This window comes from Streptomyces sp. NPDC001381 (assembly GCF_042895685.1).
Classification (GTDB): domain Bacteria; phylum Actinomycetota; class Actinomycetes; order Streptomycetales; family Streptomycetaceae; genus Streptomyces.
The window spans coordinates 1-115,343 of the sequence record NZ_JBIAWO010000013.1; the positions used below are offsets into that span (position 1 = coordinate 1).

General features: G+C 71.1%; 93 protein-coding genes and 11 pseudogenes (1 of these 104 running past the window's edge). 44 read left to right on the plus strand and 60 right to left on the minus strand.

Features of this window, described 5'->3' with window-relative positions:
- Positions 1-353: 353 nt before the first annotated feature.
- From ACFY2L_RS34865 to ACFY2L_RS34885, 5 genes and pseudogenes are all read right to left on the minus strand, one after another.
- Positions 354-1,193, minus strand: a pseudogene (locus ACFY2L_RS34865) (transposase family protein).
- Positions 1,194-1,255: 62 nt separating this feature from the next.
- The gene (locus tag ACFY2L_RS34870; protein ID WP_390824338.1) at positions 1,256-1,501 is read right to left on the minus strand and encodes a hypothetical protein; all 246 of its coding nucleotides are present in this window, start codon (positions 1,499-1,501) and stop codon (positions 1,256-1,258) included.
- Positions 1,492-1,710 (minus strand): hypothetical protein, encoded by a 219-nt coding sequence (locus ACFY2L_RS34875; RefSeq protein ID WP_390661707.1) that lies wholly within the window; start codon positions 1,708-1,710, stop codon positions 1,492-1,494. Before ACFY2L_RS34875 ends, ACFY2L_RS34870 begins: the two co-directional genes overlap by 10 nt.
- Positions 1,711-1,920: 210 nt before the next feature.
- Positions 1,921-2,217 carry a hypothetical protein gene (locus tag ACFY2L_RS34880; RefSeq protein ID WP_390824400.1) on the minus strand — a complete coding sequence of 99 codons (297 nt, stop codon included), beginning with the start codon at positions 2,215-2,217 and terminating at the stop codon, positions 1,921-1,923.
- A 32-nt stretch (positions 2,218-2,249) separates the two neighbouring features.
- Positions 2,250-2,453: pseudogene (locus tag ACFY2L_RS34885) on the minus strand (transposase); the annotation flags it as partial.
- A gap of 41 nt (positions 2,454-2,494) precedes the next feature.
- On the opposite strand from ACFY2L_RS34885, the gene ACFY2L_RS34890 reads away from it, so the two are divergent.
- On the plus strand, positions 2,495-2,755 hold the full coding sequence (locus tag ACFY2L_RS34890; protein WP_390824389.1) for a hypothetical protein: 261 nt from the start codon (positions 2,495-2,497) through the stop codon (positions 2,753-2,755).
- A 913-nt stretch (positions 2,756-3,668) separates the two neighbouring features.
- Here ACFY2L_RS34890 and ACFY2L_RS34895 read toward each other — a convergent pair.
- The 3 genes from ACFY2L_RS34895 to ACFY2L_RS34905 form a co-directional block, all read right to left on the minus strand.
- Positions 3,669-4,202 (minus strand): hypothetical protein, encoded by a 534-nt coding sequence (locus ACFY2L_RS34895; protein ID WP_390661706.1) that lies wholly within the window; start codon positions 4,200-4,202, stop codon positions 3,669-3,671.
- A 425-nt stretch (positions 4,203-4,627) separates the two neighbouring features.
- Entirely contained in the window at positions 4,628-5,155 is a 528-nt protein-coding gene (locus ACFY2L_RS34900; RefSeq protein ID WP_390824339.1) for a DUF6817 domain-containing protein, read from the minus strand.
- A gap of 823 nt (positions 5,156-5,978) precedes the next feature.
- On the minus strand, positions 5,979-7,025 hold the full coding sequence (locus ACFY2L_RS34905; RefSeq protein ID WP_390824340.1) for a GlxA family transcriptional regulator: 1,047 nt from the start codon (positions 7,023-7,025) through the stop codon (positions 5,979-5,981).
- A 142-nt stretch (positions 7,026-7,167) separates the two neighbouring features.
- Here ACFY2L_RS34905 and ACFY2L_RS34910 point away from each other — a divergent pair, with 142 nt between their 5' ends.
- On the plus strand, positions 7,168-7,998 hold the full coding sequence (locus ACFY2L_RS34910; RefSeq protein WP_390661703.1) for a dienelactone hydrolase family protein: 831 nt from the start codon (positions 7,168-7,170) through the stop codon (positions 7,996-7,998).
- Positions 7,999-8,254: 256 nt separating this feature from the next.
- Here the strand turns inward: ACFY2L_RS34910 and ACFY2L_RS34915 are convergent, their stop codons facing one another.
- The 6 genes and pseudogenes from ACFY2L_RS34915 to ACFY2L_RS34940 all read right to left on the minus strand — a co-directional run bounded on the left by ACFY2L_RS34915 (position 8,255) and on the right by ACFY2L_RS34940 (position 13,489).
- On the minus strand, positions 8,255-9,976 hold the full coding sequence (locus ACFY2L_RS34915; RefSeq protein WP_390661702.1) for an acyl-CoA dehydrogenase family protein: 1,722 nt from the start codon (positions 9,974-9,976) through the stop codon (positions 8,255-8,257).
- Positions 9,977-10,051: 75 nt separating this feature from the next.
- Positions 10,052-10,609, minus strand: coding sequence for a PadR family transcriptional regulator (locus ACFY2L_RS34920; RefSeq protein WP_390661701.1), 558 nt, complete (start codon positions 10,607-10,609; stop codon positions 10,052-10,054).
- Positions 10,610-10,794: 185 nt separating this feature from the next.
- Positions 10,795-11,086 (minus strand): annotated as a pseudogene (locus ACFY2L_RS34925) (hypothetical protein); the annotation flags it as partial.
- A gap of 238 nt (positions 11,087-11,324) precedes the next feature.
- Complete coding sequence (locus ACFY2L_RS34930) at positions 11,325-11,696, minus strand: MerR family transcriptional regulator (RefSeq protein ID WP_390661700.1); 372 nt, start codon at positions 11,694-11,696, stop codon at positions 11,325-11,327.
- A gap of 26 nt (positions 11,697-11,722) precedes the next feature.
- Entirely contained in the window at positions 11,723-12,490 is a 768-nt protein-coding gene (locus ACFY2L_RS34935; RefSeq protein ID WP_390824341.1) for an SDR family NAD(P)-dependent oxidoreductase, read from the minus strand.
- Positions 12,491-13,141: 651 nt separating this feature from the next.
- Positions 13,142-13,489 carry a hypothetical protein gene (locus ACFY2L_RS34940; RefSeq protein WP_390824342.1) on the minus strand — a complete coding sequence of 116 codons (348 nt, stop codon included), beginning with the start codon at positions 13,487-13,489 and terminating at the stop codon, positions 13,142-13,144.
- A gap of 355 nt (positions 13,490-13,844) precedes the next feature.
- Here ACFY2L_RS34940 and ACFY2L_RS34945 point away from each other — a divergent pair.
- Positions 13,845-14,178: pseudogene (locus ACFY2L_RS34945) on the plus strand (nucleotidyltransferase family protein); the annotation flags it as partial.
- A 59-nt stretch (positions 14,179-14,237) separates the two neighbouring features.
- Here ACFY2L_RS34945 and ACFY2L_RS34950 read toward each other — a convergent pair.
- The 4 genes and pseudogenes from ACFY2L_RS34950 to ACFY2L_RS34965 all read right to left on the minus strand — a co-directional run bounded on the left by ACFY2L_RS34950 (position 14,238) and on the right by ACFY2L_RS34965 (position 17,187).
- Positions 14,238-15,038: a hypothetical protein gene (locus tag ACFY2L_RS34950; protein WP_390824390.1), complete on the minus strand. Its 801-nt coding sequence runs from the start codon at positions 15,036-15,038 to the stop codon at positions 14,238-14,240.
- 235 nt (positions 15,039-15,273) lie between these two features.
- Positions 15,274-15,342: pseudogene (locus tag ACFY2L_RS34955) on the minus strand (hypothetical protein); the annotation flags it as partial.
- 30 nt (positions 15,343-15,372) lie between these two features.
- Entirely contained in the window at positions 15,373-16,098 is a 726-nt protein-coding gene (locus ACFY2L_RS34960; protein ID WP_390824343.1) for a maleylpyruvate isomerase family mycothiol-dependent enzyme, read from the minus strand.
- A gap of 489 nt (positions 16,099-16,587) precedes the next feature.
- Positions 16,588-17,187: a TetR/AcrR family transcriptional regulator gene (locus ACFY2L_RS34965; RefSeq protein WP_390661695.1), complete on the minus strand. Its 600-nt coding sequence runs from the start codon at positions 17,185-17,187 to the stop codon at positions 16,588-16,590.
- 248 nt (positions 17,188-17,435) lie between these two features.
- On the opposite strand from ACFY2L_RS34965, the gene ACFY2L_RS34970 reads away from it, so the two are divergent.
- Genes ACFY2L_RS34970 through ACFY2L_RS34985 form a run of 4 tightly spaced genes read left to right on the plus strand, consistent with a single transcriptional unit; the run spans position 17,436 to position 22,240 of the window.
- Complete coding sequence (locus ACFY2L_RS34970; protein ID WP_390661694.1) at positions 17,436-18,014, plus strand: (2Fe-2S)-binding protein; 579 nt, start codon at positions 17,436-17,438, stop codon at positions 18,012-18,014.
- Positions 18,011-19,003, plus strand: a complete 993-nt coding sequence (locus ACFY2L_RS34975) for an FAD binding domain-containing protein (RefSeq protein ID WP_390661693.1) — start codon at positions 18,011-18,013, stop codon at positions 19,001-19,003. Before ACFY2L_RS34970 ends, ACFY2L_RS34975 begins: the two co-directional genes overlap by 4 nt.
- Positions 19,000-21,126, plus strand: coding sequence for a xanthine dehydrogenase family protein molybdopterin-binding subunit (locus ACFY2L_RS34980; RefSeq protein ID WP_390824344.1), 2,127 nt, complete (start codon positions 19,000-19,002; stop codon positions 21,124-21,126). Before ACFY2L_RS34975 ends, ACFY2L_RS34980 begins: the two co-directional genes overlap by 4 nt.
- The gene (locus tag ACFY2L_RS34985) at positions 21,119-22,240 is read left to right on the plus strand and encodes an XdhC family protein (RefSeq protein WP_390661691.1); all 1,122 of its coding nucleotides are present in this window, start codon (positions 21,119-21,121) and stop codon (positions 22,238-22,240) included. The genes ACFY2L_RS34980 and ACFY2L_RS34985 overlap by 8 nt, the downstream gene beginning before the upstream one ends.
- Positions 22,241-22,584: 344 nt before the next feature.
- Here the strand turns inward: ACFY2L_RS34985 and ACFY2L_RS34990 are convergent.
- Positions 22,585-23,133, minus strand: a pseudogene (locus ACFY2L_RS34990) (transposase); the annotation flags it as partial.
- A 50-nt stretch (positions 23,134-23,183) separates the two neighbouring features.
- Here ACFY2L_RS34990 and ACFY2L_RS34995 point away from each other — a divergent pair.
- On the plus strand, positions 23,184-23,606 hold the full coding sequence (locus ACFY2L_RS34995; RefSeq protein ID WP_390824401.1) for a hypothetical protein: 423 nt from the start codon (positions 23,184-23,186) through the stop codon (positions 23,604-23,606).
- Between the two features lie 295 nt (positions 23,607-23,901).
- On the opposite strand, the gene ACFY2L_RS35000 is transcribed toward ACFY2L_RS34995, so the two are convergent.
- From ACFY2L_RS35000 to ACFY2L_RS35020, 5 genes and pseudogenes are all read right to left on the minus strand, one after another.
- Positions 23,902-24,384 carry a lamin tail domain-containing protein gene (locus tag ACFY2L_RS35000; protein WP_390824345.1) on the minus strand — a complete coding sequence of 161 codons (483 nt, stop codon included), beginning with the start codon at positions 24,382-24,384 and terminating at the stop codon, positions 23,902-23,904.
- Between the two features lie 177 nt (positions 24,385-24,561).
- Positions 24,562-24,723: pseudogene (locus ACFY2L_RS35005) on the minus strand (SDR family NAD(P)-dependent oxidoreductase); the annotation flags it as partial.
- 389 nt (positions 24,724-25,112) lie between these two features.
- Positions 25,113-25,388, minus strand: a complete 276-nt coding sequence (locus ACFY2L_RS35010) for a hypothetical protein (RefSeq protein WP_390824346.1) — start codon at positions 25,386-25,388, stop codon at positions 25,113-25,115.
- Between the two features lie 6 nt (positions 25,389-25,394).
- A complete protein-coding gene (locus ACFY2L_RS35015) occupies positions 25,395-26,030 on the minus strand; it encodes a hypothetical protein (RefSeq protein WP_390824347.1) in 636 nt (211 codons plus the stop codon).
- Positions 26,031-26,217: 187 nt separating this feature from the next.
- Positions 26,218-26,973 carry a hypothetical protein gene (locus ACFY2L_RS35020; RefSeq protein ID WP_390824348.1) on the minus strand — a complete coding sequence of 252 codons (756 nt, stop codon included), beginning with the start codon at positions 26,971-26,973 and terminating at the stop codon, positions 26,218-26,220.
- Positions 26,974-27,585: 612 nt separating this feature from the next.
- Here ACFY2L_RS35020 and ACFY2L_RS35025 point away from each other — a divergent pair.
- Positions 27,586-28,047 (plus strand): hypothetical protein, encoded by a 462-nt coding sequence (locus ACFY2L_RS35025; protein ID WP_390824349.1) that lies wholly within the window; start codon positions 27,586-27,588, stop codon positions 28,045-28,047.
- 90 nt (positions 28,048-28,137) lie between these two features.
- Positions 28,138-28,641 carry a hypothetical protein gene (locus ACFY2L_RS35030; protein WP_390824402.1) on the plus strand — a complete coding sequence of 168 codons (504 nt, stop codon included), beginning with the start codon at positions 28,138-28,140 and terminating at the stop codon, positions 28,639-28,641.
- Here ACFY2L_RS35030 and ACFY2L_RS35035 read toward each other — a convergent pair.
- The 7 genes and pseudogenes from ACFY2L_RS35035 to ACFY2L_RS35065 all read right to left on the minus strand — a co-directional run.
- Positions 28,626-28,712: pseudogene (locus tag ACFY2L_RS35035) on the minus strand (IS5/IS1182 family transposase); the annotation flags it as partial. The gene ACFY2L_RS35030 and the pseudogene ACFY2L_RS35035 sit on opposite strands and share 16 nt — an antisense overlap.
- 192 nt (positions 28,713-28,904) lie before the next feature.
- Entirely contained in the window at positions 28,905-29,615 is a 711-nt protein-coding gene (locus ACFY2L_RS35040) for an HAD family hydrolase (protein WP_390661685.1), read from the minus strand.
- A gap of 53 nt (positions 29,616-29,668) precedes the next feature.
- Complete coding sequence (locus tag ACFY2L_RS35045) at positions 29,669-30,478, minus strand: DeoR/GlpR family DNA-binding transcription regulator (protein WP_390824350.1); 810 nt, start codon at positions 30,476-30,478, stop codon at positions 29,669-29,671.
- A gap of 228 nt (positions 30,479-30,706) precedes the next feature.
- Positions 30,707-31,741 carry a zinc-binding dehydrogenase gene (locus ACFY2L_RS35050; protein ID WP_390824351.1) on the minus strand — a complete coding sequence of 345 codons (1,035 nt, stop codon included), beginning with the start codon at positions 31,739-31,741 and terminating at the stop codon, positions 30,707-30,709.
- A gap of 214 nt (positions 31,742-31,955) precedes the next feature.
- Positions 31,956-32,852 carry a carbohydrate ABC transporter permease gene (locus tag ACFY2L_RS35055; protein WP_390661682.1) on the minus strand — a complete coding sequence of 299 codons (897 nt, stop codon included), beginning with the start codon at positions 32,850-32,852 and terminating at the stop codon, positions 31,956-31,958.
- Positions 32,849-33,811, minus strand: coding sequence for a carbohydrate ABC transporter permease (locus ACFY2L_RS35060; protein ID WP_390824352.1), 963 nt, complete (start codon positions 33,809-33,811; stop codon positions 32,849-32,851). The genes ACFY2L_RS35055 and ACFY2L_RS35060 overlap by 4 nt, the downstream gene beginning before the upstream one ends.
- Positions 33,812-33,892: 81 nt before the next feature.
- Entirely contained in the window at positions 33,893-35,260 is a 1,368-nt protein-coding gene (locus ACFY2L_RS35065) for an ABC transporter substrate-binding protein (RefSeq protein WP_390661680.1), read from the minus strand.
- Positions 35,261-35,631: 371 nt separating this feature from the next.
- Between ACFY2L_RS35065 and ACFY2L_RS35070 the strand changes: the two genes are divergently transcribed.
- On the plus strand, positions 35,632-36,627 hold the full coding sequence (locus ACFY2L_RS35070; RefSeq protein WP_390661679.1) for a carbohydrate kinase: 996 nt from the start codon (positions 35,632-35,634) through the stop codon (positions 36,625-36,627).
- 57 nt (positions 36,628-36,684) lie between these two features.
- On the opposite strand, the gene ACFY2L_RS35075 is transcribed toward ACFY2L_RS35070, so the two are convergent.
- From ACFY2L_RS35075 to ACFY2L_RS35085, 3 genes are all read right to left on the minus strand, one after another.
- A complete protein-coding gene (locus ACFY2L_RS35075) occupies positions 36,685-37,188 on the minus strand; it encodes an ATP-binding protein (RefSeq protein ID WP_390661678.1) in 504 nt (167 codons plus the stop codon).
- Positions 37,189-37,362: 174 nt separating this feature from the next.
- Positions 37,363-38,874, minus strand: coding sequence for an FGGY-family carbohydrate kinase (locus ACFY2L_RS35080; protein WP_390661677.1), 1,512 nt, complete (start codon positions 38,872-38,874; stop codon positions 37,363-37,365).
- A gap of 3 nt (positions 38,875-38,877) precedes the next feature.
- Positions 38,878-39,918, minus strand: coding sequence for a 2-hydroxyacid dehydrogenase (locus tag ACFY2L_RS35085; RefSeq protein WP_390824391.1), 1,041 nt, complete (start codon positions 39,916-39,918; stop codon positions 38,878-38,880).
- A gap of 276 nt (positions 39,919-40,194) precedes the next feature.
- Between ACFY2L_RS35085 and ACFY2L_RS35090 the strand changes: the two genes are divergently transcribed.
- Positions 40,195-40,545: a hypothetical protein gene (locus ACFY2L_RS35090; protein ID WP_390824353.1), complete on the plus strand. Its 351-nt coding sequence runs from the start codon at positions 40,195-40,197 to the stop codon at positions 40,543-40,545.
- 485 nt (positions 40,546-41,030) lie between these two features.
- Here ACFY2L_RS35090 and ACFY2L_RS35095 read toward each other — a convergent pair whose 3' ends face one another.
- Positions 41,031-42,170 (minus strand): helix-turn-helix domain-containing protein, encoded by a 1,140-nt coding sequence (locus ACFY2L_RS35095; RefSeq protein ID WP_390824354.1) that lies wholly within the window; start codon positions 42,168-42,170, stop codon positions 41,031-41,033.
- A gap of 87 nt (positions 42,171-42,257) precedes the next feature.
- Here ACFY2L_RS35095 and ACFY2L_RS35100 point away from each other — a divergent pair, with 87 nt between their 5' ends.
- Both ACFY2L_RS35100 and ACFY2L_RS35105 read left to right on the plus strand, forming a co-directional pair.
- Entirely contained in the window at positions 42,258-43,313 is a 1,056-nt protein-coding gene (locus tag ACFY2L_RS35100; protein ID WP_390824355.1) for a ferredoxin reductase, read from the plus strand.
- 7 nt (positions 43,314-43,320) lie between these two features.
- Complete coding sequence (locus ACFY2L_RS35105) at positions 43,321-44,439, plus strand: fatty acid desaturase family protein (protein ID WP_390824356.1); 1,119 nt, start codon at positions 43,321-43,323, stop codon at positions 44,437-44,439.
- Positions 44,440-44,885: 446 nt separating this feature from the next.
- Here ACFY2L_RS35105 and ACFY2L_RS35110 read toward each other — a convergent pair whose 3' ends face one another.
- On the minus strand, positions 44,886-45,725 hold the full coding sequence (locus ACFY2L_RS35110; RefSeq protein WP_390824393.1) for a polysaccharide deacetylase family protein: 840 nt from the start codon (positions 45,723-45,725) through the stop codon (positions 44,886-44,888).
- 1,573 nt (positions 45,726-47,298) lie between these two features.
- Between ACFY2L_RS35110 and ACFY2L_RS35115 the strand changes: the two genes are divergently transcribed.
- Positions 47,299-47,760, plus strand: a complete 462-nt coding sequence (locus ACFY2L_RS35115; protein ID WP_390824357.1) for a hypothetical protein — start codon at positions 47,299-47,301, stop codon at positions 47,758-47,760.
- A gap of 90 nt (positions 47,761-47,850) precedes the next feature.
- Positions 47,851-49,476: a multicopper oxidase family protein gene (locus ACFY2L_RS35120; protein WP_390824358.1), complete on the plus strand. Its 1,626-nt coding sequence runs from the start codon at positions 47,851-47,853 to the stop codon at positions 49,474-49,476.
- Positions 49,477-49,726: 250 nt separating this feature from the next.
- Here ACFY2L_RS35120 and ACFY2L_RS35125 read toward each other — a convergent pair whose 3' ends face one another.
- Positions 49,727-49,981 (minus strand): hypothetical protein, encoded by a 255-nt coding sequence (locus ACFY2L_RS35125; RefSeq protein WP_390824359.1) that lies wholly within the window; start codon positions 49,979-49,981, stop codon positions 49,727-49,729.
- Between the two features lie 40 nt (positions 49,982-50,021).
- Positions 50,022-50,588 carry a TetR/AcrR family transcriptional regulator gene (locus tag ACFY2L_RS35130; RefSeq protein ID WP_390661785.1) on the minus strand — a complete coding sequence of 189 codons (567 nt, stop codon included), beginning with the start codon at positions 50,586-50,588 and terminating at the stop codon, positions 50,022-50,024.
- Between the two features lie 153 nt (positions 50,589-50,741).
- Here ACFY2L_RS35130 and ACFY2L_RS35135 point away from each other — a divergent pair, with 153 nt between their 5' ends.
- The 4 genes from ACFY2L_RS35135 (at position 50,742) to ACFY2L_RS35150 (ending at position 56,785) form a co-directional block, all read left to right on the plus strand.
- Entirely contained in the window at positions 50,742-51,482 is a 741-nt protein-coding gene (locus tag ACFY2L_RS35135; RefSeq protein ID WP_390661669.1) for an ABC transporter ATP-binding protein, read from the plus strand.
- A 62-nt stretch (positions 51,483-51,544) separates the two neighbouring features.
- Complete coding sequence (locus ACFY2L_RS35140) at positions 51,545-53,902, plus strand: FtsX-like permease family protein (protein ID WP_390824360.1); 2,358 nt, start codon at positions 51,545-51,547, stop codon at positions 53,900-53,902.
- 203 nt (positions 53,903-54,105) lie between these two features.
- On the plus strand, positions 54,106-54,984 hold the full coding sequence (locus ACFY2L_RS35145) for an MBL fold metallo-hydrolase (protein ID WP_390824361.1): 879 nt from the start codon (positions 54,106-54,108) through the stop codon (positions 54,982-54,984).
- Positions 54,985-55,474: 490 nt separating this feature from the next.
- On the plus strand, positions 55,475-56,785 hold the full coding sequence (locus ACFY2L_RS35150; RefSeq protein WP_390824395.1) for a PQQ-binding-like beta-propeller repeat protein: 1,311 nt from the start codon (positions 55,475-55,477) through the stop codon (positions 56,783-56,785).
- Positions 56,786-57,030: 245 nt separating this feature from the next.
- Here ACFY2L_RS35150 and ACFY2L_RS35155 read toward each other — a convergent pair whose 3' ends face one another.
- Complete coding sequence (locus ACFY2L_RS35155) at positions 57,031-57,519, minus strand: hypothetical protein (protein ID WP_390661666.1); 489 nt, start codon at positions 57,517-57,519, stop codon at positions 57,031-57,033.
- A 253-nt stretch (positions 57,520-57,772) separates the two neighbouring features.
- On the minus strand, positions 57,773-59,443 hold the full coding sequence (locus tag ACFY2L_RS35160; RefSeq protein WP_390661665.1) for an Hsp70 family protein: 1,671 nt from the start codon (positions 59,441-59,443) through the stop codon (positions 57,773-57,775).
- Positions 59,444-59,916: 473 nt separating this feature from the next.
- On the opposite strand from ACFY2L_RS35160, the gene ACFY2L_RS35165 reads away from it, so the two are divergent.
- Together ACFY2L_RS35165 and ACFY2L_RS35170 are read left to right on the plus strand one after the other, a co-directional pair.
- The gene (locus tag ACFY2L_RS35165; protein ID WP_390661664.1) at positions 59,917-60,210 is read left to right on the plus strand and encodes a hypothetical protein; all 294 of its coding nucleotides are present in this window, start codon (positions 59,917-59,919) and stop codon (positions 60,208-60,210) included.
- A 904-nt stretch (positions 60,211-61,114) separates the two neighbouring features.
- Positions 61,115-61,654, plus strand: coding sequence for a peptidoglycan-binding protein (locus tag ACFY2L_RS35170; protein WP_390824362.1), 540 nt, complete (start codon positions 61,115-61,117; stop codon positions 61,652-61,654).
- 16 nt (positions 61,655-61,670) lie between these two features.
- Here ACFY2L_RS35170 and ACFY2L_RS35175 read toward each other — a convergent pair whose 3' ends face one another.
- On the minus strand, positions 61,671-63,407 hold the full coding sequence (locus ACFY2L_RS35175) for an Imm49 family immunity protein (protein ID WP_390824397.1): 1,737 nt from the start codon (positions 63,405-63,407) through the stop codon (positions 61,671-61,673).
- 905 nt (positions 63,408-64,312) lie between these two features.
- On the opposite strand from ACFY2L_RS35175, the gene ACFY2L_RS35180 reads away from it, so the two are divergent.
- The 3 genes and pseudogenes from ACFY2L_RS35180 to ACFY2L_RS35190 all read left to right on the plus strand — a co-directional run.
- A complete protein-coding gene (locus ACFY2L_RS35180; protein ID WP_390661662.1) occupies positions 64,313-64,513 on the plus strand; it encodes a hypothetical protein in 201 nt (66 codons plus the stop codon).
- Between the two features lie 11 nt (positions 64,514-64,524).
- A pseudogene (locus ACFY2L_RS35185) lies at positions 64,525-64,737 on the plus strand (helix-turn-helix domain-containing protein); the annotation flags it as partial.
- Positions 64,738-65,142: 405 nt separating this feature from the next.
- Positions 65,143-66,918: pseudogene (locus tag ACFY2L_RS35190) on the plus strand (BTAD domain-containing putative transcriptional regulator); the annotation flags it as partial.
- A 154-nt stretch (positions 66,919-67,072) separates the two neighbouring features.
- Here ACFY2L_RS35190 and ACFY2L_RS35195 read toward each other — a convergent pair.
- The 4 genes from ACFY2L_RS35195 to ACFY2L_RS35210 all read right to left on the minus strand — a co-directional run bounded on the left by ACFY2L_RS35195 (position 67,073) and on the right by ACFY2L_RS35210 (position 71,223).
- Positions 67,073-67,336: a hypothetical protein gene (locus tag ACFY2L_RS35195; RefSeq protein ID WP_390824363.1), complete on the minus strand. Its 264-nt coding sequence runs from the start codon at positions 67,334-67,336 to the stop codon at positions 67,073-67,075.
- A 387-nt stretch (positions 67,337-67,723) separates the two neighbouring features.
- Positions 67,724-69,013, minus strand: coding sequence for a hypothetical protein (locus tag ACFY2L_RS35200; protein WP_390824364.1), 1,290 nt, complete (start codon positions 69,011-69,013; stop codon positions 67,724-67,726).
- A complete protein-coding gene (locus tag ACFY2L_RS35205) occupies positions 69,010-69,540 on the minus strand; it encodes an RNA polymerase sigma factor (RefSeq protein WP_390824365.1) in 531 nt (176 codons plus the stop codon). The genes ACFY2L_RS35200 and ACFY2L_RS35205 overlap by 4 nt, the downstream gene beginning before the upstream one ends.
- Positions 69,541-70,233: 693 nt before the next feature.
- Positions 70,234-71,223, minus strand: a complete 990-nt coding sequence (locus ACFY2L_RS35210; RefSeq protein WP_390824366.1) for a DUF5937 family protein — start codon at positions 71,221-71,223, stop codon at positions 70,234-70,236.
- A 109-nt stretch (positions 71,224-71,332) separates the two neighbouring features.
- Here ACFY2L_RS35210 and ACFY2L_RS35215 point away from each other — a divergent pair, with 109 nt between their 5' ends.
- Positions 71,333-72,607, plus strand: coding sequence for an MFS transporter (locus ACFY2L_RS35215; protein WP_390824367.1), 1,275 nt, complete (start codon positions 71,333-71,335; stop codon positions 72,605-72,607).
- A gap of 147 nt (positions 72,608-72,754) precedes the next feature.
- Here the strand turns inward: ACFY2L_RS35215 and ACFY2L_RS35220 are convergent, their stop codons facing one another.
- A complete protein-coding gene (locus ACFY2L_RS35220; RefSeq protein ID WP_390824368.1) occupies positions 72,755-73,006 on the minus strand; it encodes a hypothetical protein in 252 nt (83 codons plus the stop codon).
- Positions 73,007-73,129: 123 nt separating this feature from the next.
- Between ACFY2L_RS35220 and ACFY2L_RS35225 the strand changes: the two genes are divergently transcribed.
- On the plus strand, positions 73,130-73,675 hold the full coding sequence (locus ACFY2L_RS35225; RefSeq protein ID WP_390824369.1) for an HIT domain-containing protein: 546 nt from the start codon (positions 73,130-73,132) through the stop codon (positions 73,673-73,675).
- A 20-nt stretch (positions 73,676-73,695) separates the two neighbouring features.
- Here the strand turns inward: ACFY2L_RS35225 and ACFY2L_RS35230 are convergent, their stop codons facing one another.
- The 5 genes from ACFY2L_RS35230 to ACFY2L_RS35250 all read right to left on the minus strand — a co-directional run bounded on the left by ACFY2L_RS35230 (position 73,696) and on the right by ACFY2L_RS35250 (position 76,351).
- On the minus strand, positions 73,696-73,986 hold the full coding sequence (locus ACFY2L_RS35230) for a hypothetical protein (RefSeq protein ID WP_390824370.1): 291 nt from the start codon (positions 73,984-73,986) through the stop codon (positions 73,696-73,698).
- 79 nt (positions 73,987-74,065) lie between these two features.
- Positions 74,066-74,443, minus strand: a complete 378-nt coding sequence (locus tag ACFY2L_RS35235; RefSeq protein ID WP_390661653.1) for a fic family toxin-antitoxin system, toxin component — start codon at positions 74,441-74,443, stop codon at positions 74,066-74,068.
- The gene (locus tag ACFY2L_RS35240) at positions 74,443-74,682 is read right to left on the minus strand and encodes a hypothetical protein (RefSeq protein WP_390661652.1); all 240 of its coding nucleotides are present in this window, start codon (positions 74,680-74,682) and stop codon (positions 74,443-74,445) included. Before ACFY2L_RS35240 ends, ACFY2L_RS35235 begins: the two co-directional genes overlap by 1 nt.
- A gap of 89 nt (positions 74,683-74,771) precedes the next feature.
- Positions 74,772-75,413, minus strand: coding sequence for a carbonic anhydrase (locus tag ACFY2L_RS35245; protein ID WP_390661651.1), 642 nt, complete (start codon positions 75,411-75,413; stop codon positions 74,772-74,774).
- A 431-nt stretch (positions 75,414-75,844) separates the two neighbouring features.
- A complete protein-coding gene (locus ACFY2L_RS35250) occupies positions 75,845-76,351 on the minus strand; it encodes a hypothetical protein (RefSeq protein WP_390824371.1) in 507 nt (168 codons plus the stop codon).
- Positions 76,352-76,586: 235 nt separating this feature from the next.
- Between ACFY2L_RS35250 and ACFY2L_RS35255 the strand changes: the two genes are divergently transcribed.
- Positions 76,587-77,786, plus strand: a complete 1,200-nt coding sequence (locus ACFY2L_RS35255) for a serine hydrolase domain-containing protein (RefSeq protein WP_390824372.1) — start codon at positions 76,587-76,589, stop codon at positions 77,784-77,786.
- Positions 77,787-78,402: 616 nt separating this feature from the next.
- Here the strand turns inward: ACFY2L_RS35255 and ACFY2L_RS35260 are convergent.
- Entirely contained in the window at positions 78,403-79,194 is a 792-nt protein-coding gene (locus ACFY2L_RS35260) for a maleylpyruvate isomerase family mycothiol-dependent enzyme (protein ID WP_390661648.1), read from the minus strand.
- Positions 79,195-79,350: 156 nt separating this feature from the next.
- On the minus strand, positions 79,351-80,859 hold the full coding sequence (locus ACFY2L_RS35265) for an MFS transporter (protein ID WP_390824373.1): 1,509 nt from the start codon (positions 80,857-80,859) through the stop codon (positions 79,351-79,353).
- Positions 80,860-80,975: 116 nt separating this feature from the next.
- On the opposite strand from ACFY2L_RS35265, the gene ACFY2L_RS35270 reads away from it, so the two are divergent.
- The gene (locus ACFY2L_RS35270; protein WP_390661646.1) at positions 80,976-81,413 is read left to right on the plus strand and encodes a MarR family winged helix-turn-helix transcriptional regulator; all 438 of its coding nucleotides are present in this window, start codon (positions 80,976-80,978) and stop codon (positions 81,411-81,413) included.
- Between the two features lie 510 nt (positions 81,414-81,923).
- On the opposite strand, the gene ACFY2L_RS35275 is transcribed toward ACFY2L_RS35270, so the two are convergent.
- Positions 81,924-82,310 (minus strand): MerR family transcriptional regulator, encoded by a 387-nt coding sequence (locus ACFY2L_RS35275; protein ID WP_390824374.1) that lies wholly within the window; start codon positions 82,308-82,310, stop codon positions 81,924-81,926.
- Between the two features lie 435 nt (positions 82,311-82,745).
- Between ACFY2L_RS35275 and ACFY2L_RS35280 the strand changes: the two genes are divergently transcribed.
- Complete coding sequence (locus ACFY2L_RS35280; RefSeq protein ID WP_390661644.1) at positions 82,746-83,105, plus strand: PLAT/LH2 domain-containing protein; 360 nt, start codon at positions 82,746-82,748, stop codon at positions 83,103-83,105.
- On the opposite strand, the pseudogene ACFY2L_RS35285 reads toward ACFY2L_RS35280, so the two are convergent.
- A pseudogene (locus tag ACFY2L_RS35285) lies at positions 82,996-83,968 on the minus strand (hypothetical protein). The gene ACFY2L_RS35280 and the pseudogene ACFY2L_RS35285 overlap by 110 nt on opposite strands.
- 163 nt (positions 83,969-84,131) lie before the next feature.
- Here ACFY2L_RS35285 and ACFY2L_RS35290 point away from each other — a divergent pair.
- Positions 84,132-84,536, plus strand: a complete 405-nt coding sequence (locus tag ACFY2L_RS35290; protein ID WP_390661643.1) for a type II toxin-antitoxin system PemK/MazF family toxin — start codon at positions 84,132-84,134, stop codon at positions 84,534-84,536.
- A 143-nt stretch (positions 84,537-84,679) separates the two neighbouring features.
- Here ACFY2L_RS35290 and ACFY2L_RS35295 read toward each other — a convergent pair whose 3' ends face one another.
- A complete protein-coding gene (locus ACFY2L_RS35295; RefSeq protein ID WP_390662543.1) occupies positions 84,680-85,264 on the minus strand; it encodes a DinB family protein in 585 nt (194 codons plus the stop codon).
- 281 nt (positions 85,265-85,545) lie between these two features.
- Here ACFY2L_RS35295 and ACFY2L_RS35300 point away from each other — a divergent pair, with 281 nt between their 5' ends.
- Positions 85,546-86,097, plus strand: coding sequence for an EF-hand domain-containing protein (locus tag ACFY2L_RS35300; protein WP_390662544.1), 552 nt, complete (start codon positions 85,546-85,548; stop codon positions 86,095-86,097).
- 598 nt (positions 86,098-86,695) lie between these two features.
- Here the strand turns inward: ACFY2L_RS35300 and ACFY2L_RS35305 are convergent.
- Positions 86,696-88,015, minus strand: a complete 1,320-nt coding sequence (locus tag ACFY2L_RS35305) for a helix-turn-helix domain-containing protein (RefSeq protein WP_390824375.1) — start codon at positions 88,013-88,015, stop codon at positions 86,696-86,698.
- 186 nt (positions 88,016-88,201) lie between these two features.
- On the opposite strand from ACFY2L_RS35305, the gene ACFY2L_RS35310 reads away from it, so the two are divergent.
- The 6 genes from ACFY2L_RS35310 (at position 88,202) to ACFY2L_RS35335 (ending at position 100,840) form a co-directional block, all read left to right on the plus strand.
- The gene (locus ACFY2L_RS35310; protein WP_390662546.1) at positions 88,202-88,927 is read left to right on the plus strand and encodes a response regulator transcription factor; all 726 of its coding nucleotides are present in this window, start codon (positions 88,202-88,204) and stop codon (positions 88,925-88,927) included.
- Position 88,928: 1 nt separating this feature from the next.
- Positions 88,929-90,413, plus strand: a complete 1,485-nt coding sequence (locus ACFY2L_RS35315) for a sensor histidine kinase (RefSeq protein WP_390824376.1) — start codon at positions 88,929-88,931, stop codon at positions 90,411-90,413.
- A 611-nt stretch (positions 90,414-91,024) separates the two neighbouring features.
- Positions 91,025-92,005 (plus strand): sensor histidine kinase, encoded by a 981-nt coding sequence (locus ACFY2L_RS35320; protein WP_390662548.1) that lies wholly within the window; start codon positions 91,025-91,027, stop codon positions 92,003-92,005.
- Between the two features lie 650 nt (positions 92,006-92,655).
- Positions 92,656-95,352 (plus strand): LuxR C-terminal-related transcriptional regulator, encoded by a 2,697-nt coding sequence (locus tag ACFY2L_RS35325; protein WP_390824398.1) that lies wholly within the window; start codon positions 92,656-92,658, stop codon positions 95,350-95,352.
- Positions 95,349-97,889, plus strand: coding sequence for an AAA family ATPase (locus ACFY2L_RS35330; protein WP_390824377.1), 2,541 nt, complete (start codon positions 95,349-95,351; stop codon positions 97,887-97,889). Before ACFY2L_RS35325 ends, ACFY2L_RS35330 begins: the two co-directional genes overlap by 4 nt.
- A 68-nt stretch (positions 97,890-97,957) precedes the next feature.
- Entirely contained in the window at positions 97,958-100,840 is a 2,883-nt protein-coding gene (locus tag ACFY2L_RS35335; protein ID WP_390824378.1) for an AAA family ATPase, read from the plus strand.
- A gap of 51 nt (positions 100,841-100,891) precedes the next feature.
- Here the strand turns inward: ACFY2L_RS35335 and ACFY2L_RS35340 are convergent, their stop codons facing one another.
- Positions 100,892-101,662 (minus strand): thioesterase II family protein, encoded by a 771-nt coding sequence (locus ACFY2L_RS35340; protein ID WP_390662552.1) that lies wholly within the window; start codon positions 101,660-101,662, stop codon positions 100,892-100,894.
- Positions 101,663-101,952: 290 nt separating this feature from the next.
- Between ACFY2L_RS35340 and ACFY2L_RS35345 the strand changes: the two genes are divergently transcribed.
- The 6 genes from ACFY2L_RS35345 to ACFY2L_RS35370 all read left to right on the plus strand — a co-directional run bounded on the left by ACFY2L_RS35345 (position 101,953) and on the right by ACFY2L_RS35370 (position 107,745).
- Positions 101,953-102,804 carry a metallophosphoesterase family protein gene (locus tag ACFY2L_RS35345; RefSeq protein WP_390824379.1) on the plus strand — a complete coding sequence of 284 codons (852 nt, stop codon included), beginning with the start codon at positions 101,953-101,955 and terminating at the stop codon, positions 102,802-102,804.
- A gap of 5 nt (positions 102,805-102,809) precedes the next feature.
- Complete coding sequence (locus ACFY2L_RS35350; protein WP_390824399.1) at positions 102,810-103,559, plus strand: 4'-phosphopantetheinyl transferase; 750 nt, start codon at positions 102,810-102,812, stop codon at positions 103,557-103,559.
- 105 nt (positions 103,560-103,664) lie between these two features.
- A complete protein-coding gene (locus ACFY2L_RS35355) occupies positions 103,665-105,149 on the plus strand; it encodes an NDP-hexose 2,3-dehydratase family protein (RefSeq protein WP_390662554.1) in 1,485 nt (494 codons plus the stop codon).
- A complete protein-coding gene (locus ACFY2L_RS35360) occupies positions 105,133-105,915 on the plus strand; it encodes an NAD-dependent epimerase/dehydratase family protein (protein ID WP_390824380.1) in 783 nt (260 codons plus the stop codon). Before ACFY2L_RS35355 ends, ACFY2L_RS35360 begins: the two co-directional genes overlap by 17 nt.
- A gap of 90 nt (positions 105,916-106,005) precedes the next feature.
- Positions 106,006-106,974 carry an ABC transporter ATP-binding protein gene (locus tag ACFY2L_RS35365; RefSeq protein WP_390662556.1) on the plus strand — a complete coding sequence of 323 codons (969 nt, stop codon included), beginning with the start codon at positions 106,006-106,008 and terminating at the stop codon, positions 106,972-106,974.
- 3 nt (positions 106,975-106,977) lie between these two features.
- Complete coding sequence (locus ACFY2L_RS35370) at positions 106,978-107,745, plus strand: ABC transporter permease (RefSeq protein ID WP_390662557.1); 768 nt, start codon at positions 106,978-106,980, stop codon at positions 107,743-107,745.
- A 55-nt stretch (positions 107,746-107,800) separates the two neighbouring features.
- Here ACFY2L_RS35370 and ACFY2L_RS35375 read toward each other — a convergent pair whose 3' ends face one another.
- Positions 107,801-108,847, minus strand: a complete 1,047-nt coding sequence (locus ACFY2L_RS35375) for a ketoacyl-ACP synthase III family protein (protein ID WP_390662558.1) — start codon at positions 108,845-108,847, stop codon at positions 107,801-107,803.
- A gap of 82 nt (positions 108,848-108,929) precedes the next feature.
- A protein-coding gene (locus ACFY2L_RS35380) for an SDR family NAD(P)-dependent oxidoreductase (RefSeq protein WP_390824381.1) crosses the window boundary here: on the minus strand, positions 108,930-115,343 show its 3' portion. 3,981 nt of this gene lie beyond the right edge of the window; the window shows 6,414 of its 10,395 coding nt (coding positions 3,982-10,395); its start codon lies off the right edge, out of view — the gene reads right to left on this strand; the stop codon is at positions 108,930-108,932.

A 115,343-nucleotide genomic window follows, 5' to 3' on the forward strand; every position in this document is an offset into this window, starting at 1 on the left:
GCTCCAATACCGCCACGACGTCCTCGACGGCTGCCTTACCGGCACCGGCCTCCGACGCCAGCCACCATGACGACATCACGCATTCAAGGTCAGTAGGGGGACCGTGCCCTGAGTTCGTTGCGACGGGAACCTGAAATACCGCGATCGGATCCTTCATGGTCAGGGCTGCCTCGAAGGTATCGTCTCGGATATCTCAGCTCGTCCTTCCGCCGCCCGGCCGCAGTCGGCTGAGCGGGGTTCGTACCTTTTAACCCTGAGTGAGCGGTGTGCATCGTGAAGTTGCAGGTCGCGGGTCTGGTGTGCGTGGGCCGCTCGGGCTGGTTGCGGGCGGATGTTCCCTTCAAGATCGTCGGTTAACGGGCGACTTCGCGGTTCGTCAGTACCAGCAGGGCCCTCACCAGCGCGGTCGCCCATGTCGGATCGGTGCGTACTTTGCCGATGACGCGCCAGTTCTTCAGGTGGGCGAAGCCGTGCTCGACCGGTGCCCGGACGGCCGCCAACGCCTTGTTGGACAGCTTCTGCCCTCGCGTCAGAGGCCGGTTCCGGGCGGCCTTGTAGCCGGTGATCACCGCCGGGCCGGCGTCGGGATCACTGTCGTCGAGCCCGACAAATCCCAGGTCGGCGATGGCGCCGAGCCCGGCCGCCCGCAACTTCTGCGTGAGCTTGTCGTGTCGGCAGGCGGTGATCTCCGAGGTCCGCCCGGGCCGGGCCGTCGGGACCCAGAGCAGTCGGCCCTTATCGTCGGTGAGCGCGATCACGAGCAGGCCATGGCATTTGTGCTTGCCGGAGTAGTTCTTCCGGTTCTCCGTCCCGGTGCGCCGCCGGGTACGGATCAGGGAGCCGTCCAGCACCACGACGCCACCACCCGTTCGGGCGCTCTTCCTCAGGGCGCGGTCCAGCTTGGGAGCGCGGGCGGCCAGCAGGCCGACGACTTCCCAGGCTCACCGGCCAACGGTGGTGCGGTGCACCCCGTTGCCGCCGGCCAGATCGCCGGGCCGCTGGTCACAGCGCAGTACCGCCATGGCGACGGCGGCGATCTTGCCCGCGGGCAGGGCCCGCCACCGCGAGCCGACCTTCTTCAGGTGACCGCGTATCAGGTCGGCGAGCCAGTTCAGGGTGGCACTCGGCAGCGGCAGGCGGGCGGTGTAGACAAGGCCGTCAGGGCCCTCGACGGCGTGGTTGTTTTTCTTCACACCAAACTCAACTGCCGCCGGGGGCCCTCTGGTTACGCCGCTTCCGTGCCCATCTCGCGCGGCTACAGGCGTGCGGTGAACCTGCCGTCAGGTCGTTTGTGCGGCCAGCCGCGGTCGGCGAGCTTGGTCAACTTCGCGCGCAGCGGTTCCAGCTTGCCGCGCGCCGTCACCTCCAGGCCCAGCTCCTCGCCCACCGTCCTGACCCGCACTGGGCCGTCGGCAGCCCGGACGATCGCCAGGATCTTGCGGTAGTCGCCGGGCAGGGCGGCCTCGTCGGGAATTTCGCTGCGGTGCGGGATCAGCAGCACCGCCCGCCCCGCCACCCGGGCGGGAGCCGGGCGACGGCCGCGGCGGCCTCCGTCGCGGCCCGGTCCTGCTCAGCCAGCCGACGCAGGACCCGCTCGGCGATCACCAACTCCTCCCGCTCGGCCTGGACCTCCTGCAACTGCTTGGCCAACTCCTCGGCGAGCGCGTTCAGTTCACTCCGGCGAGCCGTGATCCGTTCCAGCTCCTGCATCCCCGCATCCTCCCCGCGCTCTCCCGGCGTACCGGGGCCCCGGTCACGGATCGTAGGAGCGGCAGGACGGCGAGCGCAGCAGAACCCGAGAAGGGCACCGGCCGGCAAGTCGGACGATCTTCACCATGGACACTGGCCGACGACCAGCGCGAGTATCTCTCCAGCCCCTCACACCATGCCCGTGGCCAGCAACTTCACGATGCACACCACTCATTCGTCGAGCAGGCCGTCCCGGACGCGGTGCGTATGCAACTCTGCCGCGTTCTGGTCGGTTGTGGTCGGAGAGGCCAGCCTGTGCAGATCGCGCACAAGGAGTTCAAGGGCGGTGATGTGCTTCATGCGTCGGTCGCCTTCTCCTCCCGGCAGGAGCACGACGTCAGAAAGGCTGGCGGACAAGTTGACCGCCGCAGATCCGCCCAGCTCGACGACGCGGGCACGAGCTGCCGCCGCATCGACATGGACGCCGCCGAGCACCAAAACCCGCCGTCCCGCCAAGGGCTTGTCCAAGGTGCCGGCGAAGGGCTCCGATCGGCGCGGCCCCGGGCACGTGCTTCGCCACGGATCGATGAGCCCGAGCTCCGGGTCGCTGGGGCGAGACCCGCGTAGGCGGCGAGGTGGCCGGCGGTCGGGAAGGTGCTGCCGTCGCCGACCTCGATGAGGATGCGGGCTCCGGTCCTGACGCCGACTCCCGGCATGGACGTCAGAACTTTGGAAAGAGGGTGGGCCTCAAGGAGTTCCTCGATCCGTCCGGCTAAGGGTTGTCCCGTAAACGACGGCGGCGCTGATCGCCGCCGACGGCACCGTCGAGTGGTGGTGCACGCCCCAGTTCGACTCCCCCAGGGTGTTCGCCTCGCTGCTCGGCAGCGACCGCGGCGATTTCTGCCGTCCGGCGCCGATGTCGGCGGCGACGCCACCGTCCGCCAGCTCTACCTTCCCGACACTGCCATCCTCACTACCCGATTCATGGCCCCGAGCGGGGTCGGCGAAGTCGTCGACTTCATGCCTCCCGACACCTCGCCGACGCCGTCCGCCCGGCACCGACTGATCCGGGTCTCGCGGGTGGTGCGCCGGAGCATGCCGTTCGAGCTGAACTGCCGGCCCCGCTTCGACTATGGCCGGGCCGCACAACGCCTGACCCGTCTCGACGACGAAACGGCCCGCAGCGCCTGGTCCACGCGGTGCATGGCTTCGGCGTCGACCGGGCCGAGGCATTTCGCGCCGTCGAACCAGTCGGTGCGCAGCTGGACGATGTTGACCGCGACCGCGGCGCACGTGATTGGCGCACATGGGCCGTCCGTCGGCAGGCGTTGCTCGGCTTGGGCCACGGTGGATCCCCTGCGCCGGACCTCCCTCAGCGCCGTCCAGCGCGAGGCACTGCGGAAAACGGCAGCAGTGCGCTGCCTGCCGCGGCCCGCCAGGCACCGACGCGCGAGCCGGATCACAACTCCTCCGGCCGCAGTCAGCCAGGCAGCCTTACGTCTACAGTGCGTCGCCTCCCCCAGGTGTCCAGACGTCCGGATCAATGCCTCGCGAGACGGCCGATCCCTGGTGCTCGCGTCTCAGCCGCTGCTCCCGGTGCCTTCACTCGTCTCGCTGATCTCGACGAGCCGCGGCTTTGCGACGTCGGCCTTGGGGACGGTGATGCTGAGCACTCCGTCCTGCATCTGAGCACGACGACCATGGGGGCGTCGAGGGCATCCGCGGCGGCGAGCGTGGCGTGAGCCAGTGCTGTTCCGAAGCCGCAGCGGCGATGTTCGCTGTGGACACCGAGCACGGATCCCTCACGGGCGCCGGCGTGTTCGGCGGCGCCGAGGTGCTTCTCGGCCTGGCGCTCGTCGCCAACGGCCGCCGCGTGGACCCGCCCGGTCCGGGAGGCGGCCGGCGCTCTGGTCGCGGGCAGGCTGGCCTTCGCTGCGGCGACGCCCAGCAGTGCGCGCGGCGAGCGCTGCGATGCCTGGTCAGGCAGAGGTGAAAGCCTCCTCGGGGGCTTCGTCGAGGACGAATCCGTTGTCGAGCCGGACGCGGACCGTGACGCGGAGCCTGCGTCGCTGGTAGGCGGCCCAGTGCTCTTCCAAGGCCCCCACCTGCTCCTTGAGTTGCTTTCTGCTCTCCGGCGGCATCTGGTGGCCGAAGTCGTCGAGGAGCGACTTGAGGCGCAGGTACTCACCGACCTCGTGGCTCTGCCGGCGGTGATGCTCCTCCACACGCTCGACAGTGCCCTCAATGCCTGCTGCCAAGGCCACAGACGCGGCGAAGGCACCCGTCTCCTCCGAGGGCTCCTCGGCTGTGGTCGCCGCCCCCGCCAACCACAGGTCCGCCGCCAGCCGCACCCGTTGGCCCACGCTCAACGTCATCGATCCTTCGTCCTCCTCGTCGGTCACCGGCAATCCGGTAAACGTGGCGATGCCAGGCATACCGGAGAGGAAAAGATCATCCCACCCTCGCCCCCGGTCCCGACACGATCGAACCTCCTCGCCGACCATCACCTGCACACCACGCAAGTCCTCCTCACCGACGCGGGGGTGTTCCGAAGATCGTGTGGACCATGGGCGACGGAGCGACGGTGACGTGCGCCGGCCCGGGCACCCCCTACACCGCAGCCGCGGGCAAGAGCGACTCCCCCACCTGCGGCCACACCTACACCCACGCCTCCGCCCACCAACCCGAACACCGCTACCGATCACCGCGACGTCCACCTGGACCCTCGACCGGCAGACCACGGCCGGCGGCGGCAGCGGGCAGGCCGGCCAAACCCGCCAGTCCCAGGTCTCGGTCCCTGTCGTAGAACTCCAAGTCCTCAACTGACAGCAGGAGCCGCGGCGCGGCGGGACGGCTGCCTCTGGGCGCAGCGTCCATCGCTGGGATCAGGAGCGGCCGGTATCTATCGCCGTGGCTGGATTTCCTGTGGATGTCTTGATCAGCCCAGTACGTTGCGGCAGCATTCCCAGGCAGGCTCGGACAGCAAGTGCCGCCAGCGGGTAAACAGCTCGAGCAGTGCGGGGCCGTAGCGGCCGCGTATTTCTGGGCTGACCATGGCGATGTCCAGCTCGTTGGCCGCCGTCAGTTCGGCGAAGTCCCGGCGCTGGTGGCCGGTCGGCCGGGTCCGCCCGTCGGTGAAGCGGTCCGTGAACGCGGCATCCTCCGTAGCGAGGGTCCAGTAGGACGCCTTGCGGTTGCAGGACGCGTAGAAGTAGACGAGCGCCTCGGCCTCCTCGCCGATGGCCTGCACCAGTTCGCCCCGCAGGTCCAGTGACAGCAGCGCGGCGGGGAATCCGTCGGTGCCGTAGAAGGCGTGACACAACCCGGCCGACACCAGTGCCGGACGGGCGCCCCACGAGGAGAGAAGGGCGCTGACCCGCTCCAGATGGGCCAGCAGGTTGCCGCCCGGATGGTCGATCGCCTCGGCTCCGGCCGTCTGCAACATCGCCAGTGCCTGCTCGGTCACGCTCCTACCGCCTTCTGTGGCTCGGATGCTTCCCTGATGAGAGAAGTGGAATCTTGGGTGATCAGGCTGCGGTGGCCTGCTCTTCCGCGAGACGCTGGGCGTGACCTCCTGGCCCTGTTCACCCGTCGTCACGGCTGGCGTCGGGGGGAGAGACGTGCACGGTCGGCAGAAGCGGCGCACTCTCGTTGATCACGGGCAGAGGCTATTCTCGCTCAGTCGATCCTGCCAGGGCGACTGGGCAATCGCCTGTTGATCCGGCTCACGTCCCAGCGCGCCTGAACTGAAGGGATGGTCATGGCCAGAATCACCTATGACGCCGCAACAGCGACTTCGTTCAGGGCCGTTCGAGAGATCCCGCGCGACGGGCTGGCGGCCTGGGAGGACGCCGTGCGGCGGCACCTGAATCCGTTCCCGGGCATGACCATTGTGGACATCGGCGCGGGCATCGGAGCCTTCGCGACAGCCTTCTGCGACTGGCTCACCGCAAGAGTGGTCGCGGTCGAGCCCTCCGAGGCGATGCGCGCCCTGGTGCCCGATCGCCCTGACATCGAGGTCCTGGCGGGTCACGCCGCATGCTTGCGGCGGCCCACCGGGGGAAGCGTCTGTGGAGGGTCTGCCAGAGGCCGAACCGCTCGGGCAGGTCTCCCCGGGGCATGCCGGTGCGGAACTTCAACACGGCGCCTCAAGGCGTAGTGGTGATCCCGCCACCGGCCACGTGCCCGGCCCACGGCCGGCAGCAACGGCGCGACCACTGCCCGCGCGGGGTGGAGAAATGGCCCCATTCCCTCACGACGGACCGGAGATCCGGTGACCGGAGTGACACCTATATTCCGCCGTCCTGGGCGGAAGCCCGGTCCGTGCGGCGGAAGGCGGCCCGGTAGGTGCTCGGGCGGTGGCCGGTGTGGCGCGCGAAGAGGGCGGCGAAGGTGCCGGCGTCCTGGTAGCCGACGGTCGCGGCGACAGCGGCGACGGTGCGGTCGGTGGTCTCCAGGAGATGGCGGGCACGGCGGACGCGAGATGCCTGCAGATGGGCCAGCGGGCTGCGTCCGGTCTCTTCGGCGAAGCGGCGCAGCAGCGTGCGGGTACTGACCCGGAAGGCGTCAGCGAGCGCGCTGAGGTCGTACAGCTCGGCGAGGTTCTGGTCGAGCCGCCGCATGACCCGCTGGGAGAACTCCTGGCCGGGCTGCGGGAGGAGTCGCGGGTCGACGTACGGGCTCTGGGACGTCCGCGCGTCGTCGACGAGCGTCAACCGTGCGGTGGTGCGGGCCACCCGGGCGCCGTCGTGTCGGCGGATCAGGTCCAGCGCGAAGTCGTACATGGCGCTGAAGGCGGCCGTGGTCGTCACCCCCGTGTCGGTGACGACCAGGTGCTCAGGCCGCACGTCGGCGCCCGGGCACCGCCTGGCCAGTTCGCCGGCGTGCAGCCAGGACGTGGTGGCCCGGCGCCGGTCGAGGAGCCCGGCCTCGGCGAGGAGGAACGCGCCGACGCAGAGGGACACGACGGCGGTGCCGGCGGCGGCCTGCGCGCGAATCGCCGCGATCTCGGGGGCGAGCCGGGCGAGCCGCGCGTCGAGGTCCGTGTCAGGGTGCAGCTCAAAGCCGGGGACCACGAGGACGTCGACCTCGCGTACGGAACACACACCGAGGCTCGCGCCGCCCGAGGCAGTGACCCGGCGGCGGGGCGAGACGACCGACACCCGGTAGCCGGGCGCGGCCGGTCCGGCGACATGCCCAGCCATCGTCAACAGGTCGGGGATGCCGAACACTTCGGACGCGAAGCAGTCCGGGTACGCAAGGATCCCGACCCGCAGCGCACCCGTTCCGGCGCCCGTAGCCGCACCGTCCTCCGCCTGCCGCGGCGCCTCCGCCATCGCTCCCGTATCCCCTCTGGCGCCCCCGGCCCCGGGTCTGCGACCGGGTACCGCTCGCCTCCCTCGCGTGTGGCGAGATTACCCCTGGTCTTGGCGATCCCGCCCCTCACCCGGCGGCCGGGCCCGGGCCCAGGCTGATCCCATGAGCGACGACGATCCGATCACCGATTTCACCCGCCGGAGCGTGGCCGTGGAGGGGGTGGAGAAGACGGTGTACGTGGCCGGGGCCGGGCCCGCGGTCGTGGTGCTGCCCGAGATGCCGGGCATCAGTCCCGACGTCCTGCGGCTCGCGCGCTGGGTGCGGGACGCGGGCTTCACGGTCCATGTGCCTTCCCTGTTCGGGACGGACGGCGCCTTCCCCACGGTCGAGGGCGGCCGGGAGGTCGTCCGCCGCGCCTGTGTCAGCGCTGAGTTCCGCGCCTTCGCCGGGGGCGGCACCAGCCCGGTGACGGTCTGGCTGCGCGGCTTGGCGCGCCAGGCCCACACAGCGTGCGGCGGGCCGGGGGTGGGCGCGATCGGCCTGTGCTTCACCGGCAACTTCGCCCTCACCATGGCCCTGGAGCCGGCAGTCATCGCCCCGGTGGTCAACCACCCGTCGCTGCCTCTCGACGACCCCGGTGGACTCGAACTCGACGCGGCGGACGCGCGCGCGTTGCGCGACCGGCTCGACCGCGACGGACTCACCGTCCTCGCCTACCGCTTCGAGGGCGACCGCTGGTGCACGGGGCAGCGCTTCGCCGCCTATCGCGCGCTGCTCGGCGACGCATTCGACGGACGCGTCCTCCCGGACAGCGCCGCCAATCCGGCCCCGCCGCCCTTCTTCGGCGACCTGGTCGGCACCCCGCACAGCGTCGTCACCGCCCATCTCGTCGACGAGGCCGGCCACCCCACGGTCCGGGCCCGCGACGAGATCCTCGCCTTCCTCACCGACCGCCTGCACCCGCACGGGAACCGGCCGCTGCCCACCACCTGACCGGGCCCTGCTCCGCCGGACACCCGTCGAGGACGCCGGAGAGCCGTGTCCGGTCGGCAGTGGGCGCAGGGAGCACCGGACCTTGTAGCCGGTTTCCGATGGTCACCGTCAACCGGGCACCCAGCGACCGCTGTCCGTTCTTCCCGAACTCCGTCGTCCGTCGGCCAACCGCTTCGCACCCACCGGTGAACACCTCGCGGAGTACGGTGGCGGCCACCGTACTCCGCGGGCGGGTGCGAGGTCGCGCGTCGATGCCTCAGGGCATCATCTCGTACGCCCCCGACAGAGCCTCGACGCGCCGCCAGACGCGCCCCGAGCGCGCCCCGTCGGCGACCGGGCGCCGGACCGCGCCGAGCGCCCAGAGCTGCTGCTCCTCGGTCGCGGAGTCCTTGCCGTGCAATTCGACGGCGTGCGCGGAGAAGTCCCGCACGAGGACGGCGAACAGCTCGTCGAGCACGTCCTCGTCGAGGTCCGCCAGGGCTGCCTGCTCCAGGACCAACTGGCCGTGGACGACGAGCGCGAAGAGCTGCCCGACGGCGAGGAGCAGGTCGAGGTCCCGGCTCTGTTCCTCGTCAGGCGCGGCCGTGAGTACGAACTCGCAGAGGGCGTCGGCCTGTTCGCGGAACCGGGCCACGTTGGGAAGGTGGTCATACGCGTCGAAGGCCGGCCGCCAGTCGTGAAAGCGCACCGAACCGAGACCGCGGGCCGGTCCCTGCCGGAAGAGGAAGACGTCGTCGGCCGCGTCGAGGCGGGTCGGGACGGGCTCGTACGCGACCGGGTCGAGGAGATGGTTGCGCATGAACTTGAGGATCAGCGCCAGGTTGACGTGGACGGTGCCCTCCAGCTTCGGCAGGCCGCGGATCTCGACGGCGGCCTGGGCGAAGTAGTTGTCCTTCTCGAAGCCCTTGGCCGCGATGACGTCCCACATCAGGTCGATGACCTTCTCGCCCTCGGTTGTCACCTTCATCTTCGTCATCGGGTTGAAGAGGAGGTAGCGGCGGTCGTCGGGGCTCGCGGTGCGGAAGTAGTCGACGGCGCGGTCGCTGAACAGCTTCATGCCGACGAGCCGGACGTACGCGTCCGTCAACTCGCGCCGCACGTGCGGGAATGCAGTGACGGGGCGGCCGTAGAGTATGCGGTTCTGCGCGTGGGTGACGGCCTCGTACATCGCGTGCTCACAGATGCCGATCGAGGCGGTGCAGAGGTTGAACTTGCCGACGTTGACGGTGTTGAGGGCGGCGTCGAAGGCGGTGCGGCCGGTGTGCAGGACGTCTTCCGGGGCTACGGGGTAGTCCTGGAGGCGGAACTCGCTGACGTACTTCGAGGAGTCGACGACGTTCTTGACCAGGTGGTACGCCGGGTGGCGGCTGTCGGCGGCGAAGAAGACGTAGCTGTCGGGGCCTTCGACGTCGGTGCGGCGGCCGAAGACGGAGACGAGCCCGGCGGCGTTGCCGTTGCCGATGTAGTACTTGGAACCGGTGGCGCGGAAGCCGCCCGCCCCGTCGGGCTCCAGGAGCATGTCGGTGGAGTAGATGTCGGCGCCGTGGGCCTTCTCGGACAGTCCGAAGGCGAACACCTCGCCCTGGGAGAGCAGTTCCGCCGCACGGGCACGGGCGGCGGGGTTGTCGCTCTGCCAGACGGGGCCGAGGCCGAGGATGGTGACCTGCCAGGCGTACCAGTAGTCGAGGCCGTAGAAGCCGAGGATCTCGTTGAGAGCGGCGATGCGGGCGGTGTCCCAGCGCTTGTCGCCCTCGCCCTCTGCGGCGGAGGCGGGGGTGAGGAAGGTCGCGAAGAGCCCTTCCTTGGCGGCGAAGGCGAGGAAGTCGCCGAGCCAGGCGCGGGTCCGGTAGTCCTCGATCAGCCGGCGCTTGCCCCGCTCTTCGAACCAGTCGACGGTGGCGCGCAGCAGCCTGCGGGTCTCCGGGTCGAAGTGCGCGGGGTCGTATGTCCGCGGGTTGAAGAGCAGCGCGTCGGTCATGGTGCCGCCTTTCGGCTTGGGAGGGTGAGGGTGGGTACGGGTATGGGTATGGGTCCCGGGGAGCCTGCTCGGCGGTCAGCGACCGGCGGCGAAGCCGCCGAGTGTGGCGAGGACGTCGTCGAGCCAGGTGATCATCATGCGCTCGTACGCGATGCCGCCGCGCAGTACGACGTGCTGGAGTTCCCGTTCGGCGTCGAGCGGACCGTCCGCCGGGGGTTCCCCGAAGTCGCGGGACTCGCCCGCGAGGTAGTGGGCGAGGCGGTCGGTGTGCGCCTGCCGGTGCCTCTCGACCTCACTGATCAGGGCAGCCGGATCATCGAAGGCGGCGCCCCGGACCTTCACCGCCAGGTCGTGCCGCACGCTCTCGGGTTCGGTCGGTTCGTGGATCCACGCTGAGAGCGCGTCCCGTCCGGGCCTGGCGACGGAGTACTCCTTCTTGTCCGGACGCCCGTACTGCGGGACGTCCCGGACGTCGACCCAGCCGTCGCTCTCCATCCGCTTCAGCACGCGGTAGATCTGCTGGTGGGTGGCGGTCCAGAAGTACCCGATGGATCGCTCGAACCGCCGGGCCAGCTCATAGCCGGAGCCCGGCTTCTCGATCAGGGAAACGAGGATCGCGTGCTCGAGCGCCATGTACACGATCCTCGTATGCACCTCGTTGCATAGCAACGCTGCCGCGGTGAGAAACGGCTCACCCGGGTAGCGGGTCGGACGCCGGCATCCTGGAGCGGCGGCTGGAGTCCCTGCACGATCAACTTCGCCGGGCGGACCCGCAGGACGCTCTGCTGCTTGCCGCCCAAGCCCACCGCGGCATCGGCTTCGACGTCGCGGGTCGCGGCCTGCATGACGCGCGAGTCGTGCTGGCCGTCCTTGCTCAACGCGGTCCCCACCCACGACCTCGCTGGGGCCCGGTCACGGCGGGAGAGCCGGTCGTCGACGACGAGGGTTTTCGTAGTTGCGGGCGGCGACCTCCAGTGTGCCGGACATCTCGGTGACCACGGCCGGGGAGAGGTCGAGCTGGGCGCAGAGCGGGCCGAGGACGACGCCCTGGTCGCGCTTGAGGTCGCCGAGCAGGGCGGTGGAGCGTGCGAAGAGGTACATGCCCCTCTCCACCTCAGCGACGCCCTGGGACTGCTCGGTGTCGCCACGGCGAAGGCCACCCTGCCCGCCACGAAGGCGCTGGTCGCCTCCCAAACCGGCCAGGTCCACACCCGCGTCCACACCCACCGCCCTCGGCGACGAGCAACGCGCTGCTCACCACCTCGGCCAGGCGGACGGCCTGATCGCGGGGTCGAGGCTGTCTCATCATGTTCCGCGAGTTCTTCGCCCTCTGCAGCGAGACACCTGGTCAGGCCACTGGGCGGATCCGATCGCCAGTCTTCTCCCGGAGTGCGGCTTCCAGTCGGTCGCGGGCCTCGGTCTGGGCGGCGATCCGCTCATGGAGGACCGCCAGCCGTTCCAGCGCGACCCGAAGACCCTTGGTGGAGGGCGGTGCGGCAGCCACGTCGCCGTCCAGGCATGGCAGGAACACGCGCACGTCGTCCAGGGTGAGCCCGGCAGCCAGCAGGTAGCGAATGTTGCGGACCCGCACCACGGCCCGTTCGTCGTAGACGCGGTAGCCGTTGGAGGCACGTTCGGAGGAAATCAGCCCGGCCTGCTCGTAGTGCCGCAGTGCACGAGCGGTCGTCCCAGTTGCCCTGGCCAGTTCACCGATCCGCATCCATTCCACCTCCGGGGCCACTCCTATCACGCCACAACCGCTCCACCGTCGACTGGGAGTACCACTCCCGTGATGAACAATGCCGCCGGTGCGGCAAGCTGGGTGACCGCCCAGGCCACATCCTCGGGTCGGCCGATCCGGGCCAACGGGGTGTGCGCCAGTTGCCACTCCCGCACTGCGGCCATCCGCTCCCGCGTCAGGCCCTGGTGCTCGCCAATGGGCGTGTCGATCGCGCCGGGGGCGACCGCCACCACCCGGACCCCTCGGGGTGCCAGCTCGACCGCCCAACTGCGGGTCAGCAGTTCCAGGGCGGTCTTGGTCGCCGCGTAGACCGAGCTGCCGGGCCAAGCCCGCTGCCCCACCGATGTAGTGACATTGACGATCACTCCGCCCGACGTCTCCAGGGGCGGCAGCGCAGCCTGGGCCAGCAGGGTGGGGGCGACGAGGTTGGTGGCGAGCTGAGCCCTGATCATCTCCACCGTCAGCGTGCCGATGGCTCCGCTGTGCACGATGCCGGCGTTGTTGACCAGCACGTCCAATCGGCCGTATGTCTCCAACACGGTCTGGACGATCCGCTCAGGCTCGCCCTCGGCGGTGATGTCGACGGACAGCGGCATGATCCGGTCGTTCTCGGCGGCGGTCTCTTTGAGCCGCTCGACCCTTCGCCCGATCGCGACCACGTGGGCACCCTCGGCGGCGAAGGCGCGGGCGGTGGCCCGGCCGATCCCGGTGCCGGCTCCCGTGACGACGACGGTCCTGCTGCTCTGCGATGTGGTGCTGTTCATGCCGGTCATCGTTCAACCTTGCCGCCAGTGGCAAGGTCAAGCAGTCTGCCGTGTGCACCTGGTCAACGGTTCGCCGGGGAGGGGAACGTCCTGACCTTGGCGTGTGGCGCGGCCGAACGCGGCCTGGTCGCGGGCCCGTTCGGGCTTGGAGAGTCTGGGGTTGCCCAGGAAGACGGCCTGGGTGTTCTCGGCGTGATCGGCCCAGATCTGCCGGTGCTGGGAGTGATGGGTGGCCTGCGGGCAGCGCGCCGAGTCACACATCCCCATGAGGGGTTCGTCGGCGTCCGGGGTGCCGGCGAGTTTCAGGCACGCTGCCTTCCCCGGATCGGAGAACCAGCAGTCGTTACCGATGCCGAAGTGCAGAGTCTTCGCCTTGGCCTTGAGGACACGCTCGACGCGCCGGTCGTCGATGAGGTGACCGGCCCGGCGTCGTGCCGTTCCAGGATCTGGTCAACGGTCTTGAAGGCGACGATGAGGTCGCGGGCACCCAGGCCACTGCGCAGGATCCCGCGCTGGAAGTACTCGTAGGCGGCAACGGTCGGCCGTAGACGTTCGGCTTCTTCCTCGGCGGCGAAGGCAGCCAGGTGTCCGCCAGGGCGGGCTAACGGTGAAGTCGGTATTGGAACTGTCTGAATGCCTGGGCCCGCAAGGCTTCGTCTGCTAGGAAGCCGCTGGATGAAGCCCGTACTCGGCCAGCCACTGGAGCAGGTCTTGGCGAGAGGTCTCGACGAGGCGGCCTCCGGTGAAGCGGGCGTCGTCGGTCACCTCTGCGACGCACTCTGGAGGGGGCCTGAAAGATTCGGCCTCCTCGTCAGTGGTGAACTCGCCCTCCGCCAGAACCAGGCCCTGCAGAGGGCCGTCGAAGACGTCGACGCCCAAGGGCGGCACGCTGAAGCGCGTCTTCGTCAGCACTGCAGCCGGTAGTGAGGCGAGCAGGTCGTACTCGGCCGGCGACAAGTACGTATTCGTGATCAGCCCCTGAATCGCGCCCGGCCGAGAGACCGGCACCTTCTGGGTGAGCTTGAGTTCGCAGCTGCCGTCTGACCGTTCGGCGCGTCGCAGGCGCAGGCGCGTCCCCCACCAGATAGCGGTCGTTGATCATCCGGGTGACCGTCACTGCTGACGGTCCCGGCGCTTCAGCCAGCAAGAACCGCCGTTCCCGCTCGATGCGCGCGTACTTTCCCGGGTGAACCGTCCGACCTTGAACCCCGCCGGCCTTGTCCATCATGAAGACAGCTTCCCAGCTGGTTCTGCTCGGTTGGCCTGTTTTCGGTGGATCGACCTCCCGAAGTCGTCGCATACAGCCAGGAGGGGATTCGCGAAGTGGATCGGCCGTGGTCCTGGGCGAGTTGCGGTAGGCGGGATGGTGATCAGCAGACTGCCTCTGACGAGCAACTCGAGTCCCTGCGTGTGGTGCTGTCGCGTATCGACGTGTTGACGGAGGCGCTGGCGCGGACCGCGACGTTCGGTCTGGGTGGTACGTGATCGCGGGATGTCTGTTCCAGACCGTGTGGAACGTGGCCACGGACAGACCACCGACCTGCGGTGTCAGGGACTACGACGTCTTCTACCTCGACGCCGATGATCTGTCATGGGAAGCAGAAGTTGCCGTGATCGAGACCGGCAAGGAGGTCTTCGCCGACCTCCCGGCAGAGGTTGAGATCCGGAACGAGGCCCGGGTTCACCTCTGGTATGAGGACACCGGTGGTGGTGAGCAGTCCTGACCCGGCCGCCGTGCACCGCAACTGGCTGCCGGTCATCGCCGACCACGCCCGAGGACTCCATCCGGGCTCGGCGCCGGCACTGGCTGCGGGGGCGGTCGAAGATCCTTCCCTGCCCTCTTCCGAGTCGGCCGCAGCCCCCATAGCCGACCTATGCACCTCTCACCCAGCGGCGGTACCGGCCTGAACCGGCCCCACTCGGGGCTGGTGCGGCATTGGTTGGGCTTGAAGTGGTCCCGGCTTCCGGTCTGTTCCTGCCCCCGACTTCGCCAGGACGGCTGTGCTGAGCGACTCGGCATGGGAGACAATGCTGGGCATGACGACTTGAAGACCGCCTGCCGGGCGGCAGCACTGGCGCAAGGTCGGGACCCGGGACACCGTCTCCGACGGGGACCAGTGAATCTGTGCCGCCTGCGAAACGCCCGTCCGTTCGTACGCGTATCGATTCCATCCGCCGGAGTCCTCCATGTTCGAGCGGTGCGTCGGACTCGCCTGGTGTTCCAATTGCCGGATCTACTCCGGAAACATGGTGCACGTCCCGCGAAAGCGGGTCCTGGTCGACGTCCTCGCTTCGCTTCCCCTCGAGCAACGGGAGAACCTTGCACGTTCGGAGACACGGCTGATTGAGTTCCTGGACTGCCGGGCGCGAGGCAACAGCGATTGGATCCCACCGGCCAACTGGCATCGGGGCGGCACAACCCCAGGGTGATGGGGGATGCCGTATCGGATGCGGCTGAGCGTTCCTGTTCGTCGAACGCGATGACCCGGAGGATGTCGCTGATCTGGCTCATCACGGTCGTGGCGGGGATGCCGTGGCCCATGACGTCGCCGAGCATCAGGCACGGCACGCGGTCGGGCAGGTGGATGAAGTGGTACCAGTCGCCGCCGATCCGCGGCGCCTCCCTGGTGCGGATGCAGCTCAAGGCCGTCCAGTTGCGGTATGTCCGGGAGCAGGCGTCGCTGGAACTCCACGGTGACCTGGCGCAGCTGTTCGGACAGCCGGGCGTTCTCGATCGCCACGCCGGCGGCGCTGGCCAGGGCGGTGACGACGGCCTCGTCGTTGTCCGTGAACGCCCTGCTGTTGGCCTTGTCTGCCAGGTACAGGGTTCCGTACACGGTGCTGCGGACCCGGGTCGGCACCCCCCAGCAGGGTGCTCGTCGGCGGATGACCTAGACCGCCGCATCGCGGCGCAGTCGGCCGTAGACGAGCAGCAACAGATCGGCCGCCCGTCCATGAACGGTCGCATCGGCGGTTTCGGCGGCATCGGGGTTCGCGTCGAGCCCGAAGCCGTCGGGCCGCAGGCGGACGAGCCAGTTTCCCTCACCGTCGGTCGCGTGGAAGCGGATGGTCACGTCGGGACCGCGCAGCTGGGCGACGTTGGGCGCGAAGGAGGTGGCGAAGGGCAGATTGACGAGGAACTCGTCGATCCCGTCGACCGCCAGCGGGCGGTCGACGGTGGGGTGGCGCCCCAGGGCCAGGTCGGAGTCGACCCGATGCATCAGCGTCTCGAAGAGCATCCGGCGCGCCCAGAAGCGGGCGTGCTGATCGACGCCCCATGCCCACATGGGCAGGTCCGGGTCGGTGGCCGCGAAGGCCTGCGCGGCCACCGTCGCACTGTCGGCCAGCCAGTCCGCGTACTCCTCCTGCCGCTCCGGGAGCCGCAGGTCCACCTCCCGCTTGCGCGGGGGCTCCTGGATGCGCGCGTGCAGAAGACTCGAGAACCAACGCTGCACACTGCCGGTGTGCTTGTCCAGGTCGGCCAGTGTCCAGCCGGGGCAGCTCGGCACGGGGGTCGTCAGGTCGGCATCCTCGAGCGCTGCGACGAGTCGGCCGGTCTCCACCGCGATTGCGGCGCGGTGGTCGACTGGAGTGGGTCCGTGTACGGGGCGGGTCAACGAGTTCATCATGCGAGCCTTTCTCTGGGTGACGGCTTCTGGTGACGGCGGGTCGGTCGCCGCCAGGCGACTGAGCCTGTTGCGCTGCAGGCATTCAGCCGCGGAGGAATCTGGCTGTCCCTGACCTCACGGCCCCCTCCGACGGGCGGGGGCGAGGCGCGGATGCCGATGCCGCCTTGAATTCGGTGCAGGCGCATGCGGTGCCGAAGGAGGAACGCTGCTCCGACGAGGGTGAGACTCAACGTGCACTGGTTTCCGGGGTGGATCAGGACCGAGGCGTCGGTCTCGTGCAACTGCACCCGCCGGTCGGCCCGGCAGAAGAGGTGGCCGGTGGCGATCAGCCCGCGTCCCTCCAACCTGACGACGGATTCGTACCTGGACGGGCCGACGGCCCGGGGCACGGCGCTCTGGAGCCGGCGATCGCCGTGCACCGGGAGCCCAGGGGCGGGAGCCAAGGGCACGGGCCGGGGGCACGAGCCGGGAAGTGGGTCAGGACGACGCCGGCGGGCCACCCGCTCCGGGCGCCCCGGTGCGCAGTCCGTCCATGAGGAGGTCGAAGAGGCGGGCGGCACGCGGGCGCCAGTCGTCCGTGGGCGCCATCTGCCACAGGCCTCCGATGGCGAGGATCAGATCGTCGGACGTCAGGCCCGGCCGGATGGTGCCCGCCGCTTCATTGGCGCGCAGCAGGAGTTCGGCCGCGTCGGTGACGGGGGTGTGCGCCGGCTTCGCGGGGCTGCCCGGTGCGCTGGTGGCGAGGCGGATCGCGTCGGCGAGACCGGCCTTTGTCATGGCGAACTCGGCCAGCCGGTCCATCCAGGCGCGCAGGGCCCGGTCGGGCGGCAGTTGCTCGAGCAACTGGGCCGCGCTGGCGGCGACCTGGCTCATCTCGTGGCGGTAGATCTCCAGGACGAGGGCCTCCCGGTTGGGGAAGTTGCGGTAGAAGGTGCCCTGACCGACGCCCGCCTTCTTGGCGATCGCGCTGAGCGGCGCGTCCGGGCACAGGGTCAGTTCGACCAGGGCGACCTCGAGGATGCGCTCACGGTTGCGTTGTGCGTCCGAGCGCAGGGGCGCGTCCTTGTTGTGCTGCACTCGACTCTCCTCGGGGTGCGCGGGAACCCCACCCTTGCTAAGCGGACAGCTGTCCGTTACGTTTGCCGGCAGCGGACGACTGTCCGGTTGGGTTCACCATAGCCCCGGCCGGACCGCGCGGGAGTCCGCGTTCACCGTCAACGCCGTCCCACGCGCCCGTCCCGCCCCTCCACGACCGACGCACCCCGGCAGCCGCCAGGCACCGGCGACCGCCGCCCAGGTTTCCAGGAAGCGCGAAAGAAGCTCTCATGGCCTTACCGACGTCCAGCGTCATCACCTTGAACATCAACGGCGAGCGGCACACCCTGCCCGTCGACCACCGCACCACCCTGCTCGACGCACTGCGCGAACGGCTCGACCTCACCGGCACCAAGAAGGGCTGCGACCAGGGACAGTGCGGAGCCTGCACCGTTCTGGTCGACGGCCGCAGAACCCTGGCCTGTCTCCAGCTCGCGGTCGCGGCCGAAGAGCGCGACATCACCACCATCGAGGGCGTGGCGGACGGCGACCGCCTGCACCCCGTGCAGCAGGCGTTCCTCGACCTCGACGGCTACCAGTGCGGCTACTGCACGCCGGGACAGATCTGTTCGGCGATCGGCGTGCTCGCCGAGCACGCCGCCGGCTGGCCGAGCGCCGCCACCGCCGACGTCCGGCCCGCGGCCGGAACACCTCCCCTGACCGCGCAGGAGATCCGTGAGCGCATGAGCGGCAACCTGTGCCGTTGCGCCGCCTACACCTCGATCGTCGAGGCCGTCACCAGGGCCGCCGAAGCCGCGCCCGCGGCGCGCCCGGGCGTCGGACCCGAGCCGAAGGAGCCTGCCGCATGAGGGAGTTCGGCTACCGGAAGGCTCCCGACGTCGCGGGCGCCGTCGCACTGCTCGACGCCGACCCCGAGGCGCGCTACCTCGCCGGCGGCACCAATCTGGTCGACCTGATGAAGACCGGCGTCGAACGTCCCGGACACCTCGTCGACGTGCGCGCTCTGGCGCTGGACCGCGTGGAGGCGACCGAGGACGGCGGCGTTCGGATCGGCGCCACCGTCACCAACAGCGACCTCGCGGCCCACCCCCTGGTCCGCACCCGCTACCCCGCTCTCGCGCAGGCGGTTCTCGCCGGCGCCTCCGGCCAGCTGCGCAACATGGCCACCGTCGGCGGCAATCTGCTCCAGCGCACCCGCTGCGCCTACTTCGCCGACGTCACCGGCCCCTGCAACAAGCGCGAGCCCGGCAGCGGCTGTCCTGCCGTCCGAGGCGAGAACCGCAACCACGCCGTCCTCGGCGCCTCCGCCCACTGCGTGGCCGTGCACCCCTCCGACATGGCCGTCGCGTTGGCGGCCCTCGACGGCGTGGTGCACTACGAGACCGCCCAGGGGCCGGGCGAACTGCCCCTGGGCTGGTTCTACCTCCCGGTCTCCGACACCCCGCACCGTGAGACCGCCCTGCCGGCGGGCGCGCTGATCACCGGCGTCACCCTGCCGCCGGCTCCGGTCGCCGCCAACTCCCGCTACCGCAAGGTGCGTGAGCGCGCCTCCTACGCGTTCGCCGTCGGCTCGGTCGCCGCCGCACTGCACGTCCGCGACGGCGTCGTGCACGACGTGCGCCTGGCGTTCGGCGCGGTGGCCTCCCGGCCCTGGCGGGCTCGAGCCGCCGAGCGCACTCTCCTCGGGGCGCACGCCGTCGCCGAGTCGTTCGCGGCCGCCGCGGACGCCGAACTGGCCGCTGCCCGGCCCCTGTCGCACAACGGATTCAAGGTGACCCTGATGCGCAACCTGACCGTGGCAGTTCTGAGCGAACTCGCCGAGGAGGCCGCCCGATGACGGTGACGGAGGCGCCCCTCGCCGCCGTCCGCGCCGTCGGCACCGGTCATGTCCGCCTGGAGGGGCGGGACAAGGTCACCGGCGCGGCCCGGTACGCGGGCGAGGTCCCCTTCGCCGGGCTGGCCCACGGCTGGCTGGTGCTGTCCACCGTGGCACGCGGCCGGATCCGCGACATCCAGGCGGACGCCGTCCTCGCGATGCCGGGCGTCCTGACCGTCGTGGACCACCGCAATGCCCCACCCCTGAAGACCGACTACGTCGGCCTGCTGGGCACGGTCCCGGACCCGACGTGCGCGGTCTTCCAGAGCGACCGGGTGCCCCATCTGGGCTGGCCCGTGGCACTGGTGGTCGCCGAGACGTCCGAGCAGGCGCGTGAGGCCGCCGAGTCCCTGGTCGTCCACTACGAACAGGTCCCGCACGACACCGGGTTCACCGGCGACCACCCCGACGCCCACCCGTCCGACGGCCACATGCCCGCCGTGACGGAAAAGGGCGACCTGGAGGCCGAACTCGCCGCCTCCCCCGTCGTCGTGGAGGCCACGTACACCACTCCGGAAGAGCACCATCACCCCATGGAGCCCCATGCGGCCACCGCCCGCTGGGAGGCCGACCGGCTCGAGGTGGTGGACTCCAACCAGGGCGCCACCTGGGTCGTCGGGGAACTCGCGAACCTCTTCTCCCTCGATCCCGCGTCGGTGCGGGTGCGTTCGGAACACGTCGGCGGCGGCTTCGGCAGCAAGGGCGTGCGCGCCCATCAGGTGGCCGCGGTGATGGCGTCCAGAATGACCGGGCGCCCGGTGCGCGTCGTCCTGACCCGCCGCCAGATGTTCACGCTGGCCGGACACCGCAGCCCCACGCTCCAGCGGATCAGGCTCGGGGCGGACGCCGACGGACGGCTGCGCGCCCTGGACCACCGCTCGCTCAGCCGCACCTCCACCGTGTACGAGTTCGTCGAACCGAGCGCCGGCGTGGCCCGGGTGATGTACGACGCCGACGCGCACCGCACGGAGAACCAGGTCGTACCGCTCGACGTCCCGAGCCCCACCTGGATGCGTGCCCCGGGCGAGGCGCCAGGCTCCTTCGCGCTGGAGGCCGCGCTCGACGAACTCGCCCACGAGTGCGGCGTCGACCCGATCGAACTCCGCCTGCGCAACGAACCGGACCGGGGCCCGGTCTCCGGCCTCCCCTTCGCCGGCCGCAACCTGCGCGCCTGCTTCGAGGAAGGCGCTCGCCGCTTCGGCTGGCAAGGGCGCGATCCACGGCCCGGGGTCCGGCGCGAGGGGCGCTGGCTGCTGGGCACCGGCACCGCGGCGGCCTCCTTCGGCGCAGGCGCCGCCCCCTCCACGGCCTCGATCACCGCCGAGGCGGACGGCCGCTTCACCGTGCGGATCGCGGCGGCGGACATCGGCACCGGCGCGCGGACCGCCCTCGCGCTGGTCGCCGCCGACGCCCTGGACGTGCCACCGCAACGCGTCCGCGTGCTCCTCGGAGACAGCGCGTTCGGGCCCGCGATGATCGCGGGCGGTTCCATGGGCACCCGGTCCTGGGCCTGGGCCGTCATGGCCGCGGCGGCCGAACTGCGCAACCGGCTCGTGCCGGGCGCGCCGATCCCGGCCGAGGGCGTCACCGTGCGCTCCGACACCACCGAGGCGGTCGCCGCGCTCGCTCAGGAGGAACGGCACTCCTTCGGCGCGCAGTTCGCCGAGGTCGCCGTGGACACCGCCACCGGCGAAGTGCGGGTGCGGCGCATGCTCGGCGTGTTCGCCGCGGGACGCATCGTCAATCCCCTCACGGCACGGGGCCAGTTCACCGGCGGCATGATCTGGGGCATTTCCATGGCGCTGCACGAGGAGGCCGCGCGCGACGCCGCCTCCGGCGGACCGGTCGGAGCGGATCTCGCGGGCTACCACGTCGCGACCCACGCCGACGTCCCGCGCGTCGAGGCGCACTGGGTGGCGGACGACGACCCCGACGACCCGGTGGGGATCAAGGGCATCGGCGAGATCGGCATCGTCGGCGCGGCCGCCGCCGTCGCCAACGCCGTGTGGCACGCCACCGGCGTACGCCACCGCAGCCTGCCCATCCGCCCCGACCGGGTCCTGACGGGCGGCCGGGATGCTTGACCTCGCACCGCAGCTGGGCGACTGGCTGGCCGAGGGCCGCAAGGCCGCCGTCGCGACCGTCGTGTCCGTCGGCGGCAGCGCGCCGCGCGGTCCGGGCGCCGCCCTGGCCGTCGACGGACAGGGAACCGTCGTCGGGTCGGTGTCGGGCGGCTGCGTAGAGGCTTCGGTCTACGACCTGTGCACGCAGGCACTGGAGAGCGGCGACAGCGTCCTCGAACGCTTCGGCTACAGAGATGAGGACGCCTTCGCCGTGGGACTCACGTGCGGCGGCGTCCTCGACGTCCTGGTCACCCCCGTCACGGCGGACGGCCCGGTCGCCGCGCTGCTGCGTTCCGCCCTCGACAGTGCCGCACGAGGCGAGCCCGTGGCGCTCGTCAGGGTCGTCCGCGGTCCCTCCGCGCTTCTCGGCGCCGCGCTGCTCGTGCACGCCGACGGCTCCCGGGAGGGCGCACTCGGCGGGCACGAGGACCTCGACAGCGCCGCCACGGCGCAGGCCCTGGCCGCGCTCGACACGGGCCGCACCGGCACGGTCGAGGTGTCGCAGGACGGGTCGCACTGCCCCGGCGGACTCACCCTGCTCGTCGAGCCGAGCGTGCCGCCGCCCCGGATGATCGTGTTCGGCGCCGTCGACTTCGCGGCGGCGCTCGTCCGTGCCGGCAAGTTCCTCGGCTATCACGTCACCGTGTGCGACGCCCGGCCCGTCTTCACCACGCCGGAGCGTTTCCCCGAGGCCGACGAGGTCGTCGTGGACTGGCCGCACCGCTATCTGCGGGGCACCAGGACGGACGGACGCACCGTGGTGTGCGTCCTCACCCACGACGCCAAGTTCGACGTCCCGCTGCTGGAGGTCGCGCTGAGGCTGCCGGCGTCGTTCGTCGGCGCCATGGGCTCGCGTCGCACCCACGCCGACCGGCACCGGCGACTGCGCGACATCGGCCTGCAGGAGCACGAACTCGCGCGGCTGAGGTCGCCGATCGGCCTGGACCTCGGAGGGCGCACCCCGGAGGAGACCGCCCTGTCGATCACGGCGGAGATCGTCGCCGCCCGCCGGGGCGGGACGGGTCTGCCGCTCACCGGTTCCGACAGGCCGATCCATCACCGCCGGTCCGCCTGATCCCGGACGGCCCGGCCCGTGCAGCCCCATCAGTAAGCAGCGGTCTGTCAGTGCCTCTGAGCTGGTGACACCACCCCCGGGCCGTGCACTCGACAAGGGGGAAGGTAGTCATGCCATGTCCGAAGGCCGGTAAACCTCCTGCGGGGCTACGAAGACGGTTGAGGGGGATATCGTTGGTTCCCTGGGTAGGCTCCCTGGAACCGAGCTCGTCCGGACACGATTAGCCACTGATTCGCCCTTCATGAGGCGTGGATGCATATTCCTGGGAAGCACCTGCGGTTCGGCTGCTAAGGGCTGTCCCGTAATTGATCTTGTGCGCTCCTGGTTGCCGATCGGCCGTCCGATCAGCGGGCCTGGCGAAGATTGTGCAGGTGGGCGATACCCAAGATCGCGTAGTGGACACCGTCACCCTTGAGTCGGCAGTCGCGAAGGATCTTCCAGGTCTTCATGCGCGCGAAGACGTGCTCTACACGAGCCCTGACCTGTTTGTGGGAGCGGTTGTGCTCCTGCTTCCATCCGCACAGTTCTCCGCCCGCGGGCCGACGATGCGGGACCACCAGGCCAGTGCCCTGGTAGCCGCCGTCGGCGATGGTCGTGGTCCTGCCGACGGCTGCCTTCGCACCCGATTCTGCCCACGCCTTGCAGTCGTTGCGGTTGCCCGGCACTGGTCGTCCGACCGCAACGACCAGCCGTGTGTCAGCGTCGACAACCACTTGGTGGTTGGTCGAGTACCTGTAGTTCTTGGACTGCTCGGCGATGCTGTGATCGCGGGTAGGCACCAGTGTGCCGTCGACGCTGAGCACGGTGCCGGCGTGGAAGCGCTGCCGCTGCTTGAGTGCCAGCAGCGGCCCGATGTGGCCGATTATCCGGTCGGCGGATGACTTGGAGATGCCCTGGCTCTTGCGACGGTGCCGCTCGCGGCCCCCGCCGTGGCCGCACCTGTGTGGCCCACCGCCCAGCCGCCGGGGCCGTCGCCGCGCCGGCCCCGCAGGCCGCCCAGGACGTGCCGCTGTTCCAGGCACTGGAGTGGCTCGGCGAAGCCGCCGAGAGCCGGGACGGCTACAGCCACGAGCTGTTCAGGCACTGGAACAAGGGCCTCAACCCCACGGACGGGTGCGACACCCGCCGGGAAGTGATCCTCGCGGAGGCGAAGCTGGCCCCGGAGGTCGGCGCGCGGTGCGCGCTGTCGGGGGGCCGCTGGTTCTCCGAGTACGACCAGGTGTGGGTGACGTCGGCGTCCTCGCTTGACGTGGACCACGTGGACCACGTGGTCCCGTTGGCCGAGGCGTGGGACTCCGGCGCCTCCGCCTGGACGGCCCCCGGCGCGAGGCCTACGCCAACGACAAGGGAGCTCCGGCGTCGCTGATCGCGGTATCGGGCAGCTCCAACCGTTCCAAGAGCGACAAGGACCCGGCCGAATGGCTGCCGGTCGAGGCGTTCCGGTGTGAGTAGGGCGGGGCGTGGGTGGCCACGAAGCTGCGCTGGCAGCTGCCCGCCGACCCGGCCGAACGCGACGCCCTAACCCGCCTGGCCGAGGGCTGCCCCGACACCACAGTCAGCTACGAGCAGGTACCGCAGTAGCCGTGCGACCACGGGCACGAAGCGGCGCACCGTCCCAGGACGGTGCGCCGCTTTCGGGTGTCGGGCCGGCCGCGCCGGGGTCAGTGCCTGCTGCCGCCGCGGTGGTAGCCCCAGGACTCCTCGTCGATGACGCGGCCGCGGTGGTCGCTCAGGGTGGCGGTGTCGTGGTCGTTGTTCCACACGTAGTGGCGACGGTCCTGGTAGAGGTCGGTGCGGGTGTCGCGGCCCAGGCCGGTGTGGATGCGCACGGTGACGCGGCCGGCCAGGCGGTAGCCGTCGAAGGTGTAGGTGTGGCCGGAGGCGTCCTCCAGCGTCCAGCCGTCGAGGTTGACCGCGCGGCGGGTGGTGTTGGTCAGCTCCACCCACTCCTTGTTCAGGGAGCGGTTTGAGCGGTCGTCGCGTCCCGGGGAGTCGTACTGGACAGCCGAGATCTCCACCTTCGGACGGCTGGGCCGGGCGTGGTCGGCCGCGGACGCGGGCAGCGCCGCCACCGAGACGAGTACTCCGGCCGCGAGCGCGGCGGCAGCCAGACGGCGGGCGGAAACACATGCGGATGCGGACAAGGAGTCCCCCAGACGGTGCGGGGAGCGGGTGCGGTGTGCGAGTGGCGGCCGGACCGGCCGCGCACACAGCTTGTCCACGCTGTGCGCGCCGTGAGAGGGAAACATGGACTGTGTTACCTGTTGCTCATATTTCCGGGACTCTCAACTGCATCATCCATCTATGCCGGATGTAGTCTCGGCAGCGGTCTCCAGGAGCGGCTCGGCTCGCCGCCCGATCGCGACCACGTGGGCGTCCTCGGCGACGAAGGCGCGTGTGGTCGCCCGGCCGATCCCGGTGCCGGCTCCGGTGACGGCAACGATTCTGCGGGTCCGCGGGGCGGTGCTGTTCATACCGGTCATCGTTCAACCCTGCAGCCAGCGGCAAGGTCAAGCAGCGTCTGGCGAGCCGTAGTCACCGCCAGTGGTCGCCGCGGACGCAGCGCCGCCGAGTTCTTCCAGCCTCGGCGGCGAGACCCGCCTCACGGTGGGAGGAGGCAGGCCGGATGAGCGCCTGTGACAAGCCGGATGCCTCACTGGTGACAACCAGGCTGCTTCGACCGTCCCCATTCACCAGCTCAGACGGCGCTGTCAGTGACAAGCACCGAGCTTCGGCTCATCGTTGATGAGCCGAAGCACGATAGGTGACACATGGGCAGGCTTGTTGTCACTTGCGAGGTAAGGGCCGCATCCAGTGCACTTCAGATGAACTGATCCCCCGTGATGCGGGGAGTTTCGAAGCTCCACCGTCATCAGATCCCGGCGTGTCTCATCCTCGTCTCGGCTTCGTTGCGTCCCAGCGCATCGAAGTTGTCGAGATGGAACTTCTTGGCGTTGAAGGTGCGTACCCACAGGCCTGCCGCCCAGCACAGCTGCAGTTCGTTGTTGCTCAGCGCCCGTCCGCGCGCGGTTTGGTACTCCTCCAGGAAGGCCGCCGTCCGTTCGACCGAGGCGCCTGCACCGGTGGGCCCGCCCTCGAACATGGCGGCGGCCTGGCCGATGATGACCACCTCGGGCTCGTAGACCACGCTGTCTCAGTCGTGGACCGCGAGTGGCCGGCCGTTGCGAAACTTCACGTTGCGGCCGTCCCAGTCTCCGTGTCCGAGCACGCAGGCAGCGTCGCGGACCTCTTCCAGCCGCTCGCGTACGGCCGCACCGAGTTCGTCGAGCCACGCCGTGGCAGAGCACCGTTCAGCATTGAGGTCGACGTTGCGGTCATCCGGGACCGGCCAGACGCCGTCCTCCTTGTGGTACCACTGGATCCATGCGGGAGCTGGTCGTAGCAGCGGCTGCGGTTCCAGATCCTCTGCGCGGGTCACGAAGTCGGCCAGAAGACCGGCGAACTGTCGGGGAGCATCGGCGGGCGCGGGTTCTCCACCCCCTGGCAGGGGAGTCTCGGCGCTGGCGACCTTCCTACCCAACGGCAACGGACCGGCCAGTGGCTCCGGGCATGGGAAGCCCGCCTGCCACATCCGGCGTTGCACCCAGGCACAGGCTCCCAGCCGCGCATCACCGTCGCGGATCTTCAGCACCACCTCGCGGCCGTTCGTCAGCCGCAGGCCGTGGACCACGGACAGGTTCCCCGCCGTGAAAGTGTGCTCGGCGACCGGGTAGCCCAAGTGCTCGATGCACCAGTCACTCACTGCTCGATCGTCGGAGTGTTCAAGCATGGCTTTCCTTTCCATGAGCGGCTTGGCCCTCCCCGTCCGGGCCGGGATGGTGGCCTGAAGCCGTGGGGACCGGATCGGCGCACCCTCGCGCCGCAGTGCCCTGATCAATCCGGTGAACCGGGCCGCAGACTCAGCCCGGCATCGGCGCCCTCCTGGGCGGCTCTGATGCCGGAGAGGCATGCAGAGCTCAGGCAGTCTCGCCTGCCTCTTGCGGTCGCATGAGGACGAGGTCGTCGCCCCATGCGTCCAGCACCTGGCCGTGTCCGGCTTCTCGGACTGCGTTCTCGACAAGGGTGAACAGCTGCCGTTGCAGGGATACCTCGCCTGCTGCCGAGATGCGGTCCACAGCACGCAGCAGCACGTCGGTGTCCCAGCCCGGCAGCGGGTACCGGGCAAGCTCCCACTCCAGGTACTTGTTGTAAGGGCGAGGGCGACGGTGGAGAGCGAAGAGCAATTCGAGCAGGAACCGCATGCTGTCTGCCGCGTCGAGGCGGGCGGCCAGAGCAAGGCCGTCCCGGTGGTTCTTGACCGAGCGGTAGAGAGAGTTGATGTAGGCGTCGAGCCATCCGCCGGCGTCCCGGAACGCCTCATCGGCATCCAACCGGGCCCAGCCGGCAAGGATGCGGGCGATGCCTCCGTCGAGCCGGTCGACAACGACCCGACCACGGGCGAGGGCATAGCGTTCCCGACCGGGCATCCCGGTTCCGCGGAACTCGGTGAGAGTGACGATGACAAGGTCGAGCTCGGCACTGCGGTGCCCCGTGAACCGGGACAGGTCGGTGGTGGCGTCATCGGCAACGATCACGTACAGGTCGTGGTCGGAGTGCGGGGTGATCATGCCGTCGTGGGCATGGGAACCTTTGAGGACGAGACCGAGCACGGCTGAGTCGGCGACGGCGAGTTCGACGAACGCGTCGTAGGTGAGCGGCTGCTGAGCAGTCATGGTGTGGAACTCCGGTGTGGTGATGGCGGGTATGCCTGCTGGGGCGACCCCATTACGAGGCGCCCTGCACCGTCCGCGGCTGCACGTGGCTGCCGCCCGGAAGATCAACGCACATCTGGACCCTATCGCTCGGCCGGGCCATGGGGGTACGGCTTTTGAAGCCGTCAGGAGCCTGGTAATGCGACCGACAAGCTCACTTCAGGAGAGCCGCACCGACCCCGGAGGAGGTGCGGTCGATCGCCTTGGCGAGTTGCTTGGCGTGGTCTTCGAGTAGTGGTTTGAGGGCGCCGTAGTAGGGCTGGTGGTCCGCTTTATGGAGCCAGTGGAAGACGTCGTGTCGCTCCCGGGTCCAGATGGCGCGTAGCGCTGGGGCGGGGGCGATATGCGGTGGGCAGGGGACGAAGTCGGGCTCGCCTTCGGTGGCGCGGGTTCCAGCTGTAGGCGCTGACGGCCAGGCGTCTGCAGTCGTCGCTGATGGGTTTTCGATGGCTTGTGAGGACCGGGAGCAGGGCGAGGATGTGCTGCCAGTTATCGGGTTCCAGGACCCAGGTGCCGAGGGCCTCGCGTCGGCGCTGGTAGTCAATGACAGGGTCGGCGAGGAGTTCGGCGGTAATGGCGACGAGCGCCTGCTCGAAGTCGCGGGCCGTGCCGCTGGCCGGGGAGCTGACCGCATCGTTGATCAGCCGTGTGGCGGCCCGCTACGGTCTCCCGACCGCCGGTGTGCTGCGGCTTTGGACATGCCGCAACTCCCCCGCCCGGCACGAGGGCGGCGGTGCACCGGCGGACGCGGAGGTCGTCCTCAACGGGGCCGGGCGGCGGGTGCTCGCCGAGCTGTGCAGGGTGGAGCCCAAGGTACTGGCGCGCGCCTTGCCTGCCTTCACCATGGACGACCCCAAGATCTGCACCGGCCGGGAGGCCGGGATGGCACAGGCACGGTGGCGGGCGGCGGGCACGGTGGCGGGTCCGGCCGCGTTCGGCTGCCGGCTGTGCACCGCGCGGCGCACCGGACAGGCACTACGGGCGGTGCGCTACCTGCCGGGCCGGCATCGGGTCTGCCACAGGCACGGACGCTGACTGCTGGACGCGGACGCCGGCCAGCCGCTGGAACACCTCGACCTGCGCGGTGTCCCCGAGGTGGTGGCCGCGCAGCGGCGGTGGCCGGGCGTGGCGCGGCGTGCGGTGCGGGCCCAGGTGGAGCCGGAGCAGGCGCTCACGCCGGCGCAGGCGGTGGTGGCCCGATGGTGGGAACAGGCCCTGCAGTGGGAGCAGGAGACGATCTGGCCGCAGCGCCTGCACCAGGTCGCGGGCGGGGATGCAGGTGTTGATCTGGAGCGGTGGCGGATCGTGGGCAGGGACGCGGCCGTCTTCCCGGAGGTGGTGGCCGTGGCCGACGCGCTGCTGGACCCGGCTATGGCCGAGCTGGTGCGGGCTGACAGCGGCGCCGGGCGGCCGCGGCCGCTGCCCGCCGACGGGATGTTCTGCCGCAGGCTGGGCGAGCGGGTGGGACGCAACTGGCTGGAGCCGCTGTCGGCGGCGGGCCTCTGCTGGCCTGGATGCGCGCTGTCATCCGCCGGAGGCGCGGTGAAGGCGGGCCGCCCGGGTGGAGGGACGATCCGTGGCGGCTGCAGCGGGAACAGCGGCACGGGAGCGGTCGGGTCCTTGTCGTAGCGGGTGGCGATGCGCCGCCCCTGCCTGAGGCGGTGGAAGGAGCGTTCGACGACGTTGCGGCGCCGGTAGACGGCCCGGCCACCGACGCTCGCAGCGCCGTGCCCGGCCCGCGAGCTGGTCGACGTACTCGGGGATGGTCGCCTTGATTCCGCGTCTGCGCAGGTGGACACGGAAGGAGCGGGCTGAATGACCCTTGTCGGCGACGACCCGTTCGGGTCGTCCGCGGGGGCGCCCCGGCAGGCAGTGCGGAGCCCGGTCGTTCACTAGAGCGAAGACTCGGTTCGGCTGCCGTTCGGCACCAGCCGAAGGATGTCGGTGAGGCCGCGTTCGCCGGTGCGGTTCTCGGCAGGCAGGATGTACGTCCGCAGGCCACAGGCGGTCGCACCGCCGTCACGGACCGGATTGTCGCCCACCATGAGCGTGGCCCGGGGGTCGGTGCCGAGGTCTGCACACGCCTGGAGGAACAGGTGCGGATCGGGTTTCTCGCGACCGTGCTCGTAGGAGATGACGCAGCCGTCGATCAGGCCGTCCATCCGGTGGCGGGCGAGGTGGGCGCGCAGATCCCAGGCGAAGTCGCTGACGATCGCGATGCGCAGGCCGCGGGAGCGGAGCGTACGCAGAGTGGGTTCGGCGTCGGGGTAGGGGATCCACGCGTCGGGGGCGGTGAGTTCCCGGTAGGCCATCTCCTCGGCGTCGCGCAGGAAGTCCACATGTCGCCACCACCCGTGCATGGCCTGCCGGTGCCGCTCGGGCGACAGATCGCGGCCCTGCTGCAGTGCGACGACCGAAGGCAGTCGGAAGGCGGTGCGCAGTTGACGGGAGATCTCGGCCTCGGCCCCGGGTTCGTCGAGCAGAGCGAGACGGCCGGACGCGTGTCCCACTCGGCGCAGCCATGTCTCCAGAGGGATCATCTGGAAGAGCGTGTTGCTGAAGTCGAACAGCACGGCCTGCACGTCAGGTACTGGCGCGGCCATTTCGGCGTCGCTGGGGCGGTAGGCACTTGGTGTTTCGAACAGTGTCTGCATCATCACGAGGGGGGCTGTTCTTCGGGGGCCACCGTCTCCACGGGCACTCCCAGGTCGCGGATGGCGGCGAGCTCGGCCTCGGGAGTGTGGGTGTCGGTGATGACCGCCTGGTAGTCGGTCACGGTGCCGTAGGCGTACGTGGCGGTCTTGCCGAATTTCGAGTGGTCTGCCAGAAGCAGGGCGTGCCGGGCGGAGGCGAGCATGGCCAGTTTGACCTCGACGTAGTCGTTCATGGGGTGGAAGAGCCGGCCCTCCAGGATCGCGGTGGCGGACATCAGGGCGATGTCGGCGCGAATCCGGGAGAGCGCGCGGGTCACCGCGGGGCCGGTGCAGGAGTTGAAGTCGCCACGGTAGCGGCCGCCCAGGAGCGTGATGTTCGCCCTGGACTCGGAGCCGAGGCGCTGTGCCAGGCCGATCGAGTTGGTGACGACATGCAGCTGGTCCAGCCGGGCCAGTAGGGGGACCAGCGGGAACAGGGTGGTCGAGTCGTCCATGAGGACCGTGGTGCCCGGCTTGATCCGGTCGGCGACGGCAGCGCACAGGGCGTTCTTGGCCGTGCGGGCGCTGCCCTCCCGGAAGCGGGTGGCCATCTCCATGGTGAGGGCGGGGAAAGCGAGGGCCCGTCCGCGCTCCTTACGCAGCAGGTGACGCCCGGCGAGGTCGTCCAGGTCCCGGTGCATCGTCATCAGGCTCACGCCGAACTGCTCGGCGAGGTCGTCGATGCGGGTCTCGCCGTGTTCGGCGACGTAACGCAGGACGGCCTTGCGCCGCTCCTCGACGACGGCATGGGACGATCGCGTGCGGGCGGCCACAGTGCCCCTCCTTCCCTTCGGTTGTGCTGGTGCGGCGGCGGGGAACGGAAGCCGCCCTCACGCACGGCTGCGATTGCGGCGTTGTCGACGTGGAGGCGGTCGGTGACGCCAGTCTCGCAGTTTCCCACATGGGGCGGGGCCGGCCGAGCCCGTGCCTCGGCCCCGTGCGGTGCTCCCCGCGGGAGCGGTGCGGCACGGGCGCCGACCGAGTGTGCTTGTGCCGAAGCACTAGGGACCATCCATGGTCACCAGAACCTTGACGTGTTCCGGATCGAGGGAGGCGCGGAAGGCCGCAGCCGCTTCCTCCAGGGGATAGGTGGCGGTGACGATCTCGGCGGTGTCGAAGGAGTCCGAGGAGATGAGGGAAAGGGCGACGCGATAGTCCTCGGTGGTGTACATGAGGGTGCCTTCGATGCGGATCTCCCGGTCCTGGACCAGGTCGAGGCGGACCGGCGTGGTACCAGCGGCCCCCACGCCCACGACCAGGACGTGACCGCCCTTGGCGACCAGGTCGGTGGCCTGGGTTATGGACTGTTCCCGGGCGACGCAGTCGAAGACGACATCGGCCGGGCCGCCCAGTGCGGCATGGGCCATGGAGACCAGGGCGGGCGCGTCGGCGGGCAGGGCCGCGTCGGCGCCGAGGCGCAGTGCTCTGCCCCGTTTGCCCTGCTGCAGGTCCGTCACGACGATCCGGTCGGCACCGGCGTGGCGGGCGGCCATGAGCGTGAACAGTCCGATGGGGCCGGCGCCGAGGACGGCCACCGTACGGCCTGTGAGGTCGCCGGCCTTGGCCACGGCGTGCACGGGGGTGGCCAGGGGCTCGACGAGGACGGCCCGGAGGTCGGGCATGCCATCGGGGACGCGGTGGACGCGGTCGGCCGGGATGGTGAACAGGTCGGCGAGGGCGCCTGGTGTCTGGCAGCCGAAGACCTTCAGTTTCTGGCAGATGTTGTAGCGGCCGGACCGGCACTGGGCGCACTGGCCGCAGTACAGGTTGGGTTCGACGATCACCCGGTCGCCGGGCGCGAAGTCCTCGGCCTCTGGGCCGGTGGCCACCACGACGCCCACGGCCTCGTGGCCGGGGTGGTAGGGAAGGTCGATGAACGGATGGTGTCCGGCGGCGGCATGGGTGTCGGATCCGCACACGCCGACGAGCGAGGTGCGTACCAGGAGTTCGTCGTTCCCGGGGACGGGGGCGGGCGCCTTCTCGACGACGATGTCGTCGAGGGAGCGGACCAGTACGCGGCGGATCAGCTGGGTCATGGTGACGGGGTTCCGTTCGGTTCGGGCGTTCACGGGGTGAGGAGGCCGGACGGGGTGTGGCGCTTGCCGACGGTGCTCGCTGTGGGACGGGCACAGGTGTGCGGTGCCGCCGAGGGTGGACGGACGGTGTGGCGGCGGACGACCGCTCCCAAGACGCTGTCCGCGGCATCAGTGATCACCCCGGGGGGCCGCAGGGCCTCACGCGCGGCGGGCCTCACTTGACGGCTCCCAGGGAGAGCCCGCGCACCAGCTTGTCCTGGGCGGCGAAACCGGCGATCAGGACAGGCAGGGAGACCAGGGTGGCCGCCGCGCACAGCCTGGCCAGGAACAGGCCTTCGTTGGTGATGAACCCCACCAGGAAGACCGGCGCGGTGGACGCCTGGGTGGCGGTGAGGTTCACGGCGAACATGAACTCGTTCCAGCTGAAGATGAAGCAGATCAGCGAGGTGGCGGCGATCCCCGGCATGGCGACGGGGGCAACGATCCGCAGCAGTACCGTGGGCAGTCCCGCGCCGTCGACCTCTGCCGCCTCCAGGATCTCCCTGGGTACTTCGGCGAGGAACGACCGCATCATCCAGACCGCGATCGGCAGGTTCATGGCGGTGTAGAGGACGACGAGGGTCCAGATGTTGTCCAGCATGCCGATGTCTTTGACGATCATGTAGATCGGCAGAAGTGCCGCGATGAGCGGCAGGAACTTCGTGGACAGGAAGAAGAACATCACGTCGGTCCACTTCTTGACCGGCTTGATGGACAGCGCGTACGCCGCGGGGAGTGCCAGGGCGAGGACCAGCAGGGTGGAGAAGACGGCGGCCATGGCCGAGTTGAGCAGGAACGGGGTGATGTCACGGCCCAGCAGCAGCCTGTACTGGTCCAGCGTCAGCGGCGCGAGGGGGCTGGGGGGGTTGGTCGCCGCGTCGGACTCCTGGTGAAAGGACGTGAGAACCATCCAGGCCACCGGCGCGAAGAAGGCCAGGGTGGCCAGCCACGCGACGAAGGTCCACAGGGGTGACAGCCGCGGCGACTGCCCGGGGTCGTTGTGACGCCGACGACGGAGGCGGCGCATGACGGGACTGGACGGGGTGCGGGCGGCCGCGATCGTGCCGGTCATCGGGACACCTCTTCACGGAACAGGGAGGCGACCACGCGCAGGGCGAACGTCGCGATGACGATCGAGCCGATCACCACGACGACACCCGCGGCTGCGGCTTGGCCGTACTCGAACTTGCGGAACATGGTCAGGTAGATCTCATAGGGCAGATTCGTGGTCTGGGAGCCGGGGCCGCCCTGGGTGATGGTGTAGACGGCGTCGAAGGTCTGCACCACGAAGATGCTGCCGAGGACGACGCCCAGCTCGATGTACTGGCGCAGGTGCGGCAGCGTGATGAGGCGGAAGGTCTGCAGCGCCGAGGCCCCGTCGACCTCGGCGGCCTCCAGCACGTCTCCGGGCTGCGCCTGCAGGCCGGCCAGCAGGATGAGCATCATGAACGGCGTCCACTGCCACACGAGCGCGACCACCAGCGACGGCATGGGGAAGGACGAAACCCAGTCCACGGTGGGGCCGTTCGCCGCCCCGAACAGCCGGTAGACGGCGTTCAGTGTGCCGTTGAGGAGCCCGTAGTCGGGGTTGTAGATGGCGTGCTTCCACACCAGGGCGGCAGCGACGGGCATGACCAGGAACGGCGCGATGAGAAGGGTGCGGGCGAGGCCGCGGCCGAAGAAGTGGCGGTCGAGCAGCAGGGCCAGGCCCAGGCCCAGCACCACGCTGAGGACGACGACGGACGCGGTGAGGACGACGGTGTTCAGGACTGCGTTGCGCAACCGTTCGTCGGTGAAGACGAAGGCGTAGTTGGACAGACCGGTGAAGTGGCGGTCGTCCGGCCGCAGGATGTTCCACTGGAACGTGGAGATGACGAGCGTGGCCACGAAGGGCAACTGCGTGACGGCGATGGTGAAGATCAGTGCGGGCAGCAGCGGAAGGCGACGCCGCCACGCGCGTTCACCCTGGGGCTTGAGCGGTCGGACGGGTGGCCGCAGGCGCTTCGTGGGGGGCCGGTCTAGCGTGATCATGGAATGACTTTCTTCCGCGGCGGAGCGGTGGGGACTGGGAGGGCGGCTCCGGCCGGCTCGGGACCGGCCGGAGCAAGTGACTCAGTTGTAGTTCTTGGCGACGTCCTCGGCCTGCTTCTGGCCGTCGTCGAGTGCTGTGTCCACACTGGTCTTGCCGGCGATGGCGGCGGAGATCTCCTGCGTCGTCTTGGTCCCGAGGTCCTGGAACTCGGGGATGGCGACGAACTGGATGCCCACCGTGGGCCGCGGCTGGACGCCGGGGTTCGCGGGGTCGGCCTGCTGGATGGACTTCAGGGTGATGTCACCGAACGAGGCGGAAGCCTTCTGGTACTCGGGGACCTGGTAGGTGCTGGCCCGCTTGCCCGCGGGCACCCGCGACCAGCCGAGCTTCTCTCCGACCAGCTTCTCGTACTCCTTGCTGGAGGCCCAGAGCATGAACTTCGAGGCGGCGTCGGCATTCTTGGTGGTCTTCGGCATCGCCCACGCCCAGGCCCACAGCCAGCCGCTGCTCTTGGTCTTCTCCACGGGAGCGTAGACGTAACCGATCTTGCCGGCGGCCTTGCTGGTGCTCGGGTCCTCCAGAGAGCCGGCCGCGCTGGTGGCGTCGTACCACATGGCGACCTTGCCCTGGCTCATCGCGTTCAGGCACTCGGTGAATCCGGCCTGTGCGGCGCCTGCCTCACCGTGCTTGCGGACCAGATCGACGTAGAACTTGGTGGCATCCTTGAAGCCGCCGCTGTTGACCTGCGCCTTCCAGTCCTTGGTGAACCACGTACCGCCGAAGGTGTTGACCATGCTGGTCAACGGCGCCCCGAGTTCTCCCCAGCCCGCCAGGCCGCGCAGGCAGATGCCCCTCATCCCCGGCTGTGCACCGTCGACCTTCGCCGCCAGGTCGGCCACCTGCTGCCAGGTCGGATGCTCCGGCATCTTCAGGCCCTTCTGGGCGAACACGTCCTTGCGGTACATGAGGAAGGACGACTCGCCGTAGAACGGCAGGGCGTAGAGCTTGCCGTCCGAGCCGGACAGCGACTGGACCATCGGCTTGAGCAGGTCGCCCGTGTCGAAGCCCTTGTCCTTGTCGGCGTAGGAGCCGAGTTCGTGCAGCCAGCCGTTCTTGTGCCAGATGGGTACCTCGTAGGCGCCGATGGTGGCGACGTCGTACTGCCCGGCCTTGGTGGCGACGTCCTGCGTGACCTTGTCGCGCAGCTCGTTCTCGGGAAGGACCGTGAAGTTCACCTTGATGCCGGTGTCCTTCGTGAAGGTGTCCTTGGTGAGCTTGGCGATGTCCTCCATCTGCGGATTGCCGACCATCAGGACGTTGATGCTGTCGCCGCCCGACGAGGAGCCGCCGGCTCCGGCTCCGGAGCAGGCAGTGGCGAGCAGGGCGGTGGTGGCGGCGCAGGCCATCAGGGCATATCTCGTCGATCGGGTGACGCTTGTCGGACGCATGACGGGGACCTCTCGTGCGGGTGGGTCGGGGAAAACGGCCTGTGAGGCACTCGTGGCGGCACGGCTCGTTGGTTCAACGGCTCAGCCGGGGCTCTCTCCGAGACGTCGACCGAGGCTCGGCTGAGGAAGACGGATGCCTCCCTGGGTGTGGGCGGGGCATCGATGCCGCAATTAATAGCACTAAAGCGCGGCGTTGTTAACACATCTTGCGAGAAGAACTTATGAGATCTATCGTCTGCTCGTCTCGCAAGCGTGAGGCTCCGGCGCCTCGCGTCCGACGGTCGCCGACGCAGCCGTCGGCGGCACACTCGCCGAAGCTCCGGACCCGCCTTCCACTCCCCCGCCCTGCCCCCAGCCCCGAGGAATCCCGCATGAGAGCCAGCCCGAATCCCCCAGCAGCCCCCGCGGTCGTCGTGGCGGGAGATGCCCTGGTGGATCTCACGCCCGTCCGGACAGTCACCGGCGACATCGCCTACCAGCCGCGGCCCGGGGGCTCCTGCCTCAATGTCGCGGCGGGCCTCGGACGCCTCGGCGTGCCGGCCGGCCTTCTGGCGCGCATCTCCGACGACCAGTTCGGCGACCTGCTGCGCGCACACCTCGAGGAATCCGGCACGCAGCTCACTTATGTGGTGCCGACCTCCGACCCGACCGCCCTTGCCGCCGTCCGGCTCAGCGATGACGGTTCGGCCGCCTACTCCTTCCATGCGAACGGTGCGGCGGACCGCGGTCTGCGGCCCGAGCATCTCGCCACCCTGCCGGATGCCGGCCGCCTGCCCCGGGGGGCGGCGCTGCACCTCGGCTCGCTGGGACTGGTCCTGGAGCCCCTCGCCTCGACGCTCGACGGACTGCTGCGCCGGGAGGCGCGGCACAGGGTGGTGTCCCTCGATCCGAACGTGCGACCGGGACTGGTGACCGACCGCGCCCACTGTCTCCGGCGCTTCACCGAGTGGGTGGCGCTCGCCGACGTCGTGAAGGCGAGTGAGGAGGATCTGGCCTGGCTCTGCCCCGGTGAGCCGTACGAACTGGTGGCAGAGCGCTGGCTGGCTGCCGGGGTGTCGCTCGTCCTCGTCACACTGGGTTCCCGAGGAGCCTGCGCGGTGGGGCGCATTGCTCGCACCCACATGCCCGCACCGGCGGTGAAGGTCGTCGACACGGTCGGGGCAGGCGACGCCTTCACCGCGGGCGCGCTCGCCCATCTGCACCGGACCGGGCGTCTCAGCAGGGAAGGCGTCGCCACACTGGGCGCGGAGGAACTCACCGGGCTGCTCGCTCACGCCGTCGGGGTCGCGGCTGACACCTGCACGCGGGCGGGCGCCCAGCCGCCGTTCCTTCGCGACGGCATGCCCACCCCTTCGCGGCAGCCGTAGCGCGCCGATCAGCGCTTCGGGCTCTGCCTGCCTTCCGTTCATCGGGCATCGCCGGTCTCAGTCCGCCCCCGGACGGAGGGCCGGAACGGCGAGGCAGGCCAGAATCCACGTCCCGCGGTCGTCGTGGTGCAGGTCGACCCGGGCCGCCAGGGTGTGGACTATGTCGAGACCGCGGCCGTGTTCGTCCGGATCCTCGTCTGCGTCGCGCCGGCGCGACGGAGCGGGGTCACCGTGATCACCCACGATGATGCCGAGAGTGCCTCGGGCGAGCACCAGATGGAGCGACATCTCGCTGCGCCCGTGGACGGCCGCGTTCGCAGCCAGTTCCCCCACGATCAGAAGAGCCGAGTCCTGTTCCTCGTCGGACAGTTGCCAGCGCTTGAGCACGGTTCCGGCGGCACGTCGCAGGCAGCCGACGAGTGCCTTGTGCGCCGGAAGCGTGAAACGAGCCTTGGCCGGGTGGTGCGGGGGCGAGGAGCGGGGGCCAGAGGAAGGGATGCCGCTCCACGAAGTCGCGAGCGGGGCGCCGTGATCGATCGGCGGGGCGGTCTCGGAAGGCATGGCCGTTGCTTTCGGGCTGACATCGGGAGTCGGTGTTCCGTCGGATGGCGGGGGCCGGCCCAGAGAGCCGGGTCAGGGATTTGTCCTTCCTGCCTGTCTACGCCCGACCTAACCCATTTGCAATAGAAACTCAGATAAAATCACAGAAAATGTGATAACCAGGGATCGGTCTGGTCACTCCGACGTACTCGCCGAGCCGAGGCGGCCCCAGACGGGCCAGAGGGCTTCCTGCGCTTCCCGGTAGATCTGGTAAGCCTCCTCCAGTACCGCGACCCGGTCCGGGGCCGGTTCGTGGCGCCTGATGACCGGAGGGTCGGTAACCGGGTCCGGCCCGCCGCCGATCAGTCCGACGGCTCCCGCGGCGAGCAGAGCGGCTCCCCGGGCGGCGCTCTCCTCGACGTCCGTCACCAGGACCGGTCGCCGCAGCGCGTCGGCGAACATCTGGCTCCAGACGACGCTGCGCGCGGCACCACCGGTCAGTCTGGCCGGCCCGGTGATGGGCAGATGGGAGCGGAGGACGTCGACGTGCCACCGGTGGTTGAGGACGACACCTTCCAGCACCGCCCGCAGCAGGTGCCCACGGCCGTGCCACCCGCGCAGGCCGAGGAAGGTACCCGAGGCCGGACCTGGGTGGGGGGAACCGTAGACGAAGGGATGGAACAGCACCTCGGAAGGGCCCTGCAGATGTTCGTCCACCTCCTGGCCGATGGCTCCGTAGATGTCCTCACGGTGTCCGGCTGGTGCACCGATGACCCGCAGGAACCAGCCGAGGTTCGCCACCGAGGCGGGCGAGGTGGACATGATCATCCAATGCCCGGGGCGGAGAAATCTGCGGCACTGCCACCGGAGGTCGGTGACCGGGCGATCCCAGACCACCTGGTTGATGCTGAACGTCCCTGCGATCAGGCACAGTTCACCCACCTCCGTGGCACCGATGCCCAGCGCCGCCGCATCGACATCATGAGCGCCGGTGATGACGGGTGTGCCGACGCCGAGCCCCGTGAGGGCCGCGGCCTCCCGGGTCACCGTTCCGCACACCGCGTCGCAGGCCCGCACGGGCGGCAGCTTGTCGACGAGCCGTCCCAGGCCGAACAAGTCGAGCAGCTCCTGCGAGTAGCCGTCCCGGCGCATGTCGGTGAACGAGGCGCTGGCGTCCGTCGGATCGGTGGCCACCACGCCCGTCAGATGCCAGCGCAACCAGTCCTTGCACGAAAGCAACCAGCGGGCCCGCTCCAGCACGGCCGGCTCGTGACGTTCGAGCCACGCCAGCAGGGCGGCCGGAGAGCCCGCGAAGGGGACCGTGCCGGACAGGATGAGGGCACGGTCCCAGACCGGAGTGTCACGCCACTCGGCCAGTACAGGCTCGGCACGCGTGTCCATGGCGACGATCGCGGCCCGCACCGGCCTGCCGTACTCGTCAACTGCGTACAGGCCGTCGCCGTGTCCGGCCAGCCCCACGGCGGCGACGGCCCGCCCGTCCACGCCCGCTGCGGCGAGGGAGGTTCTGATGGCCCGGTGGGTGGTTCGCCACACGTCGTCCATGTCCCGCTCGACCCAGTGGGGACGCAGGGTGTCGAGCGGGACCGTGCCGGCGCCCTGCGCCACCTGTCGGCCGGCGGAGTCGAAGAGCACGGCCTTGGTCACGGTATGCCCGGCATCGATGCCGAGCACCAGATCGCCGGCCACCGCTCACACCCACCCCAGCTCACGGGCATTCACGGCGCAGACACACCGCCCCGTGGCGGACAATTCCGCTATGGCCTCGGCGACCAGCCGTGCCGAACGCATGCTCGTGGTCGTCGTGTCACCGGCAAAGTGCGTGGTGATCGTGACATTGTCCAGTCGGCGCCAGGGACTGTCCGCGGGGAGGGGTTCCTGGTCGTGGACGTCGAGCGCGGCCCCGGCGATGCGATGGGCCGCCAGGACGTCGTAGAGAGCGGCGGTGTCGACCAGGCGGCTGCGCGCGGTGTTCACGAAGTAGGCGGTCGGATTCATCAATGCGAAGTGGTGCGAGCGGATGAAGCGCTCGGTCTCACCCGTCAACCGTGCGAAGACCTGGACGAAGTCGGACTCCCGGAACACCGTGTCCAGCCCGTCGGCCCGTGCGACGGAGTGCTCGGCCATCACGGCGTCGGACACGTACGGATCGTAGGCGATCAGCCGTGCGCCGAAGCCGCGCAGCACCCTGGCGAACGCGCGCCCCACATGGCCGAAGCCGACCATCCCGACCGTGCTGTCACCGAGCTCGCGGCCAGGACGGCTGAGGGTCTCGCGCCAGCCACCGGCCTTCACCGAGGCATCCACCCGGGCAATGTCCCGGGCTTCCGTCAGCATCAGACCGACCGCGAGCTCGGCCACGGCCGTGGCGTTGCGGCCGAACACCGGCACGACCCCTACTCCAAGGGCGGTCGCGGCAGCGACATCGACGTTTTCCAGCCCCCTTCGTGCCACGCAGACAGCCTTCAGCGCCGGGGCCGCCCGGAGCACCGCACGGGACACCGGTGCGAAGTGCAGAGCCAACACCTCGGCCTCTCCCACGGCCTGCAAGATCTCATCGGGCACCGGCTGAGCCTCCGGACCGTGCCACTCCATGGTCTGCTGCGCCGCGTGCTGTTCCGCCTTGGTTCCGGGCCACTCCACGCCGCGCACCGGTCCGAAGCCCGGGCCGCAGGTCTCCGCCAGGGCGTCGACGTAGAACTCGGCAGGAATGAAACGATCACCGACGATCACAACGTGCAACGAGGCCTCCAGGAGGTGCCCCTTCCGGTCTTCCGCAATCGTCCCACGCACGCCTGCGGAGCGCCCGCCGCCGTCGCCGGGCCTCGTACCCCGCGCCAGGGCCCCGGCACGGTCGACATGCAAATCCCCTGAGGGCGGAGCGCGGGCTCCGTCACGGAGCCCCATACCGCCGCTTGGCGCGGACGCCCGCGGGTCCCAGCACGGCCGTTGTCGAGGCGGCGGTCGCCGGCCGAGGCGGCGTCGGCGGCCACCGACGTCATCGACTTGATGACGGTTCTGCAGGGCAGCATCGACCAGACCCGTGGCGGACGTAACACAGAGAGTCAACCACACCAGCAGAAGCCGTCCCCGGCCCGCAGAGCGGCACGGAAGCCTGCCGGGAAGGCGGCGAAGAAGGCCACCGCCAGGAAGGAGGCGCGGCCGAAGACGGCCCGCGCGTCGGCTGCATCCCGCACCCAGCGCAGCACCGCCAAGAGTGAGCTGCGGCAGCTGAGCAAGGCGGAGCCGTACCAGCGGGCTGCCGAGTACGACATCGCCGGCCGCTCCAAGATGAGCCGTGAGGAACTCATCGATGCCCTCGCCCTCGGTGGGCGCCGCCGCAAGAAGAGCGCCGCCTGACCCGGCATCGTGCTGCGCTCGTGTCGTGGACCCTGCCGGAGCCGATGCTGAGCACTCCCGTGCCCGGACCCGATCTACGGCCGGGCGGGGCCGCTGAACCGAAGTCATCGACAGGGTTTTGTGTTGTCCGTTGTCCCATCGCGAGCTCGGCCTCCCTGCCCCGGCCAAGGCGCCTGCACGGGGCAGTGTTGGACTGCCAGGGGGCGTTGTCCGCCGAGGCCGACACCGTGGTGCTGCACTCGCGCCGGGGCACCGACATGGGGCCGGCCCTCCCCGAGATCGTGGCCGCAGCCCGGCGGCTGCCGGACGCGACCGCGGTCGACTGCGTCCGTACCTCGGCGAGGACAACGCGTGATGTCGGCGCGGACGGCCGTCAGGCGGCCCGCGCAGTCGGCGGCGACGCCACCCACGACGAGGGTCGGAAGGGAGGCACGGGGCCGTCGCAGAACGCCCGCGGACGCGGTCGTGGACGGTCGAGGTACGCGTCAGCCGGCCCGAAGACCGACCGCCAGCGTCAGTTCGAGGACCCGGTGGGGCGTTGCGAGATCCGGAAACAGCTCCCGCAGTTGCGACATCCGGTACCGGACGGTCTGGGGGTGGACGAACAACGCCGCCGCCACCTCGTCCCGCCTGCCCTGGTGCAGCAGCCACGCCCGCAACGTCTCCTCCAGCCGCCGTGCGGTCGCGGCAGGCAAGGCCCGCAACGGTGCGAGGGCTCGGGCACGCAGGTCTGCGTACGCGTCCGCGTCGGCGCTCAGCACCAGCTCGGGCAGGTGGTCCTCGGTGTCGCGGATATCGGAGGAGAGGGAGCGCGCGCGTGCGGCTCGTGCGTACGAGGCGGACGCACGAGTCCATGGCCGGGCGGGGCCGACCACGGCGGTGCGGCCGGTCAGCTGCCGCAAGAGGTGTGGTCGGTCGGCATCGGGGACGAGCAGCGCACCGGTGGCGTCCGGCAGATCGTCGAGGACGAGGGTGCTGGGGTCGAGCGCGCGGTAGGCGGGCCGGGCTTGGGCGGCGGGCAGCAGGACCGCGGTCAGCGAAGTCGGAGGCTGCCATCCGGCTCGTTGGGCAGAGGCCAGCAGGACGTCCGGGCTCGCGCCGGCGAGGAGGTCGCGGGCCAGGTGTTCCAGGTGGCGCTCCTGGGCGCGGCCCTGGGCGGCCAGTTCGTCGGCGTGGCCCGCGGCGCTCGCGGCGGAGAGCTCGTCGATGTAGGCGAAGGTCAGCTCGGCGAACTTGGCGACCTCGGCGGCGGGCAGGCCTGCGGGTACGGCACCCGCTGCCAGGCATCGCCAGGCCACGCGGGCGCCGACGCGGTAGGCGCTGAGCAGGGCGTCCATCGAACGGCCGTCGCGGACCTCGCCGCGGCCCAGCTCGTAGGCTGCGTCACCGGCGTCGCCGCCTGTGGCGTTCCCGCTCGCGAGGTCCAGGTAGTGGCCCAGGGCGGTGCGGACGGCTCGGCGGATGGTGGCGCCCATGTGGCCCGAAAGGGCGTTGGCGTAGGGAGGGACCTCGTCGATGATCGCCTGGACGACCTCGTCGGCGGTGGTCTTCAGCGCGGCCCGAAGCGCGGTGACCGTCGTGTCGTCCAGGGCCAGTTCGCTGGCCCTCCGGATTGCATGGCTCATCTTTTTGTTTCCTGCGAACAATTCAGCCGACCAGATTTACGTCCTGTGGTCAGGACTTTACGCCTTGAGGCGCAGCAAGCTGGAGTCATGACGAGTACAGCCCTCCGCAGCAGGGCGTGGAAGCTACTGGAGATGGTCACGACGCCGCTGCTGCCGTCGGACTACCTCGACCTGGTCAGCCCGCTGCGTGCGGGCGCTGACCTGCGGGGGCGCATCGAGGCCGTGCATCCCGAGACGGGTGACGCCGCGACTGTCGTGATCAGGCCGGGACGGGGCTGGCGCGGCCACACAGCCGGTCAGTACGTGCGGATCGGGGTCGACGTCGACGGGGTGCGTCTGTGGCGTGCCTACTCCATCACCTCGCCGACGAACCGCCAGGACGGCCGCGTCACGATCACCGTGAAGGCGATCCCGGACGGCAAGGTCAGCAACCACCTGGTCCGCAGGGCGAAACCGGGCACGCTGATCCAGCTCGACCAGGCGACCGGTGACTTCGTGCTGCCGCAGGCCAAGCCCGCCAAGGTGCTCTACCTGACGGCCGGCAGCGGCATCACGCCCGTGATGGGCATGCTGCGCGACACCGAGTTCGACGACGTCGTCATGGTCCACTGCGCGCCACAGCCGCACGACGTGATCTTCCGCAACGAACTGCACGATCTGGTCGCGGCCAAGAAGCTGCGGCTCACCGAGGTGCACACCGACACGGACGGCATGCTCGACATCACCCGTCTCGGCGAACTCGTGCCCGACTGGGCCGAGCGCGAGACCTGGGCCTGCGGGCCCGCGGGCCTGCTCGACGCCGCCGAAGAGCACTGGAGCGAGCACGGCGTACCAGAGCGCCTGCACACCGAACGCTTCCGCCCCGGCATCGTCGTCGCCGGCGACGGCGGCGAGGTCACGTTCAGCGCCACCGGCAAGAGCGTCGACGCGGACGGCGCCACGCCGTTGCTGGACGTCGGCGAGGAGGCCGGCGTGCTCATGCCCTCCGGGTGCCGCATGGGCATCTGCTTCGGCTGCGTCACGCCGCTCAAGGCGGGCGCCGTCCGCGACCTGCGCACCGGCGAGATCACCGAGGCCGAGCCGGGCGTCCTCATCCAGACCTGCGTGTCCGCCGCGGCGGGCCCCTGCGACATCGAACGGTAGGAACAGCTTGACCGCCATCGACCCCACCGCCCACCTGACCGCGGAGCAGATCGAGGAGCTCGGCCGCGAGCTGGACGCGATCCGCGACGAGGTGATCGCCGACCGCGGCGAGAAGGACGCCGCCTACATCCGCAAGGTCATCTCCGCGCAGCGCAAGCTCGAACTGGTCAGCAGGGGCGTGCTGCTGTTCTCGTTCTTCCCGCCCGCGTGGCTGCTCGGCACCGCCGGTCTGTCCGTGGCCAAGATCATGGACAACATGGAGATCGGCCACAACATCCTGCACGGCCAGTGGGACTGGATGCGGGACCCGAAGATCCACTCCACCACCTGGGAATGGGACCACGTCTCGCCGGCCGACCAGTGGAAGCACTCGCACAACGAGCTGCACCACACGTACACCAACGTGATCGGCAAGGACAACGACCTCGGCTACGGCATCATGCGCGTCGACGAGGACCAGAAGTGGCACCCGTTCCACCTCGGCCAGCCGCTGTGGAACTTCATCAACGCCTGCTTCTTCGAGTACGGCATCGCCGCGTACGACCTGGAGCTCGGCAAGAACCTGCACAAGCGGCGCCGCAAGAACCCGGAGTTCCGCGCGCGGGCCAGGGCCGTGGGCCGCAAGATCCGCAAGCAGGTGCTCAAGGACTACGTGATCCACCCGCTGCTGTCGGGCCCGTCGTTTTTCACCACGCTCGCCGCCACGTTCACCGCGAACCTGGTCCGCAACCTCTGGTCCCACTCGGTGATCATGTGCGGGCACTTCCCCGAGGGCGTGCAGGTCTTCGAGCGCCGGTCGATCAAGGGCGAGACCCGCGGCCAGTGGTACCTGCGCCAGATGATGGGCTCGGCGAACATCAGCGGCAGCAAGGCCATGCACTTCATGACCGGCAACCTGTCCCACCAGATCGAGCACCACCTGTTCCCTGACCTGCCGAGCAACCGGTACGCCGAGGTCGCGGTGAAGGTGCGCGCGCTGTTCGAGAAGTACGAGCTGGAATACGTCACCGGCCCGCTGCCCAAGCAGGTGTTCTCCGCGTGGCACAAGGTCTTCCGGCTCTCACTGCCGAACAAGAAGCCCAAGGTCAAAACGCCGGACCGCGAGCAGGAGCTCGTCGCCGCCTGATTCCCGGTCGTGGTTCAGGTCTCCCGGCCCTACCGGCGCCACCGCCGGGTTCGGTGAGATCCGCCCCGGACGGTGGGCGGCCGCGGCATCAGACCGTACGACACGGGATCCGGGGCAGCCGGCTGCGCTGCTGGCCGGGGCGTGCGCCAGGAGCTCAGCACACAGCCCCGGCGGGGTGTTGGGTGCGCGGACCTGCCACGGCCGGGCCGGTGGCCGGGGACGTACGCGCACCCGGTGTGCCGACGGGCGGGCTGGGCGGAAGGCACGGGCTGGGCCGCGGACACTGCCGGAACCGATGCCCGCCGCCCCGGGCCCGACCCCGCGCTGCTGCCATGCACACGCTCGACGGCTCAAGGCTGGAACTCGGTGGCGTCGGTCAGGAGCGGGCCACGGAACCGGCCGCCGCGGCCCGCCGGATCTGCCATGTTCGGCACGGGGCACCGGGCCTACAGGTAGTCCTCCAGACGGGCGACCGTGTAGCCCTGTTCCTGGATGTGGCGCAGCAGGTTGGCCGTCATCTCGGTCATCGTCGTGCCCTTGAGTTCGGACGGTCCGCGGAAGTGGGCCAGGATGATGTCGCCCGGGTGGAGCTTCCTGCCGGGGCGCTGGTACTGCATGTTCGTGATCTGCATGGACTCGCGCCACAGGACGATCGCCTGGATGTCGCAGGACGCGGCGGCGGCGCGGGTGTCCTCGTTCCAGTTGCCGTAGGGCGGACGCATCAGACGCGGCATGGTGCCGTAATGGTCCTTCAGCTTGATCTGCTGGCCACAGACCTCCTGTTTCTGAGCAGACGCGCCCAGGGTGCGCAGGTTCGGGTGCGTCAGCGTGTGGTTCTGGACGCCGTTGCCGAGGGCCTGGAGCTTCTTGAAGTAGCCGTAGTCGGAGCGTATGGCGGAGTCCGTCAGGAACATCGTGAACGGGATCTTCAGTTCCCGCATCATCGTCACGAACCGCGGGTCCTTCTCCGCCCCGTCGTCGAAGGTGAGAAAGACGATCTTCTTGTCGGTGGGTATCTCGCTGATCACCGGCACCTGGCCGCCGCCGGCCCGGAGTTGCACCGGCTTGGCAGCCGGTGGCGCGGGCGGAGCGGCCAGCGGCTTCAGGCCCCACTTGCGGTAGGCGGCCTCGACGGCCGCGCGCGCATCCGCGGCGCCGTGTGAAGGCTGTGCGGACACCGCGGAGCGGGACGGCGCGGCGGGGCGGGGGTCGGCCGAGGGCTCGGCAGTGCAGCCCGCCGTTAGAAGGGCGCAGGCCAGCGCCGCTCCTCTGATCCGCCTGTCCATCGGGTTCCCCCATGCCATCCGTGCGCCACAGCCTGTCCACCTGCTTGATGGCGAACGGCCGCCAGCGGTTCCGAACAGGAGATCGATGATTCGGTGTTCGTGGACGGCGCGGCCGCCGACGACAGTGAGGTCCACCTGGACGCCGGTGATGTCGTGCGGGTCGAGGTCCAGAAGCGGGCGGTCCAGAACGCACAGGTCCGCTGCCCTGCCCGGCCCGGTCCTGCCCTTCCAGTCGCCGGCGACGTCCTGCCACACGTGGGTGGGTGGACGGGTAGGCGCGCAGGGCGTCGGCGGGCGTCACGCGCTGTTCGGGGCCGCTCGTTCCGCCGCTGGCCGGACTCGCGGAGCAGCATCGCCGCGTCCCCGGCCGCCAGTTGGGCTCCTTGATCGGTGCGTCGAAGCTCGCGCACACGCGCACGCACGCCCGCCTCGAGCGCAGACCGTACCGGCCTCTGGTAGGCCGAGCGCTCCGGGCCGACGACCTCGTCCATGAAGTCGGAGATGGTCCACCTGATGGCCGGGGTCATGTTGACGCCGTAGCCGTGCGCGGCCGGCTTCGCCAGGCTGCCGGCGCCGATAAAGTCGCCGTGGGTGACGCGGCCGCCGGGCGTCGGGGCGGGGTGCGGCCGCCTTGGCGGCCACGAAGGCGTCGACGACCGTGTCGACGGCCCGGCCGCCGGTGACGTGCACGCCGAGCTGGAAACCGGCCTCGTGTGCGAGCCCGATCACCTCGCGCGACTCCTCCATCTGGAGTGCGGGGCTGTCGCCGTGCACGCACAGGCAGCCGTGGCCGCACTCGGGGGTACGGCTCGTTCACAGACCGTGCGGTTCGGCGGTACCCCGTCGGCGGAGATTGTGACTCCGATGGCGTTCAGCCGCCGGAGGTCCGGCGACGCCGGGCGGCGCAGTTCCTCCAATCGCTTGCGCAGGTCGTCGGCACCGCCGCCCGTCGGGGCGGGCAGCAGCAGGCCGCTGACCCGGGCGTGGAGTTCACCGGCGGCGAGTTCGGTGTACGCGCTCCGGGTGTCGGTGCCCACGCCGCCGAAGAGAGAGTGCCGGAGCCGGGCGGGGCCGAGGCCGGGTTCGGTGTAGCCGGTGATGGCGCGGGCATGCAGTGCGCGGACGAAGCCCTGGATGGCCCGGCGGCGCTGAGCGATCGGGCTGGTCGGCTGGCCTGAGCAAGCCCGCCAGAATGTCGGCCGCGTGGTCGCCGCGACTGATCGAGGATGCGACGGACACCCTATGTGCTTCCGCCCGCCGGACAGATACTCGCCAGCCCGACCGCAGGCCGGCGTTGCCGTCGCGAGTGCCGGGTTCTTCGCCGCCTCAGCGGTCTTGACCACGAGCACCGAGGCGGAGCCCAGCGCCGTCAGTTTCAGATCGACGTCCGGAAGGACTCCGGCGTAGGTGGCGGGGCGCCGTCGAGCCGAGGCCCGGGCAGCACAGTGGGCAAGCCGAGCTTCAGCTCATGCCCCTTGTCCTCCGACGTGACCAGTCCGGCCCAGTCACTTCTTACCCCTCCGGGGTACATTGACGGCGTTAAGGCGTCACAGATCGAGCACGGACGGAAGCCATGACGACAGCCGATCACCGGCCAGGCGGCGCTCGCGGCGCCGCGCTCCGGTGGACTCGCGCTGCCGTCATCGCGCTGGTGGCGACGTTTGCCGTTCTCGTCCACCACGAAACAACCGCGGCCATCACCCATGTGCCGCCCACGGGCACCTCGCAGACGAGCAGCATCGCGGGCATGCACCACGCAGCTCCCCTGGCCATGCCCGGACACACGAGCGGGCACGCCGTGTCCCCTGGCGTCACAGCCCCTGCCGCGTCCGACGACGCCGGGGCGTGCTCCGGCATGGTGATGCAGCACTGCTCTGCCGCCGGCGTCGACAGCATGAAGCTCGCGCCTCCGCATCTGCCCTCCACCGGCCGCGCTCCGTGCCTGCGTTCCGGAGCAGCCATCGGCCGGGTCGTCCAGGGAACAACGGGCCGTGCACCACCCGACCTTTCCGCCCTCTCTCGATTGCTGCTGTAGGCCGCGCCCACGGCTGCGCGCGTTCACGCGTGAGCCCAGCCGTGCCGGCACGCGACCGAACAGAAGCAATCGAGACAAGGACACCTCTCTGTGAACAGCATCAACCGCCGCTCTGTCCTGCTGGCCGGTCTCGGCGTCGCGGGCGCGGGCGCGCTCGCCGCCTGCAGCGGCTCCGGCAGCACGCCGGCTCTGATCAACCCCTCCGGGTCAGCCGTCGCAGCCGCCGACAAGAAGCGCACCCAGAGCGGCAAGACCCACGAACTGACCCTGACCGCAGCACAGGCCATGGTCGACCTGGGCGCCGGCATCACGGCCAGGACTTGGGCCTTCAGCGGCCAGACCCCGGGCAAGGAGCTGCGCGTCTCTGCCGGTGACACACTGGCCGCCACGCTGTCCAACCAGCTGCCGAACCAGATCACCACCTCCCTCCACTGGCACGGCATCGCGCTGCGCAACGACATGGACGGCGCGCCGCCGGCCACCCAGGCCGCGGTCCGGGCAGGACGCAACTTCACCTACCGGTTCACCGCAGACGCCCCCGGCACCTACTTCTTCCACCCGCACGTCGGGGTCCAGCTCGACCGGGGACTGTACGCGCCCTTGATCGTGGAGGACCCGAGGGAGCCGCTGTCGTACGACGAGGAGTGGGTGGTCGTCCTCGACGACTGGCTCGACGGCGTCACCGGCACCCCGGACGACGTCTTCGCCGAGCTGAGGCACGGCATGGGCGGCATGCACATGGGCGAAGACTCCGGCGGCTCATCCGGCTCCTCCGGCCACGACATGGGTGACATGGGCGGCATGGACATGAGCGGCAGCGGCATGGACGCGACGAGCGGTTCCCCCTCCGCCTCGTCCTCCGGCGGAGGCATGTCCACGAGGTTCATGCTGATGGGCGCCCGGAGCGCGCTGCTCGGGGGCGACGCCGGCGACGTGAAGTACCCCCATCACCTGGTCAACGGCCGCGTTCCGGCCGATCCGCAGGTCTTCCGCGGCAAGCCCGGCGAGCGGGTCCGGCTCCGCCTGATCAACGCCGGCGGCGACACCGCCTACCGCGTCGCCCTCGGGGGCCACAAGCTGACCATCACCCACACCGACGGCTTCCCCGTCCGGCACCAGCAGGCCGATGCCGTGCTGATCGGCATGGGCGAACGCTACGACGCCCTCGTCACACTGGACGACGGCGTCTTCCCCCTGGTGGCGTCGGCGGAGGGAAAGAACGCCACCGCAATGGCCGTCATCCGCACCGGCTCCGGCAGCACTCCCAAGGCGACCGTGCGTCCGGCGGAACTGGACGGCAAGGTCATGGTCGCGTCCCAACTGCACGCGGCGGACGACGTCCGGCTTGCCTCGAAGAAGGCCGATCGGGTCCACCGCATCGAGCTGACCGGCGGCATGATGACCTACAACTGGGCCATCAACGGCAAGCGGTTCGACATGAACGATCCGACCGCGCATCCGATCACCGTGGAACAGGACCAGCGGGTCCGCCTCGACTTCGTCAACACCACCACCATGTGGCACCCGATGCACCTGCACGGCCACACCTACCAGCTCGGCAACAGCGGCCCCCGCAAGGACACCACGATCGTGCTGCCGAAGAAGACCGTGTCGGTGTTCTTCGACGCCGACAACCCAGGGCAATGGATGCTGCACTGCCACAACGCCTACCACGGCGAGGCGGGGATGATGGCGCTGGTTGCCTACCAGGCCTGATCCCCCGCACCCGGCACCGACCGGCTGAAAGCGTTCGAGGACGGCGACGGCCCGGGCGACCGCGCGCGGATCGACCCGGGGGCCGGATGAGCCCTCCACCCGCGGGTGGAGGGCCGCCCTCGGTCCGGAGCCTGCTGTGCGCGTGTGCCGGACCGCCTTGAGCCGCTCTGGTGAACAGCCCGCGAGCGCCGGTCGGGTTTGACTGTGACGTAGAAGCGCTGGGCGCGTCCGTCCGGATCCCGTTGCACGCTCAGTCACCCGCGCTCGAGGTGCTCGACAGCAGCAGCTCGAACGACGTGCCGTAGTCGGAGCGGGCGTCCGCGTCGAGGAGTCCGCCGGCCGCCGGTGTGAAGCCGGCGGCCGAGCGCCAGGACGCGCTCGACGACCAGCTCCGCGGGGGCTGAGGGCTCGCCCCGTTCTGCGGCGCCGCAGTGGGAGCGCCGCCGGACCGGCCGGCGTCGGCGGCGACTGGTACGACGCCGCCTGCGCCCACAACGGTTACCACGCCTGCTCGCGCGAGCCTCTTGAGTGTGCCGGGATGCCGGTCACCGTCCGTCGGCCTCGATGCCGGGCTGGGTGAGGGTGCGGAAGATCTTGTCGATGTCCTCCGGTGTGCTCTGGGGGCTCTCGGTGAGCCACCACTCCAGACAGGCGAGGTGTGAGGCGACGATGAAGCGGACGACCGCCTCGCGGGGCGCAACGCCGGGGGTGGTGGAGGGGATCTCGTCGCGGACGACATCGGCGAGCAGTTCCTCCATGTGCTTCCGCACGGGGCGGAGGCCGCTCTGGGTGAAGAGGGCCCGTGCGAGGTGCCGCTGCTCCTGGATGTGGTGGAGGAAGGGCAGGCTGAAACGCAGCGGGCCGCGGTTCTGTGCCGCGGTGGCCTTCGGCGACTGCCGGCCGACCAGGGAACGCAGGTCGGCGAAGCCGTCCTTCAGCAGATCGTCCTTGTTCGAATAGTGGTTGTAGAAGGTGGAGCGGCCGACGTCGGCGCGGTCGATGATGTCCTGGATCGTCACACTCTCATAGCCCTTCTCCGCCATGAGCTGGAGGAGAGCCTGGTGCAGAGCCTGCCGTGTGCGGCGGATCCTGCGGTCGGGCGTTGTGACCATCGTCACCCCGTGTTCCTGGCCACCGGCTGCACATGTTGTTCGATTCCGCACACGACGCCGTGGCCTGCTTCTTGTCCGGCTTCCGTTTCTGGACCTTAATCCCCTAGTGAACACATGTCCAGAAACGCTCTGCGCAGGATGAGGTGGTGCCACATGCCGCACTCGATGGAAGGCTCCGCAGGCGATCCGGTGATCGCCGCTCGCGGACTCGTCAAGACCTATCCGCTGCCTTCGGGGGAGGTCACCGCGCTCGGCGGGATCGACCTGCAGGTCGGCGCAGGGGAGTTCGTCGCCGTGGTGGGCCGGTCGGGCAGCGGAAAGACCACGCTGCTGAACCTGCTGGCAGGGATCGACCGGCCCACCGCCGGAGAGATCGTCATGGCGGCGACGGCCGTCCACACGCTCAAGGGCTCGCAGCTCGCCGCCTGGCGGGGCAGGTGCATCGGCCTGGTGTTCCAGTTCTTCCAGCTGCTGCCCACCCTGACCGTGGCGGAGAACGTGATGCTGCCGATGGACCTGTGCGACACCTTCCCGGCACGGCACCGCCGCGCCCGGGCGCTGGCACTGCTGACCGAGGTCGGAATCCGCGAACAGGCGGACAAACTGCCCTCGGCCCTCTCGGGCGGACAGCAGCAGCGCGCCGCGATCGCGCGGGCCCTGGCGAACGAGCCTCCAGTGCTGCTGGCCGACGAACCGACCGGCAACCTCGACTCGGCCACCTCCGACAGCGTGCTCGACCTGTTCGCTCACCTGGCGGCGGACGGCCGGACCGTGCTCATGGTCACCCACGAGCGTGACCTGTCCCGCCACGCCACCCGGCAGATCACCCTCGCCGACGGCCTGGTCAGCAAGGACACGACGACCCGGAGCGCACGACGGGGCGCGGCCTCGTGACCCGCCTGCGGCTACGGAAACTGGGCCGCGACCTGTGGGCCACGCGCTCCAGGGTCGCGATGATGACGATCGCGATCGCGGTCAGCGTGCTCGCGGTCACCGCGTTCCTCTCCGCCCGGGCGATCATCGGCCGGGAGATCACCCGCAACTACCAGGCCACCCGCCCGGCCTCGGCCACCCTGCACGTCCCCGGCGGCGTCGACACGGCCGCCCTCGCCGCCGTACGTGCCCAGCCGGGCGTCCTGGACGCCACGGCCCGCAGCACCCTCCAGGCCCGCATCAGGGTCGGTGACGGGCCCTGGCGCACCCTGGTGCTCTTCGCCGGCGACCCGGCCGATCCCCTGCGGATCAACACCGTCGCCGTGCAGACCGGAAGCTGGCCCCCGCCCGAGGGGTCCCTGCTGCTGGAGCGCACCGCCCTGGGCTTCCTGGGGGTGAGCACCGGTCAGCGAGTGACGGTCGAAGCGCCCGGTGGCGCTCCGACCCCCATGACGGTGGCCGGTTCGGTGCACGACGGCGGAGTGGCGCCGGCCGGGCAGGAGCAGACCGCCTACGGCTACGCCACCACCACCTCTCTGGCCACCCTGGGACGGCCCCGGACCCCGGACCAACTGCGCATCGTCGTCGGCGACCACTCCACAGCAGCCACCAGTTCCTCAGTCATCGACCGCACCGCGCAGCGCGTCGCCGCCCGGATGAAGGCGCTGGGCCACCCGGTCAGCAGCATCGACATCCCGCCCCCGGGACGCCATCCCCACCAGGGACAGATGGTGATGGTCGGGTTCGTGCTGCTGGCGTTCGGGCTGATGGCGCTGCTGCTGGCCTCGATCCTGGTCGCCACCATGCTCGGCGGCATGCTGACCGCGCAGATCCGGCAGATCGGGGCGATGAAGGCGGTCGGCGCCCGCACCGGCCAGATACTCCAGATGTACCTGGCACTGGCCGCCGTCATCGCGCTCACCGCGACTGCGCTCGCGCTCGCCCCCGGACTCGCCCTGGGGCGCGTCCTGGCCGGGCAGGGCGCCCGTCTGCTCAACCTCGACATCGCCAGCGAGTCCGTACCCGCCTGGGTGTACGCGGTTGCGCTGGGTGCCGGAGTCGCCGTACCCCTGCTGGTGGCCCTGGTGCCGCTGCTTCGGGGCAGCCGCATCACCGTTCGCCAGGCCATCGACGACCACGGGGCCGATTCCGCCGCGCCGGGCGGCTTCCCCGAGCGGTTCCTGACTCGCCTGCGCGGCCCCAGCCGGACCCAGCTGATGGCTCTGCGCAACATGTTCCGGCGCCGCGGGCGCCTGCTGCTCAGTGTCGGACTGCTCGCGGTCGCCGGCACCATGTTCCTCACCGGGCTGAACACCGCGGGCGGCTGGAGCTCCCTTGTCGCCCAGAGCATCAGCCGACGCCACTACGACATCGAGGTACGGCTCGACAAGCCCTACCCCGCCGACCGGCTCGTGGCACTCACACGCTCGACCCGAGGCGTGGCGGCCGCCGAGGCCTGGGGCCGGACCCCGGCCACCGTCCACACGGCCGAACAGGTCGACGTGGCGCACGTCTACCCCGACGAAGCCCACGACAGCTTCACCGTGATGGCGCCACCCGCCGACACCCGCCTGATGCGCCTGCCGCTCATGGCCGGCCGGTGGCTGCGACCCGACGACACCGACGCCGTCGTGCTGAACAACCTGGTGCCCGCACAGCAGGCTCCCGGCACCACCGTCGGCGACACCATCGCCGTCACCATCGCCGGACACCCCGTCACCCGCCGGGTGGTGGGCATCGTCTCCGACTTCGGCACCCTCGGCGCCGCCTACCTCACCGACCGGGACTACGCCACCGTCACCGCTACCCCCGGCCAGGCCGAGATGCTGCGCGTCGTCACCGACCGCCACGACCCCGCCAGCCGCCAGGCGGTCCTCGACCGGCTGGACACCGCCCTGACCCGGGAGGGCACGGGCATCCAGCAGGCCACCACCATCGACACGCTGCGCGTGGCGCTGGACGGACACGTCCTGGTCCTGGCCGACGCCCTGATCGCCCTGGCGGTCTTGATGGGCTTCGTCGGGCTGCTGGGCCTCGCCTCCGCATTGAGCACCAGCGTCCTCGAACGCACCAGGGAGTTCGGCGTGCTGCGCACGCTCGGCGCCACCGCCTCCGCCATCCGTACCGTCGTCGTCACCGAAGGCGTGCTGACGGCCGCGCTCAGCCTGCTGCTCGCGACGGTCGCGGCCCTGCCCCTGACCCGGGTGTTCGGCAACTTCATCGGCAACCAGGCCTTCCGACAGGACCTCCCGTTCGACTTCTCGCTCCCAGCGCTGGTGCTGTGGAGCCTGCTCACCCTGGTGGGCGCCGCCGCAGCCAGCGCCGCAGCTGCCCGACGCGCCTCACTGACGACCGTACGCGAAGCCCTCGCCGGTCTCTGAGCCCCCGTCCCGACCCTGTAGCACCTGTCCCGGAGGACACACACCATGAGCCGCAGCCGCACGATCCTGCTGACCCTTCTCGGCATCGCCCTCCTGATGGCGGCCATCCACTTCACCATCAACGGCATCCCGGCCCTCAGCAGCCTCAACCCCCACGGCCACTGATCCACCACCAGACGCCTGCACACCCCGAAGAGGCGACCGTGCCCAACCTTGACACCCCCGCCACCCAGCCCGCCCCGATCCGGGTGGGAGGCCGCACCATCGTGCCCCGCGTGGAAGCCGTCGGCCCGGCCCTACCCGCCCGCGCCACCTACCCGCAGCTCGACCAGGACGAACTGCAGGATCTGATCGAGGCTTTCGGAGACACCTTCAGCGACTCCTCCCGAACCCGTCTGCGCGTCGTCTGCCAGGGCTTCGCGATCCTCGGAGCAGGGCGGGTCATCCTCGTCGACACCTGTCTCGGCGGGCCCAAGCCCAACCGGCCCCATCCCAGAGGCGACTTCGTCTCGCGTTGGCCCTCCGCCCTGATCGAAGCGGGGATCAGGCCGGACCACGTGGACACAGTGATCAACACCCATCTGCACCACGACCACGTCGGCTGGAACACCACCTTCGAGGCGGGACAGCTACGGCCCACCTTCCCCAGGGCCCTCTATCTGACCACCACGGCAGAATTCGTCCACGCCACCCGCGGCAAGCCACAAGACCACATCACCAACAGCCTGCTCCCGCTCCAATCCACCAAGCAGTTCGACACCTGCGAACCCGACACCCGCATCGACCAAGAAGTGAGACTCATCCCCGCGCCCGGACACACCCCCGGCCACGTCGTGGTCGAGATCGACAGCCAAGGCCAACGCGCCGTACTCGCCGCCGACCTGATCCACCACCCCCTGCAACTGCGCCGCCCCGATGTGTCCGCCGCGATGTGTACCGACCCTCACCAGTCCGCCATCACCCGCAGGCGGATACTCCGTCGATACGCCGACACCGGCACGTTGTTCCTCCCCAGCCACCTTCCGAAGGGCGGCTACCTGCGCAGCGCCGGTGACGGCTGGAGACTGACGGAGAGGCCATGAATCCGGGGACCGTGCGCCCTTTCTGACCGGCCAGGGGCGTGCTCGGGCCGGCCGCACCGTGCGCTTCGCCCGGACCCGCGGCGAAGCGCGCACCGCCCGAGCCGGCGGGGCAGTGGTTCCGGCCGTCGGCGAGAACCACTCCACCCGTGCGGCAGGCCGACAGGCCGTGGGGGACGTCAGCGTCCACTCCACCGGTCACTGTCCCAACGTCAGCCTGGCCGGATGCCTCCCCGTTTTGGACGGCACAAGGCTTCGGCGGCCGTGGGGCGTCACCGTCGAGGTCGTGTTCCCGCGGTGCCCGGCTGCCGGGAGCACACCGTCGTGGGTGAGTGCACGGCCTGGTCGGCCTCGCTGGGAAGAGGCAGCGGCTCCCCGGCGGTACAGCACCCTGGCAGCACCCCGACCGGCGCAGGCCGCAGGATTTCCTCGGAGGGTTTGCGGCGATACTCATCCCACTGGACGAGGGGGTGCCGGGGTGACCGAGGACCGGATGCCGTTACAGGTGGTGCGGGAGACGGGGACCGCGCGGTGGGCCCTGACAGCGCCTGCGGGAAGCCTGAGCTCCCCCATCGTGGGCGAGCGGCGGGTCTATCTGAGGGTGGGGCGCCGTGTCGCCGCTCTGGACCGCGACAGCGGCGCAGTGCTCTGGCAGGTCACGCCCAGGGCAGGCTCCGCCACCATGCCACGGCCGGCCCTCACCGCGGCCGGCGGGTTCCTCCTGGCCCTCTCTGTGAACGGGACCCACCGCGCTCCGGCGCGGCTTGCCGTGCTGGAGGGGGAATCCGGCACCACCCTGCACCGCCACCGCTTCCTCGAATTCACCGATCTCATGAGCGACGGCCAAACCCTGGTGGTCGCCCACTTCGGCCCGAAGCCGAGCGGCTGTCACCGGATATCCGCCTACGACCTACTGACCGGGAAGGCGCTGTGGGAGCGCCCCTTCTTCCACACCTCGTACGCTTACTCCGGCCTCCTGCCGGTGTTCGGCTCCGTCCTTGTGGTGCAGGGCGTGGAGCGGGAAGTGCCCCGGTACGAAGTACGTCCCGGCTACCTGGCTCCCTTCCACGGCTACGACCTGCGCACCGGCACACGGCTGTGGCGTCGGTCTGTCGGGGTGGCAAACCTGGTCGTCCCCCGGCGGGCACACGGCCGCGGATCCGCACTGGTCTTCGCGCTCGAGAGCAGGAGCGACCGACTGCACTGGCTGTCCCCCACGACCGGCGAGACGCTCGGCACGGTCCGATTACGCTGGGGCTACCAGGGTGTTTCCTGGAGATCGCCGACTTCGGGGAGACGGTGTGGCTCGGCCACCGCAGCGGTTCCAGAGTCCGCCGGATGCGTCCGTACGCGGTCACCGTACGGCCGGATGTGTACCGGCTGCCGCGCCGCCTGGCCGACCGGGAGGCAGCGTTCGCCGTGGCGGACGGCTGGCTGTACGCACAGGACAACGCCGGACGGTTGTGGACGGCTCACGCCGGTGACGGCCGCACCCGCCGGCTGCGGGTGGAGGGCGACCGGGTCCGCGGGCTTGTGCACCAGGCGGTGCGCAAGAGCCTCACCATGGCGGGCGACCGCGTCTACGCGGAGCTTCCCCACCGGCAGCACGGGGCCGCCCTGGTCGGTCTGCGCCATGGCCGCATCCTGTGGCAGCGAGCCGCGGGAGACATCCCGCCGGTGCAGTGCGGCAACGACCTACTGCTGCTGCACCGCGGTACCGGCGGCACCCCCGACCGACTCCTGCGCGTGGACGGCGAAGCGGGAACAGCACCCAACCCCGAATGACCCGACTCCCCCCGGATGAGCACCGAAGCCGAGGACCACCCGACGACCGTCGGGAGCACTCCCGCTGCACTCCCCCTCCGCCTGCGCCTCACGACACGCCGCTGATCACATCAGCGGCAGTCTCCAGCTGCGCAGCTCCCCGGCCCATCGAGCCCTGGTGATCGTCCCACCGTGTGGGCGGGGCACGCCTCGGCCCCACTGTCATCCCACCGACAGCGGTACTCTCAGCGGGCCGTCAGACAGTGAAAGGCGGGAGTACTTCTGTCACCTCGTGAACAGTTCGTTGAGCACCGTCATCCTGTCAGGTCGTGCCTCCAGCAGGATGAGGCCGAGCACGACCACCGGGTCCAGCGCGGGATCACTGCGCGTGAGGTACGTGTGGACAGTGCGGTCGGGCCGGGACGTCTCCCTGACCTCAAGTACGGTTCCGTCCCGGGATGTCACGGAGAAGTGCAGCTTCCTGCGCAACCGGGCACGGCAGATGCGGTATTCCTGTTCCCACAGCAGCACCGTGTTCCCACGACGCTCCCCCACCCGCTGTCCGCCCGCAGACAACAGGGGCCTCCCCTCATTGAAGTCGAGGACGAGACGGGCGTCGTCACCGACCCGGTCCGTGCCGCCCAGGACATCCTGACGACCACGACCGGCCTGCGCCGAGAACGCACCGACCGGTTCACCGTCCAGCTGGAAGAACGAACTGACCAACCACGCCATCGACTTACCCGGCCGAAGCCCACCACTCGTCGTCACCACTGCCCCACCGGGTTCCCGAACACCACATCGTCGTAGCGCACTCGCCTCTCCCCATACGCTGCCGGCCCCAGCAACTGCCGCGGCATGACCTGCACCAGCGAAGACGCGAACACCCCCGGACCCGGTTCTCAACGTCCGACGACGAACGGCACACCCATCCAGACCCCATCGACTTGGCGAACCCGGGCTCGTCTGGCGGCGGCACCCGGGCGGGGCCCAGGTCGGGAGCCGAGTGACAGGAGCAGGCGAGATCTCACAAGAAGGCCCAGAAGACGCCGCCGAGCAGGCCCAGCGCGATCAGGACGCCGAGCAGTGTCAGGGCGAAGGACGTCGGCGCGCTGCTCGTCTGCGGCTCGTGAGCCGGTTGCTGCTCGGTAGGTGGGTCCTGCTTGGGGGCTGACTGCTTGGACCGCCGTCGCCTGGGGGCCGGCGGCCTCAGAGGCTCTCGTGGAGCCTGCGTGCGTTGCACCACGCAGGCGCCGTCGACGTTCATCGACCACGTCGTGCCGGTGGCCGAGTCCGTCGCCGAGGCGCGCAGCAAGGCGTTGGCGTCGATCTCGAGCGTCACCTCGATGTGCGCCGTCCCGGCGTTCGCCGGACGGGTCAGGCCGATGAGGGGCAGGACACCGAGTTGCTCGTTGTCCGCGGCCATCTTCTCCTCCCCCTCAAGGACGGGGATGTGTAGGGTCGCCGTCGTGTCCGCGTCCGGGGCCGGTACGAATGTCTCCGAGCGTTTCGTCGGGATGGTGGTGCCGCGCTCGATGAGCTTGCTCATCACGCCGCCCCCGATGGCGATCCCCAGGGAGCGGGCGGTCACATCCAGGAGCAGGACGTCTCTGACCTCGCCGGTGAGCACTCCCGCCTGGAGCGCGGCTCCGTAGGCGACGCTCTCGCGCGGTTGCATGACCATGGTGGGGGTGTGGTCGCCGAAGTGATCCCGGACCAAGGAGATCATGGCGGGCATGCGGGTCGACCCTCCGGTCATGACGACCCTCGACACCTCCGACACGGGGATGCCCGCGTCCGTGAGAACCTGCTTCAGGGGTGCCGCGCACCGGTCCAGCTGGGGCTGGGTGACCTGTTGGAAGGCGTGTCGGCTCATCCGGTCGTGAAGATGCAGGTGGCCCCGCGCAGAGGCGGCGACACAGGCCACCTCGATCGTGGCCTCAGTGGCCGAGGACAGTTCGATCTTGGCCCTTTCGGCGGCCTCACGCAGTCGCCGCCACGCCGTCGGATCGGCTGTGAGGTCCACCCCGTGCAGGCTCCTGAACCGGGCGGCGAGGTGCCGAGCCGTCTCGATGTCCCAGTCGTCACCCCCGAGCCGGGCGTCGCCGCATGTCGCCTTGACCTCGTTGACGCCGTCGCCCACCTCCACCAGCGAAACATCGAAAGTCCCGCCGCCGCAGTGCACGACGAGCACGGTCTGGTCGTCGCGGTCGATTCCGTCGTACAGGGCAGCCGCCGTGGGCTCATTGATGATGCGAAGCACGCGCAGACCCGCGAGTTCACCCGCTTCCTTGGTGGCCAGGCGAGCGGCGTGGGAGAAGTAGGCCGGGACGGTGATGACGGCGCCGGTTACCTCCTCACCCAGATACTCTTCAGCGTCACGCTTGAGCTTGCCCAAGATCAGTGCGCTGATCCGGCCGGCTCCGTAGGCGTGACCGCCGCACGCGAACGTCTGGTCGGTGCCCATGTACTGCTTGACGGAGGAGACGGTGCCGTCGAGGTTGAGGAGAGCCTGCCTGTTGGCCGGCTCTCCGATCAGGGTGTGGCCGTTCGCGGTGAAAGCGACCACGGAAGGGGTCGTGCGCGAACCCTCCGTGTTGGGGACGGCGAAGGGTTTGGGATGCCGCGGGTCCCTGAAGTCAAGCGCGGCGACGACTGAAGTGGCCGTGCCCAAGTCGATCCCCACGACACGCGCCATGTCGCTCCCCCTCGAACAATTCACGCAGCCCCGGACGGGATGCTAGAGCCTGAGGGCGGCCAGGACCTCCTCCCCGATGGATGCGCCCCCTGAACGCAACCGTCCGCCGGTGAACCCCCGCAGGGCGCGAGCCCGAAGACGCTTGAGGCGAGGGCTCGGTACCGGCCCGGGGAGCAGGCGCCGGGCGGGATCCTGTGCGTGCCGCCCCGGCATCTGCGGGAGTAGCTGCCGCAGGAGCTTGGCTCGGTTGGTTCTGGCACGTGCCGGCGACTGCGGCCGGGAAGTCACTTCTCTCTCCGGCAGGCTGGAGGCCACTCCGGTGATGCCCACCCGGTCGTCAAAACAGGACGCCTGAGAGCTGCAGTTCAACTCGCAAGGGTGAAGTTCGCCCGTGCAGCCGCCCATCGCGTCTGACAGAGTCAAGAGTGCGCCCGTGGTGAGGGCCACCCGGGGGGGCGACCCGAGGGAGGATCATGACGAAACCGGAATGGGTTCTGCAGAACATCGAAGTGGGCACGTGGTCGTCGCAGGACGGCGCGGCCTACGAGGTCGCGCTGGAGGGCATCAACCACGTGGTGGGGGCCTACTCCAGGCTGATCGCCGAGGCGGAGACGACGGCCGACGCCGAGCGAGTCGAGGCCCTGACCGCCGAGCAGCGCCGCTGGTCCGCCCGGCGCCTGACCCTCACCCCGGCCGACCGGGCCGAGGTCGACGCGGTCGCTGTCGAGTGCAGCCGGCTCCTGGCCGAACTGCGGGGCCGTGCGTGATCAAGGCGGAGCGCACCCTGCACGTCCTGTCCGCGGCCGCGAACGACCGCGTCTCCCGTGAACGGAACATGCCTGGCGAACGCACTGGGACGCCGCATGCGGACCCGGACCGAGGACGGGCACAACCTGTGCTGCCAGGCGGAGGGGGCGTCTCCTGCGGATCGTGTCCTGGTGCCGCCGGAAGCGGGGCTCTTCATCGCTGATGGCGCGCCCGCGCACCGTGCCGAACCTTTCCCCTCCGCCGGGCCTCCCGACGGGGGTACGGACAACTGGTGCTTGCCCAGGCGGACATGATCCGCGCCCGCCCTCCCTCTGCCGTGGACGCGGCCGCCGTATCCCGGCGCGGGGTGCCCATGGACGAAGCCTGTTGCTGTGGTCTGCGTCCCATAAGGCGGAACGGATGAGACGGGGCCGCACGCGCTGCGTACCGCATCACGACGGAACTGCAGGCGCGTTCGGCTCCGTGAGGCTCAACTGCCAGTGACGGGAACGTCCTTGGAACAGCCAGACGTGACGTGGGACGCAGGGTTCAGGAGGACTGCCGATGGGCCTCGACGACACCGAACCGGAACCGGCTCATGGATCAAGCGCGGACCTCGTGCAGGACATTCAGGACTCCTTCCAGGCCGTACTGGATGCCTTGGACGCCGCCCGCGCCAACCTCTACGCAGTCGACGAGCGGCAGAACGAGGCCGGCCTTCCGCCACCGTCCCGGGAACAGCACAGCGAACCGATCAGGCATGAGCCCGAGCCGGATCCGGAAAGGCCGAGGCCGACGGCCCCATCACCTTCTGTCGTGGAGCCGCCTTGGGCGCGTGGGACGCATCCTCAGGCCGTTCCGCCTCCGCCGGCGCTGACGCCGGCGACGATGCGTGACGCCGAGCCGACACATGAAGCACCGCCGGTGATCCCGCCGTCACCGACTCCCCGGCGCCCGCTCCCGCCGTCCGACCAGACCGTCGTCCCGCCTTCCGAGACGTCCCCGCCGCGCGCCCGGGCGCACGCGACGGGAAGAAGCCGGGGATGGCTGCGCTTCACCGACCGGCGGGCAACCCGGCTCGCCGCGGTCTTCGGGGTGGGCGCGGTCAGCGGGCTGCTCCTCGCCTCGTCGTTGACGGTCGACGGCAGCCCTCTGCCAGAGGCCTCCACCCCGCCCGCAGGACAGCCTGATCGGCCCGCGCCCGACCTGCCGGACTCCCCGCTCCCCGAGATCCCTGGAACGGGCGTACTGCGCCAGGGCGACAGCGGTCACGGGGTGTACGAGCTGCAAGTACGTCTGCTCCAGGTCCCGAACGTCTACGCCGGCGGCGCGATCGACGGCCGCTACGGCACGGAACTCCGGGCGGCCGTGGCCAGATTCCAGCAGAGGTACGGCATCCGCGGCGACGAGAGCGGCGTCTACGGCGACAACACTCGTCACGCCCTCATGTTGCGAACCAAGTAGTGGGGAGATCACCTCCCTACAGGGGTTGAGCGGCCTGCAGGAGGCTCTGCGGCAGGTACGGGGATTCGACGCGGATCGTCCAGCCGCGGCGACGGGCGTGGCAGGTCAGAGCGAGGATGTCCAGGTTGATGGAGGCGTCCGGATCGTCTGCGCGGTCGGCGATCCCGTAGTAGTCGCGGTGGGCCTCGAGCGCGTCGGCGAGGGCCAGGTTGAAGCTCTCCTCGTCGCCCTCGACGAGCTGAGACAGCAGCACGGCCGGCGGCATGGCGACGCCCCAGTCTTCGGCCTTCTCCGTCTGCTCCAGCGCCCGTTGCGCGGCCGGTTCGGGATCGGTGCCTTTGAGGTAGGCGTGGAGGGCCTCGCGGTACGCGGCGACGGCGGAGCCGTCCGGCCCGGCGAAGTCGGGTCCGGTGAGGACCAGGGGAGCCAGGTCCTCGCGTGCGCCCGTGATCAGGGCGAGGGCAGTGGCTTTCTGCCAATTGTGGGCGCAGACTTCCGCGCCCCGCTCGGCCCGGTAGCGCAGCGTGCGGCCGTCGATGGTCACCTCCGCCTCGGTGTCCGGCTCCGCCAAGGCCACGCGGAACAGGGCCGCCCCCATCTGGGAGGTCAGCCGAAGCCGTGCGAGCTGGGCGTCCGTGATGCCACCGGGGTCACCCGCGTGCCACTTGAACAGGCGCTCCTGGTCGCCCATGACCCAGTCGAGCCGTGAGACGTCGAGCGGCTCCCCGCCCGCGGAGGTGAACATCTCCCGGAGTTCCTCCTCGTACATGGCCTCGGTCTGCGGGTGCACGGTCCGCTCGCAGTCCGGCCGCTCCACCACCAGGGGGCCGGCGGCGAGCGCTGCGACCGCGTCCGGCCGCCGGTTCCGGCCGAACCCCGCGACCCGGGGCCCGCGGGTCTCGAAACCGGTGACCAGGGCGTGCGGGAGGTAGTCGGTATCGACGGCAGGCGCCCAGCCCAGCGTCCGGTAGGCAAGCGCCGCAAGGGCGATGGGAACCAGAGGGAGAAGACTGCTCGGGGAGAGCGAGGAGGTGTGCAGGGAGGAGTGGCTGACCAGGAGGTCGGACAGCGCGCCGTTGAAGGCGTCCCGGTCCTCGGCGGCCAGGGCACGCAGCGTGCGGAGCGCCGCGCTGTCCGGCCGGTCCAGCAGAGGCTTGCCGGTCTCCTCCGCGCGGATACGGATCCGGTCGAGGGCCGCGTCGACTGCGGCGAGCTTGGCCTGCGCGCTCGGCGGGTACTCCTCGTCGTCGCCGGTGTCGTCCAGGACCACGGCCGTCAATCCAGTGGCGAGTTCACCGGCGGGCGTTCCTGTCGCCTCCTCGGCGAACTTGTGCCGGGCGAAGTGGAATGCCTCGCCGTGCCACTTGGCCTTGTCCCGAAGGATCGCCAGACACAGAGCGCCGATCCACTCCCCCGGTGTGACGCTCTCCTCAGGGGCGTCCTCACCCGGGTCGTAGCTCATACCGAAGTTCACGTACTCCAGGAACACCTGGAAGGTGCAGTGCGGGTGGTAGGCGGCGTAGGCGACGGCGCCGGCCGCGGCCTCGGAGGCGTCCTTGAGTGCGGCCCTCGCTTCCGGGGTGTCGAGGTCGGGCGTGTCGATCGAAAGAGCGCCCAGGTAGTGGAGGAACTCTCGGGCGATCGACTGCCATTCGTAGGTGGCCATGCGGCCGGCCCGCGACATGGATCGCACCAGGCCCCCGATCCGGTTCGTGAAGTCCTCGCGCGCAGCCGACACGACGGCCTCGCCCACCTGATGACGCTCTATTCGCACTGCCCCACTCCTTGATCAATTCTTGGGGACAGCGTAGGCGCCACGTCTGACAGAGAAGTCGAGGGAGGAATCGCGGTCCACTGACCCCTGTGAACCGTGGTCGTCGACGAGCCCGGAGCCCGGAGCCCGGCTGCAGCAGCATTCGGCTCCGCAGAGTGCTGCGCCGTACAGTCGCATGCTGTCCGGAGTCAGCTGCCATGACGGACCGCATGACGTGGCTCAGGGCTCGGCTACTCGTCGGCATCCGCCTTCCGGGTGGCGCGCACGTCGGCGAGCGAGCCGTGCTCGCCAGGCGGACCCACGGCCGGCGTGTCCGTGCGCGGTGGCGGACGCTCGGTGGTCAGTGGTGCGTGCCGGCGCCCTCCGGGAGGGCGCCGGCCGTCGGCGGCTTCACGCGGCAACGTGAGTACGCCTGACTTCCTGATCGCCTTGGTGGAGCCCGCAACGCTCAGGAGCGGTGTTTCGACGCTGGATGAGATTGCCCTCTGGCCCTGAATGATTGATGAACCCGGCCGCGAGGTGATTGGGATGCCCCCTGCATCTTCGGGCGGCCCGACCGGGCATGACTCCACGCCCGGGTACGAACCGGCTGGTCGGGGGTGGGTTCGTCACCGAAGCCGGACCGGCACCGGCAGGGGGAGGCGTGGACACCGGTGCATCAAAGGGTTTGGCGGGTATCCCCCGGATCGCGGGCCGGGTGGCACGATGCAGTTCCGCTCGGTGTCGGCAAACGCCGTGCGGACGCAAGGACTTGGAGCCCGCAATCGCCCTCGCGCGCTGCGCTGCGTGGGGGCTTCTTGATCTCAGGAGGCACGACCATGTCACGCATGTCCGTCCCGGTCCGCTGTGTGGTGCACGGTGGGTCCTGCCCACAGCGGCCGTCCATGCCCGATGCCGTGGTCATCGTGGTGATCACCGTGCTGGCCTGTCGGCTGTCCGTGAGCGGTCTGGAGCTGTCGTCGGTCCTGGCGGTGCTGGGCGGCGCCGGAGCGGTGGCCGTGGGCACCGTGATGGCCTTGCGGGGAGGGGGCCAGAGGCTGGGCCGCAGGTTGGTCCGCGTCGTGCACGCGGTCGCCACGCCCTGAAGATTGCGGCAGTGGGGCGCAGAGAGAAGCCGATCTCCTCGTCGAACGAGGCACTGGTCGCGTTGGCGCAATGGCTGCGCGACCAGCGATCGGCCCGCGGATATTCGTATGCGGAGTTGGCCGGTCGCGCGGAGTGCCATGCCACCACGCTCCAGCGGGCGGCGTCGGGGCGGTCGGTCCCCAGTGTGCAGAGTGTGCGGGCGTACGCACGGGCCTGCGGCGCGTCGGAAACGAAGGCGTTGGAGTTGTGGCTGCGGGCCCGCAGGCGCAGCCTCCGTATCACTGCGGGAAGTTCACCCAATCCATTGGCCATCGACGGCACCGACACGTTCCAGGCGGGTCTGCGCGCGTTGTACGAGCTGGCCGGCCGGCCCTCGATGCGTGAGATGGAGAAGCGAGCCGGCACGGGCCGCCTTCCGCACAGCACGGCCCACCGCATCGTCCGCAGCCAGACCGTACCGCGTGATGTCCACCAGCTGACCGGGTTTCTGACGGCGTGCTCCGTCGTGCCGGCCGAGCATCCGTTGTGGATCGACGCCTGGCGGCGCGTACTTGGGCTGAAAACCCCTGTCTCACCCGCGCCCCTGTCCCCCGCGCCGCAGCTCACACGACCGGCGGCTCGCAGGAGCATCGAACCCGTCAGCGCGACGCCGAAGCCCGCGGTGCCGGCGTCAGGGCTCTACTTCGCGCTGCTGGGCCCGGTGCGCGCATGGCAGGAAGGCCACCCGCTGGCGACCGGCTCTCCGCAACAACGGGCCATGATGGCAGCCCTGTTGTTACGTGAAGGGCGCACCGCCACCGCGGGCGAGCTGATCGACGCGATCTGGGGTGAGGAGCCGCCCTCGCAGGCGCTGGCCGCCGTGCGGACCTACGCCTCCAGATTGCGCAAGCAGTTGGATCCCGGGGTACTGATCAGCGAGTCCGGTGGCTATGCCATCCGGCTGCCCGCTGACGCCCTGGACGTCGCCAACGCCACGACCCTGTGCACGCGGGCGGAAAAGGCCCGTGCCACGGGCGACCTGGATCAGGCGCGTGCCCTGCTTCGAGAAGTGCTCGGTCTGTGGGAGGGCGAGACGCTCGCCGGCGTTCCCGGACCCTATGCGGAATCACAGCGCGTCCGTCTGGAGGAGTGGCGGCTGCAGATACTCGAGGCCTGTCTGGACATGGATCTGGAGCAGGGCCGGCACGCCCAGGCGGTCTCCGAACTGACGGCGCTGACCGCGGGGCACCCGCTACGCGAGCGGCTGCGTGAGCTGCTGATGCTGGCGCTGTATCGCAGCGGTCGGCAGGCCGAGGCCCTCGCGGTCTACGCGGACACTCGCCGGCTGCTCGCCGACGAGCTGGGAGTCGATCCGCGTCCGGAGCTCGCAGAGCTCCAGCGACGCATCCTGCAAGCGGATCCGACGCTTCATGAACCCTCGACGTTCCACGAGGTCGATCCCGCCCGCACACACGTCCGACCGGCACAACTTCCGCCCTCCGTCGCGGACTTCACCGGACGTGCGGCCGCTGCGGCGGAACTGGTCCGCGTGCTGGCCACCGCACGGCGCACGAGTCTGCCGGTGGCGGCGATCTCCGGCACCGGCGGCGTGGGAAAGACGAGCCTGGCGGTGCAGGTCGGGCAGGCAGTCCGGCAGAGTTTCCCGGACGGCCAGCTCTATGTCGACCTGGAACGACAGGAGCCCGCTGCCGCGCTCGGCGCGGCGCTGCGCGCCCTTGGGGTCGCTGGGCACGACGTCCCCGACAGTCTCGGCGAGCGCTCAGCTCTGTACCGCTCCGTCCTGGACGGCCGTCGCGTCCTGGTGTTGCTGGACCACGCACAGGACGCGGCACACGTCAGGTGGCTGCTACCCGCCTATGAAGGCTGCGGCGTACTGGTCACGTCGCACAGGAGGATGATCGACCTGGCCGGCGCGCACCTGGTGGAACTCGATGTGCTGTCCCCGGACGAAGCGCTCGGTCTCTTCACACAGATCGTCGGCGAGAAGCGGGTGGCCGTCGAACGCGAGGCGGCCCGCTATGTGGTAGCCGCGTGCGGATTCCTGCCGCTGGCCGTCCGTATCGCAGCCTCCCGGCTGGCGGCCCGCCGTACCTGGACGGTCGCGATGCTGGCGGCGAGGCTCGCGGACGAGACCGGCCGGCTGGCCGAGTTGCAGGCGGGCGACCTGGCCATGACGCCTGTCTTCGAACGCGGTTACGCCCGTCTGGATGCCGAACAGGCGCGTGCTTTCCGGCTGCTGAGCTCCTCCACCAACCCGTTCATGTCCCTGACCGAAGCGGCGGGTCTTCTCGACCGCGGCGTGGCCCAGACGGAGAACCTGCTGGAAAGCCTGGTCGACACCGGCCTGCTCGTGGCCGTCGGCCCCGCCCACTACCAAGTGCACATCCTCGCGCGGCTCTTCGCGATGTCGCTTCACGCGCCGTGACCCCGCCAGGGCAGTGGTGGAGAGCGGGGGTGGCTCCCATGCGCTCGGGCTGTGGCACTCGTCGGCCTGCCCGACCCGATCGCTGACGGCCCTCTCTCGTCTCTCCCTGTGCGCGCACCGGAGGCCGTCCTGCCTAGGGAGCGCTGCCGGTGCGGGTGGCCGTCGGGACGGGAGCCGGGCCCTCCGACGAGGGCCCGACGTCCTTGATCCCGCCGACGAGGTAGGCACCGATGGCGACGACAGCCGCTGCCGTGGTGAACGCCGCCACCAGCCGCTCCCCTCTGGTCGTCGTACCGACGGTCCCGGGGGCCGGCGCCGTCCACCGGTACACCTGGCAGCCGACGGCCAGTGCCGCCACCACGACGAGAGCGGTGGCGAGGTCGAACGTGATGTTCACTGGGCGTTTCCCCCTGGGTGCGGGCATGCGCCTGTCGCATGCGGCGTGGGGTCTGCCTGAGCGGGTCCACCCCCTGGGTCACGGGGCGGCGGCTCATCAGACCTGCGGTCGGACTCTGACGTGCACATTCAGTTGGCGGGAGCGGGATCGGCGTGGCTTTGGTCGCGGACGCGGGACGATCCGGCAGGTGAGGACGGGCAGGCCGACGGAAGGCCGGGCGTGCCGCACGGCCCGGCGAGCAGCGTCCTCACCGGGCGGCCGGTGGAGAACGCACCCTCCCGCTCGTGCGCACCCCTTCCCGAGGCGGACCGGACCGGGGGCCCGCACACTGAACGTGCGCGGGCGTCCCGGACGCCGAGAGCCAGGTGGGACCGTGCGGACACGGACCTAGATCTCGGCCACCCGGTGTGTTCTGGCATCAGGGGTCCCGCCCGGCTCCGCGGAGCGAGGATGCCGTGCGGGGGACGGGCCGGTGGTGGGGGCCGAGGGATCTCGAAGCGTCGTCGTCGCCCGTTCGATGGAGTCGAAGACGACCGTGACCGCGTCGGCCACGTCCTCCAGCCGTGCCGGAAGCCGGGCGCGGACCTGCGCCCAGTCCCCGCGGTGGGCCTCCGAAAAGCCGGTGAGTACCTTGATCGGCTCCTGTGATCCGCTTCTCCGGTACTCGCCGACCAGCTGCTCCTTTCCGGCCGTGGTCTCGCGGAGCAGGCCGATCAGTGCCCTGCGGAGGTTGTCCGTGTAAGGGTCGGCGGCAACGCCCGCGTCGTGTTCGGCCCGAATGTTGTCCCGGGCCACGCGGCCTTCGAGTTCCTGCAGCTCTGCCAGTCGTGTGGAGGCGAATCCGAGGTGGACCGCGCCACGCTCGGTGGCCCCGTCGGCCATGCCGAGGCGCCAGGACTCGACGCCCAGCTTCACTCCGTACAGCGCGTCGCCCGGCAACGCGTCCGTGCTGGAGGCGGCGAGCCCGCTCATGCCTCCGAAGGTGAGTCCTGCGACCAGGCCAAGTGCGGCGAGCGTTCGGGCGAACCGGGACCTGGGCCTCGGCGGTGCGGCACGGTCGAGGCCTGGCAGCCTGCCCCAGCCGTGGACGCGGCCCCGAGCGGTCCGCCGTCGTGCGTCCTGTGCCGGTACGGTGAGGTCCTCGCTGGATCCGTTCAGGAGCGTCTGCTCCATGGCGGCCACCAACCGCGCCCGCTGAATAGCCTTGACCTCGGGATCTAGTTCGGGACGCGGCAGTGCGCCCAGAGTGCTCGCCAGGCTGACCAGCCTGGAATGTCCGGGTTCCCTGTCGGCATGTGCCGGGCCCGTTTCGTCGGCTTCTCGCCGGTGGGGGGCTCCGCCCGCCTCCTCCAACGCCTGGGCGAAGGCGCTCGCGGCGCGGTCCGCACGCTGCGGGGCCAGGACGCGGACACCGCCCCTGCGGCGCGAGGACACCGCCGTCGCACCGCTGGAGGGAGGGGCAGCCGTGAGGGTTCCTGTCGCGGCGACCGTCGCTGTGACAGGAGCAGGGTCGGCGGCCGCGGCGGCCTGAAGGACCCTGGCGAGCATGGCCGCCTGTGCCTCCGGGGTGAGCAGCGGATACTGGGAGGCGAGGTGGTTCTCGGCCACCGCGAGGCGTGCGGCGACCGACGGGTCCAGAACGCCGCCAGGCTGCGCGTCGGGCATCTCCTCGGTCATCGCTCCTCCTCCTGGGCGGTGAGGAACGTCCGCAGCCGCCGTGCGGCGTAGGTCAGTTGGGTGGTCACGGTGCTGCGGCTCTTGCCGAGTTCCTCGGCGACCTGGTCCGCCGGCTTGTGCAGCATCCAGCTCATGACGGCGACTTCGCGCACGGCCGCCGGAAGCTCTTGGAGGGCGGCGATGACGTCGTCATAGATGATCTTCCCCTCCAGGGGGTCGGCCGTGGTCTCGCGCGGCCTCGTGGCGCGCAACTGCTCTCGCAGATGCTCTTCCCTCGAGCGGTTGCGTCGGTGTTTTCTGATGCCGTTCCTGAGGACCGTGAACAGATAGGCGGGCGGATTCTCGATCGAGGCCCAACGGGTGAGAATCTCTACGAACGCCTCCTCGACGATCTCCTCGACGTCCACGCTCGGGTCTTCCATGTGGACGAACGTCACGGCTTGTCTGTAGTAGGCGTTGAACAGGCCGGTGAATGCGGCATGAGACTCCTTTTCCGAAGGCTCACCGTCGCAGCTGCGCTCGGTCACCGGCTCCCGCCCGCTGCACGCGCGCGGGCGGGGCGGGTCGTCCTCCGGGAGTGCGGGCCGGGGGCCGCACCGCACCGGCGACGGCGGGGCGGCCCCGCAGCGCGCATCCTGCGGGGAGAAGGGTTCTCACGCCCGTCGTTACGGCTCTCCGGCAGCGCAGGTTCCCCGACCGAACGCGAGCCTGTGCGCGAGCGGTGTCGCCGGTGGTCGGTGCCGCCGATGCGGGCGAGGTCTCGGCGAACGGCGTGATGGAGCCGCTGACGAGAACGCTCGCGACCCCACAGGCAGAGCACCCGCGGGTGAGCCGGCGGGCCGACCACCGGGGTCGCGCTCGGGGCGAGATGGTGCACGATGGTTCGTCCTTCGATGCGGTGGGAGGAGGAAACCCTGACGTATGTAAGAGCAAGTGGGGCCGCCGTCTGACGAGTTGGCGGAAATCGGAAGAATGGGCGACACGTCACCCGGAGGTACCCGCGGCGGTACCCAGCCCTCCTGGCATGAGCGGTCGTGCTCGGCTGCGTCCGGCGGCCTGCGGCCGTTCGCCGGCGGTCTTCGGCCGGAGGACCGACTGGTGGGCCTGAACCTCACCCAGCCAAGGCGGTCGGGGTCTGCGCGCGGAGCGTGAAGAGCCATGGCCCCGCTCGCAGCAGCGCGTTCAGCGGGCGTACGGACGGGGTCGCTTGCGCCGTTCGCTCAGGCCGGGTCGCCGCCCGCCGCGAGCGCGATGCCCAGCGGGGTCTGTTCGTACAGCACCTCGTGGCCGTAGCGGCGGGAGGTCAGCAGGCCGGCGTCGCGCAGGGCGGACAGATGGGCGGAGACCGAGGACGGGGCGAGCCCCAGTCGGCGGGCCAAGGCGGTGGTCCCCGCGGGTTCGTTCAGGGCGGCGAGCACGGCGGCGCGTCCGCGTCCGAGGAGTCGACTCAGCGCGTCGGGGGCATCGGCGGCCTGCCGGGCCCACAGGCCGCCGATCCCCCGGACGGGATAGACCAGCATGGGGGGCCAGGGTGGTTCGAAGCCGCCGACCACGTCCGGCCACGAGAACACGCTGGGCATCAGGACCAGCCCCTGGCCGTCGAGGTCGCGCACATGCTCGGTCCTCGCGTCGACGGTGAGGGTTCCCGCCCGCCAGGTGATCCGGGGGTCGAGCTGCGGCAACAGCCCGCCCAGTCCCGTCTCGGCCAGGCGTCGTGAGTGGAAGGCGACGTCCGCCTCCAGCAGGGCGCGCAACCGGGGCCAGTACGGCTCGACCAGGACGCGCCAGGCCTCCTCCAGGAGGTCGGCCAGCCAGGTGACCGTGTGCTCCATGTCCCGCAACAGGACCCTGCCCAGTCGGGAGCCCAGGGCTCCCGGTGTGTCCTTCAGTGACCGTGCGGTGTCGTGATACGCGGCCTGCCGATCCGCTCGGCGGACCAGTGCGATCTCCTCGTCGAACGCCGTCGCCGGGCCGAGCGGTGGCGGGCTGAGCCAGTCCGGGGAGTGCCCGAATCTGGGCATCAGCAGCCACAGCGGGGCCAGGTCCAGCCGTCGGGCGTCTTCCTGGATGCGGCGCAGCCACGGTCCGTGGAAGCCATGCCGGTCGGGCCGGTTCAGGGTGCGGATGGCTTCCTGGGTCTCCCACAGAGGCGACACGGCGAAGCGGCACCGCAAGAAGTCGTCTTCGCCGAATCTCATGTGCAGGGGCATACAAGGCTCTCCCGTTACCCGGCCAGGCGAGCAGCCGCGGGCTCGGGCAGAGATTCGGCTGACACCGAAACTCTACGGCGTCGGTTCGGCCTCGACGCAGCATGCCCCCATGCATGGAAAGACGGCTCCGCCCTCAGCGCAGCTCTCCGCTCCGGAACCCGCCGCCCGTAAGGGTTCCTCACACGAGCCCACGGGGTACCGGCGGGTGTTCGCCGTGGCGGAGTTCCGCTTCGTCTTCGCCGCGCACGCCCTCTCGCTCCTCGGCGTCGTCGTCAGCGAGCTCGCCCTCACGGTGCTGGTGTACGGACTGACCGGATCGCCGTTGCTCAGCTCACTGGTCCTCGCTCTCGGATTCCTGCCCCACCTGGTGGGCGGAGCGCTTCTGTCCGGGGTGGCCGACCAGTACCCCCCGCGCGGGGTTCTGGTCGTGTGCGACCTGCTCTGCGCGGCCTGCGCCGGCGCCATGGCGCTGCCCGGCACGCCCATCGCCGTCCTGCTCGTGCTCCGATGCCTGATCGCGGTCACCGCGCCGGTCTTCACCGGCACCCGCACCGCGACGCTCGCCGACATACTCGGAGACGGCGACCTGTTCGTGCTGGGCCGCTCGCTGCTGCGGATCGTGTCGCAGGGTGCCCTGCTCATCGGGTTCGGCCTCGGTGGGGTGCTGCTCACGGTCGTGTCGCCGCGCGGTGCCCTCGTGGTGACCGTGTGCACGTTCGCGAGTTCCGCGCTGCTGCTGCGGTTCGGGACCCGCCGCCGACCCGCCTGGACCGGGAAGGGGGCGCTCGTACGGAACTCGCTGTCCGGTACTCGCCAGGTGCTGGAGGATCGCCGGACCCGAGCTGTGCTGCTGCTCACGTGGGGACCGCCCCTGTTCGTCGTGGCTCCCGAAGCGCTGGCCGCGGCGTTCGCCGACGAGATCGGTGTCGGCGCGGCAGGCGTCGGCCTGCTGATGTGTGCGATGCCCGTCGGGACCATCGCCGGCGAGCTGATCGCGGGGGCACTGTTCTCCCCCGCCGCCCGCGCCCGGATCACCCTGCCCCTGGCGGCCAGCGGACTGCTCCCCCTGCTCGCCGTTCCCGTTCTGCCCGGTCTCGGGTGGGTGCTGCTCGCTCTGGCGCTGACCGGAATCGCGGGCGCGTACACGCTCGGTCTGGATCAGTGGTTCGTGCGGGCCGTCCCGGAAGAACTGCGCGGTCGGGCCATGACCGCGCAGACAGCGGGACTGATGACGACCCAGGGAGGAGGCATGGCCCTCGCCGGTGCGGCGGCCGAGTTCTGGCCGGTCAGCGTGGTCGTCTGCGCGGCAGGCGCGTCGGGCACGGTGTGTTGCGTCCTGCTGGCACTGCACGTCCTGCGCACGGGTGAGCGCCCCGACCGGTGAACGCGCCCGGGGCCCGTCCGGTTGACCGCGGTCACGGGTCGCATGCCCGCGCAGAGGAATGCCTGCCGAGCGCTGCACCCGGGGAGCCCGTGGCTGCGCGCGGGCTGCGGACGCCGGGGCCCGTAGCGCCCCGGGGCATACGTGAGCTCATGCGGAGGGGCCGTCCCGGGGCGGTCCGACGAGCGAGCGCAGCACCGGCACCGCCGGGCCGGCGGCCGCGAGCCCGGCCAGCACCGCGCCCGCACCGGGAGCGCCGGTCAGGGCGGTCAGGCTGCCGGTCACCAACCCGATGACGACGGCGTACAGCAGGACGACAGTGGTGTGTACGGAGAGGAACGGCGGCGGCTCCGGCGCGGAGCCGGCAGGGAGGCCTCGGTCTGCCTGCGGGTTCGGATTCATGCCGCTCACCCTGCCCGCCCACCTGGCTTCGCCCCGCACGGACCGAACAGTTCCGACGTACTCCGAACAGCACCTGCGCACCGTAGGACGATCTTGCAGCCGCGGCCGAGCATCGTGCGGCGCATGACGGGTCGGGCAGTTCGGACGCGGGTCCTGCCCCGACAGCGCCCTCGCCGAGGAACTGCGCGCCCTGGGCGCCGGCACTGCGTTTTCTGCCGACTCATCCGGGAGGACTCGGCACAGTGGACGGCCCGGGAGAGTGAGGTCTGCGCCTTCACCCCGTTGAACCCGCTCGCGCCGGGTCACACGCTGGTGATTCCGACCCGCCACTACACGGATGTCTTCAGCGCCCCGCCCGATGTCCTGAACGCCTCCCTCGCACTGGTCCGACGCGTGGCGACAGCCATGCGAACGGTCCTGGGCGCTACGGGCGTGAACATCCTGCGCGCCAGTGGGCCGGGATCGGAGCAGTCCGTGCCGCACTTGCATTTCCATGTGGTCCCCCGCCGGGTGGACGACGGGATCTCGACGTGGCCGACCAGTCGCTCGCGTCACCACCTCACCGGAGACGCGGGCGCACGGCTGGCCCACGCGCTCAACCGCGGTCAGGAGCCCGCCCTAGAGGCTGAACCGGACGGACCACGCCCGCCGTTTCAGCCTCGGGCATGACCTCCCGGCCCCTTGCGGCATCAGTGCTTGCCCGAGGGCTCCTCGGTCCCCTCGTCGTCCGGCTCTTGGTGTTTCTCCACCAACTGCTCGATCTCCTGGGGAACCCAGTGCAGCGCGTCCAGGACCAGACCCCACGCCCGGTCCCGCAGCTCCTCCGGTACCTCGGCTTCGATCTTCTCCGCGAGCCTGTCGATCTTGGACTGGGCGTCATACTCGGTGCCCGTGGTCGGCGCGGTCATCACTCCCCACACCAGCCGGCCGACTCCGGCCGCCACTCGTCCTATGCTGCCGAGCACCGGACCCACTTCCATCTGCACTGCCTCCCCTGCTGGTTGGTGTCCTGCCGCAGCGCGGCCCACGCCGGTGTGCCGGGCGGGGTGGCGAGCTGCTTCAGGTGGTGGTGGGCCAGGCCCGCAGCAGGGCGGCAATCTCCCCCGCGGTGCAGGCGGGGTCGAGGAGCAGGTCCTTGAGGGCCACGGCGTCCTCACGGGCGGGCTTGACCGTGATTCCGGCGGCTTCCAGGTACATGACGCCGGTCGCCGCGGCGACGGCCATGTTGGAGCGCTCCAGCCAGCGGCACCGGCCCAGCGTGTGCACGAGGGCGGCGGCTCTGGCGTAGGGGCCGTCGTAGACGGGCTGCTCGAACAGCTCGGCGCGGTGACGGGCGACCGCCGAGACGGGAACGCCGTAGTCGTCGGGGGCCGGATCGTTCGCCCCGGCGGCCTCCGCGACCTGCAGGATCCAGGGAACGTCGATGTGCAGGTCCATCAGGCCGCGCGCGCTCCCCGTGCCGTCTGCTGAGCGTTCTCGGCTTCGTCGAAGACGCTCTGGTGGTCGGCGAGAAAGCGGGTGGCCGCGTCCACCGCGCGGGCGCGCAGGCCGCTGGCATCGTCCTGCACCAGCCGGGCGAGGTAGTCCCCGATGCTCAGCCCCAGGTCGGCGGCTCGCTTCTTCGCGAGCTCCGCCACGTCCTCGTCCACGCGTGCACCCAGTTGCGTCTTCGCCATGCCGGCATGGTAACAGCTGTTACCACCCGGTGGGGGTGTCAGTGCCGGGGGTGAGCAGCGGCACCACAACCGCCGGCGGAGCGGAGCGGTCAGGATGCGGCAGGGACTGCCCCGTCGAGGCCGCGGGAGGCGACGAACTGTGCACTGCCGTCGGCCAGGCGGTAGCGCAGGCCCACCACGGCGGCCTGGCCGGCGGCCACCTTTTCGGCGAGGACCCGGGACCGGTCCAGCAGCAGGTCGACCGTGTGCCGTACGTGTTCGGCGAGGACCTCCTCGGGCTGCACCCGTCCGGCGGCCCGGGCGGCCAGCACGCTCGGGGTCACCCGCTCGACAACGTCCCGGACGAAGCCGCCCGGGGTCTGCCCGTCCTCCAGAGCGGCGCACGCCGCCCCCACCGCGCCGCACGAGTCATGGCCGAGGACCACGACCAGCGGGCAGCCCAGCACTTCCACGCCGAACTCGATGCTTCCCAGCACCTCCGGGCCCATGACGTGACCGGCGGTGCGCACCACGAACAGATCGCCCAGGCCGCGGTCGAAGATGATCTCAGCGGCCAGCCGCGAGTCGGAACACCCGAACAGCACGGCGAAGGGTTGCTGGGAGGGCGCGGTCTCGGCGCGGCGGGCGGCGTCCTGGTTCGGGTGCTCGGGAATGCCGGCGACGAAGCGCTGGTTACCAGCAAGGAGCAGCTCAAAGGCGTCACGGGGCGTCGGGCTCTCGATCGCGGTCATGGTCCGCAGCCTACGAGGCGACGCCAGCCGCCGCACCGCCGGGTCGCGCCGACGGGCCACGCTGACGGCCCTGTCATCGTCCTCGGGCGCCGGGCGAGGGCGGCCTCGGTGCGGAACCTCAGCGCGCGACGGTGCTGCTCCGCACCGTACGACCACCGGTCCACCGTCTGCGGGGCGCGCCAGATGAGGCCGGCGGACACGGACGGTCCGGTCCGGAGCCGGTCGGAGCACGGTCAGACGGTTCAGCCGGCGTGCTCGGCGAGGAAGCGGCAGTGGGCGGTGAAAATGGCCTCGGCCTCCTCGCGGGTGGCCAGGTGTCCTGCGTCGGGAGTGCCGCGGGGCGTCATCGCGGCGGCACGGCTCCGTGGAACGGTCAGCAGGGAGCGCCCCGTCACCCCCGTTGGCCCGCTTGTCCCGGCGAACACGGCAGGCTAGATCTTGTGCCCCTTGACGAAGACCGACAAGGATCCGTCGGGCCGCACCCAACGCAGCTTCTTGAGGCCGTTGTACTCGCCTCCGAGCTGGAAGAGCGTCAGCCCGACCACGAAGGAAGCGAAGGTCGCGGCGAGAAGACCTCCCATCAGCAGCATGCTTGGCGACTGCTCCGGTTTTCCTTCGTCGACCGGCTTGGCACCGTAGTGGAACAGCATCGGCAGCCATACGACCAGCGACCACAGAAGGAGCGCGCCCACGCGCCGATAGACACCCTGCTTCGCTCGCGCCTTCCGCATGCTCTCGACGGTCACGGACAAGACGCGTCCGCACCGCGGACACTCGACCTTGACCGAGGTCTGGCCCGTCTCCGGACGCACGAATCCGGGCGACGCGATGGTGAGGAGCTGCCACTTCGATGTGACTACGCTCCCGCGAACCTTGGCGTCGATGAGGCACCCGAGCCCCAGTCGGTACTGCCGCTCGATGTCCGGCGCCTTCTTCACGCTCTCCCCCTTCGCCGCAGGCACACGAGCATGCACGGGATCCGGCTTGCACCGCGTACCGATCAGGAGTGTGACGCACCTGATCCGGTCGTCAACACCCCTACTGCGGAATCGTATTGTGGTCCAGTGCCACGGGGGAAGATGATCCATGTGCGGGACGGGTCAGGGTGTGATCGGGGGCCGCTCCGGGATGAACCCCGATGCTCGGGCGGGCGCCCGCTGACAGCGTAGAGGCATGACTTCACCACGCATGTCACGAAGGGCCTTTGCGGGCGTGGCCCTGTCAGGGACGGCCGCGTTGGCTGCCACCGCGGCTCTTCCCGCGCGCCGCGCCCATGCCACGCCCACACGTCTCCCTCCGCTGGATCCCAGGGCCCTGCAGGCGGCGATCGACGACCTGGAGCACCCGCCGTCGACGGCTGCCCAGCTGCGAGTCCGCGGCAGGGCCGGCCACTGGTACGGCACCTCTGGCGTGGCCGACATCCGGACGCGGCGGCCGGTGACGACACGTGACAAGGTCCGGATCGGCAGCATCACCAAGGTTTTCGTCGCCACGGTGGTGCTGCAGCTGGTGGCGGAGGGCCGGGTCGTCCTGGATTCGCCGGTGCGACGCGTCCTGCCGGGGCTGCTGCCGACCCGCTTCGCGGATGTCACCGTGGCACATCTGCTGAACCACACCAGCGGACTGCCCGACCACGTCGGCGTCCCGGAGCCGGATACCGCGGAGGAGGTGTTCCGCCACCGCTTCGATCACTGGACGCCGCGGGAGTGGGTGGCGACGGCGACGCACGGGCCGCTGAAGTTCGCCCCGGGCACCCGACAGGAGTACCGCGGCATCAACTACGTGCTGGCCGCCCTGATCGTCGACAAGGTGACCGGCCGCCCGTACGGTGAGGCCGTCACGGCCCGCATCCTGCGTCCGCTGGACCTGGCGGGCACCGTCGTACCCGGCGACGACCCGCGCATCCACGGCCGGTATGTGCACGGTTACCTGCAGATGACCGACGGGAGCCTGCGGGACATAACCTCCTGCGACCAGTCGTCCTCCCGCGGCGAAGGCGACATGGTCTCCACCACGAGCGATGTCGACCGGATGCTGGCTGCGCTGTTCTCCGGCGAGTTGCTCCCGCCTGAGCTGCTTCAGCTGATGTTCACCCTGCCGCCCGACGACGTGCGCATGCTGGACGGCTCTCCGGCCCGCTACAGCACCGGTCTGCAGCAGGCCACCGTCAACGGCGTGACGTTATGGGGCAAGACCGGCGAGACGTACGGGTACAAGAACGCCGCATTCTCCACTCGTGACCAGCGGCGCCGCTTCGTACTCGCGTACCACCCGACGACCGCCCGCAACGGCCAGGAGAGCCAGACGATCGCCCGGGTCGCCGAGCTGCTCACCCGCAGCCCGGGCGCAGAGGACTCGGCGACCCGTGCGTGATACCGACCGTGCCGGTCAGAACCACTCGCTGATGGCCGTGCCAGGTTGGCTGCTGACGTTCGCATTGCTGCCGATCGGAGAGCGCCCCGAGGTGCGAGGCGGTGCATGCCCGCGCTCCGGCGGCGTCGGCTTGTCGGTGCCAGTGGACATGTACGGGGCGCGCCCGGTGGACCAGTGCCGTCACCTGGTGACTGTCGCCGGACGCGTCGAGCGCGGGAGCAACGTGGCGCAGCAGCTCGTACAGCATCTCCCCGGCCCGGCGTTGCCGACCACCCGGGTGGACCAAGGTGCTGCTCAGTCCGTGGCGGGCTCATGACTTCCGGAATCGGCCAGCCGACCACCACGTCCCGTTCGGCTCGCGTGACGTGCCCGAGACCGGCCCATTCGGTCAGCTGGTCGTACGTCGCCATCGAGCGGTCCTCCTCCGTCGGCTGCGGTCCTGCCCCTGTCGAGCCGGCCTGAGGCCAGAGCCCGGCCGGACTTGCGGGACAGCCCTTGTCAGTTCTCGGAAGTGGGCTGGTGCGCCTGCGTCCGGGCGCTCGGTCGCCGTGGAACCGGCGGGGCGGGGACGCAGGCGCTGCCCTGTGCGTCGATGGCTTGTCTGCCGGCTGCTCTGTCAGAAGGCGGAGTTGGCGAACCAGTGCGCCAGCAGATCTTTGTCCCCGTCGTGGGTGAAGGGCGTCGCGTCGTGGCGCAGGCGGCCGTACAGGAGCAGCAACAGGTCGGCCGCGGTGCCCTGGACGGTCGCGTCGGCGGTGCCGGTCGCGGCGGGGCTCGTGTCGAGTCCGAAGCCGTCGGGCCGCAGACGGACGAACCAGTCGCCGTCACCGTCGGTCGCCCGGAAGCGGATGGTCTTGCCGGGACCGCGCAGGTTGGCGACGTCGGGTGCGAAGAAGGCGGCGAAGGGCAGATTGACGAGGAACTCGTCGATCCCGTCGACCGCCAGCGGGCGGTCGATCGCGGGCCGGCGGCCGAGCGCCAGGTCGGCGTCGACCCGGTGCAGCAGGGTCTCGAAGAGCATCCGGCGCGCCCAGAAGCGGGCGTGCTGGTCGACGCCCCACGCCCACATGGGCAGGTCCGGGTCGGTGGCCGCGAAGGCCCGCGCGGCCACGGTCGCGCTCTCGGCCAGCCAGTCGACGTACTCCTCCTGCCGGTCCGGGAGTTGCAGGTCCACCTTCCGCGTGCGCGGGGGTTCCTGGATGCGCGCGTGCAGAAGGCTGGAGAACCAGCGCTGGACGCTGCCGGTGTGCTTGACCAAGTCGGCGAGTGTCCACTCGGGGCAGCTCGGCACGGGAGTGGTCAGGTCGGTGTCCTTGAGCGCCGCGACGAATCGGGCGGTCTCGGTGGCGATCGCGGCGCGGTGGTCGACCGCTGTGGATCCGGGGGCGGGGTGGTCGGAGGGGGTCAACTCGGGGCCTTTCTCTGGTGCGGCTTCGGGTGCCGGCTTCGGGTGCCGGCTTTGGGCTGCGGCTTCGGGCGGCGGCTTCGGGCGGCGGCTTCGGGCGGCGGTGCGCCGGGCGCGTACGGACCGTCTCGCCCGGTCAGGACTTGAGCGCCGCCCTGGTCACGCCGGCTCGGCCGCGGATGTCGCCTCCGCGAGCTCGGCCGTCTCGGCTTCGACGGGCATACGCATCACCGGAGTACGAGGCGCGGACACCGTCCTGAGTCCGATGAGGGCGACGGCGGCGACCAGGATGAACGCGGCTCCGGCGATGGCGAAGCTCAGCGTGAACTGGCTCTCCTGCGGAAGGACGGGCATGCCGGCCGGCAGCGGGACGGTCTTCGACGCCAGAAGCGACGTGATCACCGCGCTCGCGACGGCGCTGCCGACCGAGCGGGAGATGGAGTTGATGCCGTTGGCGATACCGGTCTGGTGAGCCGGAACGCCGGCGACGATCAGCGCGGGCATGGCGGCGTAGCCGAAGCTGATCGCCACACCGATGAGCATGCCCGCGCCGATGACGGAGGGGCTGGTGTCGTGCGCGGCGGTCAGCCAGGTGAAACCGAGCACTCCGAAGCAGGCCCCGGCGGCCAGCGTGACGCGTGCGCCGAGCCTGCCCACCAGCACCCCGCCGAACTGGGCGCCGACGAGAGAAACGAGCGTGGTCGGCAGCAGATACACCACGGACGCGGCCAGGACGGAGGCGCCGAAGCCGTAGCCGGCGAGGTCTTCGGGCATCTGCACCAGGTAGGAGACACCGATGAAGTGAGTGAACATCGCGAAGCCGAGCAGCAGGCCCGCCAGGTTGGTGAACAGCACGGGCCGGTGGACGAACATCTTCATGTCCACCATCGGGTCCTCGACCCGGCTTTCGGTGAAGACCCACACACCCGTCATGACGAGGGCACCGGCGAACGCTGCGAGCACACGGCCGGACGTCCACCCCCACTCGTGCCCCTGCGAGATCGGCAGCAGCACCAGCACCAGCAGCATCCCCAGGGTCAGCGCCCCCAGCCAGTCCGTGCGTCCGCCCGTCTTCGTCCGGGAAGCGGGCACCGTGACCAGCACGCCGGCCAGTGCCACCACGGCAAGCGCGGCAGCCAGCCAGAAGACCCGGTGGTAGTCGGGATCGGAGCCCTGGGTGAGGAGCCCCGCGCCCACCAGGGCGAGTCCGCTTCCGAACGCGAGCGTGCCGCTGACCAAGGCCATCGCTCCATGCAGCTTCTGCGGCCTGATCTCCTCACGCAGCACGGACAGGGCGAGAGGGAAGATCGCGGTCGCCGCACCCTGCATCACCCGCCCGATGATCAGCCACGTCAGAGAGCTGGTGGTCGCGGCGAGCACCGACCCGGCGATCATCACGATCAGCACACCGACGAGTGTGGGCTTCTTGCCGTGCTGGTCGCCGAAGCGGCCGAGCAGCGGGGTGAACACGGCGGCTGACAGCAGGGTGGCCGTGGTCACCCAGCTGACGTTCGCCGTGGTGGCCTTCAGGTCGCTCTGGATGATGCCCAGGATCGGGACGACCAGGGTCTGCATCATCGAGACGACCATGGAGGCGAGCCCGAGCACCAGGACGAGCCCGGTATGCCCGGAGGGCCTCGACGTCGGTGCGTGCGTTGCGTGAGACACGGGAAGCTCTGCCCTAACTATTTGAGAACCTCGATGCTTGATAACTTCAAGCAATGGCGCAGACGGTATCCGGCAATATTTGAGATGGTCAAGCTTGCTGGCTTAGGGTGACCCACATGACAGGAACCCGCGGTGTCGACACCGCGCAGCTCATGGAGCTGCTCTCGGTGTCGCTCGCCGCCTACTACGGCGACTTCACGGCGGCCGCGGCGAGCGAGAACCTCACGGCCAGCCAGGGCAAGACGCTCAACGTCCTGCGCCGCGGACCCGCCGCGATGCGTGTCCTGGCTTCCATCCTGACCTGCGACGCCTCCAACATGACCGGGATCATCGACCGGCTGGAAAAGCGCGGCCTGGTCCGCCGCGAACCCAGTCCCACCGACCGCCGCGTCAAGAACGTCGTCCTCACCGACGAAGGCGAACGCGTCATCGACGTCATCCGCGGCAAGATGCACACCACACGCGCCGGCCTGGACAACCTCACCGCCCAGCAGCGGGACACCCTCTACACCCTCCTGGAGCGTGCCTTCACCACGCATCCCTCCCACACCTGAGCACGCGGCGAACGGGCCAGAGCCACGGCGCACCCGCCAGCGGCCACAGAGCCAGATCCCGTCCGCCTGGAGTTCGAGTGCGGGCCGGGACGCGGACCACTACGTCCCGGCCCGGCGCAGTGCCCCGACTCCGGGCCCGGCGTCAGAGCTCGTCGCCGTCGGCCGGCGCCGAAGTGCCGCGCAACGGTCCGGCAGCCCGAGTCACCGTGCCGGCGGTCGCCGTTGACCCAAGCATGCCCATGCCGACGCGCACGCGCGGGAGATGCCCGCCTCGGCCGCCACCGGGGCGACCGGGCGGTACCGGCAACGCCCGACGAGACGCAGCCGCCCCTGGACGGACGGCGGGGCGTGTGCGGTGAGGCACAGGCGTTCCTCACGCCAAGGATCGAGGGCGTGCTTGCCGCAGATCTGGCCCGCTGCGAGTCGCCGCAGCACCGCCGGTCCACCGGCCAGGGGATGGCCCTGGGGGTGCCCGGCGGGTACACGCCGCGGGCTATGAGGACCCCAGGCTCATCGAGCAACGACCGGTAGAGGGACGGCGCTGCAGCCGCCATCGCACCGATGTGCAGACCCTTGACCTGGACACGGTGCGAACTGTGCGCACACCCCTTCGGTGCCGGCATCGGATTCGTCCATGAGACGGGGCAGGACCTCCCTGATCAGCCGCACGGGCAGCCCCGACTCCAGCAGCGAGCGGATCACGAGCACCCGATCGACAGCGGACGGGCAGTAGTCGCGGAACCCGTTGCTGCGACGGCCAGGGACGATCAAGCCTTCATGCTCGTAGTGCCGCAACGATCTCGCACTCACACCGCTGACTCGGGAAGCTTCGCCGATCTTCAGATCTGCAGCCAACACCCAGATGCACCGCGAGCTTCCAGCACTCGCCAACGGCATCGTGCCTGAAGAATTCCCCGTGCCCGGCGCGTTCGGCGCCCCGCAGCGCCCTCTGTCCCGCGTGCGGGGCTGTCGCCTCGCCAGGGCCAGATCGCCGCGACCCGGCCCTGACGGCACGAACTCCTCAACACCGGCGCAGCTTCACGGCACCGCCCCGGCCGGCCCGTCCGCACGCTCCCGTACACGAGGTGGACGGGGCCTTCCACCGCCGATCCGACACGTCCGTCCGCCGCTGGGCCACGTGCGGGCGGCCGGCAGACGACCCGACATGTACCCGAACTCATACAGCCGGCCGCCGGTCAATGCGGCAAGGAGGAGGCACCGGCAGCACGGCTCCTTCCCTCGTGCGCGGGAGTGCTTCGAGCCGCGTCGATGACGCGTTGTGCCGCACGAGATCGACGGGTGACGATGTCTCCTCGACCCAGGGGGTGGGAGATGCCCGACTACAGGATCAACGTCCATACCGGAAACATCAACGACGCCGGCACCGACTCGAATGTGTACATCACACTCTTCGGCAGCGACGCGAGCAGCGACGAACTGCAACTCGACAGCGGCAGGGACGACTTCGAACGCGGCCAGGTCGACACGTTCACCCACACCCTCAAGAACCTCGGAGACCTCTACCGAGTGAGGATCCGGCACGACAACTCGGGCCACTGGCCCGGCTGGTTCCTGGACCGCATCACCGTTCGCGACGAGGACGCCGACAAGGAGTGGGCCTTCCCCTGCGCGAAGTGGCTGGCACTCGACGAAGACGATCAGCGGATCGACCGATTCCTCGATCTCGCCTAGTACTCCAGCCGTAGATCGTGATCTTCATGAGGATGACGAGCGTGATGAACAGTCGTTGGGTCTCGTTGCAGGTGAGCGGTATCAGCTCGTCGGGTGAGGGATGACGGTCGTGTTCGTTCGCGCGGACGACGGCGAGGAAGGCGTGCCAAGCATGGCCAGGGTGACCCAGCGGAACCAGGACGAGGAGCGCCGGACCCGGTGCTCGTCCAAGGCCGCCAAGCCCTTGCCGGACCGGAAAAACTCCTCGACCCGCCACCTTGATCCAGCGACGCGCACCAGGGTGGTCAGCGGCACTGCGGCCGGCGAGCAGCAGCGGTAGTACGTGAGTTCGCCGGTGCTGCGGTTGCGGCGGATCAGCGACTGCTGGCTCCCGGGCCGGGGATCGGTGAGGTCGATGACGGCCCAGTCGTAGAAGCGGTGGCCCTTGGCTCCGGCCCCTGCGGACAGCTTCTGCCAGGCCCTCTTGGGCACCTTCCCGGCCAGCGTGTCCGCGCGGAACTTCCCGGCGCCTGTGGTGACTTCGTGCGAGCAGGCCACCGCTGGGACGTAGCCGGTGCTCGCGGGGTCGAGTAGGCGAGGCAAACGGCTACCTGGCTGTTCTCGACGCGTCCGGCGATGCCGGTGTACTGGCGCTGGACACCGACAGTGTCGGTGCCTTTCTTCACGTCGTCGCGGACCTGGTCGGCGGCCCACTTGGCCCGCCTGAGCAGGTGCTGCATGCCGTCCGGGGTCCTGTCCCCGGCCCGCTCGGCGATGGTCCAGCAGTTCTCGCGCGGCAGGTCCGACAGCAGGCCGAGTACCAACTTCCGGGCTCGGCACCGGGATTCGACCCGCGTGAACCGTCCCGCTGTCCGGCTCGTCAGGCCCTCGAACGCCTCCTGCCAGTGGGCAGGGTTTACGCTGTGACCTGCGGCGCACCGCGTGATCTTCAGTCTTCACACACCGATGATCAACGGCGGCCGCACCCGTCTCCACAGCGCGTCAGGCTCGCGCAGCGTCTGTCTGCGTCCTGTGTCTGGAGGACTTGTGCAACGTGGCGAAGTCTGGTGGGTCCAGTTCGACGAGCGGAGGTTGGTCGTACTGCTGTCGGGAGACGACGCGTCCGGGATCCGGGTGATGCAGGTCGTCGCTCCGGCGGGCGTCGACATCAGCGGTCTGGGCATCGAAGTGACGGTGGGCGCCGGTGAAGGAGTGCCGTTCGAAGGCGTGCTGCGGCTCGCGTTCCCGCGTCCGGGCTTCACCCCTTGCACGTGGCTGACCACTGTTTCACGGGACGACCTGATAGAGCGGGCGGCCGTCCTGTCCCCGGCGAAGCTCAGCGAGATCGACGATGCCCTCCGACTTGCTGGACAAGCGCTGGAGCAGTCCCCGGCGACGACCGCGAAGCTCAGCGAGACCAGGGACGCCCTCCGTCTCGGTGAACTCGGGTAGAGGGAGAAGGAGCCGACGGCGTGGGCGGTCTCGGCCAATTGGTCGACGCTGTCCGACTGTCGCCTCGGCGCCCCTCACCATCGAGATCACGATCTACGGCTGGAGTACCAGCCGCCCCTGACCCGGTAAGTCACCTGAGACCTCTAAGCCTTGATCGGCGCGGCCGACCTGGCAGCCTGCTCGATCTTCGCGCAGTAGGCTGCACGGGCTTCCTCGTCGATCTGCCCCTCGTGTTCGGCGCGCAATCCGGTCCGGCCGTCGAGGCCCTCACGCAGGATGTCCGCGTGCCCGGCATGCCGGATGGACTCGCCGAGGACATGAACCATGACGGCGAACAGGTTCGTGTTGGGAGCAGGCTCCGGCCACCACGGCACATGGCCGGGGGCGTCGAGCGGAAGCTCGTTGATCGTCGCGTCCGAGTGTTCCCACGTGCGCCGGTAGAACCCGATGATCTGATCGCGGGTCTCGTCCTCGGTCGCCCACAGATCGCTGCCGTCGTAGTCCTGCCACCGGGACAGCGGTTCCGGGGAAGGACGGCCGAAGACCTCGCCGAAGTACCTGGCCTCGACGGTGGCCACGTGTTTGACCAGGCCGAGAAGGTTGGTCCCGGTCACTGTCAAAGGCCGGCGGGCATCGTATTCGGACAAACCGTCGAGTTTCCAGAGCAGCGCCATGCGGTCCCGCCGCAGTCTCCCGTGCAGGTCGCCCTTCGCGAATTCATCGATCATGCGGCATGAGCCTGCCACGGGCCGCTCCTGGTCTCAAGATCCCCTACGTGGTCCACACCGATGCCTCGACGACCCGGCTCGCACCCGCCGACTCCTGTGAGCAGGACCCGAGATCAGGTCACCCGCCGGCTCCGCTCAGCCGACCGACCGCAGCCGGCCGTGTGGCAGTGACAGGAAGACGATCACTAGATCGGGTGGCATATGCGCAGGTCTACGTGCCTTCAGCGCGATTGGTCCCATGCTGGAGAAGCCCGCAAGACAAGATCATGAAAGGTCAGCCCATGACCACGACGGCACAGGACGTCATCGCCCTCAAGCTCGAGCGCAACTTCGACGCCATGGACGCCGACCACGACGGCTACGTGGACTGGACGGACTACCAGAAGCTCGCCGACCGCTACATCCAGGCATACAAGCTCGACAAGAGCGATCGCCGGGCCAGGGCCATCCAGACCTTCTGCCAGATCTACTGGCTGGAACTGCTGCGCCACTCGGGTGTGGAAGCGGACCGGCTCACGAAGGACCAGTTCGTCACGGCCAACCGTCTCGCGGTCATCGACACCAGCCGGCTCAACGTGACCGAGGGCGGCGGCCACGCGATCTTCGACGTCATCGACGTCAACGGCGACAATGAGATCAGCAAAGACGAGTTCGCCCGCTTCCTGAGGGACGTGTGGATGAGCGACGCGCCCGACGCCATGGACGCGTTCACCAAGCTGGACACTGACGGGGACGGCGCGATCTCGCGCCACGAGTTCATTCGGGCGGTGCGTGAGCACTTCCTCTCCAACGACCCGGACGCGCCGGGCAGCCTGTTCTTCGGGCACGTCTGACCCTCCCGCTTCCCGGCGTTCGCCAGTTCGGCCGGGAGGAGCCCCGGCCGCCCCTGGACTTCGATGCCAGTGGGCGGCCGTCGTCGCGTGTGAGCAGCATGAGCGGGGGCCGACCGCAGTCACTAGCGTCACTCCGCCCTGACCTACTCGGTAAACAGGGCGCGTCGCTGCTGATGTTGATGGCGAAGTCACGCACAGGAAGCCGGAAGATAACCGCCGCCATTTCAAACCGTCCGTGACGCCACCGCCGAGCTCAGGGGGCTGGGTCGGGTGCTCCCACCACCAGCTGGCTGACATGCTGCCGGTGAGGTGAAGGTCCTTCGCTGAGGCCGAGGTGATGGCCGAGGTGATGGGCGTGCCGGCTCAGTGCGGCGAGTTCGTACGCGGAGTGGCGTTGGCTCGTGGCTAGCTGGAAGGGGACGACCGACCGCGTTCGCGGTGGTCGCCTGCGCCTTGCGGGAGGCGGAGGGTTCGCCGTCCGGTGAGGACCTGTTCGACGAGGCCGTGCGCAGCGCCGAGGTCGTGTGGATGTGGGGCACATGTCCTGTGCGGCCCGGAGTGCACCGCACCGCCAGCGGGCGTGGCAGGTCCGCTGCGGTCAGGTGGGAGCGTAGGCCGTGGCGACCGGGGGGACGCCCAGGCGGGCTCGGGCCGGGTGGGCCGCCATGTGCAGCGGCGGTTGGGGGGACGGACCGCGGGGAGCCGGGATGCGGGGGCGGGGCGCGCCCGCGCCGCGGGTGGGCGGGCCGTCGGCAACGGCTGCGTGGTCGCTGACGTGGGAGGTGTCCCCGAGCGCGGACGCACCCGAAGTCGTCGTCGGCTCGGGCCAGGTCAGGCCCGCGCTGCGCTGGAACCGGGTGACGGCGGCGACGGCGAGGGCCGCGCGCAGGGTGCACAGGCCACGCAGCCCGTCGAGGCGCTGGCCGGTGAGCAGACCGATCCGCTGCAGGCGGCGGTCCAGCGTGTTGCGGTGGATGCCCAGCCGCTCACAGGCACGGTGGCGGACACCGTCGGCGGCGATGAGGGCGGTCAGGGTGTCCCAGAGGACGGGGTGCTCGTTCAGCGGCTCGACCATCTTGAGGAGCCGCTCGGAAACGGCCGGGGTCTCCGCCGCGCCGTACTCCACCAGGACGTCGTCGAGTCCGTACACCCCGGGCGGACAGTCGAGGGCGAGGAGCGTGGCGCAGATCCCGTCGGCGACCGTCACTCCGCCCGCCTCCAGTTCGGCCCGCCCGTCCGGCGCGCCGACGGCCGGGTCCTGCCAGTGGACCGCGATCCAGACGTCGCCCGGCAGGTCCTTGTGGGCTTCGCGGGCGAGGGAGACGGCCTCCTCCTGGTCGGCGGCCGGCAGCAGGACGTGGGCGCCTTCGTCGGAAGCCGGTACGACCGCGGCGGCCAGCCCCCGGAAGACCCGGTGGATGTCGGCGATCGTGCAGGACAGGGCGCGCACGGCCAGCACCGCGCGGGCCTTGGTGGACGTCTCCTGGGTGAGGTGCGCGGGGGCCTGCCGGGGAGGCTCCGGATCGTCCTCACCGCCGGTCCCCACCTCGAAGAAGCCGCAGTTCAGCTCCCGGCCCACCAGCCGGCCGGCGTCCCCGAGCCGCAGGACCATCACCTCGTGCGTCAGAGCGTCCTGGTCATGGGCGCCGACCGTGCACCGGTTGATGAGATGGCGCGTCATGCCGCCCACCATGGCGAGCAGTTCGTCGAGCGACCGGCCGCGTCTCGCCCACGCCCGGCCCTCCGCACGGATACGAGCCGCGCTCTGCCAGCTCCACTCGCCCTGGCCGGACACCACCTCGGTCAGAGCCGAGAAGATCTCCCAGCGGACTCTGCGGCATCCTTCGTCGACATCCTCGATCCCCTCCGACGCGAAGAGTGGGTGAAGATCAGGTACGGCCCCCGCGTGTGTGGTCATGTCAGGACAGCAAAGTCCACGAACTTCAGAGATACATCAAAGTCCGCTCAGAGCACGATCGGAAAACGAACCGAGGGATCATCCCTGTGCCATCATGACGAGGACAGCAGGTGATCCCGTCTTCCTCGATTCCGCGGGCAGATCTCGACAACAATGGGTTCTTACCGACTTCATGGTGCGCACACGATGAACCAGAGCGACACGTCCTCGAAAACGACCGTGCTCGTCGTGGAGGACGAGTCCAGCATCGCCTCCATGCTCACCATGGCGTTGCAGTTCCTCGGATTCGAGGTGATCACCGCCGGCCTGGGGGGTGAGGCTCTCACTCTGGCGGCCGACCGTGCCCCGGACGTCGTGCTGCTCGATGTCGTCCTTCCCGACATGGACGGCTTCGAGGTCTGCCGGGGGCTGCGGGACGCGGGCGTCAACGCTCCCGTCCTGTTCGTGACCGCCCGCGACGCGGTGGAGGACAAGGTCCGGGGCCTCGAACTCGCCGACGACTACGTCACCAAGCCGTTCGACCTCAACGAGGTGGTGGCCCGGATCCGGGCCGTCATGCGCCGCGGACGTGAACTGACGCCTGTCAACGGCCGCAGGCTGCGCGCCGGCTGGGTGGAGCTGGACCGGGACACGCGCGAGGTCTGGCGGCACGGCGAGCTCGTGCAGCTGTCGTCGACGGAATTCGCGTTACTGCGCTATCTCCTGGAAAACGCCGACCAGGTCATCTCCAAGGCGCAGATGCTGGACCACGTCTGGAGCTACGACTTCCGCGGCGAGTCGGGAATCGTCGAGACGTACATCTACTATCTGCGCCGCAAACTGGGCGACACCGACCAGACGCTGATCCACACCGTTCGCGGCGCGGGCTATCTGGTGCGCTCCGCCCCTCCCGGACACCTCAAGGAGGACTGAGGTGTCCACCGCCGCGTACGCCGCCCCGAGCCGTCGCGAGGACCGGGGGGCCCGGTTCCGCGCGGTCGCCCCGTGCTCCCTCCGCAGGCTCGCCTGGGGTTTCCTCGTGATCGCCGCGATCGGTGTGCTCGGTGCCGACCTCTACTGCGTGTCCACGCTGTCGTACCGCCTCCGGGAGCGCACCGACCGGCAGATCGCGCAGACCCACCACGCGCGGCTGGAGGCACTGCGTGCCGGGAAGGGCCTGTATCCGGACCGGGACGGATCAGCGTCCCTGGTGACCGACGGTCGTGGAGCCGTGCGCCTGGCGACGGGGCCCCCGTCGCTCCTCGCCGGCCTTCCGACATCGGCGGACCAGTTGCGCGAGCGGGACCGCGCCGGTCACCCGCTGCCGGTGGCGGGCCGAGCGGCACGGGCGCTCGTGGACCGTCTGCCGGACGGCACCTATCTGGTGACCGCGCGGTCCACGGGCGCGGACGAGGCGACCGTGCGGACGCTGATGGGCATCGAGACCGCCACCAGCATCCCCCTGATCGCCGTGCTGGCTCTCGGGGCCCTGTGGACCAGCCGGTGGGCCTTCGTCTCCCTGCGCGAGATGTCGCGCGACGCCCGGCGGATCGCGGAAGGCAGTGGCGCCCCGTCGGAACGCATCCCGGTCCTGACCCAGCCGCTGAGGGAACTGCGCTGCGCCGCCGACACCTACAACTATCTGCTGCGGCGCATCGAAGAGGGTTCGGTGCGCCGCCGGAAGGAGGAGAACAGACTGTGCGAGCTCGTCGACGCCGCCAGTCACGAACTGCGCACCCCGCTCACCACCATCACCGGGTACACGCAACTGGCCCTGATCCGGGCGCTGGACGACCCGCGCCGGCTGGACCAGGCGATGGAGCAGGTCCAGAAGGAGACCCGGCGCCTGATCAGCCTGGTGGACGACATGCTGCTGCTGGCCCGGCTGGGGCACGGCGGGATGCTCGAACAGCGTCCGGTGGACCTGGCCCAGCTGTGCCTTCAGGCGGTGCCCCGGGCTCAGAGCTCCGGTGCTCCGCGCACGCTGCGCTGTGTGGTGGAGTCCTTCCCTCACTGGGTGGAGGGCGACCGGCGGTGGCTGGAGCAGGCGATCGACAACCTGCTGGCCAACGTGCTGGCCCACACCCCCGAGGACACCTCGGCCGTGGTCCGGCTGGGCCTGGACGGGGAGCGCCACGTCATCGACGTCATCGACGACGGCCCCGGCATCGACGAGTCGGTGCGGGACCGCATCTTCGAGCCGTTCTTCCGCGCGGCGAGCGCCGCACCGGCGAATCCTCGGGCGCCCCGGTGCCCGGGCCGCGGACTCGGGTTGAGCGTGGCGGCGGCGGTGATCACCGCACACGGCGGTTCCATCGGTCTCGAACCGACCGAGCGGGGCGCCTGGTTGCGGGTCAGCCTGCCGGCTGCGGGACGAGAGCGCGTTCTGGACGCCGCGGCGCCCGGAGCACTGCCCTGAGCCGCGACCGACGCGGTACGCCTCTTCACCCCGGCCGGACCGGCGCCGGGCATTCCGGCGAAAACCAGGGATTCCCCTAGATCTACCGAGCGGGAGTGCGTCACGTCCGCGCCAGTCGCATGTGATCCGGCTGAGGGGCGGAATCCGGCAAGGGGTGACCGTGCGCCGCGGCGCTCCGAATCCGTACGACGGCCTTGAGCAGCGCTTTTCCGACGGGCGCCGCGGGGTCGGTGGGCGGCGGTGCGGTGCTCGTGTACGGACACGCGGTCGGCGGGGCGGGTCCTTCGAAGAGTCGGGGCCGCAGCCCCCCGACTGCGCGGCGAATCCCCCGTATGTCCGACTCCCCCCTTCCCACCTGGTCTTCCTTTCCTGTCGACGGCCATAGCGCGTTGTAACACCCTCGTCACGCGGAGACTTGCCGACCCGAGAGGGGCCTTGGGTATCGTGCCGCCAAGCAAGGCTTGTTTTCATCGCGTTGGCGCAAGGCACCCGGATCGGGCGGTGAGGTGTATTTTCGACGGACCGGCGAGGAGACCGAGGTGTCGGTGCCTCACCCCCTGAACTCGGCGCGGAGCCCCCACAGACGTGCGGCGGTAGGGGCCCTGTTCCTCGTGGCCGTTCTCCTGACCCTGTCCGCCGGGCCGGTGCAGAGCGGCGGGCCGTCGGCGGTCAGACCGGCCACCGCCTGCGCGACGACCCTCCACTCGGGCGCCACCGGTCGCGGCGGCGATCGCGTGGCCGTGATCGGCGGCGGCACGCACAGCATGGGGATCGTGGGGCCGATACCCACCCTGCGGGCCCCTGGTTCGCGGGCGCTGCTCAAGCTGGCACTGCTCTTCCTGCCGTTATTGGCGGCTGTCGGGCTCTGCGCCCAACTGCACAGGGAGCGCGAGAACCGGCGCAAGTCCGAGCAGCGGATGATGGCGTTCGTCGCGACCGCCTGCCACGAGTTGCGCACTCCGCTCACCGCGATCTCCGGCTATGTCCAGTTGGCCCGACTGGGCGGGCTGGCCGATCTGGAGAAGTTCGACCTGGTCATGGCCCGCATGGCCGACGAGAACCGCCGTATGTCGGGCCTCCTGGACGAGTTGATGCTGCTCGCCCGTCTCGACCTGGGCCAGCCGCTGCGCCGTGAGCCGGTCAACCTCGCCCAGTTGTGCCGTGAAGCGGTGGCCGACGCCCAGGCCTGTTCACCGCACCATCCGATCCGGCTCACGATCCTGCCGGGCACCCACGCGGTCACCGGCGACCGGGACCGCCTCTACCAGGCGGTCGCCAATCTGCTGGCGAACGTGCGGCACCACACGCCCGACGGCACACGCACCGCGCTCGGTCTGGGCACCGAGGACGGTTTCCGGGTCATCGAGGTCATCGACGACGGGCCGGGCATACCCGTCGAGTTGCGCCACTCGTCCTTCGAACGGTTCGTCCACGGCGGGCAGACGCCGGCCGGGACGGTGGTCACGGACACGGGCGGCGGGAACGGCCTGGGACTGAGCGTCGTAGCGGCCATCGTCACCGCCCACGGCGGCACGGTGTCCCTGGAACCCGGCCGCCGGGGGGCGTGGTTCCGCATCCGGCTGCCCGCCTGAGCCGGGCCGGCCCCGCCGCTCCGCCGCCGGATTTCCGGCGCGACGCACCGGTCCCGGCAGGGAGCAAGAAGGTGCCATGTCCGGCGAGAAAGAACTTCGAGGGAGCCCGGCAGCGCACAGGGAATGTCGCACATTCAATCGTCGCGAAGCAGCTGCCCGGAAAACTGACTTAAATTCTAGGCGATTCACTAGCCACGGCTCATTCACACCTGCTCCACATCGGCGCGAATTGGATGAACCGGACAGCAATACCCGCCAACACGGATTCTTCCGGCCTTTCCGGGGCGCTGTCGCGATGCCCCCAAGACCATTCCCGGCACCGCATTTTTCACATGACATACAAGCGGACAGGGCGAATCCGCTACAATCCAGAGCGTTGTGTGTGCGCCAACCATGAACCAAGAACAAAGCGCTAGAAACCGTTTACAAAGCGGTGAGCGCCTTACGCCCTTCACCCATGGGCCCCTGTGGACTTAGAGCCACACGCCGCCGTGCAGACCCCGCGGCCCGCTCGTTCTCCCCTCACCTCCCCGCACAGAGCCCATCAAGTGTCCGTCCCCCACAGAACATTCGGTGGCCCCGTGAACCGCATCCCGGCCTTACCGGCCCATCGACCACCCAGCACGCTTGAGATCCCGGCCGACCTCCTGGTGGGCAGATCCAGCGTGTTCTCGGCACTGATCGACCACATGCCCCGGACCGACTCGGGATCAGCCCCCGGCGTGATGCTGACCGGGCCCGCCGGAATGGGCCGCAGCTCGGTGCTGCGGGCCTTCTGCGACCTCGTGGCCCCCCGGGCGTCCGTGCTCCTCGCCGGACCGCTGGACGGAACCTGGTACGACGCGGCCGGATCCGCACGCGGCGACGCCCCTCTCGGCCGGCCCTCGCCGGGCGGAGGCCCGCTGTCGTGTCATCAGCTCCACGAGACGGTGCTGGAGCTCTGCCGGCGCGGGCCCGTGGTGCTGGCCGTGGACGACGCGCACCTGTCCCGCCCGCAGTCGCTGCGCGCACTCGACTACGTCCTGCGCAGATCCCTCGGGCTGCCGCTGCTGCCCGTCATCACGGCGGCCCCCGTCGCCGAGCCACCGGCCCTTGCCCGGCTGCTCACCCACCATGCGTGGACCACGGTCGAGTTGACCCCCCTGTCCGACGCCGACATCGCCGAACTGCTCACCCGGCGGCTGGGACACGAACCCTGCGCGACCCTGCTGCGCGAGTGCCTGGAGCGCTCCGAGGGCAACCCCTCGGCCGTGCACGCGCTCGCCGACCGGCACACCGGCACACCTGACGCGACGGACGACGAGACGGGCAACGGCCCCACGACCTCCCAGGGTCTGGGAGCGCTCCCCTCCTCCGCCTCCGCCGTCCTGTCGGCCGTGGCCGTGCTGGGGTGCGCCGACCCCGAGCTGGTGAGCGAACTGATCCGGATGCCCCTGCCCGCCGTGCGGCGCGCTCTGCACCAGCTCACCGAACGCCGGGTCCTCCCGCTCGGCGGCCCGCGAGCCCCCTCGCGGGGACCGGCCGCCGTCGTGCCGGACGGCCTGTCGAGCGACGACCTCCTTCCGCTGTACGCCCGCGCCGCCCGGCTCCTGGAGGACGCGGGCCGCCCACCGGCCCAGGTGGCGGACGTGCTGCTGCGGATCCGCTACGGGGCCGCGCCGTGGATGCTGGAGGCCCTCTACAGCGCGGCCCTGTCCAGCGACTCGCCGGACGCCGCCGTGCGCTACCTGTCGCACGCGCTGGACATCGGCGCCGGCGAGAACACCCGCATGCTGCGCCGGATCAGGGCCCTGCTCGCCGACACCCTCAGCACCGCCGCTCCGGAACTGGCCGTCCACCATCTGAACACGCTGCTGGCGAGCAGCACCGACGGACACGAACTCGCCGACATCGCGCTGCGGTACGCCGACACCCTCGTCGTCCTCGGCCGCGGTGACGAGGCCGCCCGGCTGCTCGCCGACGTGCTGGACCACCGGGCCGGTATCGGGAAGGTCGTCGTCCCGCAGGAGAGCCGCCCCGCGCTGGAGTCCGCGCTGCTGCTCACCGGAGCACTGGGCCCCGGGACCGTGCACTGGGTCCGGGAGCGCTCCCTCGCCTCCGGCGAACCCGCCGGCAACAGCCCCGGCGACCGCCGGCTGCGGCTCGCCCGCGCCGCGCTGTCGGTGCTCAGCGGCCGCCCCGTGCGCGAGCACCCCCGCCTCCGCGCCGTCGACGCCCCCGGCACCCCCCTGGACGACCTGTCGCTGATCGCCTCCGCCGTCGTCGCGAACCTCACCGACGACAACACCGCGGCGCTGGACACACTCGACCGGCTCCTGGGCAGCCGGCTCCGCGGGGAGCTGGACCCCAGCCGGATCCACGCCCTCACGGTCCGGGCTCTGGTGCTCAGCGCGACCGGCGACCTGCTCGCGGCCGAACGGGACAGCCGGCACGCTCTGGAACTGGAGCGCCGGCGCGGCGACGGCCCCGCCGTCACGTCCGCCGTCGTCTTCGCCTACGTACTCGCCCAGCGCGGCACCATGGCCGCCGCCGCGGCCGTCCTCTCCGAGGTCGCCTGCACCGAACTGCGACGGCTCTCCTACATCCACCCCGTGTACTGGTGGGCGACGGCCGCCGTGCGACGAGCCGAGGGCGACCTGCGCGGCGCGCTGATCACCCTGCGCGCGAGCGGCCGGGCGCTGGGCCCGGAGGGCACCGAGTCCCCGCTGGTGCTGCCGTGGTGGCTGGAGGCGTCCGACCTGCTGACGGAACTCGGCCGCCCGGCCGAGGCACGCCGGGTGGCGGCCCAGGGCGGCGCGCACATAGCCCGCTCCGACACCCCGCGCAGCGCCGGACTGGCCCTGCTGGCCCGCGGTCTGGCCACTCCGGGCCGCGCCGGCCACCGGCTCCTCGACGAGGCCTGCGCGCGACTGGCCGACTCCCCCGCCCGGTTGCTGCGGGCCCGCGCCGAATACGCGCTGGGCGCCGCCCTGCTCGACGACGGGGACCCCCTGGCCGCCCGGCCCCGGCTCCGGACCGCGCTGGACCTGATGACCGGGTGCGGGGCGGGCAACGCCGCGAAAGGCGTCCGGCTCCGGCTCGCCGAGGCGGGTGGGCGCCCGCGCCAGCCCACCAGCCGCCCGGACGACGCCCTGACGACACGGGAGCGCAGGGTCGCCGCCCTGGCGATGGCCGGCCGCTCCAACCGGGAGATAGCGGAAGCGCTCTACATCACCCGGCGGACGGTCGAACTCCACCTGACCCACACCTATCAGAAGCTCGGCGTGAGCGGCCGGGAGGAGCTCGTGGGCGTCCTGCGGGCCACCCCCCGGCCCTGTGCGGCCCAGGCCGGTGACGGGGGACGATGAGCACCGCACCGGACCGCCGGACCACACCCCGTAACCCCTTCCTGCTCAAACTGGCCTCGCTGGACGGCTTCACACCGCTGTACGGACGGCAGGCCGAACAGGCGGCGCTGCTGCGCATGATGAACCGGCTCGCCGTCGGACAGCCCGGGGTGACGGTGATCCACGGCGTCCCGGGCACCGGACGCAGCCGCCTGCTGCGGCGGGGCATGGCCCTCGCCCGGGTCTCCGGTGTCCAGGTGCTGACCGCTCTGGGCACGGCCCCGTCCTCGCCCGCCCCCTACGCCTTCGTACGACAGCTGCGGCCGGTCCGTTCCACGGCGGGCGGCCCGGCCCCTGCCGCGGAGCCGCCCGCGCAGGACTCGGTGCAGGGGTGGTGCCGCTCCCTCCTGGCCACCGCGTCCCGGCCCACGCTCCTCGCCCTGGACGACGTCCAGTGGGCGGACCCGGAGTCGGTGCAGGTGATCGCGGGGCTGCTGCGGCGGCTCGCCTCGGCCCCGCTCGGGGTGCTGCTGACCGTCGCCTCCGCCGACGGCGAGTTCCCCGACAACTGCGCGGAACTCCTCGACCAGGCGGCCGTCTTCCCCGACGGCCGAGGGCTGCTGCTGGACCTGGCGCCGCTCGGCGTGCCCGAGATGCACGCGATGTGCACCGCGTCGGGACTGCCCGTCCCGGCGGCATCGGACGACGCCTGGTGGGCAGACGTCACCGGGCTCACCCGTGGCAGCCCCTGGGTGATGCTGCGGGCCCTGGAGAAGCTGCGCCGCGAGCCCGCCCTGGTGTCCGCCGTCGGGCTGCGAACGGCGCTCGCCCAGCAGATCGAGGCCGCGGACCGGGACCGGGCCACCGAGTCGGCCGCGAAACTGACCGAGGGACCGCTCGCGCTGATCCGCGGTCTCGCGGTCGCCCGGGATCTGCTGCCGCTGGACCGGGTCGCCGCGCTCGTGGGGCTGGACGAGGCCGAACTGTCGGTGGCCGTCAGGACGTTGCGGGTACACGGGCTGATCGGCCCCGGCGATCCCCCGCGGCTGCGGATGACGGGCTGCACGGCCGGGCTGCTGGCCGGTACGGACGGCGACGAGCGCAAGCGGCTGCACGCGCAGGCGGCCCGCTGGGCGCACCGCTGTGACGCCGACGAGGAGGCGCTGTCCGTCCTGCTGCTGAACACCGTGCCGCTGGGCGAGCCCTGGGTGCCGCCGGTACTGCGCCGCACCGCGCGCACCCTGCTCGCCCGGGGCCGGCACGCCGGGGCCGCGGAGCTGCTGGAGCGGGCGCTGCGCGAGCCGCTGCCCCCGGCGGAGCGCGCCGAAGTGCTTCTGGAGGCGGCCGAGGCGTACGCGATGATCGCGCCCGAGGCCGCGGACCGCAGGATCGCGGAGCTGCTGTCCGCGGCGCAGGCCCGACCACAGGTGCGCGCGGCCGCCGCGGACCTGTTGCTCAGCCGCGGCGAACCCCAGGCCATGCTGTCCCTGTCGGCCCGGCTGTACGGGACGCCCGGCGCGGAACCGGCGGGCGTCCCCTCCCGGAGCCGGCCCACCGGCGTCCCGCAGCCCGGGACCACGGCACGCGGTGCCAGGACGGCCGCCCGCGGTGAGCCGGGGCCGGACGCCCGTTCGGCCCGTCTCGCCGCGGACGCGTGGCGGCGGACGGTGCGGGGACACGACGCGGCCGCGGTGCGCGCGCTGTGCCTGGACGCCCTGCGGGCGCCGCTCGACGAAGCGCTGTTCCCCCGGTTCACCCTCTGCTGCGCGTTGTCCGTCGCGGACGCCCACGAGGCCGCCCGTGACGCGCTGGACGTGACCCTCGCCGAGGCCGCACGTCGTCGCAGCCCCGCGCTGGTGGGGTGGGGGCGGCTGCTGCGCGCCCAGCTCAGTCTGCAGGCCGGTGCCCCGGACACCGCCGCGCACGACCTGTCCTCCTGCCGGTCCCTGGCGCCGCTGGAGGTGTGGGATCCCACCCGGCTCACCCTGCTCCGGGCGACGGAGATCCGTCTGCTGGTGGCGCGGGAGCGGTACGCGGAGGCCGGCCGACTGGCCGGTGCGGAGCCGCCGCCCGGTGCCGAGGAGAGCGGCCCCTGGATTCATCTGCTCTACGCCCGCGCCCAGTTGTATCTCTGCCAGGGGCGTCCCCGGCAGGCACTGGCCGAGGCCGAGGAGTGCGGCCGGCGCACGGCGGCGCGTGGGTGGTCCAACCCCGCACTGGTGGCCTGGCGCTCGCTGGCGGCCCTGGCCCACCTGGGTTGCGGGGAGGACGACCGGGCGGCGGAGCTGTTCGCCGAGGAGGCGCGGCTGGCCGAACGGTGGGGCACCGGCTCCGCACTGGCCTGGACCGACCTGCGCCGTGGCCTCGGCTCGCCCGCGCCACGGGCGGCACGGCTGACCGAACGCGCCCTGCGTCGGCTGGGGCCCACCCCCGCGTCCCGGCGATACGTCCAGGCCGTCGTCGCCCGGGAGGCTGCCGGATCGCGCCGGGGGGAACGGGCGGACAGCGCGTCGCCGGCCTCCGAGACCCAGGACGGCGGCACTCCGATGGGCCCATGACGCCGCGCACCGACCCACCCCGCACTCACCCCCCCAGCTCAACCACATCGCGCAAGGAGGCCGCTGGCATGCTGCTCGAGCGGCAGAACGAACTGAAAGAGGCGGCCGAGGCTCTTCGGCTCGCGGCACACGGCAACGGATCCATGGTCGTGATCAGCGGGCCGCCCGGAAGCGGCAAGTCGGCCGTTCTGTCGGAGATCGGCGAACTCGCCGCCGGTCTGGCCACCGGCCCGACGGCCGGGTCGGTGGTGCCCGGCCGCCCCTTGGTGATGCGTGCCTACGCCGCCCCCTCTGAGCGTTCCTTCTCCCTCGGTGTCACCCGGCAGCTGCTGGAACCGGTGCTCAAGTCGGGTGCGTTCGCCGCCAGATGGTGCTCGGGACCCGCCCGGCCCGCGCTCGCCTTCCTCCAGGGCGACCCGGAGTCGCCCCGGCAGCACACCGCCACGGCGGTGCGCGCCCTGCTGGCCATGGTGGAGAACATGAGCCAGGAGCGGACACCGGTCCTGCTCATCGACGATCTGCACTGGGCGGACGAGGGCACACTGGACTGGCTGGACCAGTTGGTGCGGCAGGTGCCCCATCGGGGCATCCTGGTCGCGGCGACCGTCTGCGAGGGAGAACCGGCGACGGAGCCGCCCGGTGTGCGTCCGGTCGCCGCCGCCGAGCACATCCTGTTCCCGGCCCCGCTGGGCACGGCGTCGGTCGACGCCCTGATCCTGGAGCGCCTGGGCGTGCCCGCCGACCCGGAGTTCGTCTCCGCGTGTCACGACGCCACGCGCGGTAATCCGCTGCACCTGGTGTCGCTCCTGCAGGAGTGCCAGTCCCGCGGCATCGCCCCGGTGGCGGCCGAGGCGTCCAGGGCGGCCTCGCTGGTGCCGCCCGCGCTGCGCCGGCGACTGCTGCTGAGTCTTCAGGAACAGCCGCCGTCCGTGCTGGCCGCGGCCCGTGCGCTGCAGGTCCTCGGGGACGGTGCCGATCCGCAGGTGGTGGGTGAGCTGGCCGGACTGGACCGGGTGGACCGCGAGGCCAGTCTCTGGCGGCTGCGCCGGCTGACGCTGGTCGTGCGTCAGGGCACCGCTCTCGCGCTGGCCCATCGGGCGGTGCACGAGGTGATCGAGGACGCCATGCCACCGGGCGAACGCAACCGGCTGCACCTGAAGGCCGCCGCGCTGCTGCGGTACCGGGGCAGCACGCCCGAACGGGTGGCCGGCCATCTCCTCGCCACCACCGCCCCGCTGGACGACGACTCGGTGGCGGCGCTGCGCCACGCCGCCGAGGCGGCCACGCTGCGCGGCGCCCCCGAGACGGCGGCGCGCTATGTGCGCCGGGCGCTGCGCGACGTACCGCCGCACAGCGAGGAGCGGGCCGGGTTGCTCGTGGAACTGGCGGCCGTGGAGCGCAGTTTCGCGCCGTCGGTGGCGGTCAGGCACATCACCCAGGCGTTCCCGCTGCTGGCCTCGGCCCGGGCCCGGGCCGAGGCGCTGCTGACGCTGACCCCGGTGGCGACCGGTGCCACGCTGCTGCCGCTGGGGGACGCGATGCGGCAGACGGCACGGGAGCTGACCGCCGCGGAGGCGCGGCCGGCCGACCGGCGGCTGCTGGAACTGCGGCTGGAGGCCCGGCTGCACCATCTCTGCGACATCGATCCGTCGGTGCTCGCGTCGGCCGCGGGCCGTCTGACCGGACTGGGCGGACGGCCGGAGATGACGCACGCGGGCCAGCGTGAGCTGCTGGTGGCCCTGATGTACACGGTGACGGTGTCCGCGGCGCTGCCCGCCGCGCAGCTCAGGACACTCGCGGCCCGGGTGCTGGCGCACGAGCCGGCGCGCGCGGCCCATGTGCACACCATGCTGCCGCTGGTGGTGCCGGTCTCGGTCACCACCGACTCCGTCACGGGACTGATGTCCTGGCTGGACACGGCCCTGGCGGACGCGGAGCGCCGGGGCGGACGGCTGGAGCAGTCGGTGGTGCTCAGTGAGCAGGCGCTGGTCCTGCTCGCCCAGGGCAGGCTGTCGGCGGCGCGGGAACGGGCGGTGCGGGCCTGCTCGGTGATCGGACCGCAGGAGGCGAGCACGCTCTCGCTCATCGCCCTGGCCATGGTGGCGCTGCGCACCCGCGAGCCGGAACTGGTCGACGAGCTGCCGGAGCGGATCCGCGGTGTGCACGAGAACTGCGTGCTGGCCGGGCTGCTCACCATGGTGCGGGGCATGAAGGCGGAACGGCGGCACGAGCCGGCCATGGCCGTGGAGCACTTCCTCGACGCCGAGTACGCGCTGGAGCGGGCCGGTTGGCGCAATCCGGTGCTGGCGCCGTCGGCGTACTGGGCGGCCCGCACCCTGCACCGCATGGGCGAGGCCGAGCGGGCCGAGCAGCTGTGCGAGCAGCACCTCGAACAGGCGCGTGTCTGGGGTGCCCCGTCGGGTCTGGGCCGTGCGCTGGCGCTCCGGGCGGCCGTGACGGACGCGGCCTCGGCGCCGAGGCTGCTGCGGGAGGCGGCCGGGGTGCTGGAGGGGTCCGCCGATCTCCTCACGCGGGCGTCGGTCCTGCTGCGGCTCGCGGAGGCGGTGGCACCCCGCCATGCCGCGGAGGCGGAGGCGGCGCTGCGCACGTCGTACGAGTTGGCGGTGGACTGTGGAGCCTCTCGGATCGCGGCCCGCGCGCAGGAGATGCTGGGGCCGGCGGCGGTGGGTGTCCCGACGCGGGGGCGGCTGACGTCGGCGGAGCGGATGGTGGCGCAGATGGCCGTGGAGGGGCTGACCAATCAGGCCATCGCCGACGCGCTCGGCGTCTCCCGGCGGGCGGTGGAGAAGCATCTGACGAACTGCTACCGCAAGATGTCGACGTCCGGCCGATCCGGGCTGGCGAGCGCGCTCGAGGACGCGGGCCTGTTCGAGCCGACGGGCGCGTCGGCTCCGCCCGCCGAAACGATCCGCCCCCAGGGAGCGGCGTGAGCGCGGGGCGGATCGTGGGCGGCGGGCGATCGCGCGGACGGGGGACGCCGGTCAGGTGTCCTGGAGCGCGGCCCGTGCGGTGAAGTGCTCGTCGAGCACCTTCAGCACGTCGGCGGCACGGCTGTTGAGGTAGAAGTGGCCGCCGGGCATGACCCGCAGGTCGAAGTCCGCGGTGGTGTGCTTCTCCCAGTCCCGGGCCTCGTCGACGGATGTCTTGGGGTCGCTGTCGCCGACGAGCGCGGTGACCGGGCAGCCCACCGTGGCGTCCGGAGCGCACCGGTAGGTCTCCACGGCCCGGTAGTCGCCGCGGAGCGCCGGCAGGATCATGCGGATCAGTTCCTCGTCCCCCAGCAGCCGGTCGTCGGTGCCGCTCATCGACTTGATCTCGGCGATGATGCCGTCGTCGTCACGGCGGTGGACCTGCTCGTCGCGGTAGCGGGAAGGGGCGCGCCGGCCCGAGGCGAACAGCCGTACCGGGCCGCCGCCCTCCCGCTCGAACCGCCGGGCGGTCTCGAAGGCGACGAGCGCGCCCATGCTGTGCCCGAAGAAGGTCAGCGGGCGGTCGTCCCAGCCGCGCAGGACCTCGTGCACTTGGTCGGCGAGGGTGCCGATGTCGTCGATCAGCGGCTCGTTGCGCCGGTCCTGGCGGCCGGGGTACTGCACGGCGACGACGTCGACGCGCGGGCTGAGCGCGGTGGCCACGGGAAGGTAGTAGCTGGCCGAGCCGCCGGCGTGGGGGAAGCAGACCAGGCGGTGGGCGGCGTCGGGAGCCGGGTCGAACCGCCGGCACCACAGGCCGTCGTCTGCGGGGGAAGCACTCACGCTGTTCGTCCGTCCTCTGTCAGGGGATTGCGGGTCTGGATCACTGGCGTGCTCCTGCGGGTGTGCCGCAACTATCCGGCACCGCTCTGCCGTTCGGGCCCTCGCGGCCCGAAGTCTGGTCGTTTCCCCCGTACTTGCCTCCGTGGGGCGGCTGTGCGTTGTGCGGCGGGAGGGCGCGGTGGCATAAAGCTGAGCGCCGGACGCGCATCCGAGGCGCCCGACCCCCAGCGAGGAGCCCCCATGCCCACCACCACGGATCCACGGCCCGCGACGGGCGAAGCACGACAGCGGTGAGCGGCGTCCCGGGCGGCAGGCTCTACGCGGTCAGTGACCTGCACGTCGCCTACGAGCGCAACCGCGAGGTGGTGCGGCGACTGCGCCCCGCCGATTCCTCCGACTGGCTGATCGTCGCCGGGGACGTCGGGGAGCTGACGGCGGACGTCGAGTGGGTGCTGCGGCTGCTGGCGGAGCGGTTCGCGACCGTGGTGTGGGTGCCGGGCAACCACGAGCTGTGGACGCACCCCGACGATCCGGTGCCGCTGCGCGGTGAGGCCCGCTACCGCAGTCTGGTCGAACTGTGCCGGTCGCTCGGGGTGCTGACCCCGGAGGACCCGTACGTCCGGTGGCCCGGCCCGGACGGGCCGGTGGTGATCGCGCCGCTGTTCCTGCTCTACGACTACTCGTTCCTGCCGCCGGGCGCCACCGGCACCGCCGATGCGCTGGCCCGGGCGGAGAAGGCGGGGGTGGTGGCCACCGACGAGTTCCTCCTGCACAGCGACCCCTACCCGGACCGGGCGGCCTGGTGCCGGGCCCGGGTGGAGTACACCCGCGGGCGGCTGGACGCCTGTCCGCCCGACCTGCCGACCGTGCTGGTGAACCACTTCCCGCTGGTCCGCGAGCCCACCCGCATCCTGCGCTACCCGGAGTTCGCGCTGTGGTGCGGCACCACCGCCACCCACGACTGGCACCGGCGCTACCGGGCGGCCACCGTCGTCTACGGCCATCTGCACATCCCCCGCACCACCTGGCACGACGGGGTGCCGCACCGTGAGGTGTCGCTGGGCTACCCGCGCGAGTGGCAGGCCCGCGGCATGCCCGATCCGTTGCTGCGCGAGATCCTGCCCCGGCGAGGTGCCCGATGACGTCGCTGATGCGCCGCCTGCTGCCGGACACGGTCGAAGTGACGGAGGTGCGCGGGGAGCTGACCGCACCGCCGCTGTTCCCGGAGGAGGAGGCGGTGGTGGCGCGGGCCGTGGACGGCCGCCGGCGCGAGTTCGCCACCGGGAGGAGGTGCGCCCGTCTGTCGCTGGCCGCGCTGGGCCTTGCGGCGCGACCGCTGCTGCCCGGCCCGCGAGGAGAGCCCCGCTGGCCCGCCGGGGTGGTCGGTGCGATGTCCCACTGCGACGGCTACCGGGTGGCTGCGGTGGCCCGTGCCACCGATCTGGCGGCGCTCGGCGTGGACGCCGAGCCGGCGGCCCGTCTCCCGGACGGCGTCCTGGAGGCGGTGTCGCTGCCCGAGGAGCGCGCCGACCTCGCCCGGCTGGGACGAACGGCCCCGGAAGTGCCCTGGGACCGGCTGCTGTTCAGCGCGAAGGAATCGGTCTACAAGGTGTGGTTCCCGCTCACCCGCCGGCCGCTCGGGTTCGAGGAGGCGCGGCTGCGCTTCACACGGGAGCGGGACGCCGCCGGCGCGGTGTGCGGGAGGTTCGAGGCCAGGCTGCTGGTGCCGGTTCCCGCCGAGTTCTCGGGTCCGGTCGGCGGTGCCGGGCTCACCGGCCGGTGGCTGGTCGACGAGGGGCTGGTGCTGACCGCGCTGGCACCCGTCGTGCGCCGGTCCGGTGACGGGCCGGACTCCTTCGAGCCGGCCGGCCCGGCTGCGGTCCGGCACCCGGGGTGACGGCCGGCCGGCACCTCCTGCCCGCCGCGTCAGCCCCCCGCTCCACGGGCCGCGGGCAGCCGCCGTGGGGCGTCGAACCGATGACGATCCGATGGAGAGACAGCGATGCCCCAGCTCGACACGACCGGTCCCGAGTCCGACACCGATGCGGTCCTCGCCGCGCGGCTGGCCGTCTCCGCGACGGCCACCGGGGGCGAGGTGATGTCGGACGTCGAGTTCTTCGAATGGTTCGACCGGCGCCGGCGCAGCCACAGCCAGGAGGTGCGCCGCAGCACCTTCGCCGCGATGTCCGGCTGGGACTTCGTCCCGGACACCGGTGATCTGGCGCATCGCAGCGGGCGGTTCTTCACCGTGCGCGGCATGCGGGTGCGCACCGACTTCGGTCCGGTGCCGGAGTGGACCCAGCCGATCATCCGGCAACCGGAGATAGGCATCCTCGGTCTGGCGGTCCGCGAGACCAACGGGGTGCTGCACTGCCTGATGCAGGCCAAGTCCGAGCCGGGCAATGTCAACGGGGTGCAGCTGTCGCCGACCGTGCAGGCCACCAAGAGCAACTACACCAGGGTGCACGGCGGTGCGTCGGTGCCCTATCTGGACTGCTTCCGGGAGCCGGAGGCGCGGGGTCACCGGGTGCTGGCCGATGTGCTCCAGTCCGAGCAGGGCTCGTGGTTCTTCTGCAAACGCAACCGCAACATGATCGTGGAGGTCGGCCCGGAGGTGGAGGCGGACGAGGACTTCTGCTGGCTGACCCTCCGTCAGGTGAATGCGCTGCTGCACTACGAGAACCTGGTCAACATGGACGCGCGTACGGTGCTGTCCTGCCTGCCGGACTGGCACCACGGCGCCGGCCCGGCCACGGGCGTCCACTCGGACGTGGCGATCCGCAGCTGGATCACCACACAGCAGAGCGAACGGGAGGCCAGCGCCTCCCTGTTGCCGCTGAGCGAGGTCGAGAAACGCGACTGGTACCGCGCCGAGGACCGCATCTCCCACGAGCGGGGCCTGTTCTTCAGCATCGTGCCGGTGGACGTCCTGTCCAACCGGCGTGAGGTGACGTCCTGGTCGCAGCCGCTGCTCGAACCGCACGGCGTGGGGGTGGTGGCGATGCTGGTGCGCCGGATCGACGGCGTGCCGCACTGTCTGGTGCAGGCCCGGGTCGAGCCGGGCTACCTGGACGTCGTCGAACTCGGCCCCACCGTGCAGTGCACCCCGGAGAACTACGCCCATCTGCCGGCGTCGGCCCGCCCCCGCTTCCTCGACCTGGTGACGCGGGCCCGTCCGGAACAGGTGCTGTTCGACACGGTGTTGTCGGAGGAGGGCGGCCGCTTCCTGAACGCGCAGAACCGGTACCTGATCATCGAGGCCGACGACGACGTCCCCGCCGACGTCCCCCGCGACTACCGCTGGGTGACCCTGCGTCAGCTCGGGGAGCTGCTGAAGTACAGCCACTACGTCAATGTGCAGGCGCGGACGCTGGTCGCGGCCCTGCGCAGCGTCACGGGGATCCCGACCGGCCTGCACCTGGCGGGCGTGCGGGGTGGCGGGGCGGTTCCGGCCGGAGAGGGGGGCGGCCGTGCGGATCATCGGTGACGGCTTCCTGGCCCGCAACCTGACCGACGCGTTCGGGGACCGCTTCCCCGGGGTGACCGCGATCGCCTCCGGGGTCTCCAGCACGGCCACCACGGCCGCCGCCGAGTACGACCGTGAGGCCGGGCTCCTCTACGAGGTGCTGGACGAGTGCCGCTCGGCGGACCGGCGGCTGCTGTTCCTCTCGACCGCCTCCTTCTCGCTGTACGGCTTCACGGACGACGCGGTGAGCGAGTCCGGTCCGCTGCGGCCGCCGACCACGTACGGCCGGCACAAGCTGGCGCTGGAGACCGTGGTGCGCTCCTCGGGCGTCGAGCACCTGATCCTGCGGGTGAGCCACGCGGTGGGCCGTCACCAGCGGCCGCACCAGCTGCTGCCGACCCTGGTCCGGCACATCGCCGAGGGCCGGGTGACGGTCCATCAGGGCGCGCACCGGGACCTGCTGGACGTACGGGATCTCGTGCACGCGGTCGACAGACTGCTGACGGACGGCGTGTGCGGCGAGGTGGTGAACGTGGCGTCGGGCGTCCCGCAACCGGTGGAGTCGATCGTGACGGCCATCGAGGACCGTCTGGGCGTCAGGGCCCACCGTGTGCACCGTCCCGGCCCGGCGGCCGTCACGCGCGCGTCCGTCGAGCGCCTTCGGCGGCTGGTGCCGGACTTCCGTGCGGCGACCGCGGATGAGGACTATCTGGGCGCGTTGCTGGACTCGTATCTGCCGTACTACACCGCCCAGTCGCGGGATCGCGCCGTGCTGCCGTCGCGGTGATCGCGGTGATCGCGCACAGACTGGGAGAACCCCTAGACATGTCCCCGTGGGCACCGGTGGGAAGCGGTGGTTCCGCCTAGCGTGGACCGCATGATCGAGCTTGCGGGAGTGACCAAGCGCTACGGCGAGAAGGTGGTGGTGGACGACCTCACCTTCACCGTCCGGCCGGGCTGTGTCACCGGATTCCTCGGCCCCAACGGAGCGGGCAAGTCCACCACGATGCGGATGATGCTCGGTCTGGACCGCCCCACGGGCGGCCGGGTCCTCATCGACGGCGAGCCCTACGCCCGGCTCAGGGAACCGCTGCGCCGCATCGGCGCCCTGCTGGACGCGAAGGCGATGCACGGCGGCCGGAGCGCGTACCAGAACCTCCGGTGTCTGGCCCTCAGCAACGACATACCGCTCTCGCGGGTCGGCGAGGTGCTCGAGGAGGTCGGGCTGGGCGCGGTGGCCACGAAGCGGCCCAAGGGCTTCTCGCTCGGGATGGGGCAGCGGCTCGGCATCGCCGCGGCACTGCTCGGTGATCCGGAGATCGTGATGCTGGACGAGCCGGTCAACGGTCTCGACCCGGAAGGCATCCACTGGATCCGGACCCTGATGAAGCGGCTCGCGGCGGAGGGCCGCACGGTGTTCGTCTCCAGCCATCTGATGAGCGAGATGGCGCTGACCGCCGATCACCTGGTCGTCATCGGCCGCGGCCGGCTGCTCGCCGACACCGGTATGCAGGAGTTCATCGACCGCAACTCCCGTTCTTCCGTACGGATCCGCACCCCCGAACCGGAGAAGCTGCGGGACGCCCTCGCCACGGCCGGCATCACGGCCACCGAGACCGCCTCGGGTGCGTTCGAGGTGACCGAGGTACCGGCGGAGCGGCTCGGTGAGCTGGCCCTGGAGCACCGCGTCCTGCTGCACGAACTCAGCCCGCAGCACGCCTCGTTGGAAGAGGCGTTCATCGCCCTGACCGGTGAGTCGGCCGAGTACCGCACGGGCGCGCCCACCGCCGACGCCGCGCCGGGCGCCGCCGGGAGCACGCCGCAGACCATCGGAACGGAGTCCTGACCCATGTCCGCACCCACCGCGACCCTGCGCTCCGAGTGGGCCAAACTCACCACGGTCCGCTCCACGGGGTGGACCCTGTTCGCCGCCTTCGCGGTCACCGTGGTCTTCGGCACGCTGATCAGCGCGCTGTCCAACGCCAACTACGACGACCTGTCGCAGCAGGACAAGCAGGCCTTCGACGCCGCCGGGACCAGCTTCACCGGCGGGCTCCTCGGCCAGCTGGCGCTGATCGCGTTCGGGGTCATGGTGATCGGCGGCGAGTACAGCACCGGGGCGATCCGCAACTCGCTGGCGGCGGTGCCGCGGCGCGGCCTGTTCTACGTGAGCAAGATGGCGGTGGCGACGGCCGCCGCCCTCGTCGTCAGCATGGCCACCAGCTTCGTGACCTTCTTCGCCGGACAGGCGGTGCTCGGCTCGCACAGCACCACCATCGGCGCGCACAACGTGCTCCGCGCGACACTGGGCGCGGGGCTCTACATGACGCTGATGGCCGTGTTCTCGATGGGCGTGGCCACCATGCTGCGCAGCTCCATGCTGTCCATGGGCATTCTGATGCCGTTCTTCTTCCTGGTCACCCAGATCCTGACCTCGGTGCCCGGCGCGAAGAAGGTGGCGCACTACCTCCCCGACCAGGCCGGTGCGGCGATGGCACGGGTGGTGCCGAGGTCGGACGTGCCCTACGGGCCGGGGGGCGGTCTGGTCATCATGCTGCTGTGGGTGGCCGCGGCGCTGCTCGGCGGCTACCTCGTGCTGCGCAACCGGGACGCGTAGTCCCACCCGGCGAAAGACCCGGCACCGCGTGCTCGTGGTGCCGGGTCTTCGGCTGTCAGTCCCGGGCCCAGTCCGGGATCTCCAGGACGGTCAGGACGGCCGAGGTGGAGACCCAGCCGGCCGCGGACGTCGTCATCAGGATGTTGTCGCCCGGGGACACCAGCCCGTTGACGAGCAGGTGGTTGAGGGAGACCGCCATGTCGCAGGCGCCCATGTGCCCGTACTCCTTGCCGAAGTGGGCGGTGGAGCGCGACATCGGCAGGCCCAGCGGCTGCATCTTCGTCTGCTCGACCATGAGGGAGTCGCTGTTCGCGGCGACCACCCAGCGCAGGTCCGACGCGTTCAGCCCCGCGTCCACCAGCGAGCGGTGCACCAGGTCCAGCTCGAAGTCCCGGATCATCTCCATGCACTTGTCGAGCGGCATCACGTGCTGGTTGAAGTACATCAGCAGGTCCAGCGTGCCGGAGGCCTTGCGCTCCTCCCCACGGAACGGCAGCAGTGACTCCTCTCCCCGGTGCCACTGCTCCAGTTCCGGCATGGTGCCGGAGTTCACCGCCCGCAGCGCCGCGAACCCGCCCTCGCGGCTGAGCAGGACGGCGGCGCCGCCGTCGCTGGCGGTGAAGCCGGTGCCGAAGCCGCGCCACCGGTCGATCAGCGGGCTGGTGAAGTTCTCCGCCGCCGTCACCAGCGCGGTCTCGGCGCCCGCGGCTCCCGTCAGCTGTCCGACGGCGACCTCGATGCCGGCCAGCAGGCCGTTGGAGTGCTGGCGCACGTCCGTGCTCGCCACTCCGCTCGCGCCGAGCTCACGCAGCACGTACCCGGGCGGGTAGAACCCCTCGGGGCCGTGCTGGACGGCGGTGCAGTGCACATGGAAGTCGAGGTCGTCGATTTCGTTGCCGGACCGCCGGAACGCGTTCCGGGCGGCGAGCACGGCCATGTCCAGCGCGGGCAGGTCGCCCGCGATGTAGGCGGTGGTGAGCCCGGTCGCGTACTGGATGGAGAACTCGTCGTAGAGGCCTTGCTCGACGGCCTCCTCGACGGTCACCCGCTGCTCCGGGATGTAGACCCCGACCGTGTCGACATAGACGCCGTTCGTCTTCATCTGTGGCTGTTCTCCTTGGTTGTCGTGAGGGGGGTCGTGTCGGACGCCGGGCGGCTGACGCGCACGGGCGAGGGTGCCGGGGTCATCGGCGCAGCAGTTCTTCCTTGAGACGCGTCACCAGCAGTACGGGCGTGTCGGCCTCGAACAGCAGGGCGGCGGGCAGCCGGAGCCCGGTGGTCTCGCGCAGCCGGTTGCGCAGGGCGAAGGCGGTGAGCGAGTTGAGGCCGATGTCGCGGAAGGCACGGGTGTCCTCGACGGCTTCCGGCGAGGAGTAGTCGAGCACCGCCGCCACGTCGGTGCGCACGAGGTCCAGGAGGACGGCGTCGCGCTCGGCGTCGGCCAGCCCGGCGAGGCGGCGCCGGAGCAGGCTGAGGGCGCCCGCGGCTCCCGGCCGGCCGGCCCGGCGCCGGGCCGGAGGTCCGGCCAGGCCCCGCAGCGGCGCGGGCAGGCTCGCGTCGCCCGACCTGCCGAGGAGCGTCCCGGTGTCGGGGCGGAGCAGGACGGCGGTGGGGGCCTGCGCCGCGCACGCGGCGTCGAACAGGTCCCGGCACGCGGTCCGGGTCAGCCGGCCGATCCCCGCAGGCGTGGCGTCCGCGGCACGGTCCTGGCCGTCCCAGGGGCCCCAGGCCACCGACAGCCCGGGCAGGCCCTCGGCGTGGCGCCGGCGGGCCAGGGCGTCGAGGAAGGCGCCCAGGGCGGCCTCCTCGCCCCGTCCCGCCGCCCCCAGCGTGCCGGCGGCGGACGAGAGGAGGACCAGGGGCACCGCGGCGGGCCCGGACCCGCCGGGCGCCGTCAGCTCGGCGAGGTGCAGGGCCGCCCTCAGCTCCGCCTCCAGCGGCTCCTCGTCCGCGTCCGCCGGGTCGCCGCTCTCCCGGCGGTGCGGCACCTGGGCCGCGTGCACGACCGCGGTCAGCGGGTGCCCGGCGGGCACCGCGGCCAGGAGCGCGGCCGGCGCCCCCGGCGAGGCCGGGTCGCACTCGGTGACGGTCACCTCGGCTCCTCTCCCGGTCAGTTCCGCCGCGAGCCGGGCGAGTTCCCCGCCCCTCGCCGGGGCTCCGAGCAGCAGTCGGCGCACATCTGCCCGGTCCGCCAGGTGCCGGGCGATCTCGGCGCCGGCCGGCCGGTCGGCGCCGGTGACCAGGACGGTCCCGCGCGGGTCGATCGCCAGGCCCGCCCCGTCGGCGACGGCGGGGACGGCGGCCAGTCGTGGAACGCGCACGGTGCCCTGGACCAGCGCCAGTTGGGGTTCGGGGAGGGCCAACGCCGCGGGCAGGGCGCGCCAGGAGGCGCGCCTGCCGTCCAGATCGGCCAGGACCAGCCGGTCCGGGTCGGCCGACTGGGCGGACCGGATCAGGCCCCAGACCGCGGCGACCGCCGGGTCCGGCGCCCGGGTGCCGTCGTCGGCGAGCGCGCCGCGGGTCAGGACGACGAGCCGCGCGTCGGCGAACCGGTCGTCGGAGAGCCACTCCCCCGCCAGCGCGGCGACGTCCCGCACCGCGGTCGCCCCGGTGACGTCCCCGGGCGCGGGCACACAGCCGGTCAGGACCGCCTCGGGCACGGCCGCGCCGGAGTCCAGCGCCTTGGCGAGCGCGGTGAGGCTGTCGTAGGCCTCGGTGTAGACGCCCGCCTTCATCAGCGCCGCGCGAGCGCCGAGCGGATCGGGTCCGACGAGTGCCCAGCGGGGCTTCTCCGCGGGCGCCGCGCACCCGGTCTCGGGCCACGCGAGACGCAGGAGCGGACCGTGCTGTGCGGTGCGGGCGCCGGTGAGCCGTGCCGGGTCGGCTGCCCCGAGCCGTATCCCGCCGACCGACGCGACGGGCAGCCCTGTGTCGTCGGCGGCCTCCACGGCGATGGTGTCGGTCCCGGTACGGGTCAGCCGGACCCGCAACGACGGGGCCCCGACGGCGTGCAGCGCCACCCCGTGCCAGGTGTCCGGCAGGCGCGGTGCGTCGGCGCCGGGGGTGTCCCCCGTGAGGGTGAGGGTGCGCAGGGCGGTGTCCAGCAGCGCGGGGTGCAGGCAGTAGGAGCCGGCCTGCGGCCGCTGTTCGGCGGTCAGGGCGACCTCGGCGAACAGGTCGTCGCCGCGCCGCCACAGGCCCCGCAGGCCCTCGCCGGCCGGCACGGGCAGGTCGGCCGGGTCGGCGGGCTCGGCGTCGGCGGGCGGCCAGAGTTCCAGGTCGAAGGCGGCCGGACCGTCCGCGGGGCACAGCACCGCCCGGGCGTGGCGGGTCCAGGGCGTGCCGGGCAGGGCGCCCGCGCGCCGGGAGTACACCCGCAGGGGGCGTTCCCCCGACGGCTCCGCCTCGCCGACCGTGACCCGCAGCCGGATCTCGTCCCGTTCGGGCAGGACCAGGGGTTCCTCCGGGGTCAGTTCGAGGACGTGGTCGCATCCGACCCGTTCGCCGGCCTGGAGGGCGAGTTCGACGAGCATCGTGCCGGGCACGGCCCGCGGGGCGGCCCCGGCGTGGGAGGCCGGCCACTGCTGCGCGGCGCGGGACAGCGTGCCGGTCAGCACGAGCCCGCCCGGCTCGGGCAGTTCGACGACCGAGTCCAGCAGCGGGTGCCGGTCCGCCGGACCCGTGGTGGCCGGGTCGGCGCCGGAGTGCGGGGCGGCCGCCATCCAGTAGTGGCGGCGGTGGAAGGCGTACGTGGGCAGCGGGATCCGGCGTGCCCCGGTGGGGGCCAGCACGGTGTCCCAGCGGACGTCGACGCCCCGGACGTGCAGCTGCGCGAGGAGGGTCACGACGTCGAGCCCGTCCGGGCCGGTGAGCGGCAGCAGGTCCGGGCACGCGTCGGGCTCGGCGTCGTCGTGAAGGGGATGGCCGTCGCCGTCCGGCTCGCCGAGGACGACCAGTGTGCGGTGGCCGCTGTCCAGCAGCGCCCGCAGCGCCTGCCCGGGCCGGCCGGGATCCGCCAGAGCGGTGGCCCACCGGGCGGCGCCGGGCTCCTCGCCGTCCAGCCAGCCGCCGGTCGCGGCCGAGCAGAACGGCGTGCCGGCGGGGGTGAAGCCGACCTGTGGCGCGGGCTCGTCCGTCGTCCTGCTGTGGTGCACCGCGAGCCGGGCGCCGGCTTCGAGCGGGAGCAGTCCGGCGGCGCAGGCCGCCGCGATCTCGCCGTCGCCCCGGCCGGTCACGGCCGCGGGCTCGATGCCGTACGAGCGCAGCAGTTCGGTCACCGCGACGGCTACCGCCCAGCCCAGCGGTCCGGCGATCTCCGGCCGGTGCCGCCAGTCGGGGGCGGTGCGTCCCGCGAGGACGTCGGCGGGGGCCCAGTCGACCAGCCCGGACAGGGCACGTCCGCAGGCTTGCAGTGCTTCGGCGAACACGGGGGCGGAGTCGGCCAGCGGTGCGGTGCTCGCCGTCCACCGGGCGTCGGCGGCCGGGAAGGCGAGGACGAGGGCGGGCTGTGCGGAGCCGGCCGGGGCGGTGCCGCTGACGACGGGGGCGTCGGGTTCGGTCCCGTCCGCCAGCGCCTTCAGGGTGCGCAGCGCCGTGTCGTGGTCGGGGACGGTGAGCACCGCGCGGTGTTCGAGGGCGGAGCGGGTGGTGGCGAGCGACAGGGCCACGTCCGCCAGCCGCGTCGCGGGTTCGTCCGTCAGGAACGCGTGCAGGCGGGCCGCCTGGCCGCGCAGTGCCTCGGCACTGCGCGCGGAGAGCGGCAGCGGCATGCCGCCGGGCGGCTGCGGAGTCCCGGCCGGGGCGTCGTCGGCGGTCCGGGCGTCGGCGGGGGTGCCGGTGGCGCCGATGGCGTCTTCCCCGTCCCGGGGCGGCTCTTCGATGATCACGTGGGCGTTGGTGCCGCTGATGCCGAAGGAGGACACGCCGGCCCGGCGCGGGCGGTCGCCGGGCGGCCAGGGCACGTCCTCGCGCAGCAGCTCCACCGCGCCGGCGGACCAGTCGACGTGCGGGGAGGGCGGGTCGGTGTGCGGGGTGCGGGGCAGGACGCCGTACCGCATCGCCATGATCATCTTGATGACCCCGCCGGCGCCGGAGGCCGCCTGGGTGTGTCCGATGTTGGCCTTCATCGAGCCCAGCCACAGCGGCCGCGCACGGTCCTGCCCGTACGTGGCGAGGACCGCCTGTGCCTCGATCGGGTCGCCGAGCGGGGTGCCCGTGCCATGGGCCTCGACGGCGTCCACGTCGGCGGCGGCGAGTCCGGCGGAGCGCAGCACCTGGCGGATCAGGCGCTGTTGGGCGGGTCCGCTGGGGGCGGTCAGGCCGTTGGAGGCACCGTCCTGGTTGATGCCGCTGCCCGCGATCCGGGCGAGGACGGTGTGGCCGCGCCGCCGGGCGTCGGAGAGCCGCTCCAGGAGCAGCAGGCCGACGCCCTCGGCCCAGTTGGTGCCGTCGGCGTCGGCCGAGAACGGCTTGCACCGGCCGTCGGCGGCCAGGGTGCGCTCCCGGCTGAAGGCCAGGTAGGGGTCCGGCTGCGACATGACCGCCACACCGCCGGCGAGCGCCAGGTCGCACTCCCCGGCGCGCAGGGCCTGCGCCGCCAGGTGCAGGGCGACCAGGGAGGACGAGCAGGCCGTGTCCACGGCCACCGAGGGGCCTTCGAGACCGAAGGCGTACGACACCCGGCCCGCGGCCACGTTGCCGGCCGTCCCCATCTGCATCCCGGACGCGTAGTCGTGATAGGTCACGCCCGCGAACACGCCGGTGCGGCTGCCCTTGAGGGAGGTGGGGGCGATCCCGGCCCGTTCGAACACCTCCCAGGAGGTCTCCAGCAGCAGTCGCTGCTGCGGGTCCATGGTGAGCGCCTCACGGGGCGAGACACCGAAGAGCCCGGCGTCGAACTCGCCCGCGTCGTAGAGGAATCCGGCTTCGCGGACGTAGGTGGTGCCGGGGCGGTCGGAGTCCGGGTGGTACAGCGCGTCGAGGTCCCAGCCGCGGTCGGCGGGAAACGGGCCCAGTCCCTCGGCTCCCGCGGCGACCAGGCGCCACAGCGCCTCGGGCGAGTCGGCCCCGCCGGGGAAACGGCAGCCCATGCCGACGATCACCACGGGGTCGTCGTCGGGTCGGCCGGTGTCGAGGCGGTCGGGGGTGTCCTCGTCCTCGGTCCGCTCCCCGTCCAGGCCCAGTTCCGTGGCCAGGTGCCGGATCAGGGCGCCGGAGGTGGGGTGGTCGTAGACGAGGGTGGCGGGCAGACGCAGTCCGGTCTCCTGCCCGAGCCGGTTGCGCAGGTTCACGGCGGCGAGCGAGTCGAAGCCGAGTTCCTTGAACGGTTTGTCGGAGCCGACGAGGTCGGCGCTGTCGTAACCGAGGATCGCGGCGACCTGTCCGGTGACGAGCTCGGCCAGCGCGCGGTGCCGCCGGGCCCGGGGCAGGGAGGCGAGCCGCCGGGCGAATCCGCCGCCCTCGCCGGTCGCGCCCGCCGCGCCGCGCCGGACGGTGACGCGCAGCAGTCCGCGCAGCAGCGGGGGCAGTTCACCGGCTTCGGCGCGCGAGCGCAGGGCGCGCTGGTCGAGCCGCATGGCGAGCAGCAGCGCCCGGTCGGCGGCGGTACCGGCGTCGAACAGGGACAGACCCCGCTCGGCGGAGAGGGGGATGACGCCCTGGGCGGCCGTTCTGGCCGTGTGGGCGGGGTCCAGGGCGGCCGTCATGCCGCCGAAGCGCTCCCACGGCCCCCACGCGAGTGAGGTCGTCGGCAGTCCTGCCGCGCGGCGGTGCTGGGCGAGGGCGTCGAGGAAGGTGTTGGCGGCCGCGTAGGTGGCCTGGCCGGGATTGCCGAGCAGGCCGGCCGCCGACGAGAACACCACGAACGCGGAGAGGTTCTGGTGCCGGGTCAGCTCGTGCAGGTGGGCGGCGGCGGTGGCCTTGGCGTCGAAGACGGTGGCCAGGCGCTCGGGCGTGAGCGAGGTGAGCAGGCAGTCGTCGAGCACACCGGCGGTGTGCACCACCGCGGTGACCGGGTGCTCGGCCGGGACGGCGGCGAGGAGGGCGGCCAGCGCCGCGCGGTCGGAGACGTCGCACGCCTCGACCGTCACCTCGGCGCCGAGCCCGGTCAGTGCGTCGCGCAGCCCGGCCGCGCCCGCGGCCCGGGGCCCGGACCGGCTGACCAGCAGCAGCCGCCGTACGCCGTGCTCGGCCACCAGATGCCGGGCGGTCAGGGCGCCCAGCCCGCCGGTGCCGCCGGTGATCAGCACGGTCCCTTCGGGTCCGAACGCCGGCGGTGTTCCTTCGGCGGGACGCGGCGCGCGGACGGCCCTGGGCGCCAGCAACACACCGCCGCGGACGGCTAGTTGGGGTTCCTCGCCCTGGAGGGCGGACAGGGGCGGGGAGTCGGGCGTGTCACGGTCGACGAGCAGGAAGCGGCCGGGGTGCTCCGACTGAGCCGTGCGCACGAGCCCCCAGAGAGGGGCGTGGACGAGGTCGGATACGCGGTCCTCCGGTGCGGCCGCCACGGCGTGGCGGGTGAGCACCACCAGACGGGATCCGTCGAGCCGCTCGTCGGCCAGCCACTGCTGGAGGACGGCCAGGACGGCCGCGGTGGCGTC

Bases quoted from the DNA above. Each gene is read 5' to 3' on its own strand.
- ACFY2L_RS35100 (WP_390824355.1), top strand. From the start codon at position 42,258: ATGACGAGTACAGCCCTCCGCAGCAGGGCGTGGAAGCTACTGGAGATG.
- ACFY2L_RS35090 (WP_390824353.1), top strand. From the start codon at position 40,195: ATGACGGTTCTGCAGGGCAGCATCGACCAGACCCGTGGCGGACGTAAC.
- ACFY2L_RS35130 (WP_390661785.1), bottom strand. From the start codon at position 50,588: ATGGTCACAACGCCCGACCGCAGGATCCGCCGCACACGGCAGGCTCTG.
- ACFY2L_RS35270 (WP_390661646.1), top strand. From the start codon at position 80,976: ATGACAGGAACCCGCGGTGTCGACACCGCGCAGCTCATGGAGCTGCTC.
- ACFY2L_RS35240 (WP_390661652.1), bottom strand. From the start codon at position 74,682: ATGGCGAAGACGCAACTGGGTGCACGCGTGGACGAGGACGTGGCGGAG.
- ACFY2L_RS34975 (WP_390661693.1), top strand. From the start codon at position 18,011: ATGAGGGAGTTCGGCTACCGGAAGGCTCCCGACGTCGCGGGCGCCGTC.
- ACFY2L_RS35220 (WP_390824368.1), bottom strand. From the start codon at position 73,006: ATGAATCCGAACCCGCAGGCAGACCGAGGCCTCCCTGCCGGCTCCGCG.
- ACFY2L_RS34905 (WP_390824340.1), bottom strand. From the start codon at position 7,025: ATGGCGGAGGCGCCGCGGCAGGCGGAGGACGGTGCGGCTACGGGCGCC.
- ACFY2L_RS35150 (WP_390824395.1), top strand. From the start codon at position 55,475: ATGCCGTTACAGGTGGTGCGGGAGACGGGGACCGCGCGGTGGGCCCTG.
- ACFY2L_RS35140 (WP_390824360.1), top strand. From the start codon at position 51,545: ATGACGATCGCGATCGCGGTCAGCGTGCTCGCGGTCACCGCGTTCCTC.
- ACFY2L_RS35335 (WP_390824378.1), top strand. From the start codon at position 97,958: ATGCTGCTCGAGCGGCAGAACGAACTGAAAGAGGCGGCCGAGGCTCTT.
- ACFY2L_RS35355 (WP_390662554.1), top strand. From the start codon at position 103,665: ATGCCCCAGCTCGACACGACCGGTCCCGAGTCCGACACCGATGCGGTC.
- ACFY2L_RS35055 (WP_390661682.1), bottom strand. From the start codon at position 32,852: ATGACCGGCACGATCGCGGCCGCCCGCACCCCGTCCAGTCCCGTCATG.
- ACFY2L_RS35095 (WP_390824354.1), bottom strand. From the start codon at position 42,170: ATGAGCCATGCAATCCGGAGGGCCAGCGAACTGGCCCTGGACGACACG.
- ACFY2L_RS34915 (WP_390661702.1), bottom strand. From the start codon at position 9,976: ATGACCGACGCGCTGCTCTTCAACCCGCGGACATACGACCCCGCGCAC.
- ACFY2L_RS34950 (WP_390824390.1), bottom strand. From the start codon at position 15,038: ATGCTCGGCGACGTCATGGGCCACGGCATCCCCGCCACGACCGTGATG.
- ACFY2L_RS34970 (WP_390661694.1), top strand. From the start codon at position 17,436: ATGGCCTTACCGACGTCCAGCGTCATCACCTTGAACATCAACGGCGAG.
- ACFY2L_RS35165 (WP_390661664.1), top strand. From the start codon at position 59,917: ATGACGAAACCGGAATGGGTTCTGCAGAACATCGAAGTGGGCACGTGG.
- ACFY2L_RS35305 (WP_390824375.1), bottom strand. From the start codon at position 88,015: ATGACCACACACGCGGGGGCCGTACCTGATCTTCACCCACTCTTCGCG.
- ACFY2L_RS34985 (WP_390661691.1), top strand. From the start codon at position 21,119: ATGCTTGACCTCGCACCGCAGCTGGGCGACTGGCTGGCCGAGGGCCGC.
- ACFY2L_RS35075 (WP_390661678.1), bottom strand. From the start codon at position 37,188: ATGCCTTCCGAGACCGCCCCGCCGATCGATCACGGCGCCCCGCTCGCG.
- ACFY2L_RS35365 (WP_390662556.1), top strand. From the start codon at position 106,006: ATGATCGAGCTTGCGGGAGTGACCAAGCGCTACGGCGAGAAGGTGGTG.
- ACFY2L_RS35225 (WP_390824369.1), top strand. From the start codon at position 73,130: ATGACGGGTCGGGCAGTTCGGACGCGGGTCCTGCCCCGACAGCGCCCT.
- ACFY2L_RS35025 (WP_390824349.1), top strand. From the start codon at position 27,586: ATGGCGACGAGCGCCTGCTCGAAGTCGCGGGCCGTGCCGCTGGCCGGG.
- ACFY2L_RS35200 (WP_390824364.1), bottom strand. From the start codon at position 69,013: ATGACCGAGGAGATGCCCGACGCGCAGCCTGGCGGCGTTCTGGACCCG.
- ACFY2L_RS35070 (WP_390661679.1), top strand. From the start codon at position 35,632: ATGAGAGCCAGCCCGAATCCCCCAGCAGCCCCCGCGGTCGTCGTGGCG.
- ACFY2L_RS34920 (WP_390661701.1), bottom strand. From the start codon at position 10,609: ATGGCGCTCGAGCACGCGATCCTCGTTTCCCTGATCGAGAAGCCGGGC.
- ACFY2L_RS35135 (WP_390661669.1), top strand. From the start codon at position 50,742: ATGCCGCACTCGATGGAAGGCTCCGCAGGCGATCCGGTGATCGCCGCT.
- ACFY2L_RS34875 (WP_390661707.1), bottom strand. From the start codon at position 1,710: ATGCAGGAGCTGGAACGGATCACGGCTCGCCGGAGTGAACTGAACGCG.
- ACFY2L_RS34980 (WP_390824344.1), top strand. From the start codon at position 19,000: ATGACGGTGACGGAGGCGCCCCTCGCCGCCGTCCGCGCCGTCGGCACC.
- ACFY2L_RS35255 (WP_390824372.1), top strand. From the start codon at position 76,587: ATGACTTCACCACGCATGTCACGAAGGGCCTTTGCGGGCGTGGCCCTG.
- ACFY2L_RS35015 (WP_390824347.1), bottom strand. From the start codon at position 26,030: ATGCTTGAACACTCCGACGATCGAGCAGTGAGTGACTGGTGCATCGAG.
- ACFY2L_RS35375 (WP_390662558.1), bottom strand. From the start codon at position 108,847: ATGAAGACGAACGGCGTCTATGTCGACACGGTCGGGGTCTACATCCCG.
- ACFY2L_RS35180 (WP_390661662.1), top strand. From the start codon at position 64,313: ATGCCCGATGCCGTGGTCATCGTGGTGATCACCGTGCTGGCCTGTCGG.
- ACFY2L_RS35210 (WP_390824366.1), bottom strand. From the start codon at position 71,223: ATGCCCCTGCACATGAGATTCGGCGAAGACGACTTCTTGCGGTGCCGC.
- ACFY2L_RS35060 (WP_390824352.1), bottom strand. From the start codon at position 33,811: ATGATCACGCTAGACCGGCCCCCCACGAAGCGCCTGCGGCCACCCGTC.
- ACFY2L_RS35275 (WP_390824374.1), bottom strand. From the start codon at position 82,310: ATGCCGTTGGCGAGTGCTGGAAGCTCGCGGTGCATCTGGGTGTTGGCT.
- ACFY2L_RS34910 (WP_390661703.1), top strand. From the start codon at position 7,168: ATGAGCGACGACGATCCGATCACCGATTTCACCCGCCGGAGCGTGGCC.
- ACFY2L_RS35110 (WP_390824393.1), bottom strand. From the start codon at position 45,725: ATGGACAGGCGGATCAGAGGAGCGGCGCTGGCCTGCGCCCTTCTAACG.
- ACFY2L_RS35295 (WP_390662543.1), bottom strand. From the start codon at position 85,264: ATGATCGATGAATTCGCGAAGGGCGACCTGCACGGGAGACTGCGGCGG.
- ACFY2L_RS35050 (WP_390824351.1), bottom strand. From the start codon at position 31,741: ATGACCCAGCTGATCCGCCGCGTACTGGTCCGCTCCCTCGACGACATC.
- ACFY2L_RS35310 (WP_390662546.1), top strand. From the start codon at position 88,202: ATGAACCAGAGCGACACGTCCTCGAAAACGACCGTGCTCGTCGTGGAG.
- ACFY2L_RS35215 (WP_390824367.1), top strand. From the start codon at position 71,333: ATGCATGGAAAGACGGCTCCGCCCTCAGCGCAGCTCTCCGCTCCGGAA.
- ACFY2L_RS35300 (WP_390662544.1), top strand. From the start codon at position 85,546: ATGACCACGACGGCACAGGACGTCATCGCCCTCAAGCTCGAGCGCAAC.
- ACFY2L_RS34930 (WP_390661700.1), bottom strand. From the start codon at position 11,696: ATGCGGATCGGTGAACTGGCCAGGGCAACTGGGACGACCGCTCGTGCA.
- ACFY2L_RS34935 (WP_390824341.1), bottom strand. From the start codon at position 12,490: ATGACCGGCATGAACAGCACCACATCGCAGAGCAGCAGGACCGTCGTC.
- ACFY2L_RS35040 (WP_390661685.1), bottom strand. From the start codon at position 29,615: ATGGCCGCGCCAGTACCTGACGTGCAGGCCGTGCTGTTCGACTTCAGC.
- ACFY2L_RS35160 (WP_390661665.1), bottom strand. From the start codon at position 59,443: ATGGCGCGTGTCGTGGGGATCGACTTGGGCACGGCCACTTCAGTCGTC.
- ACFY2L_RS35370 (WP_390662557.1), top strand. From the start codon at position 106,978: ATGTCCGCACCCACCGCGACCCTGCGCTCCGAGTGGGCCAAACTCACC.
- ACFY2L_RS35020 (WP_390824348.1), bottom strand. From the start codon at position 26,973: ATGACTGCTCAGCAGCCGCTCACCTACGACGCGTTCGTCGAACTCGCC.
- ACFY2L_RS35230 (WP_390824370.1), bottom strand. From the start codon at position 73,986: ATGGAAGTGGGTCCGGTGCTCGGCAGCATAGGACGAGTGGCGGCCGGA.
- ACFY2L_RS35235 (WP_390661653.1), bottom strand. From the start codon at position 74,443: ATGGACCTGCACATCGACGTTCCCTGGATCCTGCAGGTCGCGGAGGCC.
- ACFY2L_RS35065 (WP_390661680.1), bottom strand. From the start codon at position 35,260: ATGCGTCCGACAAGCGTCACCCGATCGACGAGATATGCCCTGATGGCC.
- ACFY2L_RS35245 (WP_390661651.1), bottom strand. From the start codon at position 75,413: ATGACCGCGATCGAGAGCCCGACGCCCCGTGACGCCTTTGAGCTGCTC.
- ACFY2L_RS35280 (WP_390661644.1), top strand. From the start codon at position 82,746: ATGCCCGACTACAGGATCAACGTCCATACCGGAAACATCAACGACGCC.
- ACFY2L_RS35330 (WP_390824377.1), top strand. From the start codon at position 95,349: ATGAGCACCGCACCGGACCGCCGGACCACACCCCGTAACCCCTTCCTG.
- ACFY2L_RS35115 (WP_390824357.1), top strand. From the start codon at position 47,299: ATGACGACAGCCGATCACCGGCCAGGCGGCGCTCGCGGCGCCGCGCTC.